Raw genomic sequence first — 110038 nt, 5'->3', positions numbered from 1 at the left:
ACTTCCACCGTGCGCACGCTGATGTCCAGCTGGTCGGCGATCAGTTTGTTGGGCAGGCCCGCCACCACCAGGTCCATCACATCGCGCTCGCGCTCCGTCAGGTCCGCGAGCCGCACCTGCAGGTCGCTGCGCTCGCGCAGCTGCGCCAGCCGCTCCGCCGACTGCGCCAGCGCCTGCTCGATCCGGTCCACCAGGGCATTGTCGGAAAAGGGCTTCTCGCAAAAATCGAAGGCGCCCCGCTTGACCGTGTCCACGGCCGTGGGCACGTCGGCGTGGCCCGTGAGGAAGATCACCGGCATGGTGGCCAGGTCGCCACGCACGGCGAGCAGGTCGAACAGCGCCAGGCCGCTCATGCCGGGCATGCGCACGTCCAGCAGCAGGCAGCAGGGCTGGCGCTGCGCCGGGCGGCTTTGCAGCATGGCATCAAAGGCCTCGGCGCTGTCGAACGATTCGCTCGGGAGCCGGCGCGAGCGCAGCAGCCAGGCCAGCGCCTCGCGCACGCTGGCGTCGTCGTCCACGATGTACACGGTGGCGTTGGATACGGGTTCCATCAGGTGTCAGGCGAAGGTTGGGGAACGGGCAGCGTGAAGGTAAAGACCGTACCACGCGGCTCGTGGGGGGCAAATCCGAGAAAACCACCGTGCTGCTCGATCACCGTGCGGCACATCGAGAGGCCCAAGCCCATGCCTTCGGCGCGGGTGGTGAAGAAGGGCGTGAAGAGTTTTTTCGCCACGTCCGCCGCGATGCCGGTTCCGAGGTCCGTCACCGCGAACTCGATCCATCCGCTGTGCTGGTTCGAGGCGGCTCGCCGCACGCGGATGTCGAGCACGCGCGTGGGAATGGCGGGGTCGTCCATGGCCTGCATGGCGTTGCGCGCCAGGTTGAGCAGCACCTGCTCGACCATGGTGCGGTCGCACAGGACGGGGGGCAGGTTCGGCTCCACCGTGGTGTTCACCCGCACGGCCAGCTTGCGCGCCTGCAGGCTCACCAGCGGGAGGATGGCGTCGAGCAGCTGGCGCGCCTGCACGGCCTCCCGCGCCTGGTCGCGGCGGCGCACGAAGTCGTGCACGCTCTTGATCACCTTGCCCGCGCGCTCGGCCTGCCGCGCGATGTGCTGCATGGCCATGCGCACGTCCTGCAGCTGCTCCGCGTTGGGTGCGGCGCCCGCCGGGCTTCCCGCCTGGGGCGCCGGCGCCTCCAGCAGGTTGATGGAGCCCGTGGCGTAGCTGGAGATGGCGGCCAGGGGCTGGTTGAGTTCGTGGCTCAGCAGCGAGGCCATCTCGCCCACGGTGGCCAGCCGGGCGGTGGCCTGCAGCCGCTCTTGCGAGGCACGCGAAAGCTCCTCCACCCGCCGCTGCTCGCTGATGTCGAGGAACGCGCTCATCCATCCCGTGTGCAGGCCCTGGGCGTTGATGAGCGGGGCCTCGATGATGAGCACCGGAAAGCGCGTGCCGTCCTTGCGCATGAATTCGGACTCGAACCCCTCGCGCGGCGGCATGGTGCCCGCGAAGCGGATGGCCTGGCGCTGGCGGTACTCCTCCACGCGCTCGGGCGGCCAGTAGGGTGCGGTCACGCTCTGGCCCAGCAGTTCCGGGGCGCTGAACCCCACCATGGCGCAGAACGCGGGGTTCACATAGGTGATGCGGCCTTCCAGGTCGCGGGCGCGCAGGCCCGTGACCAGCGAGTCCTCCATCGCCTTGCGGAATGCCAGCGCGTCGGCCAGGTCGCGCTCGGCGCGCAGGCGCCGGCGGTTGTCGCGCACCAGCACCACCATCACGGTGACCAGCGCGATCGACATGGCGGTGACCAGCGCGGTCAATACATTGGGGAACAGGCTGGGCGCGCTGTGCCAGGTGTCCATGCGCAGCACCAGCGTGCTGCCGGGCAGATCCAGCAGGTGCGTGGCCGTGAACATGCGCGAGCCCCGGCGCGCGGCGCCCAGCACGGCCAGCCGCGTGCCGTCGGCCTCGGTGAAGGAGGCTTCCTGGCTGCGCGTGAGGTTGTGCGCCACCAGGTTGATCAGCACGTCCTGCAGGGCGTAGGTGGCCACGAGGAAGCCTGTGCTGCGCCCCCCCGAGCTCAGGGGCAGGCACAGCTCCATCATTTCCGAGCCCAGCCCGTCGCCGTGCGGCTGGAAGTAGCTGCTGGAATAGGCGGGGCTGCTCAGGCGGCGCGCGTTAGCGCAGGCAATGGCGGCGTCGGACTGGTTGCCTTCGCGCAGCCGCGCGTCCCAGGCCACGGGGCGGTAGGGCGACTGGGCATGCGTGCGCACCCGCAGGCTGGTATCCCGCCACTCGATGCGCACCAGCTCGCGCCGGTTGCGCAGCAGCTCCGAGGCATCCACTTCCCAGGCGAGCTGGCCCGGGTCGCCCGCGTGCAGTGCCTGCAGGCTCTGCAGGTTGCGCGTGAGCGCCACGCGGATGTCGGACACCGCGTCGGCCGTGTCGCGCTCCAGGCGCGACTGCACCTGGCTGGCCTCGTACCGCCCCGCAAGCCACACCATGGTGGCGAGCATGGAGATCACGAGCAGTACCAGCAGGGTCCACAGCGACCAGCGCCGCCATGCGCCCCGCCAGCGCCTGAAAAGTGTGCGCTGCTGCGGGATCTTCACAGGACGCGGTGCGACAGGGAGGGAAGCTGCAGGCGCACGTCGCGCAGGCGCTGCGCGTCGACCACGCCCGACACCACGCCCGCCTGCTGGTCCTGCTCGGCCAGGATGGTGCCCCAGGGGTCCACCAGCATGCTGTGGCCCCAGGTGTGCCGGCCGTTCTCGTGCACGCCGCCCTGGGCGGGGGCCAGCACGTACGCCAGGTTCTCCACGGCGCGGGCGCGCAGCAGCACCTCCCAGTGCGCCTGGCCGGTGGTGTGGGTGAACGCGCTGGGCACCAGCAGGAGGTCCGCTCCGGCGCTGGCATGCAGGCGGTACAGCTCGGGGAAGCGCAGGTCATAGCACACGGAAAGGCCCACCCGCCAGCGGTGGCCGTCGCGCGATGGCAGCTCGAACTGCACGGGCGTGCCACCGGCCTCGATGACCCGGCCTTCGTGGTACTGCTCGCGGCCGTTGTCGAAGTAAAAGAGGTGGATCTTGTCGTAGCGTGCCACGCAGCCGCCCGTGGGGTCGAACACCAGAGTGGTGTTGCGCACCCGGTCCGGCGCGGCGGTCTGCAGCGGCAAGGTGCCGCCCACCACCCACATCCGCAGGTCGCGCGCCGCGCTGGCCAGGAAATCCTGAATCCGGCCTTCGCCCAGGGTCTCGCGCAGCGCGAGCTTGTCGGTGTCCTTGTGCCCCATCGCGCAGAAGTACTCGGGCAGCACCGCCAGCTCGGCGCCGGTGCCGGCCGCCTGCTCCAGCAGCGTGCGCGCGGCGCGCAGGTTGTCTTCCAGGCGGGTGCCCGACACCATCTGGATCGCGGCGACTTTCATCATGAGGCTTCTCCGGTTCTGGCGGGGCTGGTGCGGGGCGCTGCGTCGCTGGCGGGGCCGGGCTCGCGCCCGCGGCGGGGGACGCGCACGACGCGCGGGTCTGTCCAGGTGCCGTCGATGCGGAACTCCTGCGTGGCGGCCTCGATGAGCGGTCCGCGCAGGAACACCTGGGCCAGGAAGCTGCCCAGGCCGATCACGGGGTTGATGGCGGTGGCCACCAGCGATGCCGTCATGGCATTGATCTCGGGCACCACCACCACGCGCAGATCCTGGGTCTCGTGGTCGATGTTGGCGCTGCCCTCCATCAGCACGGCGGCATTCACGCCCTTCATCTGCAGGTTGTTCGTGGTGGCCACGCCCTGCTCGATGCGCACGTCGCCGCGCACGAAGTCGAACGCGAAGCCTTCGCTGAACACGTCGCGAAAATCGAGCGTGAGGCGCCGCGGCAGCGACTGCAGGCTGAGCACGCTGAGCAGCTTGGCCAGGCCCGGCTCGGCCTTGAGGAACTGGCCTGCTTCGATGTTCACGTTGATCTGGCCCGTCATGGACCGGTAGTCCGGGCTGAAGGGCGCGCCCATCCAGGCCACCTGGCCCTCCATGCGTCCCTTGCCGCGCCGCACCACGCCCGGCATGCCCATGCGCCCCAGCAGGTCGCCGGAGTCGCGGATGTCCAGCCTGAAATTGAGCACCGTGCGCCGGTCGGGGGTGCGCGGCCCGCCTCCCGCGGCATTCATCACCGCCCAGTTGCCGTTGGCGGTGAAATTCGCCTCGGGGGCGGTGATGTTGAATTTGGAGAGGCGCCATTCGCGCTGCGCGCCATCGCCGCCGCGGTTCTGCGCTTCGATCTCCACGCGCCCCAGCCGCTTGCCGCGCAACTCGAAGTCGTCCACCACGATGTCCAGCGCGGGCAGGGCTCCGGGCTGTTCATCCAGCAGCGCTTCGACCTGGTTCACATCGCTTTGCGGCATGTTCACGCGGGACAGCCGTGCGAACAGGCGCCCGTTGGGCTGGTCGGCGGCGCCGGGCTGGCGGTATTCCAGGTAGCCGTTGAGTTCGGTGGCATCGAGGTTGGCGCGCCAGGTGGTGCCGTCGCGCAGGGCCCCGGCCACGATGTTGTGCAGCGTCCGGCCCTGGAGGGTGAGCTCGCGCGCACGCAGGGCCAGCGTGGTGGGCAGGTAGTCCTGCGCCAGGCTGTGCGCGCTGGCCGGGGCCGCGGCGGCCGGCGCGCGCGCGGCGGTTTCCACGCGGGAGGTGGCCTGCGTCAGCACGTCCTCCCAGGCATCCACATCCAGCTTGCCCTGGTTGATGTTGGCGGCCACGCCCTGGGCGGGCATGGGGGCCGATTCGCCACCCGACAGGCCGACGCCGATGGTGCCCCGCAGCACCCGGGCCTGGGGCCCGCTGATATCGCGCACGTACACGGCCGAACCCAGCGCGCCCAGGTCCACCGTGACCTGGTCGCGCAGGGGCGGGGCGTCGGCACCGCTCCCGTGCCCGGCCTGGGTCACGCCGGCCAGGGATTCGCGCGCCACCTGGGTTTCAAAGCGCAGGGGCAGGCTGGTCTCCGCGGTCTTGCCCAGCGGCGGCGGGAGCGCCAGCGCCAGTCCCTGCAGGCTGGTCGTCACCTGCACCTCCGGCACGCCCCGGCGAAACGCCAGCGTCATGGCGTACGGCGTGCTGCCCGTGGCGTGGCGCGCCAGCTGCGAGAGCATGCCCAGCTGCGGCGCCTGCTGCAGCCCTTCGGCCGTCGCAGTGCCCTGGGCGCGCACCTGCACGGCCGACTCGGCCGCCGGCGTGTGGGCCGGCAGCGCGCGCATGCCACCTTCCAGCTTGACGCTGCCACCCAGCGCCTGCGCCTGCACGGCGTTGAGCGAGAAGCCGCCCTCGGTGAACTGCACCACGCCCCGCACGCGGCTCAGCGCAGGGGTGTCGGGCGTGATGCGCAGTTCGTTGCCGGCCAGCGTGACGCTGCCCTGGACCTTGGACTTGTTGATGTCGCTGATGGGCAGGGACAGGCGCAGCTGGAAGTCCGCATTGCCCGTGCCGCTGGCCTGGTCGAGCGCGTTGCCGGTCATGCGGCCCAGGGGCGACGTGCCCATGAGCGCGAGCAGTTCGGGCAGCGGCCCCCGGGCGTCGGCGCTGACGCTGACCACGGTGTGGGCCAGGTCCGGGATGCGGGCATCCACCTTGGACAGGCGCAGGCCCTGGCGCCCCGCGAAGCTGCCGGTGGCGCCGCGCACCTGCATGGACGAGCGCTCGAAGATCAGCTCGCCGCCCAGTTCCGTCAGCGCGGGCCAGGGCAGGGTGCCCGCCGGCTGCAGGCTGGGGGGCACGTAGGCGTAGGTCACGTCCTTGACGCGCGCGGCGATGCGGAATTCGCCCTGTCTGGGGTCGTTGAACGGCAGGTGGTGCAGGTCGCCCTTCACGCGGAACTGCACGTTGCTGGCGCTGCCCGCGACGACCGCGTCGCGCACATAGTGGCGCGAATCCGCCGGAATGGACAGCGGCAGGTAGCGGTGCACGCGGGTGCCGTCGGCGCGGTGCAGCGTGCCGGTGAGATCCAGCACGCCGGGAAACCGCGACTGGTGCGGCACCTTGGCCGCATCGCTCGTGTGCCAGGTCGCCCGTGCCTCGCCCTGCGCGTCGGCGTTGGCGAACTGCACGTCGTTGGCCTGCACCGCGATGCGGCTGCCCTCGAGCTGCCAGCGCACGTCGGCGCTGAGCCGGTCCAGGGGCAGCACCGGGTCCTCGAACACGCCGGGCAGCACCAGGGCGCCCGAGGCGATGGTCAGGGCCGCCTTGCCCCCTCCCTGGGTCATGTCCACGTCCACCGTGGCCCCGCGCAGGCCCAGGTGGGCGGTGGCCCCGGCGGAGGTATCGCCGGCCAGCGCGAGGCCGCGGATGCGCCCGCGCAGCTGGTACTGCTGCAGGTTGTCCAGGGGGCCTTTCCAGGTGGCCTGGATCTCATCCACCAGGCCTTGCGGCGCGTAGGTGCGGACCGCATCGTGCGCCGTGGCCCCCAGCGGCAGGCGGCTCGCGATCTGCGCGAGCGCGGCCAGGTCCAGGCGGTCCGCGCGGAACTCGCCCTGGGCGGGCACCTTGCCCGCGGCGGCCGTGTGGACCAGCCGCAAATTGCCGCCCGGCCAGGTCAGTCCGTCATCGGTCTGGAACAGCAGGCCCTGGGTTGAAAACTCGAAACCCCCGTTCAGCCGGCGGCCGCCGAGACGCCCCTGGATCGAGGGCAGCACCAGCGCCTGCAAATCGGGGCCCAGCTTCGCGTTGACGTCGGCCAGCGCCAGGTCGGCCGTGCCGCCCACGATCTGCCCGCGCTGCACGTCGGCCCAGGCGCGCAGCGCGCCACGGCCGTGGGCTACCTCCACGCCCACGTCGGCGTGGTGGCGCAGCCGCGAGACGTCCACCCGCGCGAAATCTGCAAACACCTGCCCGTTCCAGTGCTTCCAGTTGCCGTCGCGTGCGCTCAGCAGCGGCGCGCGGAACAGCCCCACCACCGTGAAGCGGTCGCCCCAGGCCTCCGGCGGGGTGGCGTCCAGCCGCAGGTGGTGGTGCCAGTTGCCATTGCGCAGCAGAAGGTCCACCTTCTCCAGGGCAAGCTCGGGGGCACCGCGCTGCTCGTCGGTCCAGCGCACCGTGCCATTGCGGATGAACACTTCGCCCTGCGAAAACAGCCAGTCGGCCGCGGCGTTGTCCTCGCCCTGCTGCTGGGAAAAGTCCAGGCCTGCCACCTGGATGCGCCCGTCGGCGGTGCGCCGCGCCTCCAGCTCGGGCCCTTCAATGTAGAGCTGCTCGAAACCCCCATTGAGCAAGGAGCGGGGCGACAGTGCCACGACCACGCGCGGCAGGCGCAGCGCGGAACGGCCCGCGGCGTCCAGCAGCGCGACATCCGAGAGTTCGACCGATGGAATCAGGCCCTCCGTGTGCGCCGCGATGGCCCCGATCCGCACCGGAACCCCCAGGGCCCGTGCGGCATGTGCCTCCAGCTGCGGGCGGAAATCGCCGATTCGCGGCACAATCCAGCCATGAAGTGCCCCCCACGCGATGGCCAGCAGCAGCCAGAAGGCCAGCAGCAAACCCAGCGACCACCGCGCGAGACCTGCCACGAATTTCAGCAGGCGGGTGGGGTGCGTGGTGGGAGCGATCATGGTGGGATTGAATGTGGCAGGAATTATGACCCGCGGCCTTAGCGCGGGTTCACTACAAACCAGTGTCCTTATGTATGTGGCCCCTTGCCATGTCTGCCATGCCCGCGTCTCCCGCTGATCCCCGCTGCCACCAGCCCCGTCCCGAGGGCCCGCTGGCCGCGCATTCGCGCTTCTACCAGCGCCTGCACCGCCGCTATGCGGACGATCTGTCCCTGCTGCCCGCAGGGGCGCCGGTCCTGGCCACCATGGAGACGGCCTACGATGCGCTGCGCTCGCGCGGCTGCGACACGGGCACGGCCCTGCGCGTGCTGCGCCAGCTCGTCATGGAACGGCTCGTCCAGCTGGACTGCGACGCGCAGGCGCCGCTCGCCGACATCACCCGCGCCGTCACCGAGCTGGCCGAGCTGGCGCTGGACCGTGCCAGCCACCAGGCGCGGCAGGAGCTGGACGAGCGCCACGGCGCGCCACGCGGACCGGACGGCCAGCCCGTGCAGCTGTGGATCATCGGCATGGGCAAGCTGGGCGCGCGCGAGCTCAATGTCTCCAGCGACATCGACCTGATCTACGTGTACGAACACGATGGCGAGACCGCGGGCACGGCCGACGGCCGGGGGCGCATCTCCAACCACGAATACTTCGCGCGGGCGGTCAAGGCCATCTACAGCCTGGTGGGGGATACCACCGAGCACGGCTTTGTGTTCCGCGTGGACCTGGCGCTGCGCCCCAATGGCAACTCCGGCCCGCCGTCGGTCTCGTTGTCGGCGCTGGAGGAGTACCTGCAGCTGCATGGCCGCGAATGGGAGCGTTTTGCCTGGCTCAAGAGCCGGGTGGTGGCGCCCCACGACTGCATTGGCAGCCCCGAGGTGCAGGCGCTGCGGGGCGTGGTGCTGCCCTTCGTGTTCCGCCGCTACCTGGACTACAGCGTGTTCGATGCGCTGCGTTCCCTGCACCGCCAGATCCGCGACCATGCGGCCAAGCGCAGCGCGGGCCACCCCGAGCGCGCCAACGACGTCAAGCTCTCGCGCGGCGGCATCCGCGAGATCGAGTTCACGGTGCAGCTGCTGCAGGTGGTGCGCGGCGGCCAGTTCCCCGAGCTGCGCCGCCGGCCCACGCTCGATGCGCTCACGCGCCTGGCCCAGGCGGGCCTCATGCCGCAGGAAACCGCCGATGCCCTGGCGCGCGCCTATGTCTTCTTGCGCCGGGTGGAGCACCGCATCCAGTACCTGGACGACCAGCAGACCCACGTGCTGCCCACGCGCGACGACGACCTCGCCTGGATCGCCTACACCCTGGGCTACACCGACTGCTGCGCCTTCCTGCACGAGCTGGACGCGCACCGCGAACTCGTCGCCCAGGAGTTCGACACCTTGCTGGGTGGCGCGGGCAAGAAGCAGTGCAATGGGGGCGGCTGCGGCGGCCCCCGCGCCTCGGCGCCCCCGCCCCCCGAATTCGACACCCTGCTGGAACAGCTGCCGCCCGGATTCCGCGAGCGCGTGGCCGAATGGCGCAGCCACCCGCGCGTGGCGGGCCTGCGCGACGAAGCCCGCGCCCGCCTGTTCCGGCTGGTGCAGCGCACCGCGCAGTGGCTCAAGGAGGGCCGCGTCACCGAAGAGGCCGCGCTGCGCCTGGCCAACTGGCTGGAGCCGCTGCTGCGCCGCGAGAGCTATCTGGCGCTGCTGCTGGAGCGCCCCTCCGTGCACGAACAACTGCTGCACCTGCTGGGCGCGGCCAAATGGCCCGCCCGCTACCTGCTGCAGCACCCAGGCGTGATCGATGAACTGGTGGGGGATTCGCTGCTGGCCGAGCGCTTCGTGGTGGCGGACTTCGAGCGCGAACTGGCCGTGCGGCTCGCGTCGCTGCAGTCCACGGGCGAGGACGATGATGAAACCCTGCTGAACCTGCTGCGCCGCGCCCAGCACGCGGAAACCTTCCGCACCCTCGCGCGCGACGTGGAGCGGCGCATCACCGTCGAGCAGGTGGCGGATGACCTGTCCGCCCTGGCCGACAGCGTGCTGCGCATCACCGCCCAGTGGTGCTGGAGCCGGCTCAAGACGCGCCATCGCGAGAGCCCGCAGTTCGCCATCATTGGCTACGGCAAGCTGGGCGGCAAGGAGCTGGGCTACGGCAGCGATCTGGACATCGTTTTCGTGTTCGACGACGACGACGAGCGCGCGCCCGAGGTCTACGCCGCTTTCGTGCGCAAGCTCATCAACTGGCTCACCGTGAAGACGGGCGAGGGCGACCTGTACGAGATCGACACCGCACTGCGGCCCAATGGCAGCTCGGGCCTGCTGGTCACGAGCTTCGAGGCCTACGCCAACTACCAGCAGCGCCGGGGCAGCAACACCGCCTGGACCTGGGAGCACCAGGCCATGACGCGCGCGCGCTTCGTGATGGGCAGCGATGCCCTGCAGGCGCGCTTCGATGCCGTGCGCGAGGCCGTGATCACCTCCGAGCGCGACCCCGCCGCCCTGCGTGAGGAGATCGTGCTCATGCGCGAGCGCGTGCGCGCGGCGCACCCCACGCGCGACGGGCAGTTCGATGTGAAACACAGCCCGGGCGGCATGGTGGATGCGGAGTTCGCGGTGCAGTACCTCGTGCTCTCGCAATCCGCGAACCACCCGGAGCTGGTGGGCAACGTGGGCAACATCGCGCTGCTGCAGCGCGCCGAGCAGGTGGGCCTGCTGCCGCCCGGCGTGGGCATGGCGGCGGCCGACGCCTACCGCGAACTGCGGCGCGTGCAGCACGTGGCGCGCCTGGACGAGGCGCCCACCCAGGTTGCTCCGCCCGCGCTGCAGGCCGAGCGGAATGCGGTGCTGGCGCTGTGGAGGGCGGTGTTCGGCTGAGGCCGGTCCCGGCGTGACGTTTCGTTGCATTTTTGGCGGGCGAATTTTCCGCTGGCCTTCGCCAATTCAAACAACTGTTTGAATTCTGGTGTTTAATCCGGTGCCATGAGTTTTGGCGCCCATTTCATTCCCGCAGCCCAGCGCACCGCCCGCAGTGATGGCGAGGACACGCGCGCGCGCCTGCTGCACGCGGCGCTGCAGCTGTTCTCCGAGCGGGGCTTCGCACAGACCTCGGTGCGCGCCATCGCCGAGGCCGCTGGCACCAATGTCGCCGCGATCGCCTACCACTTTGGCGACAAGGCCCGGCTGTACACGGCCACGTTCTATGAACCCTTTGGCAGCGGCAGCGACCTCATCGCCGTGTTCGCCGATCCCGCACTGACCCTGCCGCAGGCGCTCGCCTCCTATTTCGGGGGGTTTCTGGAGCCGCTCAAGCACGATGACCTCGTGACCCAGTCGCTGCGCCTGCATGTGCGCGAGCTGCTGGACCCGACCCACGTGTGGCCCGAGCTCATCGAGCGCGAGTGCCGGGCCCCCCACCTGGCCCTGGTCCAGGTGCTGTGCCGCCACATGGGCGTGCAGGAGGTGGATGACGACATGCACCGCCTCGCCTTTTCGCTGGCCGGGCTGATCATGCAGATGTGGACCCAGCGCGATCCGCTGCAGGTCATTGCGCCGCAGCTGGCAGGGTCGGGGGCTGTGGATGAGTGGGTGGACCGGCTGACCGGCTACGCCCTGAGCATGGTGCAGGGCGAGATCGCCCGGCGGCAGGCCGCACAACGGCCCGCGCGCCGCAGTACTTCACGGAATTCGCACAAGGAATCCAACGCATGACTTTGAGCAAGACCCGATTCTTCTGGGCCGCCTGCCTGCCGCTGGCCCTGGGCGCCTGTGCCGTCACGGCGCCCCCCGCGCAGGTGCCCGCGCCGCCGCCGGTGGCGTGGCAGGCGCCCTTGCCGCACCAGGGCTCGCTGGGGGATCTGGCGCGGTGGTGGACGCAGCTGGGCGACCCGCTGCTCGTCGAGCTGATCGATGCCGCGCAAGCCATCAGCCCTGGCGTGGCGCAGGCCCAGGCCCGCATCGCGCAGGCGCGTGCCACGCAGGTGAGCAGCCGCGCCGCGCTGCTGCCGTCGCTCGATGCGCAGGCCAGCGCCAGCCGGGGTTTCAACGAGCAGCTCGCGGGCATCGCCACCACGGCGCAGGCCGGGCTGCAGGCGAGCTGGGAGATCGACCTCTTCGGCGCCAACCGGGCCACCAAGACGGCGGCCGACGAGCGGCTGGCGGGCGCGCAGGCGCTGTGGCACGAGGCGCGCGTGAGCGTGGCCGCCGAGGTGGCGCAGCAGACGAGCAGCCTGCGCACCTGCCTGGAGCAGCTGCGTGTGGCCGAGCGCGATGCGCAGTCGCGCGGCGAGACCTCGCGGCTGTCCGACCTCAGCGAACGCGCCGGTTTCACGGCGCCCGCCACCGCCGCCCTGGCGCGTGCCAGCGCCGCCGAAGCCCAGGCGCGCGCATCGCAGCAGCGCATGCAATGCGATGTCGAAGTCAAGACCATGGTGGCGCTGACCGGGTGGGAAGAGCCCGCGCTGCGCGCGCGCCTGTCCACGCCGGCATCCGCCGCGCCCGACACCCTGTTCGCCATCGCCGCCCTGCCCGCCCAGGTGCTGGCCCAGCGCCCCGACGTGTACAACGCCGAGCGCGAAGTCGCCGCCGCCAGCGCCGACGTGGGCAGCGCACAGGCCCAGCGCTACCCGCGCCTGTCGCTCAGCGGCTCGGTGGGAACGGCCTGGGTGCGCAGCGGCGGCGTGACGACCGACCTGAACACCTGGACCATCGGCCCGCTGGCGCTCAGCGTGCCCCTGTTCGACGGCGGCCGCCGTGGCGCCCAGGTGGAGGCGGCGCAGGCACGCTACGACGAGGCCGCCGCGCTCTACCGCGCCAAGGTGCGCCAGGCCGTGAGCGAGGTCGAGCAGGCGCTGGTGCGGCTGCAGAGCACGGCCGAGCGCAATGCCAGTGCGCGGGTGGCGGCGGCGGGCTACCGCAACTCGTTCGATGCCACGCAGGCGCGCTGGCGCGGCGGGCTGGCGAGTCTGGTGGAGCTGGAAGACGCGCGCCGCACCTCCCTGGCGGCCGAGAACGCGCTGATCGCGCTGCAGCACGAACGCCAGGCCGCCTGGGTTTCGCTGTACCGCGCCGCGGGCGGTGGCTGGAAAGAGTGAAACACCCCCTGAGTCGCTTCGCGCATTCCCCCTCTCCCGACTCGCTGGGCGAGTCGGGAGAGGGGGACGCCCCCGGCGCGGCGGGGCGGCCCTTGCGCGGGGGCACTGGCCTGCGCCGCGCCAGTTTCATCCCGTGCGAGTGGCGCGTAGCGCCGTGGATAGTTGATATGAATTCTTCAGGACGAAAGCAAATGCAAAATTTCTCTTCCTTCAAGTTCTCTCCGACGGCCTTCGCCGTGATTGCTGCCTGCGTGCTGGCCACCGGCGGCGCCCTGGTTTTCTCCAGCGCATCGCGCGCCGCCGACGAGCCCAAGGCGGGCCAGCCCCGCCCCGCGCTCACGGTGAGCACGGCCCAGCCCCAGCGGACGTCGGTGCCCTTGCGCCTGGCGGCCAACGGCAATGTGGCCGCCTGGCAGGAGGCCAGCATCGGCGCCGAAAGCAATGGACTGCGACTGACCGATGTGCGGGTGAATGTGGGTGACGTGGTCAAGGCCGGCCAGGTGCTCGCCACCTTCTCGGCCGAAACGGTGCAGGCCGACGTGGCGCAGATGCGCGCCAGCCTGCTCGAAGCCCAGGCCAATGCGGCCGAAGCCGCCGCCAATGCCGACCGGGCCCGCTCGCTGCAGGCCACGGGCGCCCTGAGCCAGCAGCAGATCCAGCAGTACACCACCGCCGAGAAGACGGCGCAGGCCCGGGTGGAGGCCGCCAAGGCCACGCTGAACGCGCAGCAGCTGCGCCTGAAGTACACGCAGGTGGTGGCGCCCGACAGCGGCGTGATCTCGGCCCGCACGGCCACGGTGGGCGCGGTGGTGGGCGCGGGCACGGAGCTGTTCCGCATGGTGCGCAAGGGGCGCCTCGAATGGCGCGCCGAAGTCACGTCCACCGAGCTGCGCCGCATCGCGCCGGGCGCCAAGGTCAGCGTGACCGCGGCCAGCGGCGCGGCGGCCGAAGGCACCGTGCGCATGGTGGCCCCCACGGTGGACCCGCAAACCCGCAATGCGCTGGTGTATGTCGATTTGCCGGCGAACAGCGATTTCCGCGCCGGGATGTTCGCGCGCGGCGAGTTCGCGCTGGGCAGCAGCGATGCGCTCACGGTGCCGCAAGAGGCGCTGGTGGTGCGCGACGGGTTCTCGTACGTGTTCGTGGTGGGCGCCGAGCAGCGCGTGCAGCAGCGCAAGGTGCAGACGGGGCGCCGCGTGGCCGACCGGGTGGAAGTGCTCTCGGGCCTGGACGCGAATGCCTCCGTCGCCGTGCGCGGCGCGGGTTTCCTGAATGACGGGGACCTGGTGCGTGTGGTCGGCGCGCCGCCGGCGAGCGGCAGCACCTCCTCCCTGCAGGATTTCAAACAAAAAGTGCCTGTAGCGCAGGTTGATCAAGCGCTGGTAGCTATCAAATAAGGAGCGTTCTCCATGAATGTATCCACCTGGTCCATCAAGAACCCGATACCGGCGCTGATGCTGTTCGTGCTGCTGACGTTCGGCGGCCTGCTGTCGTTCAACGCGATGAAGGTGCAGAACTTTCCGGACATCGACCTGCCCACGATCTCCGTGACCGTGGCGCTGCCGGGCGCATCGCCCGCGCAGCTGGAAAACGATGTGGCGCGCAAGATCGAGAACAGCATCGCCACGCTGCAGGACTTGAAGCACATCTACACCAAGGTGCAGGACGGCGGCGCCACCATCACGGCCGAGTTCCGCCTGGAAAAGCCCACACAGGAGGCGCTCGACGATGTGCGCTCGGCCGTGGCGCGGGTGCGCGGCGACCTGCCCGGCGACGTGCGCGACCCCATCGTGACCAAGATGGACCTGGCCGCGCAGCCCGTGCTGGCCTTCACCATCGCCTCGAGCCGCATGGACAGCGAGGCGCTGTCGTGGTTCGTGGACGATGCCGTGGCCAAGAAGCTGCTCACCGTGCGCGGCGTGGGCGCGGTCAACCGCGTGGGCGGTGTTCAGCGCGAGGTGCATGTGGCGCTGGACCCGGTGAAGCTGCAGGCGCTCAACGCCTCGGCGGCCGACGTGTCGCGCCAGCTGCGCCTGGTGCAGACCGAGAGCGCCGGCGGCCGCACCGACCTGGGCGGCAGCGAGCAGCCCGTGCGCACGCTGGCCACGGTGCAGTCGGCCCAGGAGCTTTCCAGCCTCACGCTGTCGCTGTCGGACGGCCGCCACGTGCGGCTCGATCAGGTCGCCACGGTGTCGGACACGATTGCCGAGCCGCGCGCGCTGGCCCTGCTCAACGGCAAGCCCGTGGTGGGCTTCGAGGTGGCGCGCAGCAAGGGTGCGAGCGAGATCGAGGTGGGCGGGGCCGTGCAGGCCGCGCTCAAGGAGATGCGCGCGCAGCACCCCGACCTGGAGATCACCGAGGCCTTCAACTTCGTGCAGCCCGTGCAGGAGGAATACGACGGCTCCATGCACCTGCTGTACGAAGGCGCGCTGCTGGCCGTGCTGGTGGTGTGGCTGTTCCTGCGCGACTGGCGCGCCACGTTCGTCTCGGCCGTGGCGCTGCCGCTGTCGGTGATCCCGGCGTTCATCGGCATGCACCTGCTGGGCTTTTCCATCAACGTGATCACGCTGCTGGCGATGTCGCTGGTGGTGGGCATCCTGGTGGACGACGCCATCGTGGAGGTGGAGAACATCGTGCGCCACCTGCGCATGGGCAAGACGCCCTACCAGGCGGCCATGGAGGCGGCCGACGAGATCGGTTTGGCGGTGGTGGCCACCACCTTCACGCTGATCGCGGTGTTCCTGCCCACGGCCTTCATGAGCGGCATCGCGGGCAAGTTCTTCAAGCAGTTTGGCTGGACCGCGTCGCTGGCCGTGTTCGCCAGCCTGGTGGTGGCCCGCGTGCTCACGCCCATGATGGCGGCCTACATCCTCAAACCCATCGTGGACAAGCACCAGGACCCGCGCTGGATGACCGTGTACCTGCGCTGGGCGGCCTGGTGCATCAGGCACCGCTGGATCACCTTCATCGCCACGGCGGCGTTCTTCATCGGCTCGCTCGCGCTGATCCCGCTGCTGCCCACCGGCTTCATCCCGCCGGACGACAACTCGCAGACCCAGGTGTACCTGGAGCTGCCGCCCGGCGCCACGCTCGCGCAGACCCGCGCCGTGGCCGAGGATGCGCGCGAGCGCATCGCCAAGGTGGAGCACGTGCAGAGCGTGTACACCACCATCGGCGGTGGCTCCGCGGGGGCGGACCCCTTCATGGGCGGAGCCAATGCCGAGACCCGCAAGGCCACGCTGACCATCCTGCTGGCCGAGCGCGGCGAGCGGCCGCGCAAGCAGGGCATCGAGAACAAGATCCGCACGGCCCTCGAAACCCTGCCCGGCGTGCGCAGCAAGGTGGGCCTGGGCGGATCGGGCGAGAAGTACGTGCTGGTGCTCTCGGGCGACGATCCGCAGGCGCTGACCACGGCCGCGCTGGCGGTCGAGAAGGACCTGCGCACCATCCCGGGCCTGGGCAGCATCTCGTCCACCGCCAGCCTGGTGCGCTCCGAGATCGCGGTGCGTCCGGACTTCGCCCGGGCCGCCGACCTGGGGGTGACCAGCAGCGCCATCGCCGAGACCCTGCGCATCGCCACCATGGGCGACTACGACGTGTCGCTGCCCAAGCTCAACCTCGCGTCGCGGCAGGTGCCCATCGTCGTGAAGCTGCAGGACGACGCCCGCAAGGACCTGTCGCTACTGGAGCGCCTGGCGGTGCCGGGCGCCAAGGGCCCGGTGATGCTGGGCCAGGTGGCCACGCTCGAATTCAGCGGCGGCCCGGCCGTGGTGGACCGCTACGACCGCGCGCGCAACGTGAACTTCGAGATCGAGCTGTCGGGCCAGCCGCTGGGTGACGTGACCAAGGCCGTGGAGGCGCTGCCCTCCATCAAGAACCTGCCGCCGGGCGTGCGCCAGATTACCATCGGCGACGCGGAGATGATGGGCGAGCTGTTCGCCAGCTTCGGCCTGGCCATGCTCACGGGCGTGCTGTGCATCTACATCGTGCTGGTGCTGCTGTTCAAGGACTTCCTGCACCCGGTGACCATCCTGGCGGCGCTGCCGCTGTCGCTGGGCGGCGCGTTCGTGGGCCTCTTGATCGCGCAAAAGAGCTTCTCGATGCCCTCGCTCATCGGGCTCATCATGCTCATGGGCATCGCCACCAAGAATTCCATCCTGCTGGTCGAGTACGCCATCCTGGCGCGGCGCGAGCACGGCATGACGCGCTTCGAGGCGCTGATCGACGCGTGCCACAAGCGCGCGCGCCCCATCATCATGACCACGCTGGCCATGGGCGCGGGCATGCTGCCCATTGCCATCGGCATCGGCGCGGCCGACGCGAGCTTCCGCTCGCCGATGGCGGTGGCGGTGATCGGGGGGCTCATCACGTCCACGCTGCTGAGCCTGCTGGTCATCCCCGCCGTCTTCACCGGGGTGGATGATCTGGGCCAGCGGTTCGGGCGCCTGGTGCGCCGGCTGCGGGGGGCGCACCACGCGCCCGCCGCCCCGGCGCTGCCCCCGGTGCCCGCCTCGCCGCCCGCACCGTGATGGCCCGGTGGTGGTTGCCCGAACAACCGGGCAATCACCCGGGTTGACCAGGGTTTGGTGGCGCGCCAGTCGTTAGATAATGTAACGAGCACCATGAACCTCGTCAGCCTGAACATCGAATCCATTCAGCTTGGCCACCCGCTGCCCTTCGTGCTGCGGGGGGCTGATGGCGTGCTGCTGGCGCAAAAGGGCTATGTCATCCGCACCCGGGACGAGCTGGCCAAGATGGTGGCGCGGGGCCGCCAGCTGTGCGTGGACACCGATGAATCCGGCGACAGCCACCGCGCCTACCTGGCGCAGCTGCAGCGCATGCTGATCGCGGACACCAACCTGGGCGAGATCGCCGCCATGCAGATGACGGCGGCCGACGACCCGGCGGGGCGCGGGCGCGGAGGCCGGGCCCTGCCCGACTGGCCCGAGCTGCAGCTGCGCGCCACGCAACTGCTGCGCGCGCCGTCCCCGTCGGACTTTGGCGGGCGCTTCCAGGCGCTGCACGACGAACTCTCGCGCCACTGTGAGCAGACGCCCGATATCACCCTGCTGGCCCTGATCTACCTGTCGGCCCAGGAAACCCGCATGTACAGCGCCACCCACTCCATGCTGGTGGCCTGCGTGTGCATGGTGGTCGCGCGCGAGATGCTGCGCTGGCCCGAGGGCCGGGTGCAGCAGCTCGGGCATGCGGCCTTGTCCATGAACATCGCCATGACCGAACTGCAGGACCAGCTGGCCCAGCAGACCCACCCCCTGACTGCCCAGCAGATCGCGGCCGTGGAAGACCACGCGTCACGCTCCGAGGCGCTGCTGCGCTCGCTGGGCGTGGCCGACACCGCATGGCTGGAGGCCGTGCGCTGCCACCACCACCGCACGCCTGGCCCGCTGGCCAAGAAGACGGAAGCCCAGCAGATGGCCCGGCTGATCCAGCGCGCCGATATCTTTGGCGCCCGCATGGCGCCCCGCGCCGCCCGCTGGCCCATGCCGGTCACGGCGGCCATGCAGGCGAGCTACTACGATGAGGAGCACCAGGTGGACGAGGCCGGTGCAGCGCTCGTCAAGACGCTGGGCGTGTATCCGCCAGGGGCCTTTGTGCGGTTGGCCAGCCAGGAGGTGGGTGTCGTCATCCGCCGAGGTACGACGGCCACCACGCCCAAGGTAGCGGTTGTGACCAACCGGGACGGCATGCCCACGGGCGAGCCGATTCCCCGCGACACCGGCATGCCGCCCTGGAAAGTCACGGGCGTGGTGGCCTTCAAGGACGTGCGGGTCAAGCTCCCGCTCGACCGCCTGCTCAACCTGGGCTGATCTTTTCGGCCCCGCAGCGGGGCCGCACCCGATGCGGGTGAACGCCCCCTCGCCCGGTGTGGCCGCCATGGGCACTCCCTGGCCCGTTTTTCAACGCTCCCACGGGGCTGATGCCCGGCATCCGGCTTGCATCCGATGCCCGTCTGGCCGTGCGCCACGCAATACCCCCTTCCCGCTGCCGGGAATCTGAATCCAGTGGCCATTCATCGACGTATACCAATGAGTACAAATAAAAACTCATGTGGACAAAAAATGATGGAATGGTTAAATTGCCCACACCACTGCGCTATGAGTCCTATGAAAACCTCTTCCAGACGCCTTTTTCCGGCCACGGGCCTTCTTGTCCTCGCGATGGCCGCCGGGCTTGCCCCTCGCGCGTGGGCGGCGGACGCGGAAAGCTGCCCGGCCACCTTGCAGCACACCTTTGCACGGCTGCAGGATGAAAAGCCGCAGTCGCTGTGCCAGTACAGCGGAAAGGTCGTGCTGGTGGTCAATACCGCCAGCTTCTGCGGCTTCACCGGCCAGTACAAGGGGCTCGAGGAGCTGTATGCCCGGTACAAGGACAAGGGCCTCGTCGTGCTGGGCTTTCCGTCCAACGACTTTTCGCAAGAGAGCGGCAGCAACCAGCAGATCGCGGACTTCTGCGAGAACACCTTCGGCGTGAAATTCCCGATGTTCGCCAAGAGCAGCGTGAAGGGCGCGGACGCCTCGCCGCTGTTTCGCCAGCTGGCACAGCTGTCGGGCACCGCGCCGCGCTGGAACTTCCACAAATACCTGCTGGGCCGCGACGGCAAGCTGGTCGACCAGTACTCCAGCCTCACCGCCCCTGACAGCAAGGGCCTGGTGCGCGCCATCGAACAGCAACTCGCTGTTGCCGCTCCACGGTGATTGCAATGTTTTCTTTACGTTTCTTTAAAAAAAACCGGCGCGGGGCCTGGAACTTCCGCGCGAGGGCCCCACTCTATTCCCTGCACGCTGCGATTGCGTGGCGTACAGTTTTAGTGTTGCGAAGCCTTTCGGGCCCCCGGGTTCCGACTGACCTCCTGGAGCGCTTCTCCTCCCTCCCTCTCTTATTCGTTTCGGGACGCTTCGCAACCTTTTTATTCCAGGCACCGGCCAGAGGGGGCCGGCCATGAAAATCGCCATCATCGGCTCCGGCATCTCCGGACTGGCGGCCGCGCACCGGCTGCGTGGCCAGGCGCACATCACCCTGTATGAGGCCGGCGACCACTTTGGCGGCCACACCCACACCGTGGATGTCACGCTGCGGGATGCCAGCGGCCGGCTGGTCACGCAGGGCGTGGACACCGGCTTTCTCGTCTTCAACGAACGCACCTATCCGCAGCTGATCCGCCTGCTGGCCGAACTGGGCGTGCAGACGTGCCGGTCCGACATGTCGTTCTCGGTGCAGGTGCCCGGGGCCCGGGGCGGCCGGCCGCTGGAGTGGAGCGGCACGAACCTGGGCACCGTCTTCGCGCAGCGCGCCAACCTGGTCAGTCCGCGCTTTCTGGGCATGCTGGCGGACCTGCTGCGGTTCAACCGCCTGTGCACCCGCATCGCCGAGGCCGGGGCCGATGCGGCGCTCATGCAGCCCCTGGGCGACTTCCTGCGCGAGCACCGCTTTGGCGATGCCTTCCGCGACTGGTACTTCCTGCCCATGCTGGGCTGCATCTGGAGCTGCCCGACCGACCAGATGCTGCAGTTTCCGGTGGCCACCCTGATCCGGTTCTGCCACAACCATGGCCTCCTCCAGGTGAGCGACCGTCCGCAGTGGTGGACGGTCGCGGGGGGCGCGCGCCACTATGTGGACAAGATCGTGGCCGGTATCGCGGACACGCGCCTGTCGACCCCCGTGCGCCGCATCGAGCGCGATGCGGCCGGCGTGCGGGTGGTGACCGACGGCGGCACCGGGCATTTCGACCAGGTCGTCGTGGCCACGCATTCCGACCAGGCGCTGGCGCTGCTCGCGCGGCCCACGCCGCAGGAACGCGCCGTGCTGGGCGCCATCCGCTACCAGGCCAACCGCGCGGTGCTGCATACCGACACCGCGGTGCTGCCCGCGCGCCGCGCCGCCTGGGCCGCGTGGAACTATGAGCGCGCCGCGCAGCCCGGCCGCGAATCGGCGCGCGTGTGCCTGCACTACCTCATCAACCAGCTGCAGCCCGTGCCCTTCGCGCAGCCCGTGGTCGTCTCGCTCAACCCCGTGCGCGAGATCGCGCCCGACCAGGTGATCGGCAGCTACGACTACGCCCACCCGGTGTTCGACCTGGCCGCCATTCGCGCGCAGCGGCAGGTGGCCGAGATCCAGGGCCATGGGCACACCTGGTTCTGCGGGGCGTGGACGGGCTACGGGTTCCACGAAGACGGACTGAAGTCCGGGCTCGCCGTGGCCGAACAGGTGCTGGCCCGCCAGCCCGCTCCCCTGGCGGAGGCCGCATGAACATCGGCATGGGCACCGCTCCCGAGGCCCCGCAGCCGCTGATCGGCTTTGGCCAGGTGCGCCATGCGCGGCTGCGGCCCCGGCGGCATGCGTTTGCCTACCCCACGTTCTTTCTCCTGCTGCCCCTGCGCAGCATGGGCGCCGCAGCGCCGGGCCCGCTGGCCGTGAACCGGCGCGGCGCCATCAGCTTTCACGACACGGACCATGGCGACGGCCGCAGCGCCGCGCAGGGCGGGGCGCTGGCCTGGCTGGACGAGCTGCTGCGCGCCGAAGACATTGCCGACGCCACCGGCGAAGTCTGGCTGCACTGCTACCCGCGCGTGCTGGGCTACACCTTCAAACCCGTGAGCTTCTGGTACTGCCACCGCGCCGACGCCAGCCTGCGCGCCATCGTGGTGGAAGTGAACAACACCTTTGGCGAGCGGCACTGCTACCTGCTGGACGCGCCCCGCTACGGCGTGGAACTGCGGGCGCGCAAGGTGTTCCATGTCTCGCCCTTCTGCGAGGTGGGCGGGGGCTACCGCTTTCGCTTCCTGCGCACGGCGGGCGGGCCCGCCGATGCGGGCCGCACCGTGGCGCGCATCGACTACGACGACGACGCCGGACCGCTGATCGAGACCAGCGTGAGCGGCACCCTGCACCCCATCACGGGGCAGACGCTGCGCCGGGCCCTGTGGGGCTACCCGGCCATGACGCTGGCCGTCATCGCGCGCATCCACTGGCAGGCCTTGCGGCTGTGGCTCAAGCGTGTGCGCTTTCACCGCAAGCCCGAGGCCCCTGCCTCCATCGTGACCCGTTGACCCCACAGCCCGACGAGACCGCCATGAACACGACCACGACCACCGGCGCCGCCCTGCACGCCACCCTGCCCGCCGGCACGCCGGCCGCCGCGCGCACGGCCCTTCGGCTCCTGCAGGGGCTGCAGCATGGCAACCTCACGGTGCAACTGCCGGACGGCACGCTGCAGCACTTCGGCCAGGGGGGCGGCCTCTCGGCGGCCATCACGCTCAGGAACTGGAACGTGTGCAGCGCGGCGCTCAGGTCGGGGGACATCGGCTTCGCCGAGAGCTACATCGCGGGGGACTGGACCACGCCGCACCTCACCGACCTGATCAAGCTCTTCATCGCCAACCGCCAGCAGGTGGAAGGCGTGATCTATGGAAGCTGGGCCGGACGCCTGCTGTACCGCATCAAGCACCTGCTCAACCGCAACACGCGCGCCAACAGCCAGAAGAACATCCACGCGCACTACGACCTGGGCAATGCGTTCTACGCGCTGTGGCTGGACGACACGATGAATTACTCGTCCGCCTGGTTCGAAGGCGATGCGGGCGGCGACATGCGCAAGGCCCAGCATGCCAAGGTGCGCCGCGCCCTGAGCCAGGCGGGGGTGCGGCCGGGGCACCGCGTGCTCGAGATCGGCTGCGGCTGGGGGGCGCTCGCCGAGATGGCGGCCACCGAGTTCGGCGCATCGCTGACCGGTGTGACCCTGTCCACCGAGCAACTGGCCTTCGCGCAAGGGCGCATGGCGGGGCAGGGGGTGGAGCACCAGGCCGATTTGCGGCTGCAGGACTACCGCGACATCCACGATGGCCCCTACGACGCCATCTGCTCCATCGAGATGGTCGAGGCCGTGGGCCGCGAGTACTGGCCCACCTACTTCCAGTCGGTGAACCGCCTGCTCAAGCCCGGTGGCAAGGCCTGCATCCAGAGCATCGTCATCGACGACAGCCTGTTCGAGCGCTACATCAGCTCCACGGACTTCATCCAGCAGTACATCTTCCCGGGCGGCTGCCTGCCGTGCCCGCGCGAGTTCCGCCGCGAGGCCGAGGCCGCGGGCCTGCGCGTGGTGGACGAGTTCGCCTTTGGCCAGGACTATGCCGAAACGCTCAGGCGCTGGCGTGACCGCTTCGTGGCCCAGCGCACGCAGATCCTGCAGCTGGGGTTCGACCAGCGCTTCCTGCACATCTGGGAGTTCTACCTGGCGTATTGCGAGGCGGCGTTTGCGATGAGCAACATCGACCTGGTGCAGTACACGCTGGCCAAGGATTGAGATTGCTATGAAAAATATAGCTGCCACCGCGTGTCTTATCTGCGCTGCAGCCGTTTTTCATTCCAGCATGGCTGTGGCGCAAGGGGCAGGGGCGGCCCAGGCCACGGCGGCGCCGCTGTCCGGCGTGCGCCTGGCGGGCCAGGGCGTTCTCCGGTTCCTGGGTTTCGAGGTCTACCGCGCACGCCTGTGGGTGCAGCCGGGCTTTGACGCCGAGAACTACGGCGCCCAGCCGCTGGCGCTGGAGCTGACCTACCACCGCGACTTCACGGCGGAGGCCATCGCCAGGCGCTCCATCGAGGAAATGCGCCGCGTGGGCAGCTTCACGCCCCAGCAGGCCGCGCGCTGGCAGCAGGCGCTGCAGGCGGCGTTGCCGGACGTGAAGGTGGGCGACCGCCTTCTGGGCATTCACCAGCCGGGCGTGGGGGCGGTGTTCAGGATGGCCGGGCGCGTGGTGGGCGAGGTGCCCGATGCCGAGTTCTCGCGCCTGTTCTTCGGCATCTGGCTCTCGCCCCAGACCTCCGAACCCAGGCTGCGCCAGGAACTGCTGGGCGCGACCCGCGCCATGGGGCAGCCATGACCCGCACCACCCAGCCCCTGCGCGCCCGTCACGGCCTGGCCTATGGGCTGCTGGGCCTGCCCCTGGCGTTTGTGGCGCTGCCGCTGTACGTGCTGCTGCCCAACCACTATGCCCGCGAGTTCGGCATGCCGCTGGCCACGCTGGGCTCGGTGCTGCTGGCGGCGCGGTTGTTCGATGCGGTGTCGGACCCGCTGCTGGGCCGCCTCTGCGACCACCTGTTCGGCCGCTCGGTGCGTGCCGTGCTGGCGGCGGGCGCGGTGTCGGCCATGGTGCTCGCACTGGGGCTGACCGGCCTGTTCTTTCCGCTGGTGCGCGGGGCCGATGGGCTGACCGCCTGGGCCCTGGTGGCGCTGCTCATCACCTACACGGCCTACAGCCAGCTGGGCATTGCGCACCAGGCGTGGGGCGCGCGCCTGGGCGGCGACGAACTGCAGCGCGGCCGCATCGTGGCATGGCGCGAAGGCGCCGCGCTGGCGGGCGTGGTGCTGGCCTCGGTGCTGCCCGCGCTGCTGGGGCTGCCGGTCATGCTCGGCGTGTTTGCCATGGCCTTGCTGCTGGGCTGGTGGGCCTGGACGCGCGCGCCGCGCCCCCCGGCGCATGCGGGTGGCGCCGTGGCGGGCGGGTATCGCCCGTCGCGGCGCGCCAGCCTGTGGCGGCCGTGGGGGCGCCCCGCGTTCCGCCGCCTGCTGGCGGTGTTCATGCTCAACGGCATTGCCAGCGCCATCCCGGCCACGCTGGTGCTGTTCTTCATCCAGGACCGCCTGCAGGCTCCACCCGCCCAGGAGCCCCTGTTCCTCGCGGCCTACTTCGTCTGCGCCGCGCTGTCGATCCCGTTGTGGCTGCGCGCCGTGGCGCGCTGGGGCCTGGCGCGCACCTGGCTGGCGGGCATGCTGCTGGCGGTCGCAGTGTTTGTGTGGGCCGCGTTCGTGGGGGTGGGCGATGTGCTGCCCTTCCTCGCGGTCTGCGCGCTGTCGGGCGTGGCGCTGGGCACCGACCTGGCGCTGCCCGGCGCCCTGCTGGCCGGCGTGATCGCGGCCGAGGGCGACAGCGGCCAGCACGAAGGCGCGTACTTCGGCTGGTGGAACTTCGCCACCAAGCTCAACCTGGCGCTGGCCGCGGGCCTGGCGCTGCCCCTGCTGGGCTGGCTGGGCTACACCCCCGGCACGCGCGGCGACGGCGGCTTGCAGACCCTGGGCATCGCCTATGCGGTGCTGCCCTGCGTGCTCAAGCTGATGGCGGCGGCGGCGCTCTACGCCCTGCTCCTGCGGCGTCCCCGCAGCGCAGCGATTGTTTGAATGAACCTGTCCGAACCGACCCCAGGGCCCACCCCATGATGCAACGACGCCTCCTCCTTTCCGCCATGGCGGCTGCGCCCGTGGCCCTGTCCGGCTGCGCCAGCCCGGGCATCGAAGGCTATGCCAGCGAGAAGCCCGTGCTGGACCTGGCCCGGTATTTCAACGGCAAGATCGACGCCTGGGGCATCTTCCAGGACCGCAGCGGCCAGATCGTCAAACGCTTCACCGTGGTCATGGATTGCCAGTGGCAGGGCAACGAGGGCGTGCTCGACGAGGCCTTCACCTATTCGGACGGCACCACCCAGCGCCGCATCTGGCGCCTGACCCAGCACGCCGACGGCCGTACCACCGGCACCGCCGACGACGTGGTGGGCACGGCCCACGGGCAGGCGCGGGGCAACGTCTTCCGCTGGAACTACACGCTGGCCCTGCCGGTGGATGGCACGGTCTACCACGTCGACCTGGACGACTGGATGGTTCTCATCGACGACCGCGTGATGCTCAACCGCGCCACCATGAGCAAGTTTGGCGTGCGCCTGGGCGAGATCACGCTGTCGTTCACCAGGCGCGCGCCATGAGCCTGAACCCACCGCTGCGCGACTGGCAGGGCCGCAGGGCCTGGGTGATCGGCGCGTCCAGCGGCATCGGGCGCGCCACGGCGTCGGCCCTGCATGCGCGCGGTGCGCAGGTCACGGTGTCGGCCCGCAGCGGCGATGCGCTCGATGCCTTTGCCGCCCAGCACCCCGGCAGCCTGGCCCTGCCCCTGGACATAGCGCAGCCCGAGCAGGTGCAGGCCGCCGCCGCACGGGTGCTGTCCGGGGGCGCGCCCGACCTGGTGTGCTACTGCGCCGGCACCTACCGCGACATGCGCGCCACCGACCTGGATCTGGCCGACATGCTGCGCCACGGGCAGATCAACTACAGCGGTGTGCTGCACGTGCTGGCGGCCGTGCTGCCCGCCATGCTGGCCGCGGCGCACGCGGGGCGCCCCGGGCATGTGAGCGTGGTCAGCAGCGTGGCGGGGTTCCGGGGGCTGCCCAGGAGCCTGGCCTACGGGCCGACCAAGGCTGCGCTCATCAACCTGGCCGAGTCGCTGTACCTGGATCTGCACGGCTTGGGGCTTGGCGTGAGCGTGATCAACCCCGGCTTCGTGGCCACGCCGCTCACGGCGGGCAACGACTTCACGATGCCCGCGCTGATCTCGCCCGAGGCGGCGGCGGCGGCCATCTTGCAGGGCTGGGAGCGGGGGCATTTCGACATCCACTTCCCCAAGCGCTTCACGCGGGTGATGAAACTGCTGCGCGTGTTGCCGTATCGGTGGTACTTTCCTGCGGTCCGCAAGTTCACGGGACTCTGAGCGCCATGCTGCAGCCACCTCGCACCACAACCTCCACCGAAGAAGCCGTCACCCGCGTGGTGGCCTTCTTCGAGACCCTGGCCCCGGCCGACGTGGCGGCACTGGGCCGCCTGTACGCGGCCGATGCGCGCTTCAAGGACCCGTTCAACGAAGTGCGGGGCCTGCCCGCCATCCAGGCCATCTTCGACCACATGTTCGAGGCGCTGGAGCAGCCGCGTTTCGTGGTCACCGGCCGCGTGGTGCAGGGCCCGCAGTGTTTCCTGACCTGGGAGTTCCTGTTCGCCTTCAAGGGCTTTGACAAGGGCGTGACGCAGACCGTGCGCGGCGCCTCGCACCTGGTGTTCGATGGCCAGGACCTGGTGGCGCTACACCGCGACTACTGGGACGCCGCCGAAGAACTGTACGAAAAGCTGCCGGTGGTGGGCGCGCTGATGCGCTGGCTCAAGAAACGCGCCAACAGTTGATTGTTGGCCGTTGACGCATTGATCACGCCAGCGTTTTGATGCGCGGGTGCCCCGGCAGCGGCACCGCGCGCTGCAGCACGCCCTCGGCCAGCCACAGCGCACTGTTCCATGCGCGTTGTGCCACATAAGGCAGCGGCAGCTGCTGGTAGTCGTCGTTGAAGACCTCGAAGCTGTAGTCGCCCTGGTAGCCCATGCCATCGAGCGTGCGCACCAGTTCGGCCAGCGCCTGGCTGTGCACGCCCTCGCCCGGGAACACGCGGAAGTGCCGTGCCGTGTCGATGCGCTCCTGCACCGTGCGGGTCTCCTGCCACATGAAGTCCGAGAGCTGCACCAGATAGATCTTGGCGGGGTCCACGTCGGCCAGCGCCGTGAGCGGCGTGCTGGTGGCGAACTGGTGGTACGAGTCGATGGCCAGGCCGAGGTTGGGGCAATCCGCCTGCTCGACCGCCGCCCACGCCTGATGCACCTCGTTGATGTGCCGTCCCCAGGAGAGGCCTTCGAAGGCCACGCGGATGCCGTGCGGCAGCGCCAGCAGGGCGAGCTTGCGCAGGTCGCGGGCAATCGCGTCGGCATCGGCGGTGGCATGGGACGAGGTGGAGCTGCAGGCCAGCAGCACCGGCGCGCCCAGGTCGCGCGCCATCAGGATCATCTGCTTGGCGATGTCCACCTTGTAGCTGTGCAGGTGGCCCGACAGGCCCTCGAAGTCGCGCAGCACCTGGAAGCCCGTCACGCGCAGGCCGCTGCTGCGCACGGCGTGCACGGCCGCCTCGATGCCCTGCGGATGGCCCACGATGTCGCGGGCCGCCAGCATGATCTGGCCGAAACCCGCCGCCTTGACGGCGGCCAGCTTCGCCCCCAGCGGGCCGGCCAGGCTGATGGTGTCCATGCCGAAGTCGGCGACGTTGCGTTGCATGGTCGAAGTGCGCATCGAGGTCTCCGGGCGGTGGTCAGCGGGCGTCGAGAACCAGCTCGAAGCTGGGCGAGCCGGCATCGGCCCGCGTGAGCGCGCCGCGCGTGCCCGTGTGCACCCCCGTGGGGGATTCCACGAAGTCCACGCCCCGGGCGCGCAGCGCGTTCACCGTGGCCAGCACGTCCGGCGTGCCGAACGCCACGCGCTGCAGCAGTTCCTCGGGGTCGGCATCAAGCGCATCCACGAGCGGCTCGATCAGTTGCCAGTGCAACGTGCCGCAGGGGCTGGCCAGGATGCGGCCATGCGTGAGCACGCCGAACGACTGGTCGGGCGCCAGCTCGGCGAAGCCGAACAGTTCGCCGTAGAAATGGATCCAGTCAGGCGCCCTGCCCAGGCCGATGTACTGCACCACGCCGAACAGATGCAGGCCCTGCAGCGCGGGCGGGCGCGGATTCACGGTGGGGATGGGGATGAAATCCACCTCGTAGATCGAGAATTCCTTCCAGCGGTCCACGAAGTAAATGCGGCTCGCGCCCACGCCGTGGATGGCGGGAATGTTCAGCTCCATCACCTGGACCTCGGTGTGCACGGCCCAGGCGCCCAGCTCCAGCACGCGGCGGTAGGCGGCGGCTGCATTGCCCACACGGAAGGCGATGGCGGCGAGCACGGGGGTTTCCGCCAGGGCCGACGGCGCGTGCGGCCCGGTGCGCTCTTCGTCCTGGTGCGCGTTCACGATGATGTTCATGTCGCCCTGCCGGTACAGCAGGACCTCGCGCGAGCGGTGGCGCGCCACCGGCTGGAAGCCCATGCGCTCCAGCGCCTGCCCCAGCGCCTGCGGGCGGCTGGTGGCGTATTCGATGAACTCCACCCCCTGCAGTCCCAGGGGGTTGGGCAGGTCTCCGAGCGCCTCGCGGGCGGCCATCATCGGGGTGCTCATGCGTTGGACTCCTTGCGTGTGGTTGCGGTGGTGTCAGCGCGGGCTGACGAGCCGGCGAAAGTGGGCGTCCATCCGGTCCGCGTCGGGCGCCACGCCGGTGAACAGTTCAAAGGCACCCACCGCCTGGCCCACGGCCATGCCGCCCCCGTCCGAGACGCGGCAGCCCAGTGCGCGCGCGGCCTGGACCAGGGCGGTGTCGAGCGGGAAGTACACGACCTCGGACACCCACAGCGCGGGGCGCAGCAGGCCCGTATCGAGGGGCAGGCCGGGCAGCTTGTCCATGCCCGTGGGCGTGGCGTGGATCAGCCCGGTGGCCCGCGCCATGGCCGCGTGGATCTCGCCGGCCTCGGCCCGGGGGCCATAGAGCGCATTCACGTCGGCGGCCAGTTGCGCGGCCCGTTCGGGCTGCGCATCGACGATGGTCAGGTGCCGTGCACCCAGGCGCAGCACGGCATGCGCGATGGCGGCGCCCGCACCGCCCGCGCCCAGCAGCACGACGCGGCCGAGGTCGGCGCCCGGCAGCGCACGGGTGAAGCCCCGGGCCCAGCCTGACCCGTCCGTGTTGTGCCCCACGAGCTTGCCATCGTGGACCACGACCGTGTTCACGGCCCCCATGGCTTGCGCTTCTTCCGACAGGCTGTCGAGGTAGGGGATCACGGCCTGCTTGCACGGGTAGGTCACGTTGCAGCCGGCATAGCCCATGATGCGTGCCGCCGACAGCAGCGTGGGCAGCTGTGCGGGAGAAGACGCCGAGCGGTCCAGGTCGATCAGCTGGTAGTGCAGGCGCATGCCGTGGTGCCGCGCCTCCTCTTCGTGCAGGGCGGGAGACAGCGACTTCTGGATGCCGGCACCGATCAGCCCGATCAGCACCTTGCGGGGGCTTGTGGAAGACATGGCGGATGCGGTGGATGACACCGGGGGATCAAGGAGCTGGGTGCTCATGGGCGGGTTGCGTGGAGGACGCGCTGGCGTGTGGGCGTTGGTGCCCGCACCGCAGCGCGGGGGTGGCTGCTGCGTTGCGATGGCCTACTTGCCGCCGCGCAGCTTGGCCAGCGTGGCATAGACCTCTTGCACGGTCTCGGCGCCCACCTTGTCGCTGTGCTTTTCCACCACGGGCTTGACCTTGGCGCGCAGCTTGTCGACTTCCGCCGGCGAGAACTCGGTGACCTGCATGCCGGCCTTCTTGAGCTCTTCGAGCGCCACGTCGGCCTGCGAGCGCGAGACGCTGCGCTGGAACGCGGTGGCCTCGGCCATGGCTTCGGTCACGGCCTTCTGGTCGGCGGGATTCAGGCTGTCCCAGAACTTCTTGCTCACGATGACCGCCTGCGGGTTGTACATGTGGCGCGTGATGGTCAGGTGCTTTTGCACCTCGGCGAACTTGGACGACAGGATGGTGGAGAACGGGTTCTCCTGGCCGTCCACGGCCTTTTGCTCCATGGCCGTGTACAGCTCGGGGAACGGCATGGGCACGGCGTTGGCGCCCAGCGCGTTGAACATGTCGATGTAGATGGGCGACTGGATCACGCGGATCTTGAGGCCCGCGATGTCCTCGGCCTTGGTGATGGGGCGCTTGCTGTTGGTCAGGTTGCGAAAGCCCAGTTCCCAGTAGCCCAGGCCCACCAGGTTCTTGGCCGCGAGCTTGTCGAGCAGCTTCTTGCCGAAGGGGCCGTCGGTCACGGCATCGGCCTCCTGGGGCGAGGCGAACAGGAACGGGAAGTCGTAGATGCCGAATTCCTTGGCCTGCGCGGACAGGATGCCGGCGTTGAGCACCGTCATCTCCACGGTGCCGCCTTGCAGCGCCGAGACGGTCTGCAGGTCGCCGCCCAGCGTGCCGCCGGGAAAAAGCTTGACCGCGATGCGGCCGCTGGTCTTGGCCGCGACGAGGTCGGCGAATTTCTGCGCGCCCTGGGCCTGCGGGTGCTCCTTCTGGTTCTGGAACGCGAACTTGATGGTGCGTTCCTGAGCATGCGCACCGGGCAGCAGCGAAGCCGCGACGAGGGCGGTGGTGAGCAGGGTCTTCAAGAGTTTCATGGATGTCTCCTTGGGTTTTGGGCGGGGCAGAAACAGGAAGGAACGAAAGGCGGGAGGGGCACGGGAATCAGCCGCCGAGCCAGCGCAGGGGCACGGTGACGAGCGAGGGGAACGCGACCAGCAGGAACATCACCACGAACTGCGCCAGCATGAAGGGCATCACGCCGCGCGTGACCTGGCCCATGGAGATGCGCCCGACGCCCGCCACCACGTTGAGCACGGTGCCCACGGGCGGCGTGATGAGGCCGATGGAGTTGTTGATGATGAACAGCACGCCGAAGTAGACGGGGTCGATGCCTGCGGCCTTGACCACCGGCATGAGCACGGGCGTCATGATGAGGATGGTGGGCGTCATGTCCATGGCCGTGCCGACCACCATGACCAGCACCATGATCGCCACCAGCAGCAGGGTGGGGTTGCCCATGAAGGGTTCGAGCATGCCGATGACCTTGGACGGCAGGTCGGCCACGGTGATGAGCCAGGCCGACACCATGGCGGCGGCCACCAGGAACATGATCACGGCGCTGGTTCGCGCGGCCGCCTGGAAGATGCCCACCAGCTGGCGCCACGAGAGCTCGCGGTACACCGCCATGGAGACGACGAGCGCATACATCGCGGCCACCACGGCGGCCTCGGTGGGCGTGAAGACACCCATGCGCAGGCCCACCAGGATGATGATGGGCAGGCCCAGCGCCCAGGCGGCCTCGCGCAGCGCCACCTTCAGTTCGGCGCGGGTGGCGCGCGGTGGAGGCATGACGTTTTCACGGCGGCCGAGCCACCACCACGTGACCGCCAGCGAGACGGCCAGCAGCAGACCGGGGAAGATGCCCGCGAGGAACAGCTTGCTGATGGACACATTGGCCGCCACGCCAAAGATCACGAAGCCGATGGACGGCGGAATGATGGGGCCGATGACGCCCGCCGAGGCGATGAGTCCGGCCGAGCGCTCCTTGCTGTGGCCCGCGACCACCATCATGGGCAGCAGCAGCGAGGTCAGCGCGGCCGCGTCCGCCACTGCAGAACCCGACACCGCCGACAGGATCACCGCCGCCATGATGACCACATAGCCCAGCCCGCCAGGGATGTGGCCGACCAGGGCCAGCGCCAGCTTGACGATGCGCCTGGACAGGCCGCCCACGTTCATGATCTCGCCCGCGAGCATGAAGAAGGGCACGGCCAGCAGCGGAAAGCTGTCCGCGCCGTTGATGACGTTCTGCGCCAGGATCTGCGCGTCGAACAGATCGAGGTGCCACATCAGCGCCACGCCGCTGAGCAGCAGCGCGTAGGCGATGGGAATGCCGATGGCCATGGCCAGCAGCAGGGAGCCGAGGAAGATCGCGACGGTCATGGGAGGTGTTCCGGGCTGGTTGTCTGTCGTCAGGGCCTGTTCGCGCCCGGGGTGTCGGCGGCCGCTTGCGCGTCCCGCTGGATCTGCTCCAGCGCGGCGGCCTCCTCGCTCTCCTGCACCATGATCAGCTCATGGTCGGCCAGGGGGACGAACAGGGTGCGCAGCAGGTCGCGCAGCAGGATGGCGATGGCCGAGGCGCCCATGAGCACGCCGCTGGCGTAGAAGATGCCCACGGAGGCGCCGGTCACGGGGGCTTCGGTTTCCCAGTTGATGACCGTCTGCGACCAGCTGCCCGTGAGCAGCAGCCACGACACATAGAGCATGGCCACCTGCGCCACCAGGAGGCAGATCTTCTTGCCCAGCGTGGGCAGGCGCGAGACCAGGGCGTCCACGCCCAGGTGGCCATGTTCGCGCAGCGCCACCACGGCACCCATGAAGGTCAGCCACACGAACAGCCAGCGCGACAGCTCTTCGGAGATGGTGATGCCGGAGTTGAGGGTGTAGCGCAGCACCACATTGCCAAAAACGAGCACCACCATGATGGCCAGGCACAGGCCCGCCAATGCATCCAGCACGCGGGCGTATCCCCGCAGCACGCGGTCGGCCAGTGCGAACATGGTGTCTCCAGTCGTTGTGGTTGAAAGGCTGGAAGAATTTTGTACGAACTGGTTAGTATTTGATCTAGGTGCAAACCCTGAACGCCGTTTTGCCGTATTGGCCGCAGCCGCGTGGGGACGCAATGCCGCCTGGGCGCGGTGCTGCATCGCGCTGCGGCCTGTTCAGGGAGAGGGCGTGGTGGCGCGCGCCGGCGCCGGTGGTTCAGGGGCGCAGGAAGCGCACGATCATCTCGATGATCGATTCCCGGCGTTGCGCCGTGGCGGCCGGGGTGTCGAGCGAGCGTTTGAAGATCGCGCCGAACGTATGGCGGTTGGCCACATTGAAGAAGCACAGCGCCGAGATCGACATGTGCAGGTCCACCGGGTCCACGTCGGGGCGGAAGACGCCGGCAGCCACGCCGCGCTGGTACACGTTGTGCACCGCGTGGATGACGGGAATGTTGAGTTCCTGGATGGTGGTGGAGCGGCTGATGAACTCGCCCCGGTGCATGTTTTCATTCATCACCAGGCGAATGAAATCGGGGTTGGCGAGCTGGTAGTCCACCGTGAACCCGACCAGCGTGCGCAGCGCCTGCTCGGGCGCCAGGCCTTCCAGGTGCAGTTCCGATTCGATGCGGCGGATGCGCCGGTAGGCATCCTCCAGCACAGCGACATACAAGCCTTCCTTGCTACCGAAGTAGTAGTAGATCATGCGCTTGCTGGTGCTGGTCAGCGCCGCGATCTCATCGATGCGCGCCCCCGCCAGGCCCTTGTCGGCAAACTCCGCCGTGGCCACCTGCAGGATGTTGGCCATGGTGCGGTCGGGGTCGTTGACGCGCACCCGGTCCGCGCCCGGCGTGGCGGCGGCGTCGCGCGCCGCGCGTTGCCGGCTGGCGCGCGCGCCAAGGGCCTTGGGGATGTTTTGAACCATTTCGTTCATAAGCTGCGTAGCATACGGCATGCCCGCCACGCCGTGCCGCAAGCCCGTGCGCGGCGTCCGGCCGTGCCGCCCCGCGCCGCTGGCGGGCGGCTCAGCTGGGCCTGGTGTCCGCGAAGCTCGGGCGCAGCATCAGCTTGTCCAGCAGCTTGCCCAGGTTGGGGTATTCATTGCGCCAGGCGATCTCCGGAAAGCGGAATTCCAGCCAGCCCAGCGCACAGCCCACGGCGATGTCGGACAGGCTCAGGTGGATGCCGCTGCAAAACGGCTTGTCGCCCAGGCCCTGGCTCATGGACTTGAGGCTGTCGTGCACCTTGCGCAGCTGGCGGTCGATCCAGGCCTGGCTGCGTTCGCTGTCCTTGCGGTGGGCCCAGGTGGCTTCCAGCCGCGCGAGGATGGCGGCGTCCACCACGCCATCGGCCAGGGCTTCCCAGGTCTTGACCTCGGCGCGTTCGCGGCCCTGGGTGGGGATGAGCTTGCCCACCGGGGACAGGGTGTCCAGGTATTCCACGATCACGCGCGAATCAAACACGGCTTCGCCGCCCTCCATCACCAGGCAGGGCACCTTGCCCAGCGGGTTGGAGGTGGAGATATGGGTGTCGTCCGCCCAGACGTTTTCCTGTACGAACTGGTAGTCGAGCTTTTTTTCAGCCATCACGATCCGCACCTTGCGGACGTAGGGACTGGCAGAGGCTCCGATCAATTTCATGGTTTGTCTTCCAGTGCGCGGGTAAGCAGAACAATTCGACTTTGATTCTATCGGCAGCGGCCTGCGCGGGGCTGACTGATGCGCGGCGCCTACAATTGCGCGCCATGAGCCTGTCCACCATCACCGCCCTGTCGCCGCTTGACGGCCGTTACGCCAGCAAACTTGCCGCCCTGCGCCCGATCATGAGCGAACATGGCTACATGCACCGCCGCGTGCAGGTGGAAGTGGCCTGGTTCATCGCCCTCTCGGACGCTGGTTTTGCCGAATTCAAGCCTCTCACGACCGGCGCCCGCGCCTACCTGCTGGGCCTCATCAAGAACTTCTCCGAGGCTGACGCCGCGGCCATCAAGGAGATCGAAAAAACAACAAACCACGACGTGAAGGCCGTGGAGTACTGGATCAAGAGCAAGTTCGAAGCGCGCCCAGAGCTGGAAAAAGCCTCGGAGTTCGTCCACTTTGCCTGCACCAGCGAAGACATCAACAACACCAGCCACGCCCTGCAGCTGCGCTCGGGCCGCGACCAGGTCGTGCTGCCGGGCCTGGACCGCATCGTGCTTAAGCTGCGCGAAATGGCGCACGCCTACGCCGACGTGCCCATGCTCAGCCGCACCCATGGCCAGACCGCCAGCCCGACCACCGTGGGCAAGGAGATGGCCAACGTGGTCATGCGCCTGCAGACGGCGTGCGAGCGCGTGGCCGCCGTCAAGATCATGGGCAAGATGAACGGCGCCGTGGGCAACTACAACGCCCACCTGTCCGCCTGGCCCGATTTCGACTGGGAAGCCTTCAGCAAGAAGGTCATCGAAACCCCCGAGCCGCTGGGCCTGGGCCTGACCTTCCAGCCTTACAGCATCCAGATCGAGCCGCACGACTACATGGCCGAGCTGTTCGACGCGGTGGCCCGCGCCAACACCATCCTCATCGACCTGTCGCGCGACATCTGGGGCTATGTGAGCCTGGGCTACTTCAAGCAGCGCCTGAAGGCTGGCGAGATCGGTTCCAGCACCATGCCGCACAAGGTCAACCCGATCGACTTTGAAAACGCCGAGGGCAACCTGGGCCTTGCCAATGCGCTGCTCAAGCACCTGTCCGAAAAACTGCCGATCAGCCGCTGGCAGCGCGACCTGACCGACAGCACCGTGCTGCGCAACATGGGCGTGGCCCTGGGCTACGCGGCGCTGGCCTATGCCTCGCTGCTGACCGGCCTGAACAAGCTGGAGCTGAACGAAGAGGCCCTGGCCGAAGACCTGGACGCCTCGTGGGAAGTGCTGGCCGAGCCCATCCAGACGGTGATGCGGCGCTTTGGCGTGCAGGGCGCTTACGAAAAACTGAAGGAAGTCACGCGCGGCAAGACCGTGACGGCCGAGGCGCTGCACGGGCTGATCCATTCGCTGGAAATCCCCCAGGCCGAAAAGGACCGGCTGCTGGCGATGACGCCGGGCAGCTACGTCGGCAAGGCGGCCGAGCTGGCTCGCCGGGTCTGACCGCAGGTTTTCAGCCTTTTTGGCCTCTGGCGCTTGCCTGTCAAGCGCTGGCAGCTATCTATTTAGTAGTGAGGCTGCATGGCCATCAAATCCACCATCTTCAAGGCGAATCTCCAGATCGCCGACATCGACCACGGCTACTACGCCGACCATGCGCTCACGCTCGCCCGCCATCCCAGCGAGACGGATGAGCGCATGATGGTCCGCTTGGCCGCCCTGGCCATTGCCGCGCACCAGCTCAACGACCTGTGCAATGGCGACGCCACGCTGGCGTTTGGCGCGGGCCTGTCGGACCCCGATGACCCGGATGCGTCGCTGACCGACTTCACGGGCCGCAAGCGCGTCTGGATCGAGGTGGGCCAGCCGGAAGACAAGCCGCTTACCAAGGCCTGCAGCAAGGCCGATGCCGTGATCGTCTACTGCTTCAACCACGCCGCGGAAATCTGGTGGAAGGGCATCGAGACCAAGCTGTCGCGGCTGGAAAAGCTGCAGGTGTGGCGCATTCCCACCGAGGCCTCCCAGGCGCTCGCCCAGCTGGCCGAGCGCAGCATGCAGCTGCAGGCCACGGTGCAGGAGGGCGCGATCACCCTGAGCAGTACCCAGGGCAGCGTGCATGTGGAGCCCGTGCGCTGGAAGTGACTGGAGCGCTAGTCGCAATAACCTCTGGCGCTTGCTAGATAGGCGTCAGTAGCTATCAATTTCGTAGCTTTCGAATCAATCCCGTGGCATGAGCGTGCCACATTGCCAGCACTGCTCGAACCCGCCTTCGACCGTCTCCCCACACTGGCATGCCCAGCGGCGCTGCGGCAAATCTTGCAGTTCCTGCAGCAGAGTACGAGCGCGGGCGGCGTGTTCGTCGTAGTCCAGCCAGATTTCGGGCAGGCACTGGTCGGGCGGCAGGTGCCCCGCCGCAGCGCCCAGATACTGGCGCTGCACGGACGCCGCCATGCCCGCCTCGCACAACAAGTCCGCCCACAGCGTGGCGATGGCGATGTTCGGGGCTTGGGTGAGGCGCAGCATGGGACCACCATAGCGGTTTGAACGCCTGGCGTACAGTCCCCGCGGGGCGCGGGCCCCAGCCGCTACGGTGCCTCGGCCGGTGTCCGGGATGCGCCTTCGGCGGCACGCTCCGCATAGCGGTTGAACCGCCACGCGGAATGCTCCAGCGTGATGCGCCGCCACACCGTGCGTTTCTCGACAGGTGTCATCGCCGGCCAGAACTGCACCTCGTCAAAAGTCCGTCCGCAGCCCTTGCACAGGTCATCGCCCTGGCTGGTGGAGCAGATGGCGATACAGGGCGTGTCGGGGGTCGTGTCATACCAGGCCTGCCAGGCGGCCAGCGCATCGAGGGGGAAGCTGTCCTCGTCCACGGCATCCTCGCGCCGGTACACCATCAGCGCATACACCTCCCCCAGGGCGCGGATCTGCGGCGCCAGGGTGACTCCATCGGGCGACGGCGCGCGGCCGCGCCAGTGGTTGATGGCGGCTTCGATGTCGGTGATGTGAATGGCGGCCATGGGCGATTGCGCGAAGGGGGCTGGATCATAGCCGCGCGGGCAAGGCAATCCTGGCAAAGGTGTTATGCCCCGGTCACCCCGCCATCGCGTCGCATACGCAATAACCACAATCGCGCCGCACTTGCGCGTCCGTGCTGGCGATGTTCCAATCGACGCTTCGAAGGGGAGTAGCTCCCGACTTGCATTCCGGCACGGCCAGGCGCTGGCGATTGGGAAGCGAGGCATCGGAACCGTCGTCAATACGAAGCGAAACATCGCTTCCGGCGGTCCGGGTTCAGCGCGCACCACCAGGGCGCCGGACTGAGCAAGACCTTTGATGGGCCCGCCAGGGCTGATCAAGGCCGCCCTTCGCATTCACGCCCCAGCCCCGGGGCCGTCCTGATCCTCCTGCCGCAGGCCCTCTATCCCTTGGGCGGACTCGGCGCTACAGTGGCGGCGAGACCCTCCTTCGCGCACATTGATACTGAGGACTTTATGGACTTTTTGGCTTCGCCCGAATTCTGGCTCGCACTCGGCCAGATCATCATCATCGACATCCTGCTGGGCGGCGACAACGCGGTGGTCATCGCGCTGGCCTGCCGCAAGCTGCCTCCCGCACAGCGGACCAAGGGCATCATCTGGGGCACAGCCGGCGCCATCGTGCTGCGCGTGATCCTGATCGCCTTCGCGATGACCTTGCTGGCCCTGCCGTTCCTCAAGTTCGTGGGCGCGCTGCTGCTGGTGTGGATCGGCGTCAAGCTGCTGGCCCCCGATGAAGAAGGCCACGGCGACGTGCAGGGCAGCGACAAGCTGCTGGCCGCCATCAAGACCATCATCGTCGCCGACCTGGTGATGAGCGTGGACAACGTGATCGCCATCGCGGGCGCGGCACAGAATGCGGGCGACCACTCGTTCCTGCTGGTGGTGCTGGGCCTGCTGATCTCCATCCCGATCATCGTCTGGGGCAGCCAGCTGGTCATCAAGCTCATGGAGCGCTTCCCCATGATCATCACGCTCGGCGGCATGCTGCTGGGCTGGATCGCTGGCGGCATGCTGGTGACGGACCCCGCCTTCTCCAACCCCGACAAATGGCAATGGATGCTGAAGCTGCCGCAGACGGATGTGATCAAGTACGGCGCCAGCGTGGCCGGTGCCCTGCTCGTCTTGCTGGCGGGCAAGATCATCCTTGCACGCCGTGCGGCCGCGGCACCTGCCGAGCAGCAGGGTTGAGGAATAGAGGCAACAATCTGAACCGGCCAGGAGAAAAAGGGGGGCGTTCAGCCCCCCTTTGTTCTTGGCACCAACAGGAGAGGCGGTATGGACAGAGTCATCGTGTATGTGGACGACGCGGCATATGCGCAGCAGGTGCTGGCACCCTTGTTCGCCCGTGACGCGGCTGCCCAGACGCAGTGGGTGCTGGTGGCATGCGCGCCGCGAATGACCCACCGCATCAGCAAATGGGTGAGCCACAGCGCGCGGGAGAACTGGCGGCTCAAGTGGGCAGACAAGCTGTTCGCCCAGATTCTTCCCGTGCTGCGGGTGCCTGCGGGCAGGGTGACCACGGTGCTGGCCAAGGGGCCGCTGGCCGAACTCACGGACCAGCTCCAGGCTGCGGGGGCGTCTGTCGCCCAGGTGGTGGATGCCCGCCGGCCGAAGACCGACATGCCCCAGGAGCCCGCCCGTCCCGACAACAACAAGCGCTGGTCGCCGCTGCCCGGAACGCTGGGCAGCCTGCTGACGGGCTTCGGGGCGTTGTGGGTGCTCGCACTCGAGTAGACCGGCGGCGGGCCTGCATGGGCGCCTTCTTCCTGGCGTCGGGGGGCGGGGGGCCTGCTTCGCGCATTTCCTTTTCGCGCCGGGCCGGTGCTATTCTCCGGCCATGAAACTCCTTCTGAAATGGCTGCTCAGCGCCGCGTCGCTGCTGTTCGTGGCCTATGTCTACAGCGGCGTGGAAGTGCAAAGCTTCACGTCCGCGTTGATCGCGGCCTTTGTGATTGGCCTGTTCAACGTGGTGTTGCGGCCGGTGCTGGTGGTGCTGACACTGCCGGTCACGATCGTCACCGTGGGCCTCTTTCTCTTCGTCATCAATGCGCTGATGTTCTGGGCGGCGGCCAGCGTGCTGGACGGTTTCCACGTCAATGGCTTCGGCGCCGCGTTGCTGGGATCGCTGATCTACTCCCTGCTCGGCGTGGTGATCGAATCAGCGCTCGGCGGCCTGTTCACGAAGAAGTGACTCCACGGCCCGCAGCCGCGTGTCGATGATCGATGCCTCGATGTGGTCCACCTGCGGCCCGCCACGCCGTGCGAGATCCTGGCCTGCCTTGAAACGGTCCACCGCCGCCGCGTAGTCATAGCGCGCAGCGTGCGCCTCCGCTTCCGCACGCACGGCCCGCAGCGGCTGGCCTTGGGCCTGCCAGGTCGATGCCAGGAGCTGCCACGCCGTGGCGTCCCTGGGGTTTGTGGCAACCCAGCTTTGCAGTGGCCCGCTGCCCTCGGCCGCACGCCCGGCACGCAGGAGGGCCTGTGAACGCAGAACCAGTTCAGGGCGGCGGTTGCCGCCGCCGCCCACATCGCTGGAAAGCATGTTCACAGCGGCGCCTGCCTCGCCAGCCGCCAGTTCAATTTCGGCCTCCAGCAGCCTTGCCAACCGGTGGGCCGGGGCGTCGTTGCGAACCAGATCTTCCAGTTTTTTTGCGGTCGCGCGCGCGCCTGTGGCATCCCGCAGTTGGCTGCTGCCCAGGGCTGCCGCGTACAGCACGGCGGCGCGCCGGGTGGCGGGCTGGGAGGTAAACCCCGTGCCCTGGGGCTCGGCGATCCACTGGCGCAGGGTGTCGACCCCCGGATTGGACAGCACCCTGGCACGCGCCGCGACCATTGCGTGTTCCTGCGTGGAAGGCGCTGCCGCCGTGGTGGTGGCACCCGGAGGAATGCGCGAGTGCATGTCCGCCATGCGCTCGGTGGTCAGCGGGTGGCTGCGCAGATAGGGCCAGGAGCCGTTGTCGTTGAGACGGTTGGCCTGCTGGAGCTTGTCGAACATGCTCACGAATCCTTGCGGCGCGAACCCCGCGGGCGCCATCAGGCCGTAGCCGATGCGGTCTGCCTCCCGCTCCATGTCGCGCGAGAAATTGAGCTGGTTCTGCATCGCCAGCGCCTGGCCACCCACCACCAGCGCCTGTGTGGCACCCGGGTTCTTGCTGGCCGCCAGGGCACCCAGAATCATCGCGCCCAGCAGCAGGGGCGTCTGTTTGCTTTGCTGGGTGACCAGGCGGGAGATATGGCGCTGGGTGACATGGCTGAGTTCATGGGCCAGCACAGAGGCCAGTTCGTCGCGGCTGGTCACAACGCCGACGAGCCCCAGGTGCAGGCCCAGATAGCCCCCAGGCAGCGCGAAGGCATTGACGGTGCGGTCCCGGCCCAGAAGGATTTCCCAGGCAAAGCGCTCATCCAGCTCGGAAGAAAGTTCCCCGCGTGCCTTGGCGGCAGCCATCAGCGGGCGCCATATGCCTTGTACATAGTCCGCGATCACAGGATCGTCGATGTAGTCGGGATCCCGGTAGAGTTCGCGGATGATGCGGTCACCCAGGCGGCGCTCGGCGCTGGTGGTGAGGTCGCTGGAGTCGCCGAGGGTGGGGAGGCCTGCTTGGGCCATGACCAGGGTTGGAGTCAGAAGGCTTGCTATTGCTGTAAAAAGAGAAACTGACAGCGCTTGCCTTGCAAACGCTAGAGCTCTTTTTTTCCAAAAATTCAACACAGACAGCTCTCCGAAGCAAAGCAAAATCATGGTGTGCATGCCCGTATGATGCCTTGACCCTTCGAATGTTCTGCGCGCTGTTGTAAGCCAGTGTGCCTGCCTGACCTATGAGTACCTCCCCATTGACCCACTTTGATGCCCACGGACAGGCCCATATGGTGGACGTTGGCGGCAAGCCCGCAACGCACCGAGTGGCCATCGCCAGAGGCCGCATTGACATGCAGCCGCAGACACTGTCGCTGATTGAGTCAGGCACTGCCAAGAAAGGCGACGTGCTAGGCGTCGCCCGTCTGGCAGGCATCATGGCCGCAAAGAGGACCAGCGAGCTGATTCCTTTGTGCCACCCGCTGGCACTCACGCGGGTGGCGGTGGACTTTGAACTGCTGCCTGCAGAGCATGCTGTTCAGTGCACGGCCACCGTTGAAACTGTGGGGCCGACGGGAGTGGAAATGGAGGCTCTGACGGCGGTGCAGGTGGCGTTGCTCACTGTCTATGACATGTGCAAGGCGGTGGACAAGGGGATGGAAATCGGCGGTGTCCGGGTGCTGGAAAAGCACGGAGGCAAGTCCAGTAGCCTTGTAGCATGAGATGGCGCGCAGCCTGTCCTGCGTCAGTGAATTCGTACTGCGGCAAAGCATGTGGACAAAGCCGAGCAGTAGTCGGTTGCGTCTCGTTCAACTCACTCAAACCCGCCCACAGGCGCATAGCCAACGATGTGAGCCTCGGCGTCTAGTAGGACAATCCACGCGTCCAGCGACTTTTGGCTTGTCAAAGGCAGATAATGGATTCGATCTATCGGTAGACCGGTTTTTTGCACGGCAGCATCAATGCTGGCCTGATCCGAAGGTTTTTGCTGTTCACGTATGAGCGTCAGCTTTTTCATACGCTGTTGCACTTCAACGCGGCTGTCTTCGTAAGGTTGCCACCAGCCGGGACGCGCACTAGGCTCTACACCTTGTAGCGACATTTCGATGCTCTTCAGTTTTTCATCGCCTCCAATTGCATTGCGTGTTCCCAATAATACGGGGCCCCTCCAGGATAATGCTTGAAATGGGGCTGGAGCCTGGGGCAAATCAGCGGGGTCTATTTGCGAAACTGACACGGCCACAATGCGGTCTGTTTCAAATGCCAGAACTACGGGGCGTGCTTGGCTGATGCTATAGAGACCGTAGCTCAATGCGGCCAGCTGTATCAGCGCTACAAGGGAGAGATCCAATACCAATTCACGGCGCGACTTGGCTGGATTAAATAGAAAAGCCGTCAATAGCGGTCCGCATACTACATCTACACCCACCAATATCCAAAAAAGGTGCAAACCGCCAGCGAGCATGCCAAATGGGTGTGGAAACCACACTCGTAAGACCACGTAGGCTACTAATAGTGCCACGAGTGCGCTCAGCATAAGGTGAGTGCCGAAGGCTTTGGAGGCCACAACGATTCTTTGTTTGTGCATTTGCTATTTCTCAAAAAAAAGAGCGCCGAAGCGCCCTCTTTTTATGCCGCAAAACGAATTAACGGCATTGTGCGGGCGCGTACTTTGCTTCTACCAATGCAGCTGCTACGGTGATACCATCTGCAGTAGCCCTAGTCGTGGATTTAGAAGCGCAACCCCAGTCAAGCACACCCGATACACCGGCGGTAACGGCAGCGAAAGCTGCCTGACCTGCAGCGGTATCACGCACCCAAGGTGTCAAGGTAATGGTGTCTGCGCCTGCTACAACACCCACAGCTGGTTTATAAAGAATGGTGATCACGGGATTTGCCGTTTGAGCGCCACCAGCGGCACCGGGAGCTCCAGAAAACAAAATGGAGGTAACAAACTTGGACGTGGCGCCCAGACCGCCAGCTTGAGCATTCCAGTTAAATGTCACCATGCCCATATCCACAAGAGAAGACATACCTTCCGACGCCAATTGAGCTTTTGCCGGTTCTGTCAAGCCCAGTCCTTCAGTAATGCGCGACCGAATCGTGTAATCCTGATAAGCAGGCAGAGCCACAGCCGCCAGAATGCCGATAATGGCCACCACGATCATCAGTTCGATCAGGGTGAACCCCTTTTGTGCAAAACGCTTCATACATTTCTCCTTGGAGTAGGGTGAACGGTACCCGCAGAGATGCCTGCGGGTTATGCTGAGACTAGCAGTTTTTGTGCCAGCATGATTTGGCTGTATCAGCTTGCAAAAATGGCAACCGAGCTCGCCCAAATGGCAACCCCTTGTTAGGAGGGCGAGACTATTGGACAAGGTGCGACAATTTTGTCTTGCAAAAGTGTTGTGTATGTTCACACATACAGTGCCGTTACCGTTTGTAAATCGATTAGCCGAAACTCTCGCTGCTCCAGCGCGCAAACTTCTCTCATGATGAGCTTGCTTTCCTGTGGCTTGGCATGCGTGACGTAGATGGGAAACCGGGCTGCAGGCTTCAGAGCGAGCAGTTCTCGTGCAAGGGTGTGCGGAGATAAATGCTGGCTTTTGCGTGCCAACTCCTGCTCGCGGTTGCTGAAAGCCGTTTCGATGAAGAGGGCCGCCACCCCGCCGCCGGATTGATGCAAAGCATTCACGCGGTCCCAGAAACCTGGTGTTTGGCCTTCGGTGTCGCCGCTGTACACCCACCAGCCGGTGGCGCCGCGTGCGGCGTAGCCCACGGCGGGCACGCTGTGGCGGGCGGGGAGAACTTCGAGCGTGGTACCCGCCAGGTTCAGCAGGTCGCCGATGGCCAGGGGCTGTAGCCGCAGGAAGGGTGTCTCGGCGGTCGGGATGCGGGTGAAATCCGGCCAGATGACGTTGTTGAAGATGTGCTGGCGCAGCGCGTTCAGGGTCTCGGGCAGTGCGTGCACTTCGACGGGACAGGTGCGCCGAGAGGAGACCGCATCCAGCATGAGGGGCAGTGCAGCGATATGGTCCAGGTGGGAGTGGGTCAAGAACACATGGTCTATGGCCTGCATCTCATCCAGCGTGAGGTCGCCCACACCCGTGCCTGCATCCACGAGGATGTGCTTACCCAGCAGGAAGGATGTGGTGCGGCAGCCCTGGGCGATGGCGCCCGAGCAGCCAAGCACGCGCACGTGCAAAGAAGCGGGGGGGTTATTTACTGTCAAAGTTGGTGGCGCCGTCCCAGTGGGGATCGTAGGGTAACACCGCTCTAACTTCGACGCGCTGTGTGTACAGGGCGTGCAGCGTGGCGTTGCACTCTGGCTGCGCAGCCAGCTGCAGCAGCAGCTCACGGCATTCGGCCCAGTTCTGGGCGCGGTAGGTGGCCAGCAGCTGTTCCCAGCGGATTTTGGGCGCCTGCGCCGCGTGGCTCCACGGCGTGTAGATGCCGACGGTTTGTACTTTGCCCTTCACGCGCACCTGGTCCAGCTTCTGCCATTGGTGCTGCACGGCCTGGGCCCGGGTCGTCTCGCTGACCACAATTTCCACACCATAGATTTTTGACAGGCCCTCCAGGCGCGACCCCAAGTTCACCGCGTCGCCAATCACGGTGTAGCTGCGGCGGATGTCGGAGCCCATGTCGCCCACACACATGGTTCCGGTGTTCAGTCCGATGCCAATGCCGATGGCCGGCAGGCCCCGGCTCTGGTGCTCCTGGTTCAGTTGGCGCACCGCCTCAGCCATGCCCAGCGCGGCATGTACTGCGAGATTGGCGTGCTCTAGGGTAGCCACAGGCGCCCCCCAGAACGCCATCACGCAGTCCCCCATGTACTTGTCGATGGTGCCGCGATGACTGCGAATGATGTGGGTGAGCCGGCTGAACACCTCGTTGAGCAGGGCTTGGAGTTGCAGCGGTTCCATCTGTTCCGACATGGCCGTAAACCCCCGCATGTCGCAGAACATCACGGTCAGCTCCTGGTTGGTCGCCTGCATGCTGTACTTCTCGGGCTGCTTGACCATCTCGTCCACCAGTTCCGGCGGCACATACGTGCCAAACAGCGCAGCCAGTTCCCGCTTGGAGCGGCTTTCCACAAAGTAGCCGTAGACCATGTTCAGGGCGAATGCGAACACCGCCATCACCACCACGGTAGCCAATGGCATGGCCAGGCCATGGGCGAGGTAGAGCCAGAGATTGAGCGCGGCAAGGACTGAGACGGTCCCAAGGCTGAGCAAGACCGCGGAGGTCGCCGAAAGCGCTGGAAGCGCCACCGCCAGCAAAAGGCCTGCGATGAGCAGCTGTACGGCATCAAAGTACACGGCGTAGTCTGGCCGCACGATGCTTTTCCCGTCCAGAAAGGCCGAGAGCATGTTGGCGTGCGTCTCCACGCCTGGGTAGGTGCGGCCCACCGGGGTCACGCGCAGGTCCAGCAAGCCGGGCGTGGTCGAGCCCACCAGCACCAGTTGGTCTTGCAGGCTATGGGAAGGGAGCTTGCCCTCCAGGACGTCGGACGCGGAGATGTACCGGAACGACCCACCGCCGACATCCCCGGGGCCGCGAAAGGGGATGAGGGTTGCGAGCTGGGCGTCCACGGCCAATGCCAGCGCGCGGCCATCCTGGCGCAGCACGACGCTCTGCAGCGTGTCGTATCCGCCTTCAGGAAGGGGGCTGGCAAAGCCGGGGTGCACTTCCGGCATGCCAAGCACCGTGCGAAACATCGCCAGCGCGAGGGATTCATAGTACTTCCCCTGGTGCTCAGCAAGCAGGGGAAGGGAGCGGACGACGCCATCGTCATCGGTGATGGAGTTGAAAAAGCCTGCGGCGGGCACGGCGCTGGCGAGCTCTTCGATGTTGCTGCCATAGCCGCCCCAGGAAGTGGCTTTCAGCGGTAGCCCGCGCAGCCGCTCCGGGGAGAGCGCTGGCGCGGGCAACACGCCTTTTGTCCTTCCGTCCCGGTCGCTGGTGAGGTAGTAGCCCAGAACCGCCGGCCGCCCCTGGAGCGACCGGGCGAAGAGCGCGTCATAGTCGAGCGCCGGGGCCAGGCGCGCGAGTTGTTCCTTGAACCCTGCCTGGGCCCGCAAGGGGCCCCGGGCCAGCTGCTCGAGGCTCGAGAGTCCCGAGCTTCCGTCGGCCTCCGCAAAGAGGACGTCGAAACCCACGACCGCCACCTGCTGGCGCTCGAACAATTCACGGCTCAGGGTGGCGAGCTTGTCCCGCCCCCAGGGCCAATGCCCCACCCGCTCCAGGCTTTTCTCGTCGATGTCGACGATGACGATGCGCTCGTCCAGCGTGCGCGGCATAGTGGCGCGCAGCCGGGTGTCGTAGATGATGTTTTCCAGCCGCTCCAGGACCTGGAGATGAAGAACGCCTGCAATGTGCAGCAGCGCAAATACCAGCGGAATCAACGTGACCGCCATGCGCCGCCCATGGCGCCAGAACAGGTGCAAGACGGGATTGCGCACGAATTCCAGGGGCAGTGGGCCGGAATGAGCCGCCTATGGGGCTGCTGCAGTCCGGCGGTGGCGGTCAGCTCTGTTCGAACTGCATTTCCGTGCCGGCCAGTTCGAGCCGGTCACCGTTCTTGAGCGGCACGGGCGATGTTCCGATGGAGGCGCCGTTGAGCAACGGCATGTCGGGACCTTCCACATGGGCCAGCACGAATCCTTGATGGCGCTTGGTGATGGATGCAACCGCCACGCCAGGCTTGCCAATGGTGGTGACCACCTTCTGCAGCGACACTTCACGCCCGGCGGCGGCTCCCGACATGACCCGGATGACCGCGGAAATGGGAACAGGAGCCGGCGCCGGAACTGCGGGGCGCGCGGCTGCGCCGACGGGCGGGACCATGCCGGGCTTGAAGATCATGGTCTTCTCGAAGTTCTGCCCCTCGGCCTCGTGCAGGAAGCGGATCTTGTACTTGCCCACCTCGACCGTGTCGCCGTTGCGCAGTTCCTGCCGCTTGACGGCCTTGGCATTGACGTAGGTGCCGTTGGTGCTGCCCAGGTCTTCAATCTCCACATCCTGGCCCGCCATGTGGATGACGGCATGCTCGCCGCTCACCGCGAGGTTGTCGATCACGATGTCGTTGTAGGGGCGCCGGCCCAGCGTGGTCCGCTCCTTGGTCAGTTGCACTTCCTTGATGACAACTCCGTCGATTGAAACGATCATTCTGGGCATGATCCACTCCTGATGTGATGAGTAATTGTTGTAGTAGCGGCCACTCACGCGGCCCCTAGCAATCGGGACATAAGGCCGCGCTTCTTGCCTCCCGCGGCCGCTTGCACCAGCAGTACGCTCACGTTATCACGGCCACCATTCGCATTGGCGGTGTCGATGAGCAGTGTGGCTTTTTCCTCCAGGGGAATAGGTGCCCGCACCAGTTCCGCCAGGTCCGCGTCCGCGACCATGTCCGTGAGCCCGTCCGAACACATCAGGAACAAGTCATTCGGCGCGACCTGGAATTCGTTGACTTCCATCATGACGTTGGGCTCCACGCCCAGCGCGCGGGTGACCAGGTTGCGGTTGGACGACAGGGCCGCTTGCTGTGCGGTGAGCAAGCCGGCATCCACCTGTTCCTGAAGCCAGGAGTGGTCGCGCGTGATCTGCTGCAGGACGCCGTCCCGCACGCGGTAGCAGCGGGAGTCGCCGATGTGCCCGAGGATGAGGCGGCTGCCGTGGAAGACCCCCACCACCAGCGTGGTGCCCATCCCTGCGTACTGGGGGTTGGACAACGACGCTCCAAGGATCGCGTGGTTGGCGTTCTCCACGCAGATTTCCAGGGCGCGGCGTACGTCGGTGGATTGCGGCGTGCCGCCTGCCTGCCCCAGCCAGCGGGCCATCTCGGTGCGGATGAAGGTGGTGGCCATGCCGCTTGCCACTTCGCCGGCGTTGTATCCGCCCATGCCATCGGCCAGGATGGCGACCTGCGCATCCCGGTCGACCGCCACCGCGTCTTCATTGTTGGTGCGCACGCGGCCTTTGTCGGTCCGCGCGAAAAATTCGTAGGTCATGGATGTGGAGGCGTGCGTCATCGGGCGCCTGGAATCGGCGGGGATGCCGCACCCCGCCCGGCGGGTGGCTCCATCACGGTTTCCTGAAAATCCGCCATTTCATGCCCTGTTGCATCGCGGTCCGCATCATAGACGACTGCTTCCGGGCCCGGTAACACTTCCGGCGCCGAGGATGCTGCGCCTGCCTGGCGCAGGTCGGAAGCGAATTGCCGCCCCGTCTGGTAGCGCGCCTGCGGGCGCTTCTGGAGGGCCAGGGCCACCACGCGGGCCACCGCGGATGAAAGCTCCGGCCGCAGCTGGCGGATGTCGGGTGCGTCCACGCTGGCGATCTTGTGCATGAGCTCGGTCATCGACTCGCCGCGCAGCGGCAAGGACCCGGTCAGCAGCTGGAACAGCGTGACGCCCAAGGAATACAGGTCCGATCGGCCATCCACCTTCTTGCCCGCGAGCTGCTCGGGCGACATGAAGCTGGGGGTGCCCAGGACCATCCCCGTGCGCGTCTTGCTGGAGTCCGTGATGCGCGCGATGCCAAAGTCCGTCACCTTCACGGCGTCCGTGGCGGCGTCGAACATGATGTTGGCCGGCTTGATATCGCGGTGCACCACGTTGTGCGCATGGGCATAGTCCAGTGCCTCGGCGACGCGGGCCGCAATGGACAGCACGGTGTCCACGGGCAGGAGCTGCCCGGCCCGGCATGCCTGCGTCAGGTCGGAGCCCTTGAGGAATTCCATGGCGATGTAGGCGAGGTCGTGTTCTTCGCCGGCATCGAATATCGTCACGATGTAGGGATGCTGCAGGCGTCCCGCGGTTTCCGCCTCGCGGAAGAAGCGGGCCCTCGCGTCGATCAGCGCGTCCCCTTCGAATTCCTCTCCCAGGGCCAGCGTCTTGATGGCGACCACGCGCCCGATCTTCGGATCCCGTCCCAGGTAGACGACGCCCATCGCTCCTTTGCCGATCTCCTTGTCGATCCGGTAGCGACCGAGCATCGGGATACCGGCTGTGGCATCGCCCGGCAGGCGCGGCGAGGCCGGCGGGACCGACGCGGGCGTGCTGGAGGGCGGGCCATCCACGTCCTTCTGCAGCTGGGCCCGCACGCGCTTGTAGCGGGCATATGCATCCTTGTAGGCGCGGTTGTGCTGCAGGATGTGCTTGTAGACGGACTTGGCCTTGGCAAAGTTGCGCTTGCGCTCGAAGTCCTGCGCCAGGTGGTACAGGTTGTCCATCAAGGCATCACTGGGAGGTACCTTGCGCAGGCGCTCGAATGCCATGTCGAGCTGCCCCTGCCCTTGCAGGGCCAGCCCCATCATGCGGTCGGTTTCGGCGGCTTCCCCGGACGATTCCTGGGTGCTGCCTCCCCCCATGCGCAGCGCGGTGAATGCCACCACCCCCACGAGCAAGGCCAGGGTGCCGGGTGCCAACGATATCCACTGCCCGGCATGGCGCAGCAAGCCCCATTCGATGCCTGCCAGGAGCAACAGCAGCACTGCGCTCAGCGCCCATCCCGCGGCACGCGAAAGCCGGGGAAGAACCAAGGCCGCGAAGAGCCAGGCCCCCAGCACCGCCCCCCATGCAGCCGCGGGCGCCCAGGAGGGTCTTTGCACACCGAGGCCCTGCCGCATGGCGGAGACGGTGTGCGCGAGCATCTCGACCGGGTACATCGTCCGTGCGCCCGGCTGAACCCAGGGGGCCGCCAGTGCCTCGCTGGTGTCCCCCACCAAGACGACCTTGTCCTTGAAGGTGTGAAGGGGCACCTTGCCGCTGAGCGCCTGGGCAAAGGACACCGTGGGAAACGGTGTCGCGCCATCCTGCGCAGCATGAAAGCGCGGGTGCATGGCGGCGGCCTCGTCCGTGGCAATGTGCAGTCCGCCCACGCGCACACCGCGCGGCTCGTCCTGGGTGCGGATCTCGTTCGGGCCCAGATGCAGGCTGTGCCGCGTTGCCAGCAATGCCAGCGAGGGCACCGCGACTCCGTCATATCGCAGCAGCAGGGGGATGCGGCGCACGCGGCCGTCGTCATCCGCTTCCATGGACAGGTGGCCGATGCCTGCCGCCACGGAGCCGAGTTCCGCGATGGGGTGCCGGGCCGATGTGGCGGGCGTGGCGAAGGACCCGGAGTCGGGCAGGACGCTGCGGTGCGCATAGGGGGGCAGCGGCGTGGCCTTTCCTCCGGCCAGGGCATAGCTTGAGGCCAGGAACACATTGCCGGCGCGCTGGATGCTGGCCGCGAGGCGGCCATCGGTGTCGAGCGCCTGCTCCGCCTCGGCGGTGGCACGGCCCAACTCGGCGGCCAGCGGAGATGTGTCTCCGGCACGCGCAAGCGTCTCCCGCACCTTGCGGACGTAGGTAAGGCCGCGGTCGGATTCAGGGGTGGCGAAGGAAGGGGTCAAGACAATGGTCTTGGCGCCCGCGGCCGCCAGCTGGTCGACGAGCCGGGCGTAGACATCGCGGGACCAGGGTGCGCTTCCCAGTGCTGCCAGGCTGGCATCGTCCATGCCGACGATGACAATTTCAGGCAAGGGGGGGGGTGTAGCGACACTGCTCGCTGCGTCATACACGCGGTATTCCAGGGACTGGAAGACACCAGCGGCCGCACACAGCGCAATGACCACCGCCGAGGCCACTGCGCCCCGAAACCCATCGGTCCGCCACATGCCCAGCCACCGACCCGAGGTTGTTCGTCCCACTTGCTATTGGTTCCACACTGTATTTGTGTGGATAAAAGCAATATCTGCGCCCGGGCGGGCGGGGTGCGCGGCCGTCGCCGCTACCGCGGCGCCGCTGGGCCCCTGCAGGCACGGATGCCCTTCTTGTCGTGGCGGGGCGGCCGCCACGCTGTCAGGGTGCCACTTTTGTCACATGGTGCAACAGTTTGTTGCACCATGTGATGGGGCGTAATCAGGCCGCCGATTCCCGCCGGGCCCTGTGGGGCCAGAATTTCCCGGCGCCCACCACCAGCAGCGCGCCAAGCGCCGCGGCCACATAGTGCAGCGAAGGATGCGCCACCACATAGCCATGCAGCGCTGCGTCATTGGCAATGGTTTCGCCCCCCACCCATCCAATCAAGGCGGCCCCCATCAGCACGATGGCGGGGAAGCGCTCCATGAGCTTGATCATCAGCGTGCTGCCAAAGATCACGAGCGGAATGCTGATGGCCAGGCCGAGCACCAGCAGCAGCACGTTGCCGTGCGCCGCAGCGGCAACGGCGATCACGTTGTCCAGGCTCATCACGAGGTCCGCAATGAGAATGGTGCGCACCGCCGCCATGAGGCTGCCATAGGCCTTCGACTCGCCTTCCTCTTCCTCATCGTCACTGAGCAGCTGGAAGCCGATCCACAGCAGCAGGCAGCCGCCGACGATCTGCAGGAACGAGAGCTCCAGCAGCTTGGCTGCCACCACGGTGAGCAGGATGCGCAGCACCACTGCCGCGCCAGACCCCCAGAAAACCGCCTTGCGCTGCTGATGGGGAGGGAGGGACCGGGCCGCCAGGGCGATGACGACGGCGTTGTCGCCCGAAAGAATGATGTTGATCCAGACGATCTTCATCAGGCCGATCCAGAAATCGGCACTTTGCACAAACTCCATACTGAACTCCACTGTTATGAATGCAAGAAGCGCCGGGAACCAGGGTTCCGAGCGCTTCTCTTTTTATTGGAGCGGCCAGTTTATCGGGCCTTGCGGCTGCGGGCGTCCGTAATTGTGCTTACGAATGCCCGTGCCGGTGTAGGGCCGGCAGCTTACTTGAGCTGGGCCTTGAGCAGCTTGCCCAGCTCCGACGGGTTGCGGGTGATGATGAAGCCCGACTCTTCCATGATGGCGAGCTTGGCATCGGCCGTGTCGGCGCCGCCGGAGATCAGCGCGCCTGCATGGCCCATGCGCTTGCCGGGAGGCGCGGTCACGCCAGCGATGAAGCCCACGATGGGCTTCTTCATGTTGGCCTTGCACCACTGGGCGGCTTCGGCTTCGTCAGGGCCGCCGATTTCGCCGATCATGATCACGGCGTCGGTGTCCGGATCGTCGTTGAACGCCTTCATCACGTCGATGTGCTTCAGGCCATTGATGGGGTCGCCACCAATGCCCACGGCGCTCGACTGGCCCAGGCCCACCTCGGTCAACATGGCCACGGCTTCGTACGTCAGCGTGCCGGAGCGGCTCACGACGCCGATGCGGCCCTTGCGGTGGATGTGGCCGGGCATGATGCCGATCTTGATTTCGTCGGGCGTGATGAGGCCGGGGCAGTTCGGGCCCAGCAGCAGGGTCTTCTTGCCGCCGGCGGCTTCCTTGGCCTTCATCTTGTTGCGCACCATCAGCATGTCCTTGACCGGAATGCCCTCGGTGATGCAGATGGCCATGTCCAGGTCGGCTTCCACAGCTTCCCAGATCGCATCAGCAGCGCCTGCGGGCGGCACGTAGATCACCGACACGGTGGCGCCGGTCTGCGATGCGGCTTCCTTGACGGAGGCGTAGATCGGGATGTTGAAGATCGACTCGCCGGCCTTCTTGGGGTTCACGCCTGCCACGAAGCAGTTCTTGCCGTTCGCGTATTCCTGGCACTTTTCGGTGTGGAACTGGCCGGTCTTGCCCGTGATGCCCTGGGTGATGACCTTGGTGTCTTTGTTGATGTAGATCGACATGTGTGTTCTCCGGGCTTACTTGACGGCAGCAACGATCTTGGTCGCAGCTTCGGCCATGGTGTCTGCGGCGATGATGGGCAGGCCGGACTCGGCCAGCATCTTCTTGCCCAGCTCTTCGTTCGTGCCCTTCATGCGCACGACCAGCGGCACGTTCAGGTTCACGGCCTTGCAGGCGGTGATCACGCCGGTGGCGATGGTGTCGCACTTCATGATGCCGCCGAAGATGTTGACCAGGATGCCTTCGACCTTGGGGTTCTTGAGCATGATCTTGAAGGCTTCGGTGACCTTCTCGGGGGTGGCGCCGCCGCCCACGTCCAGGAAGTTGGCCGGCTCGCCGCCGAACAGCTTGATGGTGTCCATGGTCGCCATGGCCAGGCCGGCACCGTTCACCAGGCAGCCGATGTTGCCGTCCAGGCTGATGTAGGCCAAGTCGAACTTGGATGCTTCCACTTCGGCTGGATCTTCTTCGTCCAGATCGCGGAAAGCCACGATGTCAGGGTGGCGGAACAGCGCATTGGCGTCGAAGTTGAACTTCGCGTCCAGGGCCATCAGGTTGCCCTTGGAGTCGCAGTTCAGCGGGTTGATTTCCACCAGCGACGCATCGGTGTCCATGTAGCACTTGTAGATCTTGGCGAAGATGTCCACGGCCTGGTCAATGGAAGCACCGGTCAGGCCGATGGCGGCTGCGACCTTCTTGCTCTGCTCGGTGGTGATACCGGCAATCGGATCGATCATCTCGGTGATGATCTTCTCGGGCGTGGAGTGCGCCACTTCCTCGATGTCCATGCCGCCTTCGCTCGAAGCGATCAGGGCCACCTTCTGCGTGGCGCGGTCGGTGACCAGCGAGACGTACAGTTCGTTCTTGATGTCGGCGCCGTCTTCGATGTACAGGCGGCGGACCTTCTGGCCTTCGGGGCCGGTCTGGTGCGTCTTGAGCTGCATGCCCAGGATCTCGCCAGCGATGCGCTTGACGTCGTCGATGGTCTTGGCAACCTTCACGCCGCCGCCCTTGCCACGGCCACCGGCGTGGATCTGGGCCTTGACGACCCACACGGGGCCGCCCAGTTTCTGGGCTGCTTCCACGGCTTCTTGCACCGTGAATGCGGGAATGCCGCGCGGAACGGGCACACCAAAATTGCGCAAGATTTCCTTGCCTTGGTATTCGTGAATCTTCATGAGGTCTCTCTCAGGGAAGGATGGTGGTTACCCGTTTGCCATGAACAACAAAATGTCTGGCCGCGGGCTGGGGACATGGCAACCAGCGACTGTATCATGTTGCAATGCACCATCCTTGTGCGTGGCTGACGGCTTCGCCGCGCCTGCCGGGTGGCAGTTTCTTGGCTTTTCTCGTGGTTTCTTGGCAGACTTTGCTGCCCATTTTTTGCAGGAGCACCCTTATGTCCAGAGTCTTTATCGATGGCGAAGCCGGCACCACGGGCCTGCAGATCCGTGAGCGCCTGCAGGCCATGCCGCAGATCGAGCTGGTCAGCATCGCGCCCGAGTTGCGCAAGGACCCTGCCGCGAAACGCGACCTGATTGCCGGCGTGGATCTGGTGATCCTGTGCCTGCACGACGATGCTGCGCGTGACACCGTGGCGATGGTGGACGAGATTGCCCGGAGCACGGGCCGCAAGGTCAAGGTGATCGACGCCAGCACGGCCCACCGCACGGCGCCCGGCTGGGTGTTCGGCTTTCCCGAGCTGGCCGCCGGCCAGCGCGAAGCGGTCGCGCAGGCGGACCGCGTGGCCAATCCCGGCTGCTATGCCACCGGTGCGATTGCGCTGCTGCGCCCGCTGGTGGATGCGGGCCTGGTGCCCCCGGACTTCCCGCTCGCCCTGCCCTCGGTCAGCGGCTACTCGGGCGGCGGCCGGACCATGATCGAGGCCTATGAGGCCGGCACGGCGCCGTTGTTCGAGGCCTATGCGCTCACGCTGCAGCACAAGCACCTGCCCGAAATCATGCGTTACACGGGCATCACCCGCCGGCCCATCTTCGTGCCGTCGGTAGGCAACTTCCGACAGGGCATGCTGGTGCAGCTGCCGCTGCATCTGGACCTGCTGCCCGGCGCGTCCAAGGCGGCCGATTTGCACGACGCGCTGGCGGCGCATTACGCCAGGAGCAATACACCCGAGCAGTGGGTCAGCGTGCTGCCCGCCACGGCCGACGGCAAGCTGGATGCGACCGCGCTGAACGACACCAACAAGCTGGAGCTGCGCGTGTTCGCCAACGAAGAGTACCGGCACGCGGTGCTGATCGCGCGCCTGGACAACCTGGGCAAGGGCGCCAGCGGCGCGGCCGTGCAGAACCTGCAGCTGATGCTGGGCCTCTGACGGCGGAGATAGGTGTGGGGACAACAGGCGGCTCCGGAGCGTGGCCGCCTGTGCTGTCTTCTGGGTCCCGGGGCCTTGGGGCGCCGCCCCTGCCCGCGTGACCGGCCCTAGATCTCGCCCTGGATTTCCGGCGCTTCGCCACGCACGACGCGCCGGGTGATCTCGCCCGAAAACCCGCGTGCGGTCAGAAAGCGGACTTGCCGCGCACGTTGCTGCGCATCGTCCGCCACGGCGCCAAATTTGCGCAGCCACAGTGCATGGGCGCGTGCCCATTCGCTGCCTTTGAGTTGGTCGAGGGCGTGCTGAACCGCCTCGGGGCCGATGCCCTTGGCGTGCAGCTCCTGCCGTATGCGCTGGGAACCCAGGCGGCCCGCGCGCTGGTGCAGCACGGATTCCACCACCCGGGCCTCGCTGATGAAGTCGCGCGCCTGCAGGTCTTCCAGCAGGGCCTGCAGGTCGTCGCCCTCCTGCACATGCGGCGCGAGCTTGCGCCGCAGTTCAGCGAGCGAGTGCTCGCGCTGGCTCAGCAGCCGCAGCGCCCGCCCCTTGAGCGAGAGCGTGGTGAACCCCATGGCCTCTTCTTTGCTTTCAATTCAATAGCTGCCAGCGCCTGTCAATCAAGCGCTGGAAGGCAATCTGGCTTGAATTGTGGCGGTCATTCGGCCGCGGCGGCAGGGGCCTGCAGCGCGTCGGGCAGCAGCGCAATGCCCAGGCCCTCGCGCACCTTGTTCTCGATCTCGCGGGCCAGGTCGGGGTTCTCGCGCAGGAACTCGCGCGCGTTGTCGCGGCCCTGGCCGATCTTCTCGCCGTTGTAGGCGTACCAGGCGCCCGACTTCTCCACGATCTTGGCGGTCACGCCCATGTCGATGATCTCGCCCTCGCGGCTGATGCCCTCGCCGAACAGGATGTCGAACTCGGCCGTCTTGAACGGCGGCGATACCTTGTTCTTGACCACCTTGACCTTGGTTTCGTTGCCGATGGCCTCGTCGCCCTTCTTGATGGTGCCGGTGCGGCGGATGTCCAGGCGCACCGAGGCGTAGAACTTGAGCGCGTTGCCGCCGGTGGTGGTTTCGGGGCTGCCGAACATCACGCCGATCTTCATGCGGATCTGGTTGATGAAGATGACCATGCAATTGGTCTTCTTGATCGTGGCCGTGAGCTTGCGCAGCGCCTGGCTCATCAGGCGGGCCTGCAGGCCGGGCAGGGCGTCGCCCATCTCGCCTTCGATTTCGGCCTTGGGCGTGAGCGCGGCCACCGAGTCGATGACGATCAGGTCCACGGCGCCCGAGCGCACCAGGCTGTCCACGATCTCCAGCGCCTGCTCGCCGGTGTCGGGCTGGCTGATCAGCAGGTCGGACAGCTGCACCCCGAGCTTCTGGGCGTATTGCACATCCAGGGCATGTTCCGCGTCCACGAACGCGCAGGTGCCGCCCTGCTTTTGCATCTCGGCAATCACCTGCAGCGTGAGCGTGGTCTTGCCCGAGGATTCCGGGCCGTAGATCTCGACCACGCGGCCGCGCGGCAAGCCGCCCACGCCCAGGGCGATGTCCAGGCCCAGCGAGCCGGTGGAGACCACCTGGATGTCCTCGATCACTTCGCCTTCGCCCAGGCGCATGATCGTGCCCTTGCCGAATTGCTTCTCGATCTGGGCGAGCGCGGCGGCCAGGGCCTTGGCCTTTTCGGTGTTCACGGGCAATGCGGGGTTGGTGCCTTTGACTGCGACGTCCATGAGAAAACTCCTTGAGAAACAATGGGTTGGGTGCCTGCACCGCTCTGCGGTTAATCACAGGCTGGATGCTTGAACAGTAGTTTATGCGAGCCGTCGCGGGGCATTCAAGCACAATTTAGTCAGTTTGCCTGACAATGTGTGAATGCCTGATATGCCTCTTCCTTCACCCGCCGAAGACGGCTGGCGCCAGACCCACCTGGGCCGCCTGTTCGGCCACGCCATGCGGCGCTTCGACGCGCGCGTGCTGCAGCTCATGGCGCACAACGTGGAGGTGCCGCTGGCGCTGTCCAACCTCGCGGCGCGCGACCAGGTGAGCGCCGCCCACGTGCACATCACGCGCCACCTGGCGCTGCAGGGCGACCGGCTGACCGACCTGGCCCAGCGCGCGGGCATGACCAAGCAGGCGATGGCCAACCTGGTGGACCAGTGCGAGGCCTGGGGCCTGGTCACGCGCGAGGCCGATCCGCTGGATGCGCGTGCGCGCCGCGTGTGCTTCACGCCCACGGGCCTGGCCTGGCTGCAGGCGTTTCGCGATGCCGTCGCGCAGGCCGAGGCGGAGTTCCGGGCGGAGGTGGGCAACGACGTGGCCACCGTGGTGGCGATCGGGCTGGAGGCCTATGCGGGCGGCTAGGCCGCCGCACGGTCATCCTGGCGCCCAAGGGGGGGCTTCAGACGCGCAGGGCGCTCTCCTGCCGCGCGGCGTGGCTCAGCGCGTGGGGGTCCAGCCGCAGCGCGCGCAATGCCCGCGCCGCCACGCCCTGCGGCGTGGCCGCGATCAGTGCCACCACGTGCGCACCCAGCAAGGGGCCGGGCTGGCCCTTGCGGGCCTCCGCCAGTGCCTGGATGAGGCCCTCGCCGGAGGGCTGCGCGCGGTAGATCCCGGCCTGCGGCGCACAGGGTGCGGCGGGCGGCATTTCGGCATCAATACCGATCTGCGCCAGCGCATCGCGGTACTGCTGTTCGATCGCGGCGGGCAGGGCGTCCGGGTCCGCGCCAACGCGCGCGAAAGCGCGGCGCGCGGAGCCGTCGGGCAGCTCGATGGCGGCCAGCAGGAAGTGCTCAGCGCCCGGTTGCGGCTGGCCCCGTGCGCGGCGCGCGTGCACAGCCGGCGCAGAGTGCGCATGTCGTTCAGGCGCTGGCGGATGTGTTGCAGCATGGGGAGGAGTCCTTCCATCATCCAGGGGGGGCGGGGCGCGTGGCCTGGGGAGAGAGCCGCTTGTGCGCCGCCTGCTTGCTGACGCCCAGGGCCTGGGCAATCTGCGCCCACGACCAGCCCTGCTTCAGGGCTGTGGCCACGGCCGCCGCCTCCAGCCGGTCGGCCATCAGGCGCAAGGCCACCACGGCGGCCAGCGCGGCTTCGGGGTCGTCGTGCGGGGGCAGCTGCAGGGGCGGTGGGGTCGGCATTCGTCAACTGTAGTTGACGGAACTCATATCGTCAACAAGGGTTGACGACAGGGCCGGGAGCCTGGCCCGGGGGCGGGCCCTCAGGGCGCCGGCCCGGTGCCAGCCGCGGCGCCCGTGGGCGGGGGCGCCGCGCCTGCGGGCTCCGCGCAGGCCAGCAACCACTGCCGGAAGCACTGCAGCGCATGCAGCTGCGTGCGGCCTTCGGGGTAGCAGAGCCAGTAGCCCACCTCGCTCTGGTAGCCCCCGCGCTGGACGGCGGCGGCCAGCGGCTCGCGCACCAGGCCGGCGGTGATCTCGTCCTGCACCAGGCAGCGCGGCACCAGGGCCAGGCCCATGCCGGCCATCACCGCGCGGATCATGGTCTGGAACTGGTCGAACTGCGGGCCGGCCAGCGGGTCGAGCTGGCCCTGTACCCCGTGCGTCTCGCTCCAGCGCAGCCAGGCCTCGGGCACGGTCACATGGCGCAGCAGCGCGTAGCGCGCCACGTCGCGCGGGGTGTGGATGGGCCAGTCCGCCACCTTGGCGCGCGGCGCGATCAGGGCCACGTCGTTGCCCGTGATGTAGTGGGCGTGGGCGCCCGGCCAGTGGCCATCGCCGAACAGGATGGCGCAGTCGAGCTCGGGCCGTTCGAAGTTGTAGCTGTGCACGTACGGCACGAAGTGCAGCGTGACCTGCGGGTGCTGCTGCTGGAACTGCGGCAGGCGCGGAATGAGCCACTTGGCGGCGAAGGTGGGCAGGCTCGACAGGTGCAGCGCGCCGCCGCCGTCATCGCTGGTGATCAGCTCCAGTGTGGCGGCCTCCAGCTGCGCCAGCACGGCGCGCACGGCCTTCTCGTAGCGCTCGCCCGCGGGGGTCAGCGCCAGGCGCTTGCGGCTGCGCTCGAACAGCGGCACGCCCACCCAGGCCTCCAGTTCCTTCACCTGCTTGCTCACCGCGCTCTGCGTGAGGTGCAGGGCCTCGGCGGCCCGCGAGACGCTGCCGAAGCGCGTGACGGTGGAAAACGCCCGCAGCAGGTGCAAGGGGGGTGAAAGGCGGCGCAGGGAAGACATCGTAAGTTATCAAATCATTCCATATGGGAATGTTATCAGGCATATCCATTGCTTGGTAGGGCTTGTGGATTCCATTAGTCTCAACTTACCCCATAGGAGAAATGTCCCATGCAACGCCGTCATCTGCTCTCAGCCCTGGCCACAGTATCTTTCGTTCCTGGAATAACTCTGGCGCAAGAAGGCAAGCCCCTGCGCATCATCGTGCCCTTTCCGCCCGGAGGCGCCACGGACATGACCGTGCGCAGCCTGCAGGAGTCGCTGGCCCGCATCCTCAAGCAGCCCGTGGTGCTGGAAAACCGCGGCGGCGCGGGGGGCTCCATCGGCATGGCCGAAGCCGCGCGCGCTCCGGCCGACGGCCTCACGCTGGGCGTGGCCACGCTGTCCACGCATGGCGTGAACCCCGCCGTCTACAGCAAGCTGCCCTACGACCCCATCAAGGACTTCGTGGGCGTGACCGAGATGGTGAAGGCCCCCGGCGTCGTGGTGGTGAACCCGGCCGTGCTGCCCGTCAAGGACTTTGCCGACCTCGTGAAGTACCTGAAGGCCCATCCCGGCAAGGTTTCGTATGCCACGCCCGGCAACGGCACCATCGGCCACATGTGGGGCGAGCTGTTCAAGAGCAGCACCGGCACGGCCATGGTGCACATTCCCTACCGCGGTGCGGGCCCGGCCGTCAACGACGTGCTGGCCGGCCAGGTGGCGGTGTATTTCGACCAGGTGGCTTCCTCGCTGCCGCACATCAAGTCCGGCAAGCTCAGGGCGCTGGCGGTGTCCTGGCCCGAGCGGCTTGACGTGCTGCCCGACGTCCCCACCTACGCACAGCTGGGTTTCGCCAACAACAACGACCCGTCCTGGTTCGGCCTGGTGGCTCCCGCGGGCACGCCCGCGGCCGCGGTGGACCGCATCCAGCAGGCCGTGGCCCAGGCGCTCAAGGAGCCCGCCGTGCGCGAGCGCCTGGCGGGACAGGGGCTGTACCCGTCGGGCACCACGTCCCGGGACTTCACGGCGCAGATCGCCCGCGAGATCGACAAGATGAAACGGGTGGCGGCCTTTGCGAAGGTGGCGCTGGATTGACATGGGCCCCCGCTGAGCCGCCTCGCGCGATCCACCCCACGGGCGGTGGCGGGCCGGCGGCCAGGGGGAGCCCCATTTTCTTCGATACCGGGCCCCTGGGCCCGGCGGCCACAGCTGGAGGAGTCCGTCTCAGGGATAACCATGGTCTCCAACCGGTCCGGGCGGCTAGGCCGGCCGCCCCACTTTGCGCACACTCTGCCTATGCATGCCGCTTTGAAACTGATCAACCGACGATTCCAGCAGGCCCAGCCCGGTGCCACCGGTTCCCCCGGCACCCCGCTGGCGCCTGCGGCCTTCACCTACCTGCCCGGCACCACGGCGCTGGTGCTCGATTCGCCGCACAGCGGCACACAATACCCCGCCGACTTCGGCTCGGCCTGCGACCTGCCCACGCTGCGCCGCGCCGAGGACACGCACGTCGAGAAGATCTACACCTTTGCCCCCGCGCTGGGCGTGGCCTGGGTCGAAGCCCACTTCCCCCGCATCTACCTCGATGCCAACCGCGACACGACCGAGCTCGACACCTCCCTGCTCGACGGCGAGTGGACCGGCCCCATCTCCACCGACCCCCAGGTGCTCAGCAAGGTGCGCCTGGGCAAGGGCCTGATCTGGAAGTTCACCGACGAGGGCGAGCCCATCTACAGCCGCCAGCTCACCGTGGCCGAGGTGCGCGCGCGCATCGACCGCTGCTGGCGCCCCTACCATGCGGCCGTGGCCCAGGCCATCGACGCCGCCCATGCGCGCCACGGCTACAGCATCCACATCAACTGCCACTCCATGCCCGCCGTGGCGGGGCGCTTCGCCACCGAGTTCCCGGGTCTGGAGCACGCGGACTTCGTGGTGGGCGACCGCGACGGCACCACCGCCAGCCCGGCGCTGTCGGCGCTGGTGTGCGAGCACCTGCGCGGCTGTGGCTACAGCGTGGAATACAACCACCCCTACAAGGGCGTGGAGCTGGTGCGCCGCTACGGCAACCCCGCGCAGCACCGCCACAGCATCCAGGTCGAGATCAACCGCAAGCTCTACATGGACGAGGGCACGCTCGCCCAGCACCCCGAGGGCATGGCCCGGCTGCAGGCAGACCTGCAGAAACTGGTGCGCCTGCTGCTCGCACACGATCCGCGCTGACGCGGCGCGCAGGGGCGGGGCCATCCTAGAATCGAGGGCAGGCGCGGCGCCAGACCGCAGCCAACCCTCAAGGAGACACCGCATGCGCATCCTCATTGCCGAAGACGACCAGGTGCTGGCCGATGGCCTGCTGCGCACGCTGCGGGCGTCGGGCGCCGTCGTGGACCACGTGGCCAGCGGCAGCGAGGCCGACGCGGCCCTGCTGACCAACAACGAGTTCGACCTGCTGATCCTGGACCTGGGCCTGCCCCGGATGCACGGGCTGGAGGTGCTCAAGAAGCTGCGCAGCCGGGGCTCGGCGCTGCCCGTGCTCATCCTCACCGCGGCCGACAGCGTGGAAGAGCGCGTCAAGGGCCTGGACTTCGGTGCCGACGACTACATGGCCAAGCCTTTCAGCCTGCAGGAGCTGGAGGCGCGCGTGCGGGCCCTCACGCGCAGGGGCATGGGCGGCACCAGCAGCGCCATCAAGCACGGCCCGCTCGTGTACGACCAGGCCGGCCGCGTGGCCACCATCGACGGCAAGATGATCGAGCTGTCCGCCCGCGAACTGGGCCTGCTGGAAGTGCTGCTGCAGCGCGCGGGCCGCCTGGTGAGCAAGGAGCAGCTGGTGGAGCGCCTGTGCGAATGGGGCGAGGAGGTGAGCAACAACGCCATCGAGGTCTACATCCACCGCCTGCGCAAGAAGATCGAGGGTGGGCCCATCCGCATCGCCACCGTGCGCGGCCTGGGCTATTGCCTCGAAAAGATTCCAGGGTAGCTCCTGAAATGATAGCTGCTTGCGCTTTCTAGACGGGCGCCAGTGGCTCAAAGGGCTTGAAACCTTGAAAATCTTCCAGCGAGAGCAGCGCTCCCTCTTCGGCGAGATCCTTGACTGGATGCTCACGCCGCTGCTGCTGCTGTGGCCCGTGAGCCTGGCGCTCACCTGGCTCGTGGCCCAGGGTCTGGCCAACAAGCCGTTCGACCGGGCGCTGGAGTACAACGCCCATGCGCTGGCCCAGCTCGTGTCCGTGGTGGGCGGCAAGGTGCAGTTCAACCTGCCCCAGCCGGCCAGCGAAATCCTGCGCGCGGACGACTCCGACATCGTCTACTACCAGGTCATCGGCCCGGGGGGCGAATTCCTCTCCGGCGAACGGGAACTGCCCGAGCCCGCCAGCGACGAGGTGCCCCTGTCCGGCGAGGTGCGCCTGCGCGACGCCGAGATGCGCGGCATCGAGATCCGCGTGGCCTACATCTGGGTGCGCCTGCCGCTGGAGGGCACGCCCGTGGCGCTGGTGCAGGTGGCCGAGACGCGCGAAAAGCGCAGCGTGCTGGCCACCGAGATCATCAAGGGCGTGATGCTGCCGCAGTTCGTCATCCTGCCGCTGGCGGTGCTGCTGGTGTGGCTGGCGCTCGCGCGCGGCATCCAGCCGCTGAACCAGCTGGAGCAGCGCATCCGCGCGCGCAACCCCGACGACCTCTCGCCGCTGGACGACCGCACCGTGCCGCTCGAGGTCGCGCCGCTGGTCTCGTCGGTGAACGACCTGCTCACGCGCCTGAACGACTCGCTGGCCACGCAAAAGCGTTTCCTGGCCGACGCGGCGCACCAGCTCAAGACCCCGCTGGCGGGCCTGCGCATGCAGGCCGACCTGGCCCAGCGCGAAGGCACCAGCACCGAAGAGCTCAAGCGCTCGCTGCAGCAGATCGGCCGCTCCAGCATCCGCGCCACGCACACCGTGAACCAGCTGCTCGCATTGGCGCGCGCGGAAGGCAGCGGCGTGGGCATCGCGCGCCAGCCCTGCGACCTGGCGCGCCTCGTGATCGAGGTGGTGCGCGACTCGGTGCCGCGCGCGCTCGAAAAACACATCGACCTGGGCTACGACGGCGCCGAGCCCGGCTCACCCGGCGTGCTGCTGGACGGCAACCCCACGCTGCTCAAGGAACTGGTGCGCAACCTGCTCGACAACGCCATCAACTACACGCCTTCCACCCCCGCCAAGCCCGGCGTGGTCACGGCCCACGTGCTGGCCGATACCTTCGGCCACGTGCTGCTGCTGCAGGTGGAAGACTCCGGCCCCGGCGTGCCCGAGGCCGAGCGCGAGCTGGTGTTCCAGCCCTTTTACCGGGCGCTGGGCAGCGAGGCCGACGGCTCGGGCCTGGGCCTGCCCATCGTGCTGGAGATCGCACGCAAGCACGGGGCCGAGGTCACGCTGGAAGACGCGCGCCCTGGCCACCACCCGCCCGGCGCGCGTTTCAGCGTGCGGTTCGCGGCGCGGGATGTGGTGGCGGGGTCCTGAGCCAGGCCGGGTGCATCCCGCCGCACGGCCTTTCGCGCTGCGGCACATTCCGCGCCGGAATGGGATGAGTTCCAAACGTCGTTAGCCAGCCCGGCCATGCCTCTCCAGAATGGGCCGCACATGCCGCGAGGCGAGGAGAGGACCACGATGACGACGATGAAACGGCGCAAGCTGCTGATCTCCACCGCCGCTGCCTGCCTGGGAGGTGCTGCCCAGGCGCAATCCGCCCCGGTGTCCACGGGCAGCGCACGGCCCCTGCGGCTGCTGGTGCCCTTTGCCGCGGGCGGCGCCACCGACATCACGGCGCGCGCCCTCGCCGGTCCGCTGTCGCAGTTGCTGGGTGCACCCGTGGCCGTGGAGAACCGCCCCGGCGCGGCCGGCGCCACCTGCATGGCCGAGGTCGCTGCCGCCGCGCCCGACGGCGCCACGCTGGGCGTGGCCACGCTGTCCACCCATGGCGTGAACCCAGCCGTCTACAAACACCTGCCCTACAACGCGCTGGACGGCTTCACCCCCGTCACCGAGATCGTCAAGGCCCCGGGCGTGCTGGTGGTGCACCCCGGCCTGCCGGTGCGCGATTTCGCGCAGTTCATGCAGCACCTGAAGGCGCGGCCGGGCCAGCTGGCCTATGCCTCGCCGGGCAACGGCACCATCGGCCACATGTGGGGCGAGCTGCTCAAGAGCAGTGCCAATGTGCGCATGGACCACCTGCCCCAGGCGGGCGCCGCCGCAGCACTGGCCGAGGTGCTGGCGGGCCGGGTGCCGGTGTACTTCGACCAGGTGGCGTCGTCGCTGCCGCACATCCAGGCCGGCCGTTTGCGGGCCCTGGCCGTGTCGTGGAGCCGGCGCCTGGCCGTTCTGCCCGAGGTGCCCACCTACGCCGAGCTCAGCCTGTTCTCGAACAACGACCCGTCCTGGTTCGGCCTGGTGGCCCCTGCGCACACGCCGGCCGCCACGGCGCGGCGGCTGCGCGACGCGGTGGCCACGGTGTTGCGCGAGCCCGCGGTGCTGGCGCGCCTGGGAGAGCAGGGGCTGTTTGCCTCGGGCAGCCTGCCGGACGAGTTTGCCGCGCAGATCCGCAAGGAGGTCGAGAAGATGCGGCGCGTCAGCCGGTTTGCGCGCATCACGCTCGGCAAGGACGCAGCGTGACGGCTATGCCGCAGGCGCATGCGGCGGACGCAGCGCGCGAAGGGACATCAGCGCCATGAAGAGAAAGCCATTCTGGGTGGGCGCGCGGTACACCCCCAGCGCGCCCAGCACCTGCGCCGCCACGCCCGCGAGTTCCCAGCCGTCGGTCTCGTCCGCTTCCCAGCGCGGCACCGTCAGGGGCGCAAAGCCGCGCTCGTCGCCCCACTCCCACACCGCGGGAATGCGGGCCACCACCTGGGGGTCGTTGTGGAAATTGGCCCAGGCCCACAGCCAGGTGCCGCTGGTCCGGGAAATCGATCCGATGAATTCAATGTCCGCCACCAGCCGCGGCACGCCGGCGTGCGAGAAGGTGAGCGTGCCCTGCACCTGGTCATAGTCCCAGCGCTCGAAGCGCGAGATGCCGTAGTCCGTCTCCAGGGCATCCTGCTTGCCCACCAGGGCCTGGTGGCTTTCGGTGACCGCGTCCACCCAGGCGTCGTGCGGCGCATCCGCCATGGCGCCGACACTCTGCGCCATGGAGTCCTGGTAGCAGTGGTGGCAGATGATCTGCAGGTCCAGGCAGTCCTCGTTGCGCTCGTTCCACTCGCCGCCCTCCCGCTCCAGGGCTGCCTGGCAACTGGCGCACCAGGCGTCGGGAAAGGGGTAGTCCGGCGCCGGCATGCCGCAGAACCAGCGCTGCGCCGGCCGGCGGCACAGGTGCCCGCAGACGTAGGTGGCGGTGGCTTCGCCGTGGCGGTTGCAGTGGATGGCGGAGAGTTCTTCGGTCATGGCGCGGGGCTCGCGAAAGGAGGGGCGGAATCGAAGGATGGGCGCGGAACGCCGGGCGCGACCGCCAGCGCGGCCACCACGGTTCAGCCGCAGGCGCGCATCGTCTTGCCGGCCATCGCCGTGCGCAGGGCGTCCAGCTGGGGGCGCAGCGATTCGGTCACGGCGGGCAGTCGCAGCGTGAAACCTGCCGTGTCCGGCCGCTCCTGCACCACGCGGGCCGTGCGCACGCCCTTGCCGCCCAACGTGGCCAGCTCGCGCTCGGCGGCCTCCTTCGAGGCGAAGCGGCCCAGCGATAGGCCGAATTCCAGGGTGCCGCCCGCGCGGTCGTGGTCGACCTTGCGGGCACGCAGTTCGGCCCGTTTCCTGTCCAGCGTTTCCAGGTCCTCGAAGCGGCCCATGTAGACCATCCAGCGGCCCGGCACGGGCGTGGGCTCGAGCAGCCAGCTGCCCTGGGGCAGGTTGGCGGCGGCGGCGCGCAGGGCGTCGGCCTGGCGTTCGTCGAACACGCCCGCCTGAAGGCATTCGCCGGTGTCGGGCGGGGTGGGGGTCTCGGCGGAAGCCGCAGCCGCTGCGCTGGGGGCGGCGGGCGACGCGGCGGCGGGGGCCTTGCCGGAATTTACCCGCAGGATCTGCAGCGTCTCGGGCCGTATCTGCTGGTCCATGCGCTGGGGCTCGGCCTGCTCCTCGGGGGCGAAGCCCCAGTCCCGAAGCAGCCCCTGCGACCACGCGTAGTAGCCCGCGTTGGCCAGCAGCAGAGCGATCACGGCAAGTCGCAGCATGGGGGCCCTTCCTTGTTTTCCCGCCGGTTGTCCATGGGGTTGCGCGCCCTCGTCCCCGCCCGTGTGGCGGGCCCGCCCAGGGCCAGGGCCGCCATGGAGCGGGCGTCGCCAGGCCACGACGGGCGGCCTTTGCCCCGATGGAGAGGCGCGGCGCGGCTCAGGGGGGGCTCCCCAGCTCTTGCACTGCGCTGGGCCGCACGCTGATCTCGGAACTGGTGATCGCCTGCATGCCGCCGGCCGTGTGCACCAGGAGCGCGCCGTCCTCGCCCACGCCGTGGGCCGTGCCCGCGGTGCCGTCGCTCAGGGCCACGGCACGGCCCTGCAGCACGTCGCGGGCCGCGAAACGTGGCTGCATGGGGCCAAAACCGTAGCCTTCGAACGAGCGCAGCATGCCGATCAGCGGCGGCACGATGCGCAGCAGGGCGGCGGGTGCGTCCAGGCCGGGCTCCACGTCCTGCAGGCTGCCCGGCGGCATGCTCATGCCTTCGCTGCCACGCGGCAGCACGTTGATGCCGATGCCCACGACCACGTAGCGCGCCGTGCCGGCTGGCCCCTGCGGGGACGGCGCGGCCCCCTGGAGCGCCACGAAACTGGCCGTCTCGACCAGGATGCCGCCCAGCTTGCGGTCGCCACCCGCGCCGCCCAGCCAGAGGTCGTTGGGCCATTTCAGGCCCACGCGGGCGGCCTGGCCCGCACCCAGCGGCGGCAGCACGGGCTGCAGGCTCTCGGCCACGCTCACGCCCACGGCGAGCGACAGCCCCGACCAGTCGCGCGGCGCGAGCGGCAGGCCCAGGGACATCATCAGCGAAGACCCCACATCGCTCTGCCACGCCCGCCCCATGCGGCCCCGACCGGCGGTCTGCTGCTCGGCCACGAGCAGCGTGGGCTCGCACTGGCCGGCGCGGGCGCGGCGCATGAGTTCGGTGTTGGTCGAGTCGATGCTGGGCAGCACCTCGACGGTAAAACCGGGTAACAGCGGTGACACCGCCTCCCACACGGCCTCGGCGGGCCAGCGGATGGGGGCGGCGGTCACTGGCGGCGGCCTTTCCGGGCGCCGGGCTGGAGGTTCCCTGGGACTGGCTGGGTGGCCTTGGCGGTTTTGGTCGGTTTGGCGGGCAGGGCGGGCTTCGTGGCCGCCTTGGCGGGGCTGCGCGGCACCGGCGGCGCCCAGCCGCGCTTGGGCGCGAGCAGCGTGCCGCGGCAGTTGTCGCTGCCGCACCAGCAGGGGTATTCCGCCTTCAGCTTGGGCGTGTAGCGCTCTTCGATGATCAGCCCGTAGTCGTAGTTCAGCTCTTCGCCCGCCTTGATATTGCGCAGCGCCGTGATGAAAATGCGGCCGTCCCGTTCGTCGGCATAGCAGTTGGGGTTGCAGCTGTGGTTGATCCAGCGCGAGGAATTGCCGCCGAACTTTGCGTCGATCACGCGGTCTTCATCCACGTGGAAGTAGAACGTGTGGTTGGGCTGCAGGGGGTCGTGCGGGTGGCGGTCCTGCGCCTCCTGCCAGGTGATGACCTCGCCGGTGTACTCCACCAGCACCTCGCCCTCGGCGATGTCCTGGGCGGCGAACACGCCGTTGCCATGGACGCCCGAGCGCCGAGTCTGGATGCGGCGTCCCGGTGCGGCGGTGGGGGCGGCGGGCGAGGCAAAGCGGGGCATGGCAAAAACTCTGTTAACTTGATAGTGCACACATGTGTGCGTGCGCGTGTATGCGCGCGAAACCCGAATTGTAGGAGCGACCGGGCCGGAACCGGGCGCTCAGAACGAACGACGACGATGACAGGCAAGAGCCCCAAATGACCAAGACCCTGGTAATTGCAGAGAAACCCTCCGTGGCGCAGGACATCGTGCGCGCGCTCACCCCCGTAGCGGGCAAGTTCGACAAGCACGACGACCACTTCGAGAACGACCGCTACGTGGTCACCAGCGCCGTGGGCCACCTCGTGGAGATCCAGGCGCCCGAGGAGTTCGACGTGAAGCGCGGCAAGTGGAGCTTTGCCCACTTGCCCGTGATCCCGCCGTACTTCGACCTGAAGCCCGTGGACAAGACCAAGACGCGCCTGAACGCGGTGGTCAAGCAGGCCAAGCGCAAGGACGTGACGCAACTCATCAACGCCTGTGACGCGGGCCGCGAGGGCGAGCTGATCTTCCGCCTGATCGAGCAGTACGCCGGCGGCGCCAAGCCCCTGGGCAAGCCCGTCAAGCGCCTGTGGCTGCAGTCCATGACGCCCCAGGCCATCCGCGACGGCTTCGACGCACTGCGCACCGAGCAGCAGATGGCGGGCCTGGCCAGCGCCGCGCGCAGCCGCAGCGAGGCCGACTGGCTGGTGGGCATCAACGGCACGCGCGCCATGACGGCGTTCAACTCGCGCGACGGCGGGTTCTTCTTGACCACCGTGGGCCGCGTGCAGACGCCCACGCTGTCGCTGGTGGTGGAGCGCGAGGAAAAGATCCGCAAGTTCGTGAGCCGCGACTACTGGGAAATCCACGCCACCTTCGGCGCGCAGGCCGGCGAGTACCCCGCCAAGTGGTTCGACCCCAAGTGGAAGAAGGGCGAGGACGTGGAGATGCGCGCGGACCGCGTGTGGTCCGCCGCCGAGGCCACGGCCATTGCGAACGCCGTGCGCGGCAAGCAGGCCACCGTCACCGAAGAGAGCAAGCCCACCACGCAGGCGTCGCCCCTGCTGTTCGACCTGACCAGCCTGCAGCGCGAGGCCAACGGCAAGTTCGGTTTCTCGGCCAAGACCACGCTGGCGCTGGCGCAAAGCCTGTACGAGCGCCACAAGGCCCTGACGTACCCGCGTACCGACTCGCGCGCGCTGCCCGAGGACTACCTGCCCGTGGCCAGGCAGACCTTCGAGATGCTGGCCGACAGCGGCATGCGCCACCTCGCGCCGCACGCCGCCACGGCGCTGAGCAACAACTACGTGCGCCCGTCCAAGCGCATCTTCGACAACAGCAAGGTGAGCGATCACTTTGCCATCATCCCCACGCTGCAGGCCCCCAGCGGCCTCTCCGACGCCGAGCAGAAGCTGTACGACCTGGTCGTGCGCCGCTTCATGGCGGTGTTCTTCCCGAGCGCCGAATACACCGTCACCACCCGTATTTCCACGGTGGCGCCCCACAGCTTCAAGACCGAAGGCAAGGTGCTGGTCAGGCCCGGCTGGCTGGCCATCTACGGCAAGGAAGCCGCCGATGAGGTGGAAGGTGGCAAGGACGGCGACAAGGGCCAGAACCTCGTGCCCGTGAAGCCCGGCGAAAGCGTGAGCACCCTGGCAGCCGACCCCAAGGGCCTCAAGACCAAGCCGCCCGCCCGCTACTCCGAAGCCACGCTGCTGGGCGCCATGGAAAGCGCCGGCAAGCAGATCGACGACGACGAGCTGCGCGAAGCCATGCAGGAAAAAGGCCTGGGCACGCCCGCTACGCGCGCGGCCATCATCGAAGGCCTGTTGACCGAAAAGTACATGCTGCGCGAAGGCCGCGAAATCATTCCCACGGCCAAGGCCTTCCAGCTCATGACGCTGCTGCGCGGGCTGGAGGTCGAGGAACTGTGCCGCGCCGACCTGACCGGCGAATGGGAGTTCAAGCTCTCGCAGATGGAAAAGGGGCAGCTCAGCCGCGAATCCTTCATGGCCGACATCGCCGCCATGACCGAGCGCATGGTCAAGAAGGCCAAGGAATACGACCGCGACACCATCCCCGGCGACTACGCCACGCTTGAATCGCCCTGCCCCAACTGCGGCGGCACGGTGAAGGAAAACTACCGCCGCTTTGCCTGCGTGGGCAAGCCTGGTGCGGAAGGCTGCGGCTTCAGCTTCGGCAAGTCGCCCGCGGGCCGCACCTTCGAGACGGCCGAGGCCAACGCCCTGCTGCGCGACAAGAAGATCGGCCCGCTGGAGGGTTTCCGCTCCAAGGCGGGCTGGCCCTTCACCTCCGAGATCGTCATCAAGTACGACGACGAGGCGCACAACTACAAGCTCGAATTCGACTTTGGCGACGACAAGAAGGGCGAGGAGTCTGGCGAGCTCGTGGAGTTTGAAGACGCCGCGCTCGGCCCCTGCCCCATCTGCGGATCGGAAGTGCACGAGCACGGCAGCAACTACGTGTGCAGCAAGGCCGTGCCCACCGCCGCGCAGCCCACGCCCAGCTGCACTTTCAAGAGCGGCAAGATCATCCTGCAGCAGCCCGTGGAGCGCGAGCAGATGCACAAGCTGCTGGAGACGGGCAAGACCGACCTGCTCGACAAGTTCGTGAGCATGCGCACGCGCCGCGCCTTCAAGGCCCACCTGGCGTGGGACAAGGAGGCGGGCAAGGTCAACTTCGAGTTCGCACCGAGCAAGTTCCCGCCGCGCCCAGGCGCTGCTGCAAAAACAGTAGCTGCCAAGGCTGGAAAGACAAGCGCTGCAGCCAAAAAGTCCGCCAAACCTGCCGCCGCCAAGAAAGCCCCGGCCACCAAGACCGCCGCTGCCAAGGCACCGCGCAAGGCCGCAGCCGGCAAGGCCCCCAGCGCCGCCCTGGCCGCCGTGATCGGCGCCGAGCCCGTGGCCCGGCCCGAGGCCGTCAAGAAGATGTGGGAATACATCAAGGCAAACAACCTGCAGGACCCCAAGGACAAGCGCACCATCATCGCCGACGACAAGCTGCGCGCCGTGTTTGGCAAGAACAGCGCGGGCATGTTCGAGCTGGCGGGCATTCTGGGCAACCACCTGGGTGGCGAAGGATGAAGCCACGCGCAGCATCCGCAGCATCGCCTGTGTGGGGCTTCTGGCGCACCGCGCTGGTGGCTCTCGCGGTCGTTGGCGCGCTGGGCGGCTGCAGCAGCACGACAGGTTCTGCGCGCTCCAGCGACCCCGCGAGCCCGCAGCAACCGCAGGGCGCCAGCGGCGTCACCGTGTTTGGCGATATCGATGTGGGCGTATCGCGGGAGCGCACGCGCTGACGCGTGGTGTGCTGCCTTGCAGGCCGTCCCCGCTGAACCTGCCGAACCTGCGCGGAGCCAGCCTTTCCGCCCCCACGGTCGATGATGGACCCTGAACCGCTGGGGAAAGAATGATGGGCGAACCCGCGCTGTCCTTGCAGATCGCCACCACGGTGCAGCACCGCATCCACACCGTCACCGTGCGCATGGATTCGGTGGGCTGGGTGGTGTCGGGCACCAAGCACCTGGTCACGCCCGGCGGCGGGCACCGCTACCCCAGCGGCCGGGTGTTCGTGCTGCCGCGCGGCGCGCAGTGGGAGGTGGTCAACGACCCGGCACCCCAAGGCCGCTATGTGGCGCGGCTGCTGTGTTTTGCGCCCGAGCTGGTGGCGCAGTTCCACCGGCAGTTCGGCCAGTTCGCGGCCATTCCACCAGTGCAAGGCTGCGCGGGCCTCGCGGCCGACGCCGCCTTTGAAGACAGCTATATGCGCGCCGTGGCCGCGCTGGAGAGCGATGCCAGCTCGCAGGCGCTGCGCGAACACCGCGCGCTCGAAGTGCTGCTGATGCTGGCCGAGGCGGGCATCGTCTTCGCCCCGCCCGGCGAGCTGGGCTGGGCCGAACGTGTGCGCCGCCTGGTGGGCCCGAGCCCCCAGGCCGACTGGACGCTCGAACGCATCGCCAAGGCCTTTGCCATCAGCGCCAGCACCCTGCAGCGCCGCCTGGCCCAAGAGGGCGAAACCGTGAGCCAGTGCCTGCGCGACGTGCGGCTGGAGACGGCGCTGGTGCTGCTGCAAAGCTCCGCGCTGCAGGTGTCCGAGATCGCTGCGCGCTGCGGCTACGAGTCGCACAGCCGCTTCAGCGCGGCCTTCCGCGAACGCTTTGGCTTTCCGCCCTCGCAGCTGCGGCCCTGATTCCTGCGGCTGACGCGCAGCGCACAGCCATTGACGCCACCGGGCCAATGCGAAGGCGCGGCGCGCAGCACCATCAAGCCCTTGTTTCACACCGCTACTGCAAGGAGCTTTTCAGATGCCCCACCCACTTTCACGCCCCCTTCGCGTTGGCACCGCCATCGCGGCACTCGCCACGATCGGTTTGGCCCCAGCCGCCCACGCCCAGGCCTTCGCGCTCACCAGCCCCGACTTTGCCGAAGGCAGCACACTGCCCCAGCGCTTCGAGTTCAAGGGCTTTGGCTGTGCGGGCGACAACCAATCACCCGCCCTGCGCTGGAGCGGCGCGCCTGCTGGCACCCAGAGCTTCGCCGTCACCGCCTACGACCCCGATGCCCCCACCGGCTCGGGCTGGTGGCACTGGTCGGTGGTCAACATCCCCGCCAGCACCACCGAGCTGCGGTCCGACGCGGGTGCTGCTGGCGGCGCCAAGCTGCCCGCAGGCGCCAGCCATGTGCGCATTGACTATGGCGTGGCCGCCTGGGGCGGGGCCTGCCCGCCCGAAGGCGATGTGCCGCACCGCTACATCTTCACCGTGCACGCGCTCAAGGTGCCGCGCCTGGACCTGCCTGCCGACGCCACCGCTGCGCTGGCCGGCTACATGATCAACGCCCACAGCCTGGGCAAGGCCACGCTCACGGCGCGCTATGGGCGCCCTGCGGCGAAAGGGAAGCAGCAGCCGTGATAGGGCGTGGCCCGGTGGGCGATGCGATGTTTTAAGCTTGGTGGTCGCCCACCACCCCGCCACAGGCCCACCCCATGCGCAGCACCCGCGAACGAGCCCTCTGGTCCCTCCTGGCCGCATTGCTGCTGGCCGCCACAGCCGCCGCATGGTGGACGGCCGACCAGTGGCTGCCCCACGCCGGGCCGTGGACCGAGCAGGCCTGGAAGAAGATCACCCGCCCCGGCCCCGACACCTTGCCGCCCGGCAAACAGCAGCCCGCCGCACAAGCCCGCGCTGCGCACGGCGGCGCGTCCGAGCCCGCGGCCCCGCAGCCGCGCAAGTGCGTGAAGGACGGCCGCACCACCTACACCGACCAGCCCTGCCCCAAGGGCACGCAGGAGCTGCCGGTGGATGGCGCCGTGACCTCGCTGCCCCGCGCGCAGTAAGTTCATGAAGGTGGCGGGCAGCGGCAGGCCCGCCGGTGTGAGGCATGTCGCTTTTTTCCTAGCCTGCCCGGGGGCTGCGCGGATTCAATCGGTGCATTGATTCACTACCCAGGGCCTCTCTCCTTTTCTTTGGGGGGCCGCATGCACCGATGCAAAAACACACACACCTGCGCACCTTTTTTCTTTTGCTGGCCCTCGTGGGCCTGGCCGTCCCCTGGTACTTCAATGGGGTGTACTTTCTGGCGGGCGGCAGCGTGATGCCCGATGTCTTCTGGCGGGATGCGTTTGCCAATGCACTCACCACCGGCATCACCCTCGACGTGTACCTGGCCGCCGTGGCGTTCTCGGCCTGGGTGGCGGCAGACCGCAGCCTGGGTGCGTGGCGCTGGGCTTACATCGCGGCCTGCTTTTGCATTGGCCTCGCGTTTGTGATGCCGCTCTACCTGGCTCAGCGCTTGCGCGTGGGCTCCAAGGGTGGGGCAGGCTGATTCGGCAGGGCCTGCGCGCCGATCTGCAAGGGCCAGTGCGCGGTGAGCGGGCTGCGCGTGCCTTGCACCAGAGCCTGCAGCGGGTGGCCCGCCAGCCTGCGCACATCGCGCCCCATGTGCGACTGGTCGTAGTACCCCTGGCCGGCGGCCAGGTCCACCACCGGGCCGCCGGGCGCGGCGAGGGCGTTGCCCAGCGTGCGGTTCAGCCGCGCAATCACCTGAAACTGCTTGGGCGCCATGCCCCAGTGCGCCGCAAAGCGCCGCTCAAACTGCCGCTGGCCCAGGCCCATGCGCTGGTGGCCTGATTCCGCGCCCGTGGCGTCGGCGCTGGCCGCCTGCAGCAAGGCCAGGGCTTGCCGCCGCCATGCATCACAAGGCGACGGCGGTGCGGCCAGCTGCCGGACGAACTGGTGCAGCACCGTAAGCCGTGTGGCATCGTCTGCCGCCGCCAGCACGCCATGCTCCACCTCTGCCCATTGCGGGCCCACCAGTTCCGCCAGCGGCCGTAGCGTGTTCACCAGCCCGCGTGCACTGCCAAACAGCGCCGCGGCGGCCTCAGGCTGCAGCACCAGCCCCACGGCCCGCACCGGTCCGCCGTGTTCGTACACCGTGGCCGTGGTGCTGGCGCTGATCCAGGCCGACGGCGGCACCAGCGCGCCCCGGCACCGCACCTGCCCGGCCAGCCGCACCACCAGCATGCTCGACACCATCGCCGGGAAATGCGACTGCGCCAGTTCCGCAGGGGCATCGATCACCACCGCTGCCATCAACCAGGGCTGTAGATCGGAGGGGAGGGGCACAAGACGCTGCATGCCCGGATTCTGCACACCGGCGATGTGCTGGCAGGAACACCCGTCCAGCCACGCGCGCGACATGCGCCTGCCGCACCGCCCGGCTATCCTTTCCGCTTCACCAGCCCACCACCGCATCCCCCGCCACGCAACATGCAGTCAGCACCCACCCGCTCCCTTCCCCTGGCCGGGGCCACCAACTTCCGCGATCTGGGCGGCTACGCCGGCCATGGCGGGCGCACCGTCAAATGGCGGCGCATCTTCCGCTCGGACCACCTGGCGGGCCTCACCGCGCAGGACCGGGCCCTGCTGGCCGAGCTGGGCGTGGCCCGCGCGGTGGACTTTCGCGGCCAGGCCGAAAGCGCCGCGTATGCCTACGCGCTGCCGGGCATCAGCTACCACCCGCTGGCCATCGAGCCCACGGTGGTGCAGCGCGCGCTGGAACTGCAGCGCACCGGCCGCCAGCTCACCGCGCAAGACGCCGTGGCGCTGATGCAGGACACCTACCGGGGCTTTGTGCACGACAACGCGCATCGATTTGCCGAGCTGTTCCGCCTGCTGCTCGATGAAGGCAGCGCCACCCCGCTGGTGTTCCACTGCACCGCGGGCAAGGACCGCACAGGCTTTGCCGCCGCCCTCATCCTGCTGGCGCTGGGCGTGCCGCGCGAGGTGGTGATGCAGGACTACCTGCTCACCAACACCCTCTACCGCCGCCCCGAGGGGTTGGCCAGCCACGCGCCCGACGAAGTGCTGGCCGTGCTGTGGCGTGTGCAGGAGGAGTTTCTCAATGCAGCCCTGCACATGGTGGACACCGAGTTCCAGGGCGTCGATGCCTACCTGCGCGACGTGCTGGGCGTGAGCGCGGCGGCCCGGCAGGCGCTGGCCGCCCGCTACCTCGAACAGCCCTGACGCCGCCTTTCAGGCGCCCGCCAGGGAATCGCCCCCCTTACGCCAGGTGCGCCAGCAGATGGCGCCAGAAGTTCAGGCGCGCCTCCAGGGTCGAGACGAGGATGTGTTCCTGCAGCGTGTGGGCGCCGTCGCCGTCGGCACCCAGCCCGTCGAGTGTGGGCACCCCCAGGGCCGAGGTGAAGTTGGCGTCGCTGCCGCCGCCGGTCATGGGCGCATCTTCGAGCGCGAAGCCCGCATGCCGGGCCGACGCCTTGGCGCGGTCCAGCAGGGCCACCACGGCCTCGCTCTTGACCATGGGCGGGCGGTTCACCTCGACCTCGATGTCGAGTTCCATGTCCGCGCCCACCGGGCGCAGCGCCTGCATCTTGTGCACCAGCTCGTCGGCGGCCTGCAGGTCGGGGAGGCGAAAGTCCACCACGCAGCGGCACTGCGCCGGCACCGTGTTGGTGGCGGTGCCACCTTCGATGGTGCCCACGCTCACCGTCACGCCGCGCGCGTAGTCGGTCATGGCCTCCAGCGCCAGGATCTGGTGCGCCATTTCGCGGATCGCGCTGCGGCCTTTTTCATGCGCCACGCCCGCATGGGCCGCCTGGCCCTTCACGCCCAGGCGCAGCATGCCCGTGCCCTTGCGCGCGGTCACGCATCTGCCGCCATTGGCACGGGCAGGCTCGCAGACCAGGGCGTAGCGGGCATTGTGCGCAAAACGCTCGATGTGCACACGCGAAGCGTGGCTGCCGGTTTCTTCGTCGGGCACGACCACGAAGTCGATCGGCATCGCGCTGGCGCCGGCGGCCGCCAGGTCGCGCAGGGCCGTCATGGCCAGGTAGATGCCTGCCTTCATGTCGTAGCCGCCGGGGCCGTAGAAGCGGTCGCCCTCGATGCGGCAGGGGTTGTCGCTCAAGGTGCCCACCGGGTGCACGGTGTCCGAGTGGCCCAGGACCAGCAGCCCGGGGCGCGTGTCGCCGGCTGCGCGGTTGGTCACGTGCAGCAGCGGCCCCACGCGCTCGCCCAGTGGCGTCACGGTGGCCTGCAGTCCGCCTTCCAGGGCATAGCGGGCCATGTCGGCCACCATGGCCGCCACGCCCGCGGGCGAGCTGGTGGGTGACTCGCATTGCATCCAGGCGGTGATGCCGTCAATGAGCGTCTGTGTCGTGGCGGAGGTGGTCATGGCGGTGCAAGGTGGGACAGGGTGGTTCGGGGGCTCCGCCTGCTTCCCGCAGGACGGAGGGCTGAGGCCGAGGAGGTGCAGGCGGCGGGCGTCAGGCCGTGTGCTCGCCGGCCAGCCGGGCCAGTTGTGCAGCGTCGGGGAGGTGGCCGTGGAACCACAGGTGCGCGCAGACGGCCGACATGGCCTTGCCATCGTGGCCAATGCCCGCCACGGTGTGCAGCTGCCAAGCCAGCGGCAGGCCGCGGCGCACGGCCTCGGCCCGGGCGGTGGCGTAGTAGTTCAACGCGCGGGCATAGCGGTGCGGGCCCTGGCGCAGTGCCGCCGGTTCGGACGGCAAGTGCACGTCGGCCGTGGCGATGTCCTGGTCGCCCGCCAGGATGGTCAACGGGTAGGCGAACAGGCGCGCTAGGCTGCCGGTGTCCGCGGGGGTGCCGGCCAGGCCTTCGGGGAACGGCAGCTCCAGCAGCGGCAGCGTGTACCAGCCGGGGTTGCCCGCGGCCACACCGGCAAAGGTGCCGGGCGTGAGCACGCTCATCAGCCGGTGCACGAACTGCCCGCCGGCGGAGTGGCCGAACAGGTACAGCGGCTGCGTGGTCAACACGCCCGATGCCTTGAGCTCATCGACCAGCCGCGTCACGACGGTGTACGACCAGTGCCCGGGTGGGTTCGCCGGAGCCGTGTCGGCGTGGGCTTCGCGGTCGGCGGTGGCCAGCAGGTTGCCGTTGTTGTAGCTCACCACGTCGGGCCACTGCGCGTTCGAGAACGTGGGCGCGATGATGACCAGGCCATGCTCGTCGGCGGCGGGCATCCAGAAGTCGCGGTAGTCGTCGCCGTTGCGCATCACGCCGTGCTGCACCAGCACGATGGGGCTGTGGTCCGTGGCATGTGCGGGCCGGTAGGTGTTCAGCGTGATGGAGCGGCCACCGGGCAGGGGGCTGTTGCTGTAGTCCACCGCGTGGCGGCCCACCCGCTGCACGGCGTCGCGCAGCGATTGCAGATGAAGTTCGTTGGGCATAGGCAAGAAATGGGGCAGGGCAGCAGGCGGGGCGACATTGCCGTTGTCAGGCCGCTGCGGTGTTCAGGTGGCAGGCCGACCAATGGCCGGGGGCGATGGCTTCGAGCGCCGGTGCTTCCTCGCGGCAGCGGGCCATGGCGTGCGGGCAGCGCGGGTGGAAGGTGCAGCCCGGTGGCGGTTTCAGTGGCGAGGGAATCTCTCCCTGGATCGGCACGAACACGCGCTTGCGCCGCTCCAGGTTCGGCACCTCGGCCATCAGCGCCTGGGTGTATGGATGGTTGGCGCGCGCAAAAATCTCGGCCGTGGTCGAGATCTCGACGATCTTGCCCAGGTACATGATGGCCACGCGGTCCGAGATGTGGCGCACCACACCGAGGTCATGGCTGATGAACAGGGAGGTCAGGCCGTGCTGGGCACGCAGGTCCATGAACAGGTTGATCACCTGCGCCTGGATCGACACGTCCAGCGCCGCGACCGGCTCATCGCAGACCAGGAAGCGGGGCGACACCATCAGCGCCCGGGCAATGCCCACGCGCTGGCGCTGCCCGCCCGAGAGCTGGTGCGGCAGGCGGGTGCGGTACTCGGCGGCCAGGCCCACTTCGGCCAGCGCCCTGTCGACGCGTGCCGGTATTTCGCCGGCGGGCGCGAGTTTGTGCACGTGCAGCGCCTCGCCCAGGATCTGGTGCAGCCGCTGGCGCGGATTGAGCGAGGCCTGGGGGTCCTGAAACACCATCTGCACGCCCAGTGTGTAGGCCAGTCTGGCGGCCCGGTCCAGGCCGTCCACGGCGGCGCCCTGGTACAGCAGTTCGCCTTCGGTCTGGCGGTGCAGGCCGGCGACGATGCGGCCAAGCGTGGACTTGCCGCAGCCGGACTCCCCCACGAGGCCCAGCACCTCGCCCTGCGCAATCGCCAGGCTCACGCCGTTGACGGCATGCACGGTGCGCGGCTCGGGCTTCTTGCCGGCCAGCTCGAACACGCGCCCGATCAGGTCCTGCCTTTTGACAAAGCGCTTGTACACATTGCGCAATTCGATGACGGGAGGTGGTGCGGTGTGGCTCATGCGGCAGGGTCCAGGGCAACGAGGGGGGCAAAGCAGCGGTAGGTACGCCCATTCACCGTGGTGTTCTCCGGTTCGCCCGTGGCGCATTGCGCCAGGGCGTGCGCGCAGCGCGGCGCAAAGGCGCAGCCGGCGGGGCGGTTGCCCAGCATCGGCGCCATGCCGCTGATCTGCCGCAGGCGTCCGCCGGGCAGGGCGGCGCCGGGCAGCGAATCGAGCAGGCCACGGGTGTACGGGTGCACCGGGGCATCCAGCACCTCATCCACCGGGCCGGACTCGACGATCTTGCCCGCGTACATCACCGCGACCTTGTCGGCCAGCTCGGCGATCACGCCAAGGTCGTGGGTGATCCAGATGAGCGCCGTGCCGTGCGTGCGGCAGATCTCCTGCATGCGGTACAGGATCTGGCCCTGAATCGTCACATCGAGCGCCGTGGTGGGCTCGTCGCAGATGATCAGCTCGGGCTTGTTGAGCATGGCGATGGCGATCGCCACGCGCTGGCGCATGCCGCCCGAGAACTCGTGCGGGTAGTTGCGCAGGCGCGAAGCCGGGGCGGGGATGCCCACCATCTCCAGCGCCTCCACGCAGCGCTGGAGCGCCTGGGTGCGCGGCACGCTGGCATGGGTCTGGATGGCCTCGAGCATCTGCTCCTCGATGCGCAGCACCGGGTTCAACGTCATCAGAGGGTCCTGGAAGATCATCGCGATGCGGTCGCCGCGCAGCTGGCGCATCTGCTCCTCGCTCAGCTCGCGCAGGTTCCGGCCCTTGAACAGCACCTCGCCGGCGATCACCTCGCCGGGAGGGTCGATCAGGCCGAAGATGGAAAAGCCGGTGACCGACTTGCCCGAGCCGGATTCGCCGACCAGGCCCAGGATCTCGCCAGGCCCGATGGACAGGTCGATCCCGCTGACGGCGGGCCAGGCGCCTTCCTCGGTGTGAAAAACGGTGTGCAGGCCACGCACTGCAAGCAAAGGGGTTGTCATGGGCTTCTCGGGTCCAGCGCGGCGCGCAGGCGGTCGGCGATCACGTTGATCGCCAGGATGAGGGCCAGCAGGGCCAGGCCGGGGAACATGCTGATCCAGTAGTCGCCAGACAGCAGGTACTGGAAGCCGTTCGCGATGAGCAGGCCCAGGGATGGCTCGGTGATGGGCACGCCCACGCCCAGGAACGACAGCGTGGCTTCCAGCACGATGGCGTTGGCGATCTGGATGGTGGCAAACACCATCACCGGGCCCAGGCAGTTGGGCAGCAGGTGGCGCAGCATGATGCGCCAGGCCGGAAAGCCCAGGTTCTGTGCCGCCTCGATGTATTCCTTGCGGCGCTCCTGCAGCGCGCGGCTGCGCATGATGCGCGCGTAGTGCGCCCACTGCACCATCACGATGGCGATCACGACCTTGTCCACGCCGCGCCCCAGCATCGCCAGCAGCACCAGCGCCACCAGGATGGTCGGAAAGCCCAGGATGAAGTCCACGATGCGCATCAGCACGGTGTCGACCAGGCCGCCCACGTAGGCCGCGAGCAGGCCGATCAGGCTGCCGATCACGGTGGCCAGCGCCACCGCGGCCAGGCCCACGGTCAGGCTGATGCGCAGGCCATACAGGATGGCGCTGAGCATGTCGCGGCCCTGGCTGTCGGTGCCCAGCCAGTAGTGGAAGCCGTCCATGCTGGCCGAGCCTGGCGGCAGGCGCCCGTCCATCAGGTCCAGGGCGGCCAGGTCATAGGGGTTCTGCGGCGCCAGGAACGGCGCCAGCATCACCACCAGCAGCAGCACGACCAGCGAAATCGCCGAGCCCCTGAGGGACGGGCGGCTGCGCAATTGCTTGAGGATGGCCCGGCGGCGCGGCGTTTCCGTCAACGGGGCGTGGGGAGTGGGAGGGGATTCTGGAGTTTGCATAAATCGCTTGTGCCCGCTTTCCTATTCGGACTCTTGCAGCTGCACGCGCGGGTCCAGCGCCGCATACAGCATGTCCACCAGCATGTTGATCATCACGAAGATGAAGGTCACCAGCATCACGTACGCCACGACCACGGGGCGGTCGAGCTGGTAGATGCTGTCGATCAGCAGCTTGCCCATGCCGGGCCAGGCAAACACGGTCTCGGTGATGGTGGAGTAGGCGATCAGCGAGCCAAACTCCATGCCGATCACCGTGACCACCGGGATCAGGATGTTGCGCAGGATGTGGCGCGTGAGGATGCGGCGCGGCGTCAGGCCCTTGGCGCGGGCGAATTTCACGTACTCCTGTGTCTTGGCGTCCACCACGCCCGTCGCCGTCAGGCGCAGCACCAGCGCGATATTGGCCAGCGCCAGGTTCACGGCCGGCAGCATCACATGCGACCAGCCATCCGCCGTCAGCAACGACAGCGGCACGCCGAACACCGCCACCGTGTCACCACGCCCCGCGGCGGGCAGCCACTGCAGCCACACGGCGAAACACAGGATCAGCACCATGCCCTGCCAGAAGTTGGGCAGCGAAAAACCCAGCACCGAGCCCGCCATCAGCCCCCGCCCCGTGGGCTTGTCATTCTTGAGGCCGGCGACCAGGCCCAGCGGAATGCCGACCACGATGGTCAGCGTGATCGCCACCAGCACCAGCTCCAGCGTGGCCGGAATGCGCTGCACGATCAGTTCGATGGCCGGAATCCCGTGCACGAACGAGGTGCCCAGGTCGCCCTTGAGCGCGCGAAACAGAAAGCTCGTGTACTGCTGCCAGATGGGCAGGTCGAGGCCCAGGCGCTTGATCATCGCCAGGCGGTCGGCCTCGCTGGCCTCGGCGTTGACCAGCAGTTCGATGGGGTCGCCCACGGCATACACCGCAAAGAACACCACCAGCGACACCGCCAGGAGGACAAGAAGGCTCTGCATGAACCTTCGCAGGATGAAGACGAGCACTCAGGCACCCCCTTGCGAAATGGATGGAAGCCGCGCCACGGTGGCGTTGCAAAGGCCAAGGCGTGGGGGCCTGGACATGGCGGGCCTGCGACAACGCGGCGTGGCAAATAAAAATACGGAGTGCGCAAGCGCACCCCGTATCCGTCCACTGGCCGGCAGTGGCTTACTTGGCCTTGACCGAGGTGGCCAGCGTGTACTGGTCGCGGCGGCCTTCGTAGCTCAGGCCCTTCTTGAAGGCCCAGATGCTGCTCTCGAAGTGCAGCGGGATCAGCGCCACGTTGTCCAGGGCGAACTTGGTGGCGGCTTCCAGGCCGGCCTTGCGCTTGGCGGGGTCCACCGTGTCGGCGGCCGGCAGGTACAGCTTGTCGAACTCGGGGTTGTAGTTGGCGCCGTAGTTGCTGGTGCCCTGGCCCTTGGGAGCGTCCAGCGATGCCACCCACAGCTGGAACAGCGCCGACGCCTCGCCCGTTTCCGCGGGCCAGCCGCCCATGGGCAGGCTGAATTCGCGCTTGGCGCGCTTGGGGAAGTAGATCGACGCGGTCATCGCATCCACGTTGGTCTTGATGCCGATGCGCGTGAAGTACTGCGCCACCGACTGGGCCACCTGGGCGTCGTTCACGTAGCGGTCGTTGGTGGATGACAGCGTCAGCTCGAAGCCGTTGGGGTAACCGGCTTCGGCCAGCAGCTTCTTGGCGCCTTCGGGATCGAACTTGATCTCGGGGGCCTGGGGCAGCGCGCCGAACATGCCGTCGGGCATGTACTGGTAGGCGGGCGTGGCCATGCCGTCCATGATGCGCTGCACGATGGCCTTGCGGTCGATGGCCATGTTCATGGCCCGGCGCACGCGCACATCCTGCAGCGGGTTCTTGCCGTCGGCGGCCTTCACCAGGGGGCTGGGGTTGCGGCCGATGTCGGGCTGCAGGAACACGAGGCGCGTCGATGGCGTGGCGACGAAGTCGAACTTGGCGTTGTCCTTCACACGCGTCAGGTCGCGCGCGGCGGGGTTCTCGATCACGTCGTAGTCACCCGACAGCAGGCCCGTCAGGCGCGGGCCGGCGCTGGGCACCGGCACCATCTTCACCGTCTTCCAGTGGGGCTTCTCGCCCCAGTAGGCTTCGTTGCGCTCCAGCTGGATGCCGGTGCCTTTGACGTAGGACTTCATCAGGAACGGGCCGGTGCCGATGGCGGTCTTGCCGGTATTGAAATCGGTCACGGTCGGCCAGGCGCCGGTCACGCCGCAGCCCGTCTTGGGTGCGAACGCGAGCTTGCCGCCCTGGGCAATACCGCTCCACAGAATCGGCAATGAACGCGCCATTTCGGCGGGCAGCAGCGGCAGCGGCGCCACGGTCTTGATGATCACGGTCAGGTCATCGGGCGTCTTCACGTCGGTGATGCGCTTGGTGGTGTCGGTGTACGACTCCGAGACGTTGGTCTCGTTGTTCAGCGTGCGGCAGATGGTGAACAGCACGTCCTTGGACGTGAACGGCTGGCCGTTCGAGAACTTGACGCCGGGGCGCAGCTTGAACTCCCAGGTCAGGTCGTCCAGGTTCTTCCACGACGTGGCCAGCGAAGGGATCAGCTCCATCTTGGCGTTGCGCGCCACCAGCGAGTCATAGACATGGGCCGAAAAAGCATCGTTGGCCGTCATCTTGTGATAGTGCGGATCGGCCGCGGTCGGCTCGGCCGCCAGCGCGATGGTGAGCGACTGCGCCTGCACAACCCCTGCCCCACCTACCGACACCACCACGCCGCTCGCCACGGCCAGCACGGTCTTTCGAAAACCCATGTTCATTTCAGCTTCCTTGTTTCATCTACAACCGGGGGATACATGCAGCGAAGTCGAAAGGCAGCCGCCGCACGGCGCCGCTGCCGCAGCGCGCCGGGACTGCGGTTGACCGTGGCACGGCAGCGCAGCGGCTTCGCATTCGCTATGCATGCATATTATCTGGTCAAAGAACCGGAGCCACTAGGGTATTCCGCATGGACCGGATTCTCCGGGAGGCGGCGCCCACTGCCCTTCCTGCCGCGCTGTGGTGGCCACAGCGCCTTTCACACCACGACCGACGCCCCCGTCGCATAGAACTGCCCGCCCGCCACGTAGTGCAGCGTGCGCAGCTCCTGGGGTGCGGTGTCGAACTCCCAGTGCCCGTTGCGGAACACGCGCTCGTCCGCCCAGGCGGCCACCACTTCGCCGATGAAGAGGTCGTAGGCCTGCTGGTTGTGCGGCTCGGGGATGGCGCGGCACAGCAGCCAGGCGGCGCAGCCGTGCACCAGCGGGGTATTGGCGTGGCCGGGGGCGTGGAACAGCTCCACGCCGTGCTGCCGCAGTTTGTCGGGGTGGGTCTTGGCGCTGTCGGTGCCAATGGCCACGGTCATCGCCGCCATGGGCACGGTGGGCAGCTGCAGCGCGAAGGCGCCGCTGGCCTCCACCAGTTCGCGCGTGCGCGTGGCCTTGTCGAGCACCACCGTCACCTTGGGCGGGGAAAAGTCCAGCGCGCAGGCCCAGGCGGCCGCCATCACGTTGTCCTGGCCGGCGTGCGCGGCAGACACCAGCACGGTCGGGCCGTGGTTGAGCAGGCGGTAGGCCTTGTCGAGGGGGACGGGGGTGAAGTGGGCGGTGGGTGGCATGGCGGGAGGGTGAATGCTCTCTAATTGATAGCTGATGGCGGTGATTGAATGTGCGCTCCAGGGCATTTTGGCTTGAAAAATGCCAGGCTGCAGCGTGTTCGCCGGCAGTGGTGCCCCCGCGCGCCGTGCAGGCCACTCACTCCACGCAGGCGCTGCCCGCGCCACGGTCTGCTGGGCGACAGCGCGCGGGTGCGCAGCCGGTAACATCCCTTCGCCCATCAACCGCCCCATCGGGGCCCAGCGGAGACAAAAAAGTATGTTCAGTCATGTGATGGTCGGTGTGAACGACCTGGAGGTATCCCGAAAGTTCTACGACGCGCTGCTCGGCACCATCGGTGTGCCCCCTGGCGTCGCCAACAAGAACCGCTACTTCTACCGGGGCCCCTCCGGCACCTTCTGCATCAGCACCCCCATCAATGGCGAGGCCGCCACCTTTGCCAACGGCGGCACCATCGGCTTTGCCATGCAGTCGCCCGAGCAGGCCGATGCGTTCCATGCGGCGGGTGTCGCCCACGGGGGCACCACCTGCGAAGACCCGCCCGGCTACCGCGAAGGCCCCGGCGGCAAGCTGTACCTGGCGTACCTGCGCGACCCGGACGGCAACAAGCTCTGCGCGCTGCACCGCCCCCCAAAGGCATAGTCAACGGACTGGGCGGCAGGCGCGGCGCTTGTGGCGCTGCAGCCAGCGTGTGGCCCCCCGCACGCCACGGCATGCGGCGGCGGCCATGGCGGCGCTGGCCGCCAGCATGGCCAGGGTGTGAACGCCCAGTGCGGCCAGCGCCAGCAGCAGGGGGGTGGATGCGGCACCGCCCCCTGCTGCGCCACCGCCCAGGCACAGCGGCGCCAGCGCGGGCACCAGCATCAGCCCCGCGCCGTGGGCGGTGGCCGTCCCAAAGGACCACAGGGCCAGGCCCGCGGGCCCGGCAGGCCCGCGGATGCCGGGCGGCGCAGTATGCCCACGCAGGTGGGCCAGCACCACCACCGCGCACAACCCGCCCGCCACCGCCAGCAGCACGGGCCGGGCCAGCGGCAGGCCCCACACCGCCGTGGCGGCCACCAGCGCCACCGAGGCCAGGTGCCCGGTGGCCAGGGGCAGCACGGTGCGCAGCGGGATGCCGTGGTCGTGCGTCCGCAGGCCCCAGGCCGCCGCCAGTCCCCATCCCGTGGCAGGGTTCATCCCATGCAGGGCGCCCAGCGCGGCGGTGGCGAGCCAGGGCCAGAGGGTGTCCATGGCCGTGGGGCGGTGTTCAGCCCCGTGCGGCGCAGCACGCGCCCGGTGCCGGGTGGGCCTGGCTTGCCTGCGCAGCCGGAGCGGCCGGGGTGCGGGCGGCGTCGGCGGGCGCGTAGCGGTCGTGGTGGCGCACCCAGTCCATGGGGTAGGCCGGGTTGGTTTCGTGGCGCCCCAGCGGCGTCAGGTCCAGCAGCTGGTAGGTGCCCATCATGGCCTCGACGCCGCGCCCGAAGGTCGAGTAGGTGTGGAACACCTCGCCCGCATCGTTGCGCACAAACACGCTGATGCCCGGTGCCTCCTCGGCGGGGAACGGCCGCATGCCATAGTTGTAGAAGACCTCGCCGTTCTCCCGTGCGCGCTGTTCGGGCGTGAAGCTCACGGCGAAGTCGTGGTTGAAGTCGCTGCCGTGCGACGACACCCAGCGGAACCGCCAGCCCATGCGCTCGCGAAAGCGCTCGATCTCGGCCAGCGGCGCGCGCGAGATGGCAAGCACCGACACGTCGCGGTGCTGCAGGTGCAGCTCCATGCCACCCAGGTGGTCGGCCATGAACGAGCAGCTGGGGCAGCCTTGCTCCCACCCCGGGCCGAACATGAAATGCTGCACCAGCAGCTGGCTGCGGCCGTCGAAAAGGTCGGCCAGGGCGCGCGGGCCCTGGGGCGTGTCGAAGGTGTAGCGCTTGTCCACGCGGGTCCAGGGCAGCGCGCGGCGCTCCTGGGCGATCTCGTCGCGCAGGCGGGTCAGCGCCTTCTCGCGGGCCAGCAGGGTGTGGCGCTGGGCCAGCCATTGGCGGGCGGAGACCACGGGATGTTGTTGTGTGGGGGCGTTCATGGAGGGCTCCTCGATGGGGTGGCGGGTGGGGTAGAAGAAGGGATGGGCTCGCGGGCGGGCCAGGCGCACCTGTCCCCGGCCTGCGGCCCGCGCGGAAGGCGCGGCGCCGGTGCAGGGCCCGTGGGGTGCACGGCGATGGGCGCGGCGCGCGGCCGCCCCGTTCAGGCGCGGGGCGCCCCGGGCCGGCGCACGGCGCGCACCTTGCCGCTGCTGCCGCCGCCGGCGTAGAACAGGCCGGCCCCGTCGGACTCGAGCCCGCTCACGCCCATGCCCTGCGGCAGGTCCAGCTGCTGCAGCACGGCACCGCTGGCGGGGTCGATGTGGCGCAGCGTGCTTTCGTCGCCCTCCCAGGTGCCGTGCCACAGCTCGCCGTCCACCCAGGTCACGCCGGTCACGAAGCGGTCGGACTCGATGGTGCGGCGGATGGCCCCCGTGGCGGGGTCGATCTGGTGGATCTTGCGGTCGCGGTACTGGCCCACCCACAGGCTGCCTTCGGCCCAGGTCAGGCCCGAGTCGTTGCCGCCGCCCGGCGCGGGGATGGTGGCCAGGACGCGGCCGGTGGAAGGGTCGATCTTGTCGATGCGCGCCTCGGCGATCTGGTAGAGGTGCGTGCCGTCAAAGGCCGTGCCCGCGTCGCACGCCACGTCGAGCGTGCGGGCGGTGGTGCCGCTGGCGGGGTCGAAAGCCACCAGGTGCTCGCCCGTGGCGGCCCACACGCGCTGGCCGTCGTGCGTCACGCCATGGACCGCCCCGGCATCGCCGAACGGTCCGTACTCGCGCACCACCTGGGCGGGCTGGCGCGAGGCGATGGGCATCTGCCGGTGCGGCGGCGGGGTGTCGCCCACCTGGCTGCTGCAGGCTGCGTCGCGGGGGGCTTGTGGGGTGCGGGTGATGGTGGTCATGGCTGGGCTCCTTCAACGGTTGGTGATGCCACTTTAGGGAATCGGCTGCGCCGTGGGGAGTAACAAGATCGTCGTGAATCCGACGAGCGGCGCCGCCAGCCAGCGGCGGGCGCGGGCCTGGCCGATGGCGCGCACCTGGCCGCCGGCCTCCAGCTCGGCCAGCGCGCGCTGCACGGTGCGCTGGCTGTCGCCCAGCGCCAGCGCCAGGGCCGATGTGGACCACGCGGCGCCGTCGGACAGCAGCGCCAGCAGCGCGCCCTGCGCGCCATCGACCGGCGGCGCGAGCACGGCCACCCCGCGGCCCCCCTGGGGGCGCAGCACGAAGCCGCGTGCGGTGGCCTCCACGCCCGCCAGCGGTGCCATCAGCGCGCGCAGGCGCCCCATTTCCACGCGGAGGCGGGCGCGGTGGGTCTCGTCGGGGTGGCGCGTGCGGAACACGTCGGCGATCAGCGTATCGCGGTCCGCGTCGCCCGGCCACGCCTGGGCCAGCGCGCGCACGAGTGCGAACAGCACCGGCCGGCGCGCCAGCGGGTGCCACGCGCCGCCCGCCTGCACGCCGTGGCGGCAGGCGTCCACCACCAGTGTGTCGCCCGCTGCGCGCAGCGCCGCCACGTCCCGCAGCTGCAGCAGGTGCTCGGTGCCCGGCCCCAGGCGGCGGGCCGCGGGCTGCTGGAGCAGCGTGCGGGCGTGGGCCACCTCGGCCACCAGGGCGGGCACCCCGGCGTGGCCGGCCGCCTCGGCGGCCCGCTGCAGCGCGGCGTCTGCGGCGTCGATGTGCAAGGCGCGCAGGGCCAGCTCTGCGGCCGTGAGCGCGGCCACGGCGGCCAGCGGCGCGGGCAGCTGGGCCGGCATGCCCGCCGCCTGGATGGCTGCGAGTGCGGCGGAGGCCTGCGCCAGCCGCCCCAGCAGAATCAGCCTGCGGGCCGCCACCAGCCGGGCCTGCAGGGCGTTGATCGCGTCGCCATGGGCCTGCAGCGTGTCGGCCGCCGCCAGCAGTGCCTGGCCCTGGCCGCCCAGGTCGCGCAGGGCCAGCGCCACCTCGGCCTCGGCCACCGCGCAGCGCGCGCGGGCCCGGGCCTCGTGGGCGCCAAACGCGCGGCCCGCCTGCCGCAGCAGGTCGCGCGCGCGGGCCAGCTCACCCAGCTGGGCCATGGCGATGCCGCGCAGGGCCAGCGCGGGCGGGTCGTCGCGCAGCGCCACGCGCTTGAGCGCGCCCAGCGGGTCCCCGGCGGCCAGCGCGCGTGCGGCGGCGGTGATCAGCGAATCCATGGCGACAGCCTACACGCAGCCGTGCGCCAGGGCCGTGCGCGGCCGGGTGGGGGATACTCGCCCGCTTCACACCCCCGGCCGCCGCGGGGGGCCCCCACGGCCTAGACACAAGGACCCCCATTGAAATCCGCCAGCGCCACCACCTTCGACGAGGCCTACTACCAGCGCTACTACTTCGACAAGAAGACCAGCGTGGTGGACCCGGACCATGTCGAGCGCCTGGGCACGTTCGTGTGCAGCTACCTCAAGTACCTGCGCGTGCCGGTGCAGCGCGTGCTGGACGTGGGCTGCGGCATCGGGCTGTGGAAGGACATCGTGGCGCGGCATTTCCCGCTGGCCACCTACCAGGGCGTGGAGTTCAGCGCCTACCTGTGCGAGCGCTTCGGATGGCAGCAGGGCTCGGTGGTGGACTACGCGGCCGGCGAGCCGTTCGACCTCGTCATCTGCCAGGGCGTGCTGCCCTACCTGAGCCCGCCGGACCTGAAGGCCGCGCTGCACAACCTGGGGCGCCTGAGCCGCGGCGCGCTGTACGTGGAGGCCGTCTCGCGCGAGGACTACGAGCGCGACATCATCGACGAGGATCTGACCGATCCGCGCCTGTTCCGCCACCGCGCCGAGCTGTACCGGCGCGGCCTGCAGGAGGGCGCGATCGAACTGGGCGGCGGCGTGTGGCTGAGCCGCCAGGCCCAGGTACCGCTGTTTGCCCTGGAACAGGCGGGCGGGCAGTGACGCATTCCCCCGCGAACCCCGCCGCGCCGCACGCGGTGGCGCGCCTGCGCGCCGAGCGCCTGGCGCGCAGCGCCAAGCCCTTCCTGGCCCGGGGCGGCCCCAGGGGCGAGCGCTGCGCGGGCTGCCGCCTGGTGCCCAGCCACTGCATCTGCGCGCTGCGGCCCGTGCTGCCCACGCGCGCGGGCATGTGCCTGCTGATGGCCGACATCGAACCGCTCAAGCCCAGCAACACGGGCTGGCTGATCGCCGACGTGGTGCCCGACACATTTGCCTTTGGCTGGGCTCGCACCGAGGTGCACCCCGGCCTGCTGGCGCTGCTGTCCGACCCGCAGTGGCAGCCGTATGTGGTGTTCCCCGGCGAGTTCGTGGCGCCCGGGCGCGTGGTCACGCAGGTGGCCATGCCAGAAGGCAAGCGCCCGCTGTTCGTGCTGCTCGACGCCACCTGGCCCGAGGCCCGCAAGATGTTCCGCAAGAGCCCGTACCTCGACCTCCTGCCCGTGCTCAGCCTGCAGCCCGAGCAGCTCTCGCGCTACCACCTGCGCCGGTCCACGCGCAGGGACCATTTCTGCACGTCCGAGGTCGGCGCCCTGTGCCTGGAGCTGGCGGGCGAGGCGCATGCCGCGCAGGCGCTGGAGGCGTACCTGGACGTGTTCACCACCCACTACCTCGAGGCCAAGCACCAGCGGCCCGTGGATGCGGGCGACGCGGTGCACCAGCGGCTGGCCGCGCTTCGCGCCCGGGACGCGGGGGCGCTGTAGCCGCGCATCGCGTACCACGGGCCTAGCGTGCGGCCGCGTCCGCCGCCATGCGGCCTTGCACGGCCCGCGCGACACCCTCCGGCTCCAGGTACGGGCTGCACGACTGGTACAGCGCAAACTTCTTCTCCGCGGGCGCCCCCACCAGCTCGGCGGACACCTCGGGCGCGGATTGCCTGAGCGCTTCCAGGTGGAAGCCGCCCTCTCCGGGGTGCAGCTCCACGGCGGCCGCGATCATCGCCGCCGCTGCTGCGCGCATGCCTTCCTGCCGGGGTTTCGCCACGCCGAGCGACAGCCCGTTGAACACATTGCCGCAGCGGATGAGGTCCAGGGCCACCGCCTTGCGGGCGCCAGCCTGCGCGGGCGTGCCTTCGCTGCCGTGCATGCCGTCCAGGTAGGCCTCCACGTCCAGGGGCGGATGGCCGGGCGCGCACGCCCCCTGGTACCTGCCGGCAAAGGCCTTCTTCGTCATCATCATCGGCGGGCCCGCGGAAGCCGCCATGCTGCTGTCGATGACGAGCTGGTCGCCGTCGGCGTGCACCGTGAACCGGTAGCGGTGCGGGGCGCTGACGCCCAGGGCCGGGCCCGTGCAGCTGGCCGCCCAGGTTTCGTGGCCGGGCATCGGCCGGGCGGACTCGCTGAGCGTGCAGTCCACGCCGCGCTGCTGCAGGGCGAGTTTCCAGGCGGCGGCCGTGAGGCGGGCCATGTGCTCCGAGGTCACGCACACCACCGCCGGGCCGCCGAGTGCATCGGCGTACGCGCCCGGGCGGAACCCGGCCGCCGCCGCCGGCTGCGCGGCCCCGGCGCACCCACAGGCCAGCAGGCACCCGAGCAAGACGGCGCGCAGGGCAGGGGCTGGGGGCGCAATGGCGAAGGGCATGGGGAAGGTCTCCGGGGAGCTGGGCGCGGCGGGGAAGGGATGGTGTGCCCACGGGGGCGGGCAGCCGCCGGATTGTCGTTCAGCACGTGGCGCCCGCCGCGCCCGCCCCCACCCGCCAAGGCCGTGCACCGGCCATGCGGCGACAATGGTCCGCTTCCCCTCTAGCGCACAGGCCCGATGAAAGCACCCCCCAGACTCCAGTCCCTCATCGAGGAAGGCCTGATCGACACCGTGGTCCGGCAGCTCATGAGCGGCAAGGAGGCCATGGTCTACGTGGTGCGTTGCGGGGACGACACCCGCTGCGCCAAGATATACAAAGAGGCCAACAACCGCAGCTTCCGCCAGGCGGTGGACTACACCGAGAACCGCAAGGTCAAGAACTCGCGCTCGGCCCGCGCCATGGCCAAGGGCAGCAAGTTCGGCCGGCAGGAGCAGGAGGCCGCCTGGCAAAGCGCCGAGGTCGATGCGCTGTACCGCCTGGCCGCCGCGGGCGTGCGCGTGCCGCAGCCCTATAACTTTCACGACGGCGTGCTGCTGATGGAGCTGGTGACCGACGCCCACGGCGACGCGGCCCCGCGCCTGAATGACGTGAGCTTCACGCCCGAGGACGCGCGCACCCACCACGCCACGCTGGTGGCCGAGGTGGTGCGCATGCTGTGCGCAGGCGTCGTGCACGGCGACCTGTCGGAGTTCAACATCCTGCTGGCGCACCTGCCCGGCGCTGATGGCGAAGGCGGCGAAGGCGGCCACGATGGCCCCGTCATCATCGACCTGCCCCAGGCGGTGGACGCCGCCGGCAACAACCATGCCCAGCGCATGCTGCTGCGCGACGTGGCCAACCTGCGCGACTTCTTCGGCCAGTTCGCGCCCGAGCTGCGCAGCACCCAGTACGGCCCCGAGATCTGGAGCCTGTTCCAGAGCGGCCTGCTCGACAACGCCACGCCGCTCACGGGCCGCTACGCGCCGGACCATGCCGACGTGGACATGCAGGCGGTGCTGCGCGAGATCGACGACGCGCGGGCCGAGGACGCGGCGCGCAGGCTGCGCATGGCCGCGGGCTGAGGCGTCCTTTCAGCGGCGGCCGGGCCCGCCAGCGCGCGCCGGAGCGGCAAACGCGCGGCTCAGGTAGCGCGACCCGCGAAGCCCGAAGCGCCACGGCACATCGACCGCCTTGGAAATGCCGATGCGCGGGCCGGCCACCACGCCGACGGGGTGGTGGCCGGGGGCGCCGGCCGCATCGGGCTCCAGCAGCGCGAATGGCGGCTGGTGCAGTGGCCGTCCGTTGAAGCTGGCATCGATGCCCAGCGCCTGGGCCAGGCGCCCGGGGCCCGCGCACAGCAGATGCACGTCCTCCAGCCCGCGCCGCGCCTGCATGGTGCCGATGCCGTGGGTGGGCTCCAGCGCGCGCAGCAGCACGCCGGCGCCGTGCCCGGCCTCGCGGCACACGGTGTTGATGCACCAGTGCAGGCCGTACGAGCGGTACACGTACGCGCAGCCCGGTGGCCCGAACATGGCGGCGTTGCGCGCGGTGGGCCCGCCAAAGGTGTGCGATGCCGGGTCCGACTGGTCGTAGGCCTCGGTCTCCACGATGCGGCCGCCCACGCCGTCCACGAGCAGCGTCACGCCGATCAGGCGCCGCGCCACCTCGTGCGCGGGGGCCGCGAAATCGATGGCGGCCCGCACGAGCGGCGGGCCGGGCGGGGGTGTTGCGGGCAGGTGCAGGGCGTGCGAAGGGGCGCGGGGCATGCGGGCAATGCTATCGGGGCGCCGGGGAGGGCGTCGCGGCGGGTGATCCCGGGCTTCCGTGCGCCACGGCCTACGTCCCCGCAGCCCGAGGCAGCGCCGGTGCGTCCCGTCGGGCCGCAGCGCCCCCGGCGTGCGGCACAATCGCGCGCTTTTCCTGCCTCTGCCCCCCGTGCGCGGCCACCCCGCGTGCCGCCCGCCGTCCTGTCCGCCTTCACGCCCATGCCCCTGCCCGAGATCCTCATCCGCGACTTTCGCCCCGGCGATGAAGCCCTGCTGCACGCCGTCTTCCACGCGTCGGTGCACGGCCTGGCCGCGAGGCACTACACCCCCGGGCAGCTCGCGGCCTGGGCACCCCCGCAGCACGACGCCGCGCAGTGGGCCGCCCGCATGCGGGCCAACCAGCCCTTCGTCGCCCAGGCCGCGGACGGCAACGCCATCGCGGGGTTTGCCGACCTGCAGCCCACGGGGTACATCGACCAGTTCTTCGTCGCGCCCGACTGGGCCGGCCAGGGCGTGGCCCGCGCGCTCATGGCGCACATCCACGCGCAGGCGGCGCGGCGCGGCATCGCGCGGCTGCATGCCGATGTGAGCCTGGCCGCCGAGTCCTTCTTCGCCGCCAGCGGCTTCGAGGTCCTGGCACGCCAGCACGCCGAGCGGCAGGGCGTGGTGCTGCGCAATGCGCGCATGGCCAAGCTGCTGGGGCCGCATTAAGCTCTTGTTTTGATAGCTTGCTGTGCCGGTCCATCCAGCGCCGGCGCGCTGCCGAGCCTGTGGCGGGGAGTGGTTCGGGCGCCGTGTTTCGCCCGGGCGTGCGCGGGTGGCTTACAGTAGCCGCCCCGCAGCATGCAATCCCACCCCGACACCACGGCCCCCAAGGCTGCCCCCCCATGACCAAAGACCTGGCGCGACAGAACGAACTCAAACCCATGGCGCTGTGCGAGCCCTGCCAGGGCATCCAGCGCAACTGGCGCAAGGCGCCGGGCCATGCCGAACTGGTGCAGCGGGGCAATCGCAAGGAAGACCGCGACCACGGCTCCGTCACCATCACCCGCTACGTGTGCGACCGCTGCGGAACCGCGTGGGAGTACGAGAACGACAAGACCAACCAGCAGGCCGGCTGGTCGGTGGTGGGGCGCTAGGCGCGCAGGGTGGCCCGTTCCCCGCGCGCCGTCGCCCGCTCCGGGGCGCCCCTGGCCGCCAGCACCATGGCCAGCAGCACGCAGGCCAGGCCCGCCCATTGCCAGGGGCGCACGGACTCGCCGAGCAGCAGCACCGACAGCACCAGGGCCGACACGGGCAGCCACACCGTGGCCAGCGAGGCGCGCACGCCGCTGGTGCGCGCGCTGCCGGCGTACCACAGCAGAAAGCCGCCCACCGTGGGCACCCACGCGTAGTACAGCACGCCCGCCAGCGCGGGCGCGCCGAAGGCCAGGGGGGTGGCGGCGCGCCACGCCAGCCAGGCGGCGGGCAGGGCCGACAGCAGCAGGCCGCCCGCCGACATGAGGGTGGACAGCGCCAGCGCGGGCACCGACCGCGCCAGGCGCTTGTGGGCCAGGATGAAGACCGCCTCGCAGGCCACGGCGGCCAGCACCAGCGCGATGCCTGCCAGCCGCGCGGGGCTGGCCCCGCCGCCGCCGGGCGAGAAAGCCACGGCCATCACGCCCAGCGTGGCCAGCCCGATGGCCAGCACCAGGCGCAGCGCGGGCCGCTCACCCAGCACCACGGCCGAGAGCAGCGCGGCCGCGGCAGGCAGCGTGCCCGCCACGATGCCCGCGTCCGATGCGCTCGACAGCGTGACGCCCAGGATGAGCAGCACCGAGTACCCCACGCTCCCCGCGGCCGCCTGCACCGTGAGCAGCACCGCGTCGCGCCGGCCCACGCGCGGCAGCCGCTGGCCGCGCCAGCGCATCAGCGCAAAGAACACGGGCAGCGCCAGCGCGTGCCGCAGCACGGTGGCGAGAAAAGGTTCGATGTCCTGGCCGATGACCTTGCTGGCCACCACCGTGCTGCCCACGAGCACCATCGCCAGGCTGCACAGCAGCTGGCCCTTGAGTGAATCTGACATGACCGGAAACCCTGCCGAAGTGGTGAATCAGCGGCCAGTCTGCGGCGTCTGGCGCGGCGCGTCTTGAACGTTATTGCGCCGCCGGGCCGCGCCGGGCCTTCTACCACGCGCCCGGCGTGAAGCCGAACTGCCGCGTGAACATGCGCGTCATGTGGCTCTGGTCGGCGAAGCCGCTGGCCGCCGCCGCATCGGCCAGGCCCACGCCCTGGCCGATCAGGTGGCGGCTGCGCTCGGCGCGCTGCTGCAGCAGCCAGGCGTGCGGCGGCAGCCCGTAGGTGCCGGCGAAACGCCGCAGCAGCTGGTAGCGGCTGAGCCCGGCGAAGGCGGCCATCTGCGCGAGCGTGGGGGGCGCCAGGGGCGCGTCGGCCAGCCAGTCGCGCACCTGCCCGAGCGCGGGCGCGGCGTGGGCGGTGCGCGGGGCAGTTGCCGGGGGCGTGCTGGCGTGGCGCTGCAGCAGCAGGGCGCAGGTCTGGGCCAGCGACTCCTCGCAGGCCAGGCGGTCCACGGCGCCGGCCATCGCTGCGGTGGGCGGCGCCGGCGGCTGCACCACATTCCACAGGGCGATGCGCGCGACCAGGGTGTGGAGCGCGCGGGCCAGGGCGGCGTCCTGGATCACGGGGCGCGTGAGCGCGATGCCGGCCTGCCCCGCCACGGCGCCCTCGTCGTCGGCCAGGGCCTGCAGCACCGCCGGTTCGATGTACACCATGCGCCAGCGGCGCGATGCGCTGCCCAGCGGCTGCCCGTCGTGCACCTCGCCCGGGTTGGTGGTGATGAGGTCGCCCGCATAGGCATCCACCGGCCCGCGCCCGCTGGCCGAGCTTTGCGCGCCGTCGTCCAGCAGGCCCAGCCCGTAGACTGCGTGCCAGTGCTTGCCGTAGCGGCGGGAACTTTCGGCGCGTGTGCAGTACACACCTTGCCAGGGAGAGGCAAAAACCTGGCAATGGTGCACGTGCGGGGGCGTCATGGCGCCGATTATTGCGGGCCCGCGCCGCCCGGGGCCGATCCCACCACCACCATCACCGCAGCAAAGGAGCGCACGCATGGTGCACCGCAGAAGATTCCTGGGCACCGCGCTGCGGGGCCTGGCCGGGGGGGCCTCCGCCCTGGCCGGGCTGCGCGCCGCCCGGGCCCAGCCCAGCTACACCGTGCCGCTCGGGCAGCTGCAGGAGGCCGTGGCGCAGAAGTTTCCGCGCAGCGTGCCGGTGCAGGGGCTGGTGGACCTGGCCGTGCAGGCGCCGCGCCTGCGCCTGCTGCCCGAGGCCAACCGGCTGGGAGCCACCATGGCCGTGGAGGTCGCGGGCCCGGCGCTGCGCCGCAGCCATGCGGGCACGTTCGATGTGGAATTCGCGCTGCGCTACGAGGCCGGCGACCGCACGGTGCGTGCCCACCAGATCCGGCTGGGGCGCCTGGATTTCCCGAGCCTCAAGCCGGCCGTGAACGAGATGCTCAACGCCTACGGCCCGGTGCTCGCCGAGCAGTCGCTGCGCGAGGTGGTGCTGCACCAGTTGCGCCCGCAGGACACGGCCGTGTTCGACGGCCTGGGCCTGCAGCCGGGGCCCATCACCGTGACGGCCCGGGGACTGGTGGTGGCCTTCGTGAACAAGCCGCAGCCTTGAGCGCTGTCGTCCGCATTTGTCTACATTTGCTATTAAAAATATAGCTATCAGCGCTGAATGGGTAAGCGCTGAAGGCCTTTTTGCCTGAAATTCCCTGGACGGCTTTCGCGGGTCAGCGCGGCGCGCCCTGCGCGCGCTGCTGGGCCGCCGCGAACGCCTGCGTGCGGATCCACTGCAGCGCATGGCCGCGCCGGTGGCTGTCCGGCGACACCGTGGAGGTGGTGGCCACCACCAGGTCCAGGGGTGGGTACACCCAGATGAACTGGCCGCCGTAGCCGCTGGCCAGGAAGGTCGGGCGCGGCGCTGGCGACGGCACCACCCACCACAGGTAGCCGTACGACAGGCCCACCGGCGGGCCGCCCGCGTTCTGCGCCTTCACCGATGCATCGGCGAACGCCTCGGGCACCAGCGACTGGCCGTTCCACCGTCCATGCCGCAGGTAGAGCTGGCCCAGCTTGGCCATGTCGAGCGTGCGCAGGTGCAGGCCCTGCCGGTAGGACGGCTCGGCGAAGCCCAGGGGGCCCACCAGCTGCTGGCGCGCGTAGTCGGCCAGGGGCATGCCCGTGGCTTTCTCCAGCACGGCGACGAGCAGCGGCACGACCGAGTTGTCGTAGGCGAAGGCCTGGCCCGGGGCGCTGGCCAGCGGGCGTGCCCAGGCATCGCGCGGGCGCAGCGGCGCGGCGGTGCCGATGGCGTCGCGGACCGCGAAGCCCGCCGTCAGCGTGAGCAGGTGCCGCAGCGTGATGGCGGCCGCGCGCGGGTCGCTGTGGGCTCCGGCCCACTCGGGCACCAGGTCCACCACGCGCTGGTCCACGCTGGCGATGCGGCCCTGCGCGAGGGCCGTGCCCAGCAGCACCGACAGCGCGCTTTTGGACGCGGACTGCGTGTCGCGCAGCTTCTCGGCGTCGCCGTCGCGGTAGAACGAGTACACCACGCGCCCGTCCAGCACCACCACGGCGCTCTGCACGTCGGTGAACTCGCGGGCGAGCGCGGCATCGGGCCCCTGGAAGGCGGCGGCATCCAGTGCCTGCTCGCCGGGGGCCGGGGCTTCGCGCCAGGCGGCGGCGGGTGCCGGCTGGGCCAGCGCGGCGCCAGCGGCCAGGCAGGCGGGCAGGGCCAGGGCGATGCAGGTCGAACGGCGGGTCCAGCGGGGGCGCATGCGGGCTCCTTCGGGCGAAGAACGGACGGTGCGCGCAGTGTAGGCGCCGCAACCTTTGCGCCGGCCAAAGAACAAAGGCGGCGCGGCGGGGCGCAGTGCCGCGCGCCTGCGCTCAGGCCCTGCCGCCGCTGCCCACGGCCCTGCGCAGCGCCGCGCGCGCGAGCAGCCGCGTGGAGTCCAGCGTGGGCAGCGCGGAATTCGCGTCGCTGATGATGAGCGGAATCTCGGTGCAGCCCAGCACCACGGCATCGCAGCCCTCTTCGCGCTGCATGCGCGCGATCACGCGCTGGAACGTGGCCACCGCCTCGGGCCGCACCACGCCGGGCACCAGCTCGTCCATGATGATGCGGCCGATCTCGGTGCGCTCGGCCTCGGTGGGGCGCACGCAGGCCAGGCCCTGGGCGGCCAGCTTGTCGGGGTAGACGCTGCTGTCCACCAGCCAGCGCGTGCCCGTCAGCGCCAGCCGCCGGTGGCCCCGCGCCGCCGCCTCGGCGGCCACCACCTCGGCGATGTGCAGCCACGGCAGCGGCGAGTGGGGGGCCACGCGGTCGAAGGCCTGGTGGATGGTGTTGTCCGGGCAGACCAGGAAGTCCGCGCCCGCGCGTGCCAGCGTGCGGGCCGATGCCAGCATGAGGTCGGCCACGCCCTGCAGGTCGCCCCGCTCCAGGCAGTCGACATAGGCGGCCAGCGAGGGGGTATGCATCGACACCTCGGGGTGCGCATGGGCCTGGCCCAGGATCGCGGCACCTTCGGTGCAGATGGTGCGGTAGCACAGCGCCGCGCCCTCGGCGGAGCAGCCCACGATGCCGATGTGCAGCGGCGCGGCCCCGGAAGGCATGGAAGGGGCGGGGGTGATGGAAGCGGTCATGCGGTTGGGCGGGTGGCCGGAGGGCGCCGTGTCGGCGGACAGGCGCCATGATGCCAGCAGCGCTTCCCACGCGGCCATGCCCGGTGGGCCACGGCCGCCTGCGCGCGGGCGCTGCGGGTCAGTCTCCGCGCACCCGCTGCGCGAAGCCGCGCTGCGCGAACTGCTCCACCACGAAATCCACGAACACCCGGGTGCGCGCGGGCAGCAGCTTCTTGCTGGGGTAGTAGAGCGAGGTGGGGCCTGCGTCTGCCCACCAGCCGGGCAGCACGCGCACCAGGCCGCCGTTGGCCAGCCAGGGCTGCGCGAACGGCATGGGCAGCACGGCCAGGCCCAGGCCCATCAGCGCGGCCTGGCACATGGCTTCGGGGTCGTCGAACACGGCGCGCGGGCGGAACTCGGCCGCGGCGGCCTCGCCCGCCCTGTTGCGCAGCGTGATGACCGGGATGCGCCCCGTGCGGATGGCGCGGCGCGCGATGCCGTCCCACCGCGCCAGGTCCGCCGGGTGGCGCGGTGCCTTGCAGCCCTTGAGCAGCGCGGGCGAGCCCACCACCACCAGGTGGATCGGGCCCAGCGTGCGCGCCACCATGTCGGGGTTCAGGTTCAGGCCGCCGCCGATGCCCGCGTCAAAGCCCTCGCCGATCAGGTCGACCTGGCGGTTCTCGAAGCGCCAGTCGGGCTGGATGGCGGGGTAGCGCTGCAAGAACTCGGTGAGCAGCGGCACCAGGTAGGCCCGGCCAAAGGCCTGGCCCATGCTCACCTTGAGCGTGCCCGCGGGCTGCTGCTGGGCCTCGGCCGCGTGGTCCACCGCATCGGCCAGCGCCGTCAGCGGCGGGCCGATCTGCGCGAGCAGGCGCTGCCCGCCCTCGGTGAGCGTGAGGCGCCGCGTGCTGCGCTGGAACAGCCGCACGCCCAGGCTGGCCTCCAGGCGCGCCACGTTCTTGCTCACGGCGGCCGGCGTGAGGCCCATCTGCCGCGCGGCGGCCGAGAAGCTGCCGCACTCGGCGGACTGGACGAAGGACTCGAGATGGCTCAGGGGCTGCATGGCCCACATTTTCAACTGCTGGTTGAAATAGATCCAGCCCATTCATGGCTACCGCCCGTGCAATGGTTTTCCGACACTGCAGGTGTTCCTGGTTCTGCCACGAACCGCTTCCTCTTCACCATCACTTTTTCTGGAGAAACACCATGTCTGCCGTGCCCCACACCACACCCCCCGCCCCCGGGCCCGCCGCTGCTTCACGCGTGCTGGCCGGCAAGGCCGCCTTCGTCACCGGCGGCGCGCGCGGCATTGGCGCGGCCATCGTGCGGCGCCTGGCACGCGATGGCGCGGCCGTGGCCTTCACGTACAGCAGCTCCGAAGCCCCCGCCCAGGCGCTGGTGGCCGCCATCGAGGCGGACGGCGGCAAGGCCCTGGCGTTGCGGGCCGACAGCGCGGATGCGCAGGCGCTCGCGCAGGCCATCGACGGCGCGGCGCGCACGCTGGGCCGCCTGGACATCCTCGTCAACAACGCCGGCGTGGCGGTGGCGGGCGAGCTGGACAGCTTCGCGCTGGCGGACTTCGACCACACCCTCGACGTGAACGTGCGCGCCGTGTTCGTGGCCACGCAGGCCGCCGCGCGCCACATGGGCCAGGGCGGCGCCTACGGCCGCGTCATCACCATCGGCAGCACCAATTCCGACCGCGTGCCATGGGCCGGGTTCAGCGTCTATGCGATGAGCAAGGCCGCCATCGTGGGCCTCACGAAAGGGCTGGCGCGCGACCTGGGGCCGCGCGGCATCACCGTGAACAACGTGCAGCCCGGTCCCGTCAACACCGACATGAACCCCGCCGACGGCCCTCTGGCCGGCAGCATGCACGGCCTGATGGCGCTCGGCCGCCACGCGCACCCCGACGAGATCGCGGGCATGGTGGCCTACCTGGCCGGGCCCGAGTCGGGCATGGTGACCGGGGCCAGCCTGCTCATCGACGGCGGCTTCGCGGCCTGAGCCGCGGCGCGGGCGAGCCCGGGGCGGTTTCTCTTTCTCAGCCCTTGGCCCTGCGCGGCCGGGCCTTGCGGCCGGGGGATGCCGCCAGCTCCTGCGGCGTCAGCGCATGGGCGGGGTTGTTCGCCACCATCTCCACCGCCAGGTCGATGAAGGCGCGCGCGCGGGCGGGCAGCGCGGTGCGGCTGCCGTAGTACACGTACAGGCCCAGGTGCTCGGCCACGTGCTGCGTGAGCAGGGGCACCAGCTGCCCGCTGCGCACCAGCGGTGCGGCCGTGGGGCCCACCAGCTGGCCGATGGCGTGCCCGCCCAGCACGGCGCGGGTTTCCACCTCGATGTCGTTGGTGCAGAACGCGGCGGGGATGGCGTGCGAGACGATGTCGTCCCCCACCTTGAATTCCCACGGCATCGGCTTGCCCGTGGACGGGTGCCGAAAGCCGCTGCAGGTGTGGGCTGCCAGCGCGTCGATGCTGGCGGGCGCGCCGTGTCGTGCGATGTAGGACGGCGCGGCGCACACGATGAGCTGCAGCGCCAGCAGCCGCCGCGCCACCACGCCGCCCTCGGGCGGATAGCCCGAGCGAAAGCCCACGTCCACGCGGTCTTCCACCCAGTTGCCGATGCGGTCGTCGAGCTGCACGTCCGGCTCCACCCGGGGGTGGCGGCGGCAGAACGCGTCGAGCACCGGCCAGATCACCTCCAGCAGGATGGAGCGCGGCGCCACGATGCGCAGCGGCCCCGCCATCTCTTCCCGGCCGCGCCGTGCGCCCTGCACGGCGTGCTGCAGCGTGGCCAGGCCGGGCTGCGCCGACGCGAGGAACTGGCGCCCCTCTTCGGTGAGGCTCAGGCTGCGGGTGGTGCGGTGAAACAGCCGCACGCCCAGGTGCGCCTCGAGCTGCACCAGCAGCTGGCTGGAGGCCTGGGGCGTGATGCCCTGCGTGGCGGCGGCCTGGCGCAGGCTGCCCAGTTCAGCCGCCTTCACGAAGTTGGCGATGGCGCGCAGTTCGTTGATGGCCATGGTGGGGTTGGGGAGTGGATTGGCAAGCGCTGCTTGTGAATGTATCCATGAATTATGGGCTAGTCCTATGTCAATGGGCTCCCTACAGTTCACCCCCGTGGGCCCGCCAAGGCGCCCACCCAGCCCATCCACCACCCCTGAACCCCCGAAGGATTCGCCATGGCTTTTGCCGACACGACCACCACCACCACCGTTTCACCCTCCCGCGTCTGGATGATCACCGGCGCCTCGCGCGGCCTGGGCGCGCGCATCGCCGAAGCGGCCCTCGCCCAGGGCGATGTCGTGGTCGCCACCGCGCGCGATGCCGCAGCCGTCGGCCAGCGCCTGGGCGGCGGGGGCGCGCTGCTGCCCCTGGCGCTGGACGTGACCGACGAGGCCCAGGCGCAGCACGCCGTCCAGGCCGCGCTCGCGCGTTTCGGCCGCATCGACGTGCTGGTCAACAACGCGGGCTACGGCCTGATGGGGGCGGTGGAGGAGGCCACCGCCGACGAGGTGCGCCGCCTGTACGACACCAACGTGTTCGGCCTGCTGAACGTCACGCGCGCGGTGCTGCCGGCCATGCGGGCTCGCCGCGCGGGGCACGTGATCAACATTTCCTCCCTGGGGGGCGTGCGCTCGAGTGCCGGCTTTGGCCTGTACTGCTCCACCAAGTTCGCGGTGGAAGGCATCACCGAGGCGCTGCACGCCGAGCTCGCGCCGCTGGGCATCCATGCCACGGCGGTGCAGCCGGGGTACTTCCGCACCGAGTTCCTGGATGGCGCGTCGCTGGCGGTCTCGCCCCGCGTGCTGGACGACTATGCGGCCAGCGCGGGCGTGGTGCGCCAGGCGGTGCCCGGCATCAACCTGAAGCAGCCCGGCGACCCGGCGCGGCTGGCCCGCGCCCTGCTGCAGCTGGTGGCCAGCCCCATGCCGCCGGTGCGCCTGCCCCTGGGCTCCGACACGCTGCGCACCATCGCCGAGCAGCATGCGCGGGTGGCCGCCGAGACCGCGCAGTGGAGCGCCGTGGCCGCGTCGACGGACTTTCCCCAGGCTGCCGGGACGGCCGTGGCGTGAAGGGGCGGCCACTGGCTGCGTTCGCTATTGAATGAATAGCATTGGGGCATTGCGGAGACAGCGCTGGATGCCATGGGGGCTCGGATCCGCCGGCCCGCCCGCCGCGACCGGTGCTGTCCTGTCCGCAAGGCTTTCTGGCAGCCGTCCTACAGCGCCGGACCGGCGGACGATCTACAACTGGCACAGGCTTGCCGCATTGCCGCCAGCCCGTGGGCCAGCCATTCCCCAGTCCTCCAGCAAGCGCTTTTCTTCTGCCATGGTGTCTTCCTCCCCCACTTCCCCCGCCGCGCTCCCGGGCGCTCCCTCGGCCGCGCCGGCCGATCCCGTTTCCCCGGCCGATGCCGCCACCGTGCCGCTGCCGCCGCCCCCGGCGCAGGTGGTGGTCATCACCGGCGCGTCCAGCGGCATCGGCCACGCCACCGCCCTCGCGTTCGCGCGGCGGGGCGCGTGCCTGGTGCTCGCCGCGCGCAACCCCGACACGCTGGCCCCGGTGGCCATGGCCTGCCGCAACGCGGGCGCGGCGGCGGCGCTGGGCGTGCCCACCGATGTGACCGACGCCGATGCCGTGGCCCGGCTGGCCGATACGGCGCTGCGCCACCATGGCCACATCGACGTCTGGGTCAACGGCGTGGGCGTGGGCGCGGTGGGGCGGTTCGACCAGACGCCCCTGGCCGCGCACCGCCGCGTGCTGGAGGCCAACCTGCTCGGGCACCTGCATGGCGCGCATGCGGCGCTGCGGCACTTTCGCGAACGCGGGCAGGGCACGCTCATCAACATGATCTCGGTGGGCGGCTGGCTGCCGTCGCCATATGCGGCCGCGTACACGGCCAGCAAGTTCGGGCTGCGAGGGCTCTCCGAGGCGCTGCGCGCCGAGGTGTCGGACCTGCCGGGGGTCCATGTGTGCGACGTGGCGCCCACCTTCGTCGATTCGCCGGGCCTCTCGCACGGCGCCAACTACACGGGCCGCAGCATCCAGCCCCGCATTCCGCTGCTGGATCCGCGCCGGGTCGCCCAGGCGGTGGCCGCGCTGGCCGACCGGCCCAGGGCCGTGACCTGGCTGGGCGCCGGTGCGGCGCCGGGCCGCGTGGTCCATGCCCTGGCGCCGCAGCGCCTGGGCGCCGCGATGCGCTGGGTGACCGAGCGTGCGCTGCGCGGCGCCCGGCCCGCGCCCCGCAGCGACGGCAACCTGTTCGCACCGTCGCGCGGCACCGCCATCGATGGCGGCCAGCGCGATGCGCGGCGCCTCGGCATGGGCCTGGTGGCCGTGCTGGGCGTGGTCGGCCTGGGCCTTGGCGTGTGGGCCGCCCGCCGCCGTTCATCGTGAGGAGCCCGGCATGCCTGTTTCCACCAACACCACCGCCGCCTCGCCCTCCCCGGCGCCCGCGGGCGCGCGCTTCGTGCTGTATGCGCTGCAGGGCCGCGTGTACGCCAGCAACGTCAGGCACAAGCTCGTGGACCTGGGGCGCCTGTCGCAGGAGGGAGACGGCGGCACCTACGCCTACCTGCTCGACGGCGACCAGGCCACGGGCAGCGGGTTCGCCGGTGCGCGGGAGGCGCTGGCGCACATCGCGCGCACGACGAGCTTCCTCTTCCTGGACGGCCAGTTCACCGCGCTGGAAGACCTGGGCGGCACGGGCCGGCCCGATCTGGCGGATGCCCCGCGGCTGGCGGTGGCGCTCGATCCGCTGGGGCGGGGCGCGCCGGTGATCCACGCGCCGGCGTAGGTGCCGGGGCCCGCGCGGAGCGCGCCGTCACACCATGCCGCCGTTGGCGCGCAGGGTCTGCCCGTTGATCCACCCGCCGTCCGGCCCGGCCAGGAAGGCCACGGCGCTGGCGATGTCCTCGGGCGTGCCCAGGCGCTCCATGGGGTTGGCCTGGGCCAGGCGCCCGATCAGCTCGGGCGTCTTGCCGTCCAGGAACAGCGCGGTGGCCGTGGGGCCGGGCGCGATGGCGTTCACCGTGATGTTCCGGCCGCGCAGTTCCTTGGCGAGCACGCTGGTCAGGGTCTCCACCGCGCTCTTGGTGGCGGCGTACACGGCATAGCCCGGCAGGGCCGTGCCGACCAGGCTGGTCGAGAAGTTGACGATGCGCCCCCCGGGCTGCAGCCGGTGCGTGGCCTCGCGCAGGGTGTTGAACGTGCCCTTGAGGTTGATGGCAACCAGGCGGTCGAAGGTGGCGTCGTCCGTCTGCGCCAGGTGCGGCAGGGTGGATGGCATCACGCCCGCGTTGTTGACCAGCACGTCCACGCGGCCGAAGGCCTGCTCGGCGGCGTCGAACAGCTGGCGCGCGGCGCTGCTGTCGGCCACGTCGGCCTGCACCGCCACGGCCGCTCCGCCCGCTGCGGTGATCGCCTGCACCACGGCCTGGGCGTCTTCGGTGCGGCCGGCGTAGTTGACCACCACGCGGAAACCGTCGCGCGCGAGCCGGTGGGCAATGGCGGCTCCGATGCCGCGCGATGCGCCCGTGACGATCGCGGTGCGCGGGCCCGTGGGGGCGGACTCCCGGGAAGAGGAGTAGGAGGAAGGGGTGGTGGACAGCGGCTGCATGGCAAGGTTCCTGGTGCGGTGGGGAAGGGACGCCACCCGGTGGCGGCGTGTGGCAGCGGTATTGTTCTGTTGTTGCGAAAATTGATAAATACCTAGAATTGACTTTACTGTTCAATACAGAACAACAATCAAGACCCACCGGGAGCCCGTCGCGATGGACCGCTTTCAATCCATGCAGCTTTTCACGCGCATCGTCGAGCTGGGCAGCTTCACCCGCGCGGCCGAAGACCGGCAGCTGCCGCGCGCGAGCGTGACCCTGGCGGTGCAGGCGCTGGAAAAGCGCCTGGGCACGCGGCTCCTGCAGCGCACCACGCGCCACGTGAGCACCACGCCCGACGGGCAGGCGTACTACGAGCGCTGCCAGCGTCTGCTGGCCGACCTGGAGGAAACAGAGGCGGCATTCGGCCACGCCGCGAGCGCGCCGCGTGGCAAGCTGCGCGTGGACCTGCAGGGCACGCTGGCCCGGCATTTCGTGCTGCCGCGCATCGGCGAGTTCTGCACGCGCTACCCCGAGGTGGAACTGGAGATCGGCATGGGCGACCGGCTGGTGGACCTGGTGCGCGAGGGCGTGGACTGCGTGCTGCGCGGCGGCGAGCTGCGCGACTCCACCATGGTGGCGCGGCGCGTGGCACTGCTGCAGCAGGTGACCTGCGCGAGCCGCGGGTACCTGGCGCGCCACGGCACGCCCGCCACCGTGGAGGCGCTGCGCGGGCACCGGGCCGTCAACTTCCTCTCGCAGCGCACGGGCAAGCCCCTGCCTTTTGACTTCATCGTGGACGGCGTGGCCACAAGCGTGCAGCTCAAGGGCCCCGTGGCCGTGAGCGATGCCGATGCGTACCACGCCTGCTGCGCCGCGGGCCTGGGGCTGATCCAGGTGCCGCGCTACCACATCGCGCCCCGGCTGGCCGATGGCAGCCTGTGCGAGGTGCTGGCGCCGTTTCGCCCCGCGCCCATGCCGGTGTCGGTGCTGTACCCGCACAGCCGCCAGCTGTCGCCGCGCGTGCGGGTCTTCGTGGACTGGCTGGCCGGGGTGATGTCGGCCGCGCGCTGAGAACGGCCGGAGCGCGCCTACACCGGGCGCGTGAACTCCATCACCCAGTTCACCTCCCAGGTGGCGCCGCCGTCCTCGGAAAACGCCTGCTGCCAGCGTGGCGCGCCGGTGTGCATCCGTGACCACTCGAAGCGCACCCGCACCGGGCGGCCCTCGAACAGCTCCTGGCCGTCAAAGATGCCGACACCGTCCTGGAAGCCGCCGACCACCGGGGGCTGCAGCATTCCCGTGGCCGGGTCCAGGCCGCCGGTGGCGTTGTCGAGCCAGTAGATGCTCCAGCGCTGCGTGGCGGGGCTGAACACGCGCAGGGTCATGCCCACGAAGCCCGGCTTCCAGGCCAGGGGCGTGAAGTCGTCGCAGTTGCCGATGCCGGCGGGCAGGGGGCGGGCGGTGCCGGTGGCGTCGAACACCTCCCAGTCGGTGCAGCCGGCCAGGCGCCGCACCAGGCGCGTGTTGCGGATGCGCCAGGGGCCCATGAGGAAGTCGAAGTCGCGCACGGCGCTGGGCGCCACGGCGGGCGAGGGGATGGTGATGAGGTTCGGGGTGGCCATGGTGGGGTCTTTCATCGGTGAAGCGGGGGGCGTCAGGCGTGCAGCGCGGAGCGGGCGGTGGGCTGCAGGCGCAGGGTCTCGGGTTCGCGGGCCAGCCAGGGGGCAAGGCCCGGCGCCACACCCCGCGCCCAGGGGGTGCTGCCGGTGAACGCCTCCAGCGCGGCCTCGCGGCCGAACAGCGCCAGCCCCAGCAGCACATGTTCGCCCTCGCGCACGGGCAGGCGGGGAAAGGTGTTGGGGCTGGTCTCGGTGCAGTACCAGGCCACCTGGCGCGCGCCCCCGCGTTGCAGCGTGGGCGCCATGCGGTGGCGGCAGAAGTCCAGCAGCGCGGGCGTGGCGGCCTCGCGCAGGTGAAACACCGTGGCCGCCACCACGCCGGGGGCCGCGCCGCTGGCGCCCGGCGCCGCGCGCGCGTGCTGGGGCCGCGCGGCGGCCGCGCCGGGCCAGGCGGGGCGCAGCAGCAGCACGTTGTCGGAGTCGATCATGGTGGCGTTGGCGGCGTCGCGGTGCGCGGCCCAGGTGGGCCCGCTGTAGAAGGCTTCGAGCGCCTGGCGGCGCGCCTGCATGCTGCCGAAGCCGCGCAGCCACACGAACAGGTCGGGCCGGTCCAGGTCGCGGAACTGGCCCAGCACGCGCAGGCCCTGCGCCTCCTGGGTCTCCACGAACTCGCGGTCGAACAGCTCGATCAGCACGTCGCGCTGCCCCGGGTGCAGCGTGTACTGGCGCAGCTCGACGATGGCGCATTCGTCGGCGGCGGGTGGGGCGCAGGGGTGGCGCGTGGCCATGGCGGTGTCGTGCATGCGGGCTCCTGCAGGGTGGGGGTCGATGAAAGTCATGCCCGCAGTCTGCGCCCCCATACATGACACCGCATGGCAGGTATTTCAGGTATCTTCGCCGCAGCTGCCTTCTTTTTTTCTGGCCAGGGGCCCCGGGCCCGCGCCGCACCCTACCGGACCACTTCCTTCCCGCCATGCGCGCCAGCCGCCTGCTCTCGCTCCAGATGCTGCTCGAAACCCAGGGCCGCATGAGCGCGCCGGCGCTGGCCGGGGCGCTGGAGGTGTCGGTGCGCACGCTGTACCGCGACGTGGACCAGCTCAGCGCCGCGGGCGTGCCCATCTATGCCGAGCGCGGGCGCCATGGCGGGTTTGCGCTGCTGCCGGGCTGGAAGACCACGCTCACGGGCCTCACGCCGTCGGAGGCGCAGGCCGTGTTCCTCAGCGGCCTGCCCGGCCCCGCGCAGGACCTGGGCCTGGGCAGCGACGTGCAGGGCGCACGCCTGAAGCTGCTGGCCGCCCTGCCCGCCGCATGGCGCGAGGACGCGCAGCGCGTGAGCGCCCGCCTGCACCTGGACCCGGTGGACTGGTACCGCGAGAGCGACCCCACGCCGCACCTGTCCACGGTGGCCGCCGCCGTGTGGAGCGGGCACCAGATCGCGATGCGCTATGAAAGCTGGTCCGACACCGTGGAGCGCACCGTGAGCCCGCTGGGCCTGGTGCTCAAGGCGGGTGCCTGGTACCTGGTGGCGCTGCCGGCGGACAAGGCCACGGGCAAGGGCGGCGGTGATGGTGGCGATGGTGGCGACAGCGGGCCACGCACCTACCGCGTCTCGAACATCCTGGCGGCGCAGGCGCTCGCCACGCCGGTGCGCCGCCCCGCGCGGTTCGACCTGCCGGGCTACTGGGCGCGCTCGATCCGGCGCTTTGAATCCGGGCTCTACACCGGCGAGGCGGCGCTGCTGGCCACGCCCGCCGGGCTCAAGGGGCTGCGCGCGCTCAGCAGCGCGGTGGCCCGGGCCGTGGCGGCCGCGCCCACGGCCACCCCCCCGCGCCGGGCGGACGGGCGCGTGGCGGTGACCATTCCCATCGAGTCGGTGGAGCACGCCTGCGGCCAGCTCCTGCGCCTGTCCCCGCAGGTGGAGGTGCTGCGGCCCGCCGCCCTGCGCCGTGCGCTGGTGGCCCGGGTGCGGGCCACGGCGCGGATGTACGGGCTGGACGGTGGCTGAGCAGCAGAATGTGAATTTGCTATCAAATATGTAGCTTAAAGCGCTTGTCCTTCAAGCGCCAGCGCGTGGAATGGCTTCGGACATGCGGCGCTGCGCGCGCCGGAAACGGGCGCCTAGAGGCCGCGCCGCACCATGTCCAGCAGGCGCAGGCCCAGCAGGTCCAGCATCTGCTGCGGCGTGCCGCGCAGCGGCCCGTCGATGGAGAGCAGCGCCATGCCGTGCACGGTGGACCAGGCCAGGTATTCGGCGCCCGGGCGGCGCTCGGGCGGCAGGGCGCCTGCCGTCACCAGGTCATCGAGTGCCGCGCTCAGGTGCTGGAACGGGTTGAGCCCCGTGGCGCCGCCCATGGCCGGGTCGGGGTCGTGCTGCACGGTGAAGCGCCCGCCGAAGGCGGTGCGGAACAGGCCTGTCTCGGCATGCGCGAAGCGCAGGTAGCCCGCGCCCACGGCGCGCACCTTGGCGTGGGCCTGCTCGGTGGCCGTGCCCGTGGCGGGCACCTGGGCCAGTTCGGCCTCCATGGCCTGGGCCACGGCCGCCACGGCGGCGGCACGCACCGCGTCCAGCAGGTCGTCGCGGTTGGCGAAATGGCGGTAGGCCGCATTGGGCGCGACCCCCGCGCGGCGCGTGGCCTCGCGCAGCACCACGGCGTCGGGGCCGCCCTGGCGCGCCAGCTCGATGCCCGCGTCCAGCAGGGCGCGGCGCAGGTCGCCATGGCGGTAGGTGCTGCGTGCGGCGGGGGTGTTGCGAGTGGTTACGGTCATGGGCGGTGAGATGTGGACACTGTCCATTATCTTTGGTATTGTTTGTGGACGGTGTTCACAATTGTGCGCCGAAATCCATGTTCCGAGACCTTCCCAAGGAGACCCCCATGAAAGTCGAGCCGTATCTGATGTTTGAAGGCCGCTGCGAAGAGGCCCTGGATTTCTACCGCCGCGCCCTGGGCGCGCAGGTCACCATGCTCATGCGCTACAAGGACAACCCCGAGCCCGCCGCCGGCCAGGGCTGCGCCGAGGGCGCCGGCCCCACGCCCGAGATGGTCATGCACGCCGCCTTCAACGTGGGCGAGACCCAGCTCATGGCGTCGGACGGCATGGGTTCGGGCCAGCTGAACTTCCAGGGCATCTCGCTGGCGCTGAGCCCCGCGAACGAGGCGGAGGCCAAGCGCTACTTCGACGCGCTGGCCGAGGGCGGGCAGGTGCAGATGCCGCTGGCCAAGACCTTCTTCTCGAAAGCCTTCGGCATGGTGGCCGACCGCTTTGGCGTGTCGTGGATGGTGGTGGCGCCGGAATGAGCGCGGCGGCCATGAAGTACCAGGGAAGCTGCCACTGCGGCAAGGTCGCCTTTGAAGTGGAAGGCACCGTCGACAGCGGCCTGGCCTGCAATTGCAGCATGTGCCACCGGCGCGGATCGCTGCTGTGGTTCGTGCCGCGCGGCGCGCTGCGGCTGACCACGCCCGAGGCCGACGCGGCCACCTACACCTTCCACAGGCACGTGATCCGGCACCGTTTCTGCCCGGCCTGCGGCATCCATCCTTTTGGCGAAGGCGTAGACCCCAAGGGCCAGCCCGTGGCGGCGGTCAATCTGCGCTGCGTGGAGGGCCTCGACCTGGGCAGCGTGCCCGTCCACCACTACGACGGCCGGGCGGCTTGACCCCCCAACCCTCACACCCCCTCACATTCCCCTGCAAGGAGACTTCCATGATGAATCCCGAACCCCATGCCATGCACCGCTGGCTGCAGCAATTGCTGGGCCACTGGACCAGCACCTCCGACTGCGACCCGCCGCCGGGCGAACCGGCGCAGCAGTCCGTGGGCGCCGAA

The 110038-nt window shown here is 69.3% G+C and carries 110 protein-coding genes (2 of these 110 cut by a window edge); 51 read left to right on the top strand and 59 right to left on the bottom strand.

Features of this window, described 5'->3' with window-relative positions:
* The 4 genes in view from AC07OC_RS10410 to AC07OC_RS10395 are tightly spaced (each overlapping or abutting the next) and all read right to left on the bottom strand, a layout consistent with a single transcriptional unit that may run on beyond the window.
* On the bottom strand, positions 1–551 hold the 5' portion of the coding sequence (locus tag AC07OC_RS10410; protein WP_218297133.1) for a response regulator transcription factor. The gene continues 79 nt to the left of window position 1, outside the view; the window shows 551 of its 630 coding nt (coding positions 1–551); it begins with the start codon at positions 549–551; its stop codon lies beyond the left edge, outside the window.
* Positions 551–2611, bottom strand: coding sequence for a two-component system sensor histidine kinase NtrB (locus AC07OC_RS10405; protein WP_370627760.1), 2061 nt, complete (start codon positions 2609–2611; stop codon positions 551–553). Before AC07OC_RS10405 ends, AC07OC_RS10410 begins: the two co-directional genes overlap by 1 nt.
* Complete coding sequence (locus tag AC07OC_RS10400; protein WP_218297221.1) at positions 2608–3423, bottom strand: carbon-nitrogen hydrolase family protein; 816 nt, start codon at positions 3421–3423, stop codon at positions 2608–2610. The genes AC07OC_RS10405 and AC07OC_RS10400 overlap by 4 nt, the downstream gene beginning before the upstream one ends.
* Positions 3423–7583, bottom strand: coding sequence for a YhdP family protein (locus AC07OC_RS10395; RefSeq protein WP_218339429.1), 4161 nt, complete (start codon positions 7581–7583; stop codon positions 3423–3425). Before AC07OC_RS10395 ends, AC07OC_RS10400 begins: the two co-directional genes overlap by 1 nt.
* A 98-nt stretch (positions 7584–7681) precedes the next feature.
* On the opposite strand from AC07OC_RS10395, the gene glnE reads away from it, so the two are divergent.
* The 15 genes from glnE to AC07OC_RS10320 all read left to right on the top strand — a co-directional run bounded on the left by glnE (position 7682) and on the right by AC07OC_RS10320 (position 26659).
* Positions 7682–10429: a bifunctional [glutamate--ammonia ligase]-adenylyl-L-tyrosine phosphorylase/[glutamate--ammonia-ligase] adenylyltransferase gene (glnE, locus tag AC07OC_RS10390; protein ID WP_218339430.1), complete on the top strand. Its 2748-nt coding sequence runs from the start codon at positions 7682–7684 to the stop codon at positions 10427–10429.
* Positions 10430–10534: 105 nt separating this feature from the next.
* Positions 10535–11263, top strand: a complete 729-nt coding sequence (locus AC07OC_RS10385; protein ID WP_218339431.1) for a TetR/AcrR family transcriptional regulator — start codon at positions 10535–10537, stop codon at positions 11261–11263.
* A complete protein-coding gene (locus AC07OC_RS10380; protein ID WP_494601122.1) occupies positions 11260–12645 on the top strand; it encodes an efflux transporter outer membrane subunit in 1386 nt (461 codons plus the stop codon). Before AC07OC_RS10385 ends, AC07OC_RS10380 begins: the two co-directional genes overlap by 4 nt.
* Before the next feature lie 191 nt (positions 12646–12836).
* Complete coding sequence (locus AC07OC_RS10375; protein WP_492806647.1) at positions 12837–14042, top strand: efflux RND transporter periplasmic adaptor subunit; 1206 nt, start codon at positions 12837–12839, stop codon at positions 14040–14042.
* 12 nt (positions 14043–14054) lie between these two features.
* A complete protein-coding gene (locus tag AC07OC_RS10370; RefSeq protein WP_218297138.1) occupies positions 14055–17174 on the top strand; it encodes an efflux RND transporter permease subunit in 3120 nt (1039 codons plus the stop codon).
* Between the two features lie 93 nt (positions 17175–17267).
* Complete coding sequence (locus AC07OC_RS10365) at positions 17268–18473, top strand: HD-GYP domain-containing protein (RefSeq protein ID WP_218339433.1); 1206 nt, start codon at positions 17268–17270, stop codon at positions 18471–18473.
* Positions 18474–18770: 297 nt separating this feature from the next.
* Entirely contained in the window at positions 18771–19361 is a 591-nt protein-coding gene (locus AC07OC_RS10360) for a glutathione peroxidase (protein WP_370627761.1), read from the top strand.
* Between the two features lie 244 nt (positions 19362–19605).
* Positions 19606–20913 (top strand): NAD(P)/FAD-dependent oxidoreductase, encoded by a 1308-nt coding sequence (locus AC07OC_RS10355; RefSeq protein ID WP_218339434.1) that lies wholly within the window; start codon positions 19606–19608, stop codon positions 20911–20913.
* 8 nt (positions 20914–20921) lie between these two features.
* The gene (locus AC07OC_RS10350; RefSeq protein ID WP_492245272.1) at positions 20922–21713 is read left to right on the top strand and encodes a DUF1365 domain-containing protein; all 792 of its coding nucleotides are present in this window, start codon (positions 20922–20924) and stop codon (positions 21711–21713) included.
* A gap of 23 nt (positions 21714–21736) precedes the next feature.
* Complete coding sequence (locus AC07OC_RS10345; RefSeq protein ID WP_218339435.1) at positions 21737–22966, top strand: SAM-dependent methyltransferase; 1230 nt, start codon at positions 21737–21739, stop codon at positions 22964–22966.
* A gap of 67 nt (positions 22967–23033) precedes the next feature.
* Complete coding sequence (locus AC07OC_RS10340) at positions 23034–23543, top strand: chalcone isomerase family protein (RefSeq protein ID WP_492245175.1); 510 nt, start codon at positions 23034–23036, stop codon at positions 23541–23543.
* The gene (locus tag AC07OC_RS10335) at positions 23540–24838 is read left to right on the top strand and encodes an MFS transporter (protein WP_492245176.1); all 1299 of its coding nucleotides are present in this window, start codon (positions 23540–23542) and stop codon (positions 24836–24838) included. Before AC07OC_RS10340 ends, AC07OC_RS10335 begins: the two co-directional genes overlap by 4 nt.
* Positions 24839–24873: 35 nt before the next feature.
* Positions 24874–25416, top strand: a complete 543-nt coding sequence (locus AC07OC_RS10330) for a DUF3833 domain-containing protein (protein WP_492245177.1) — start codon at positions 24874–24876, stop codon at positions 25414–25416.
* Positions 25413–26195 carry an SDR family NAD(P)-dependent oxidoreductase gene (locus tag AC07OC_RS10325; protein WP_218339438.1) on the top strand — a complete coding sequence of 261 codons (783 nt, stop codon included), beginning with the start codon at positions 25413–25415 and terminating at the stop codon, positions 26193–26195. The genes AC07OC_RS10330 and AC07OC_RS10325 overlap by 4 nt, the downstream gene beginning before the upstream one ends.
* Before the next feature lie 5 nt (positions 26196–26200).
* The gene (locus AC07OC_RS10320; RefSeq protein ID WP_494601117.1) at positions 26201–26659 is read left to right on the top strand and encodes a nuclear transport factor 2 family protein; all 459 of its coding nucleotides are present in this window, start codon (positions 26201–26203) and stop codon (positions 26657–26659) included.
* A 22-nt stretch (positions 26660–26681) separates the two neighbouring features.
* Here the strand turns inward: AC07OC_RS10320 and AC07OC_RS10315 are convergent, their stop codons facing one another.
* The 8 genes from AC07OC_RS10315 to AC07OC_RS10280 form a co-directional block, all read right to left on the bottom strand.
* Positions 26682–27587: a sugar phosphate isomerase/epimerase family protein gene (locus AC07OC_RS10315; RefSeq protein ID WP_494601115.1), complete on the bottom strand. Its 906-nt coding sequence runs from the start codon at positions 27585–27587 to the stop codon at positions 26682–26684.
* A gap of 19 nt (positions 27588–27606) precedes the next feature.
* Complete coding sequence (locus tag AC07OC_RS10310; RefSeq protein ID WP_218297147.1) at positions 27607–28506, bottom strand: VOC family protein; 900 nt, start codon at positions 28504–28506, stop codon at positions 27607–27609.
* Positions 28507–28539: 33 nt separating this feature from the next.
* A complete protein-coding gene (locus tag AC07OC_RS10305; RefSeq protein ID WP_218297148.1) occupies positions 28540–29400 on the bottom strand; it encodes a shikimate dehydrogenase in 861 nt (286 codons plus the stop codon).
* A gap of 132 nt (positions 29401–29532) precedes the next feature.
* Positions 29533–30537, bottom strand: coding sequence for a TRAP transporter substrate-binding protein (locus AC07OC_RS10300; protein WP_494601113.1), 1005 nt, complete (start codon positions 30535–30537; stop codon positions 29533–29535).
* 67 nt (positions 30538–30604) lie between these two features.
* Positions 30605–31885 carry a TRAP transporter large permease gene (locus AC07OC_RS10295; RefSeq protein ID WP_218297150.1) on the bottom strand — a complete coding sequence of 427 codons (1281 nt, stop codon included), beginning with the start codon at positions 31883–31885 and terminating at the stop codon, positions 30605–30607.
* A 29-nt stretch (positions 31886–31914) separates the two neighbouring features.
* Complete coding sequence (locus AC07OC_RS10290) at positions 31915–32502, bottom strand: TRAP transporter small permease (RefSeq protein WP_492245179.1); 588 nt, start codon at positions 32500–32502, stop codon at positions 31915–31917.
* Between the two features lie 202 nt (positions 32503–32704).
* Entirely contained in the window at positions 32705–33421 is a 717-nt protein-coding gene (locus AC07OC_RS10285) for a TetR/AcrR family transcriptional regulator (protein WP_494601110.1), read from the bottom strand.
* A 91-nt stretch (positions 33422–33512) separates the two neighbouring features.
* Positions 33513–34127, bottom strand: coding sequence for a glutathione S-transferase N-terminal domain-containing protein (locus AC07OC_RS10280; protein ID WP_218339443.1), 615 nt, complete (start codon positions 34125–34127; stop codon positions 33513–33515).
* A gap of 104 nt (positions 34128–34231) precedes the next feature.
* On the opposite strand from AC07OC_RS10280, the gene purB reads away from it, so the two are divergent.
* Both purB and AC07OC_RS10270 read left to right on the top strand, forming a co-directional pair.
* Entirely contained in the window at positions 34232–35611 is a 1380-nt protein-coding gene (purB, locus tag AC07OC_RS10275) for an adenylosuccinate lyase (protein ID WP_057271328.1), read from the top strand.
* Positions 35612–35689: 78 nt separating this feature from the next.
* Complete coding sequence (locus AC07OC_RS10270) at positions 35690–36250, top strand: YaeQ family protein (RefSeq protein ID WP_218339444.1); 561 nt, start codon at positions 35690–35692, stop codon at positions 36248–36250.
* Positions 36251–36325: 75 nt separating this feature from the next.
* Here the strand turns inward: AC07OC_RS10270 and AC07OC_RS10265 are convergent, their stop codons facing one another.
* Positions 36326–36631 carry a putative signal transducing protein gene (locus tag AC07OC_RS10265; RefSeq protein WP_010464546.1) on the bottom strand — a complete coding sequence of 102 codons (306 nt, stop codon included), beginning with the start codon at positions 36629–36631 and terminating at the stop codon, positions 36326–36328.
* Positions 36632–36693: 62 nt separating this feature from the next.
* On the bottom strand, positions 36694–37128 hold the full coding sequence (locus AC07OC_RS10260; RefSeq protein ID WP_218297155.1) for a DUF3717 domain-containing protein: 435 nt from the start codon (positions 37126–37128) through the stop codon (positions 36694–36696).
* A 474-nt stretch (positions 37129–37602) separates the two neighbouring features.
* On the opposite strand from AC07OC_RS10260, the gene AC07OC_RS10255 reads away from it, so the two are divergent.
* The 3 genes from AC07OC_RS10255 (at position 37603) to AC07OC_RS10245 (ending at position 39340) form a co-directional block, all read left to right on the top strand.
* A complete protein-coding gene (locus AC07OC_RS10255) occupies positions 37603–38337 on the top strand; it encodes a TerC family protein (RefSeq protein ID WP_218297156.1) in 735 nt (244 codons plus the stop codon).
* 87 nt (positions 38338–38424) lie between these two features.
* Positions 38425–38883, top strand: coding sequence for a hypothetical protein (locus AC07OC_RS10250; RefSeq protein ID WP_218339445.1), 459 nt, complete (start codon positions 38425–38427; stop codon positions 38881–38883).
* A 103-nt stretch (positions 38884–38986) separates the two neighbouring features.
* Positions 38987–39340, top strand: coding sequence for a phage holin family protein (locus AC07OC_RS10245; RefSeq protein ID WP_218297158.1), 354 nt, complete (start codon positions 38987–38989; stop codon positions 39338–39340).
* Here the strand turns inward: AC07OC_RS10245 and AC07OC_RS10240 are convergent.
* Positions 39308–40756: a M48 family metalloprotease gene (locus AC07OC_RS10240; RefSeq protein ID WP_255590983.1), complete on the bottom strand. Its 1449-nt coding sequence runs from the start codon at positions 40754–40756 to the stop codon at positions 39308–39310. The two genes, AC07OC_RS10245 and AC07OC_RS10240, sit on opposite strands and share 33 nt — an antisense overlap.
* 209 nt (positions 40757–40965) lie before the next feature.
* Between AC07OC_RS10240 and moaC the strand changes: the two genes are divergently transcribed.
* Positions 40966–41445, top strand: a complete 480-nt coding sequence (gene moaC, locus AC07OC_RS10235; protein ID WP_218339446.1) for a cyclic pyranopterin monophosphate synthase MoaC — start codon at positions 40966–40968, stop codon at positions 41443–41445.
* A gap of 92 nt (positions 41446–41537) precedes the next feature.
* On the opposite strand, the gene tfpZ is transcribed toward moaC, so the two are convergent.
* The 10 genes from tfpZ to sucC form a co-directional block, all read right to left on the bottom strand.
* Positions 41538–42311, bottom strand: a complete 774-nt coding sequence (tfpZ, locus tag AC07OC_RS10230) for a TfpX/TfpZ family type IV pilin accessory protein (RefSeq protein WP_218339447.1) — start codon at positions 42309–42311, stop codon at positions 41538–41540.
* Between the two features lie 58 nt (positions 42312–42369).
* Positions 42370–42933, bottom strand: a complete 564-nt coding sequence (locus AC07OC_RS10225; RefSeq protein ID WP_218339448.1) for a pilin — start codon at positions 42931–42933, stop codon at positions 42370–42372.
* Between the two features lie 206 nt (positions 42934–43139).
* Positions 43140–43928 (bottom strand): MBL fold metallo-hydrolase, encoded by a 789-nt coding sequence (locus AC07OC_RS10220; protein WP_218339449.1) that lies wholly within the window; start codon positions 43926–43928, stop codon positions 43140–43142.
* Positions 43929–43941: 13 nt separating this feature from the next.
* Positions 43942–46143 (bottom strand): CHASE2 domain-containing protein, encoded by a 2202-nt coding sequence (locus AC07OC_RS10215; RefSeq protein ID WP_494601427.1) that lies wholly within the window; start codon positions 46141–46143, stop codon positions 43942–43944.
* 109 nt (positions 46144–46252) lie between these two features.
* On the bottom strand, positions 46253–46903 hold the full coding sequence (locus AC07OC_RS10210; protein WP_218297165.1) for an FHA domain-containing protein: 651 nt from the start codon (positions 46901–46903) through the stop codon (positions 46253–46255).
* A 44-nt stretch (positions 46904–46947) separates the two neighbouring features.
* Entirely contained in the window at positions 46948–47736 is a 789-nt protein-coding gene (locus AC07OC_RS10205) for a Stp1/IreP family PP2C-type Ser/Thr phosphatase (protein ID WP_218339450.1), read from the bottom strand.
* 17 nt (positions 47737–47753) lie between these two features.
* Positions 47754–50387 carry a CHASE2 domain-containing serine/threonine-protein kinase gene (locus AC07OC_RS10200; protein WP_218339451.1) on the bottom strand — a complete coding sequence of 878 codons (2634 nt, stop codon included), beginning with the start codon at positions 50385–50387 and terminating at the stop codon, positions 47754–47756.
* Positions 50388–50631: 244 nt separating this feature from the next.
* Positions 50632–51318, bottom strand: a complete 687-nt coding sequence (locus AC07OC_RS10195) for a TerC family protein (RefSeq protein ID WP_218339452.1) — start codon at positions 51316–51318, stop codon at positions 50632–50634.
* A 152-nt stretch (positions 51319–51470) separates the two neighbouring features.
* Positions 51471–52367, bottom strand: a complete 897-nt coding sequence (sucD, locus tag AC07OC_RS10190; RefSeq protein WP_218297169.1) for a succinate--CoA ligase subunit alpha — start codon at positions 52365–52367, stop codon at positions 51471–51473.
* A 15-nt stretch (positions 52368–52382) separates the two neighbouring features.
* Complete coding sequence (sucC, locus tag AC07OC_RS10185; protein ID WP_218339453.1) at positions 52383–53543, bottom strand: ADP-forming succinate--CoA ligase subunit beta; 1161 nt, start codon at positions 53541–53543, stop codon at positions 52383–52385.
* A 221-nt stretch (positions 53544–53764) separates the two neighbouring features.
* Between sucC and argC the strand changes: the two genes are divergently transcribed.
* Positions 53765–54697 carry an N-acetyl-gamma-glutamyl-phosphate reductase gene (gene argC / locus AC07OC_RS10180; RefSeq protein ID WP_218339454.1) on the top strand — a complete coding sequence of 311 codons (933 nt, stop codon included), beginning with the start codon at positions 53765–53767 and terminating at the stop codon, positions 54695–54697.
* Between the two features lie 107 nt (positions 54698–54804).
* Here the strand turns inward: argC and recX are convergent, their stop codons facing one another.
* Positions 54805–55269 (bottom strand): recombination regulator RecX, encoded by a 465-nt coding sequence (gene recX, locus AC07OC_RS10175; RefSeq protein WP_218297172.1) that lies wholly within the window; start codon positions 55267–55269, stop codon positions 54805–54807.
* Between the two features lie 83 nt (positions 55270–55352).
* Entirely contained in the window at positions 55353–56426 is a 1074-nt protein-coding gene (gene recA / locus AC07OC_RS10170; RefSeq protein ID WP_218297173.1) for a recombinase RecA, read from the bottom strand.
* 142 nt (positions 56427–56568) lie between these two features.
* Between recA and AC07OC_RS10165 the strand changes: the two genes are divergently transcribed.
* A complete protein-coding gene (locus tag AC07OC_RS10165) occupies positions 56569–57057 on the top strand; it encodes a MarR family winged helix-turn-helix transcriptional regulator (protein ID WP_218339455.1) in 489 nt (162 codons plus the stop codon).
* 37 nt (positions 57058–57094) lie between these two features.
* Here the strand turns inward: AC07OC_RS10165 and AC07OC_RS10160 are convergent, their stop codons facing one another.
* The 3 genes from AC07OC_RS10160 to AC07OC_RS10150 form a co-directional block, all read right to left on the bottom strand.
* Complete coding sequence (locus AC07OC_RS10160; protein WP_494601104.1) at positions 57095–57529, bottom strand: Clp protease N-terminal domain-containing protein; 435 nt, start codon at positions 57527–57529, stop codon at positions 57095–57097.
* A 70-nt stretch (positions 57530–57599) separates the two neighbouring features.
* Positions 57600–57830, bottom strand: a complete 231-nt coding sequence (locus AC07OC_RS10155) for a helix-turn-helix domain-containing protein (protein WP_492254184.1) — start codon at positions 57828–57830, stop codon at positions 57600–57602.
* A gap of 80 nt (positions 57831–57910) precedes the next feature.
* Positions 57911–58879, bottom strand: a complete 969-nt coding sequence (locus AC07OC_RS10150) for a LysR substrate-binding domain-containing protein (RefSeq protein ID WP_369643709.1) — start codon at positions 58877–58879, stop codon at positions 57911–57913.
* A 108-nt stretch (positions 58880–58987) separates the two neighbouring features.
* On the opposite strand from AC07OC_RS10150, the gene AC07OC_RS10145 reads away from it, so the two are divergent.
* From AC07OC_RS10145 to AC07OC_RS10125, 5 genes are all read left to right on the top strand, one after another.
* Positions 58988–59953 (top strand): tripartite tricarboxylate transporter substrate binding protein BugE, encoded by a 966-nt coding sequence (locus tag AC07OC_RS10145; RefSeq protein ID WP_218297178.1) that lies wholly within the window; start codon positions 58988–58990, stop codon positions 59951–59953.
* A 201-nt stretch (positions 59954–60154) separates the two neighbouring features.
* Positions 60155–61081, top strand: a complete 927-nt coding sequence (locus AC07OC_RS10140; protein ID WP_494601102.1) for an N-formylglutamate amidohydrolase — start codon at positions 60155–60157, stop codon at positions 61079–61081.
* Positions 61082–61163: 82 nt separating this feature from the next.
* The gene (locus AC07OC_RS10135; RefSeq protein WP_218297180.1) at positions 61164–61838 is read left to right on the top strand and encodes a response regulator; all 675 of its coding nucleotides are present in this window, start codon (positions 61164–61166) and stop codon (positions 61836–61838) included.
* Between the two features lie 64 nt (positions 61839–61902).
* Positions 61903–63354, top strand: coding sequence for a sensor histidine kinase (locus AC07OC_RS10130; protein WP_218297181.1), 1452 nt, complete (start codon positions 61903–61905; stop codon positions 63352–63354).
* Between the two features lie 156 nt (positions 63355–63510).
* Positions 63511–64503, top strand: coding sequence for a tripartite tricarboxylate transporter substrate-binding protein (locus tag AC07OC_RS10125; RefSeq protein ID WP_494601425.1), 993 nt, complete (start codon positions 63511–63513; stop codon positions 64501–64503).
* A gap of 3 nt (positions 64504–64506) precedes the next feature.
* Here AC07OC_RS10125 and AC07OC_RS10120 read toward each other — a convergent pair whose 3' ends face one another.
* The 4 genes from AC07OC_RS10120 to AC07OC_RS10105 form a co-directional block, all read right to left on the bottom strand.
* Positions 64507–65271, bottom strand: a complete 765-nt coding sequence (locus AC07OC_RS10120) for a DUF6882 domain-containing protein (RefSeq protein WP_494601100.1) — start codon at positions 65269–65271, stop codon at positions 64507–64509.
* 83 nt (positions 65272–65354) lie between these two features.
* Positions 65355–66050, bottom strand: coding sequence for an SPOR domain-containing protein (locus tag AC07OC_RS10115; RefSeq protein WP_218297183.1), 696 nt, complete (start codon positions 66048–66050; stop codon positions 65355–65357).
* Positions 66051–66207: 157 nt separating this feature from the next.
* The gene (locus tag AC07OC_RS10110; RefSeq protein ID WP_218339462.1) at positions 66208–67083 is read right to left on the bottom strand and encodes a biotin--[acetyl-CoA-carboxylase] ligase; all 876 of its coding nucleotides are present in this window, start codon (positions 67081–67083) and stop codon (positions 66208–66210) included.
* Positions 67080–67706, bottom strand: coding sequence for an SET domain-containing protein (locus AC07OC_RS10105; protein ID WP_218297185.1), 627 nt, complete (start codon positions 67704–67706; stop codon positions 67080–67082). Before AC07OC_RS10105 ends, AC07OC_RS10110 begins: the two co-directional genes overlap by 4 nt.
* Before the next feature lie 137 nt (positions 67707–67843).
* Here AC07OC_RS10105 and AC07OC_RS10100 point away from each other — a divergent pair, with 137 nt between their 5' ends.
* The 6 genes from AC07OC_RS10100 (at position 67844) to AC07OC_RS10075 (ending at position 73510) form a co-directional block, all read left to right on the top strand.
* The gene (locus tag AC07OC_RS10100; RefSeq protein WP_494601098.1) at positions 67844–70771 is read left to right on the top strand and encodes a DNA topoisomerase III; all 2928 of its coding nucleotides are present in this window, start codon (positions 67844–67846) and stop codon (positions 70769–70771) included.
* Positions 70768–70986: a hypothetical protein gene (locus AC07OC_RS10095; protein WP_492806628.1), complete on the top strand. Its 219-nt coding sequence runs from the start codon at positions 70768–70770 to the stop codon at positions 70984–70986. Before AC07OC_RS10100 ends, AC07OC_RS10095 begins: the two co-directional genes overlap by 4 nt.
* A gap of 110 nt (positions 70987–71096) precedes the next feature.
* On the top strand, positions 71097–71876 hold the full coding sequence (locus AC07OC_RS10090; protein WP_494601095.1) for a helix-turn-helix transcriptional regulator: 780 nt from the start codon (positions 71097–71099) through the stop codon (positions 71874–71876).
* Positions 71877–71991: 115 nt separating this feature from the next.
* The gene (locus AC07OC_RS10085; protein WP_369643703.1) at positions 71992–72597 is read left to right on the top strand and encodes a YbhB/YbcL family Raf kinase inhibitor-like protein; all 606 of its coding nucleotides are present in this window, start codon (positions 71992–71994) and stop codon (positions 72595–72597) included.
* A 74-nt stretch (positions 72598–72671) separates the two neighbouring features.
* Positions 72672–73022, top strand: a complete 351-nt coding sequence (locus AC07OC_RS10080; protein ID WP_494601093.1) for a DUF4124 domain-containing protein — start codon at positions 72672–72674, stop codon at positions 73020–73022.
* 149 nt (positions 73023–73171) lie between these two features.
* Positions 73172–73510, top strand: a complete 339-nt coding sequence (locus AC07OC_RS10075) for a DUF2834 domain-containing protein (RefSeq protein WP_492806624.1) — start codon at positions 73172–73174, stop codon at positions 73508–73510.
* On the opposite strand, the gene AC07OC_RS10070 is transcribed toward AC07OC_RS10075, so the two are convergent.
* Positions 73471–74322: a helix-turn-helix domain-containing protein gene (locus AC07OC_RS10070; RefSeq protein WP_492806623.1), complete on the bottom strand. Its 852-nt coding sequence runs from the start codon at positions 74320–74322 to the stop codon at positions 73471–73473. The two genes, AC07OC_RS10075 and AC07OC_RS10070, sit on opposite strands and share 40 nt — an antisense overlap.
* 132 nt (positions 74323–74454) lie before the next feature.
* On the opposite strand from AC07OC_RS10070, the gene AC07OC_RS10065 reads away from it, so the two are divergent.
* Positions 74455–75210, top strand: coding sequence for a tyrosine-protein phosphatase (locus tag AC07OC_RS10065; RefSeq protein ID WP_218339468.1), 756 nt, complete (start codon positions 74455–74457; stop codon positions 75208–75210).
* A gap of 37 nt (positions 75211–75247) precedes the next feature.
* On the opposite strand, the gene AC07OC_RS10060 is transcribed toward AC07OC_RS10065, so the two are convergent.
* From AC07OC_RS10060 to AC07OC_RS10025, 8 genes are all read right to left on the bottom strand, one after another.
* The gene (locus tag AC07OC_RS10060) at positions 75248–76378 is read right to left on the bottom strand and encodes a M20 family metallopeptidase (RefSeq protein ID WP_494596866.1); all 1131 of its coding nucleotides are present in this window, start codon (positions 76376–76378) and stop codon (positions 75248–75250) included.
* Between the two features lie 91 nt (positions 76379–76469).
* Positions 76470–77393, bottom strand: a complete 924-nt coding sequence (locus AC07OC_RS10055) for an alpha/beta hydrolase family protein (protein WP_494601090.1) — start codon at positions 77391–77393, stop codon at positions 76470–76472.
* Positions 77394–77439: 46 nt separating this feature from the next.
* Entirely contained in the window at positions 77440–78453 is a 1014-nt protein-coding gene (locus tag AC07OC_RS10050; protein WP_218339471.1) for an ABC transporter ATP-binding protein, read from the bottom strand.
* Positions 78450–79433, bottom strand: coding sequence for an ABC transporter ATP-binding protein (locus AC07OC_RS10045; RefSeq protein ID WP_494601088.1), 984 nt, complete (start codon positions 79431–79433; stop codon positions 78450–78452). Before AC07OC_RS10045 ends, AC07OC_RS10050 begins: the two co-directional genes overlap by 4 nt.
* On the bottom strand, positions 79430–80344 hold the full coding sequence (locus AC07OC_RS10040) for an ABC transporter permease (RefSeq protein WP_218297197.1): 915 nt from the start codon (positions 80342–80344) through the stop codon (positions 79430–79432). The genes AC07OC_RS10045 and AC07OC_RS10040 overlap by 4 nt, the downstream gene beginning before the upstream one ends.
* A 21-nt stretch (positions 80345–80365) precedes the next feature.
* A complete protein-coding gene (locus AC07OC_RS10035) occupies positions 80366–81340 on the bottom strand; it encodes an ABC transporter permease (protein WP_492806619.1) in 975 nt (324 codons plus the stop codon).
* 163 nt (positions 81341–81503) lie between these two features.
* Entirely contained in the window at positions 81504–83126 is a 1623-nt protein-coding gene (locus AC07OC_RS10030) for an ABC transporter substrate-binding protein (protein WP_494601423.1), read from the bottom strand.
* Positions 83127–83389: 263 nt separating this feature from the next.
* Complete coding sequence (locus tag AC07OC_RS10025) at positions 83390–83968, bottom strand: flavin reductase family protein (RefSeq protein WP_494601086.1); 579 nt, start codon at positions 83966–83968, stop codon at positions 83390–83392.
* Between the two features lie 256 nt (positions 83969–84224).
* Here AC07OC_RS10025 and AC07OC_RS10020 point away from each other — a divergent pair, with 256 nt between their 5' ends.
* Positions 84225–84608 carry a VOC family protein gene (locus AC07OC_RS10020; RefSeq protein WP_218297200.1) on the top strand — a complete coding sequence of 128 codons (384 nt, stop codon included), beginning with the start codon at positions 84225–84227 and terminating at the stop codon, positions 84606–84608.
* Here AC07OC_RS10020 and AC07OC_RS10015 read toward each other — a convergent pair whose 3' ends face one another.
* From AC07OC_RS10015 to AC07OC_RS10000, 4 genes are all read right to left on the bottom strand, one after another.
* Complete coding sequence (locus AC07OC_RS10015) at positions 84609–85199, bottom strand: hypothetical protein (RefSeq protein ID WP_494596859.1); 591 nt, start codon at positions 85197–85199, stop codon at positions 84609–84611.
* A 16-nt stretch (positions 85200–85215) separates the two neighbouring features.
* On the bottom strand, positions 85216–86028 hold the full coding sequence (locus tag AC07OC_RS10010; protein WP_494601084.1) for a DUF899 domain-containing protein: 813 nt from the start codon (positions 86026–86028) through the stop codon (positions 85216–85218).
* Between the two features lie 161 nt (positions 86029–86189).
* Positions 86190–86843: a Vgb family protein gene (locus AC07OC_RS10005; protein WP_218339512.1), complete on the bottom strand. Its 654-nt coding sequence runs from the start codon at positions 86841–86843 to the stop codon at positions 86190–86192.
* A gap of 120 nt (positions 86844–86963) precedes the next feature.
* On the bottom strand, positions 86964–88199 hold the full coding sequence (locus tag AC07OC_RS10000; protein ID WP_494601082.1) for a helix-turn-helix domain-containing protein: 1236 nt from the start codon (positions 88197–88199) through the stop codon (positions 86964–86966).
* A gap of 120 nt (positions 88200–88319) precedes the next feature.
* On the opposite strand from AC07OC_RS10000, the gene AC07OC_RS09995 reads away from it, so the two are divergent.
* Positions 88320–88928 (top strand): class I SAM-dependent methyltransferase, encoded by a 609-nt coding sequence (locus tag AC07OC_RS09995; RefSeq protein WP_218298088.1) that lies wholly within the window; start codon positions 88320–88322, stop codon positions 88926–88928.
* Positions 88925–89686: a tRNA-uridine aminocarboxypropyltransferase gene (locus AC07OC_RS09990; protein ID WP_218298087.1), complete on the top strand. Its 762-nt coding sequence runs from the start codon at positions 88925–88927 to the stop codon at positions 89684–89686. Before AC07OC_RS09995 ends, AC07OC_RS09990 begins: the two co-directional genes overlap by 4 nt.
* 22 nt (positions 89687–89708) lie before the next feature.
* Here the strand turns inward: AC07OC_RS09990 and AC07OC_RS09985 are convergent, their stop codons facing one another.
* Complete coding sequence (locus AC07OC_RS09985) at positions 89709–90563, bottom strand: DUF3617 domain-containing protein (RefSeq protein WP_218341730.1); 855 nt, start codon at positions 90561–90563, stop codon at positions 89709–89711.
* 177 nt (positions 90564–90740) lie between these two features.
* Between AC07OC_RS09985 and AC07OC_RS09980 the strand changes: the two genes are divergently transcribed.
* On the top strand, positions 90741–91625 hold the full coding sequence (locus tag AC07OC_RS09980; protein ID WP_218298085.1) for a PA4780 family RIO1-like protein kinase: 885 nt from the start codon (positions 90741–90743) through the stop codon (positions 91623–91625).
* A gap of 9 nt (positions 91626–91634) precedes the next feature.
* Here AC07OC_RS09980 and AC07OC_RS09975 read toward each other — a convergent pair whose 3' ends face one another.
* Complete coding sequence (locus AC07OC_RS09975; protein WP_218341731.1) at positions 91635–92309, bottom strand: DNA-3-methyladenine glycosylase; 675 nt, start codon at positions 92307–92309, stop codon at positions 91635–91637.
* A 219-nt stretch (positions 92310–92528) separates the two neighbouring features.
* Here AC07OC_RS09975 and AC07OC_RS09970 point away from each other — a divergent pair, with 219 nt between their 5' ends.
* Positions 92529–93020, top strand: a complete 492-nt coding sequence (locus AC07OC_RS09970; RefSeq protein ID WP_218298095.1) for a GNAT family N-acetyltransferase — start codon at positions 92529–92531, stop codon at positions 93018–93020.
* A gap of 176 nt (positions 93021–93196) precedes the next feature.
* Positions 93197–93448 (top strand): hypothetical protein, encoded by a 252-nt coding sequence (locus tag AC07OC_RS09965; RefSeq protein WP_218298083.1) that lies wholly within the window; start codon positions 93197–93199, stop codon positions 93446–93448.
* Here AC07OC_RS09965 and AC07OC_RS09960 read toward each other — a convergent pair.
* Both AC07OC_RS09960 and AC07OC_RS09955 read right to left on the bottom strand, forming a co-directional pair.
* The gene (locus AC07OC_RS09960) at positions 93445–94374 is read right to left on the bottom strand and encodes a DMT family transporter (RefSeq protein WP_494601079.1); all 930 of its coding nucleotides are present in this window, start codon (positions 94372–94374) and stop codon (positions 93445–93447) included. The two genes, AC07OC_RS09965 and AC07OC_RS09960, sit on opposite strands and share 4 nt — an antisense overlap.
* 100 nt (positions 94375–94474) lie before the next feature.
* Complete coding sequence (locus AC07OC_RS09955; protein WP_218341732.1) at positions 94475–95338, bottom strand: AraC family transcriptional regulator; 864 nt, start codon at positions 95336–95338, stop codon at positions 94475–94477.
* A gap of 76 nt (positions 95339–95414) precedes the next feature.
* On the opposite strand from AC07OC_RS09955, the gene AC07OC_RS09950 reads away from it, so the two are divergent.
* Positions 95415–95990, top strand: a complete 576-nt coding sequence (locus AC07OC_RS09950; protein WP_218341733.1) for a DUF1439 domain-containing protein — start codon at positions 95415–95417, stop codon at positions 95988–95990.
* A gap of 112 nt (positions 95991–96102) precedes the next feature.
* Here the strand turns inward: AC07OC_RS09950 and AC07OC_RS09945 are convergent, their stop codons facing one another.
* The 3 genes from AC07OC_RS09945 to AC07OC_RS09935 form a co-directional block, all read right to left on the bottom strand.
* Complete coding sequence (locus AC07OC_RS09945) at positions 96103–97149, bottom strand: serine hydrolase domain-containing protein (protein WP_218341734.1); 1047 nt, start codon at positions 97147–97149, stop codon at positions 96103–96105.
* Positions 97150–97261: 112 nt separating this feature from the next.
* Complete coding sequence (locus AC07OC_RS09940; protein WP_218341797.1) at positions 97262–97987, bottom strand: aspartate/glutamate racemase family protein; 726 nt, start codon at positions 97985–97987, stop codon at positions 97262–97264.
* A gap of 148 nt (positions 97988–98135) precedes the next feature.
* The gene (locus AC07OC_RS09935; RefSeq protein ID WP_218341798.1) at positions 98136–99059 is read right to left on the bottom strand and encodes a LysR family transcriptional regulator; all 924 of its coding nucleotides are present in this window, start codon (positions 99057–99059) and stop codon (positions 98136–98138) included.
* 143 nt (positions 99060–99202) lie between these two features.
* On the opposite strand from AC07OC_RS09935, the gene AC07OC_RS09930 reads away from it, so the two are divergent.
* Complete coding sequence (locus AC07OC_RS09930; RefSeq protein ID WP_218341735.1) at positions 99203–100003, top strand: SDR family oxidoreductase; 801 nt, start codon at positions 99203–99205, stop codon at positions 100001–100003.
* Positions 100004–100040: 37 nt separating this feature from the next.
* Here AC07OC_RS09930 and AC07OC_RS09925 read toward each other — a convergent pair whose 3' ends face one another.
* Complete coding sequence (locus AC07OC_RS09925; protein WP_218341736.1) at positions 100041–101015, bottom strand: LysR family transcriptional regulator; 975 nt, start codon at positions 101013–101015, stop codon at positions 100041–100043.
* Between the two features lie 159 nt (positions 101016–101174).
* On the opposite strand from AC07OC_RS09925, the gene AC07OC_RS09920 reads away from it, so the two are divergent.
* The 3 genes from AC07OC_RS09920 to AC07OC_RS09910 all read left to right on the top strand — a co-directional run bounded on the left by AC07OC_RS09920 (position 101175) and on the right by AC07OC_RS09910 (position 103792).
* On the top strand, positions 101175–102068 hold the full coding sequence (locus tag AC07OC_RS09920; RefSeq protein ID WP_255591856.1) for an oxidoreductase: 894 nt from the start codon (positions 101175–101177) through the stop codon (positions 102066–102068).
* A 256-nt stretch (positions 102069–102324) separates the two neighbouring features.
* Positions 102325–103392, top strand: coding sequence for an SDR family oxidoreductase (locus AC07OC_RS09915; RefSeq protein WP_494601076.1), 1068 nt, complete (start codon positions 102325–102327; stop codon positions 103390–103392).
* A 10-nt stretch (positions 103393–103402) separates the two neighbouring features.
* A complete protein-coding gene (locus tag AC07OC_RS09910; protein ID WP_218341738.1) occupies positions 103403–103792 on the top strand; it encodes a hypothetical protein in 390 nt (129 codons plus the stop codon).
* A 27-nt stretch (positions 103793–103819) separates the two neighbouring features.
* Here AC07OC_RS09910 and AC07OC_RS09905 read toward each other — a convergent pair whose 3' ends face one another.
* Positions 103820–104614 carry an SDR family oxidoreductase gene (locus AC07OC_RS09905; RefSeq protein ID WP_255591857.1) on the bottom strand — a complete coding sequence of 265 codons (795 nt, stop codon included), beginning with the start codon at positions 104612–104614 and terminating at the stop codon, positions 103820–103822.
* A gap of 154 nt (positions 104615–104768) precedes the next feature.
* Here AC07OC_RS09905 and AC07OC_RS09900 point away from each other — a divergent pair, with 154 nt between their 5' ends.
* Positions 104769–105665, top strand: a complete 897-nt coding sequence (locus AC07OC_RS09900) for a LysR family transcriptional regulator (protein ID WP_218298074.1) — start codon at positions 104769–104771, stop codon at positions 105663–105665.
* Positions 105666–105682: 17 nt separating this feature from the next.
* Here AC07OC_RS09900 and AC07OC_RS09895 read toward each other — a convergent pair whose 3' ends face one another.
* Both AC07OC_RS09895 and AC07OC_RS09890 read right to left on the bottom strand, forming a co-directional pair.
* Complete coding sequence (locus AC07OC_RS09895) at positions 105683–106216, bottom strand: hypothetical protein (RefSeq protein WP_218341739.1); 534 nt, start codon at positions 106214–106216, stop codon at positions 105683–105685.
* A gap of 32 nt (positions 106217–106248) precedes the next feature.
* Positions 106249–107016, bottom strand: a complete 768-nt coding sequence (locus AC07OC_RS09890) for an NIPSNAP family protein (RefSeq protein ID WP_218341740.1) — start codon at positions 107014–107016, stop codon at positions 106249–106251.
* Between the two features lie 170 nt (positions 107017–107186).
* Between AC07OC_RS09890 and AC07OC_RS09885 the strand changes: the two genes are divergently transcribed.
* On the top strand, positions 107187–108218 hold the full coding sequence (locus AC07OC_RS09885; protein ID WP_218298072.1) for a helix-turn-helix transcriptional regulator: 1032 nt from the start codon (positions 107187–107189) through the stop codon (positions 108216–108218).
* A gap of 113 nt (positions 108219–108331) precedes the next feature.
* On the opposite strand, the gene AC07OC_RS09880 is transcribed toward AC07OC_RS09885, so the two are convergent.
* Positions 108332–108979, bottom strand: coding sequence for a TetR/AcrR family transcriptional regulator (locus tag AC07OC_RS09880; RefSeq protein ID WP_255591880.1), 648 nt, complete (start codon positions 108977–108979; stop codon positions 108332–108334).
* A gap of 107 nt (positions 108980–109086) precedes the next feature.
* On the opposite strand from AC07OC_RS09880, the gene AC07OC_RS09875 reads away from it, so the two are divergent.
* The 3 genes in view from AC07OC_RS09875 to AC07OC_RS09865 are tightly spaced (at most 47 nt apart) and all read left to right on the top strand, a layout consistent with a single transcriptional unit that may run on beyond the window.
* Positions 109087–109509: a VOC family protein gene (locus AC07OC_RS09875; protein WP_218341741.1), complete on the top strand. Its 423-nt coding sequence runs from the start codon at positions 109087–109089 to the stop codon at positions 109507–109509.
* An 11-nt stretch (positions 109510–109520) separates the two neighbouring features.
* Positions 109521–109868 (top strand): GFA family protein, encoded by a 348-nt coding sequence (locus tag AC07OC_RS09870; protein ID WP_218298069.1) that lies wholly within the window; start codon positions 109521–109523, stop codon positions 109866–109868.
* Between the two features lie 47 nt (positions 109869–109915).
* Positions 109916–110038: the beginning of a DUF1579 domain-containing protein gene (locus AC07OC_RS09865; RefSeq protein ID WP_218341742.1), read on the top strand. The gene runs 363 nt beyond the window's last position; 123 of the gene's 486 nt are visible here — the first part of the coding sequence; the start codon lies at positions 109916–109918; its stop codon lies beyond the right edge, outside the window.

It is taken from the genome of Acidovorax sp. GW821-FHT10E04 (assembly GCF_059415185.1).
The sequence above is the reverse complement of the archived record's forward strand: the minus strand, read 5'-3'. Positions and strand labels throughout refer to the sequence as shown.

Bases quoted from the DNA above. Each gene is read 5' to 3' on its own strand.
- AC07OC_RS09875 (WP_218341741.1), top strand. From the start codon at position 109,087: ATGAAAGTCGAGCCGTATCTGATGTTTGAAGGCCGCTGCGAAGAGGCC.
- AC07OC_RS10045 (WP_494601088.1), bottom strand. From the start codon at position 79,433: ATGACAACCCCTTTGCTTGCAGTGCGTGGCCTGCACACCGTTTTTCAC.
- AC07OC_RS09965 (WP_218298083.1), top strand. From the start codon at position 93,197: ATGACCAAAGACCTGGCGCGACAGAACGAACTCAAACCCATGGCGCTG.
- AC07OC_RS10020 (WP_218297200.1), top strand. From the start codon at position 84,225: ATGTTCAGTCATGTGATGGTCGGTGTGAACGACCTGGAGGTATCCCGA.
- AC07OC_RS09895 (WP_218341739.1), bottom strand. From the start codon at position 106,216: ATGGCCACCCCGAACCTCATCACCATCCCCTCGCCCGCCGTGGCGCCC.
- AC07OC_RS10370 (WP_218297138.1), top strand. From the start codon at position 14,055: ATGAATGTATCCACCTGGTCCATCAAGAACCCGATACCGGCGCTGATG.
- AC07OC_RS10240 (WP_255590983.1), bottom strand. From the start codon at position 40,756: ATGGCCCAAGCAGGCCTCCCCACCCTCGGCGACTCCAGCGACCTCACC.
- AC07OC_RS09900 (WP_218298074.1), top strand. From the start codon at position 104,769: ATGGACCGCTTTCAATCCATGCAGCTTTTCACGCGCATCGTCGAGCTG.
- tfpZ (WP_218339447.1), bottom strand. From the start codon at position 42,311: ATGCACAAACAAAGAATCGTTGTGGCCTCCAAAGCCTTCGGCACTCAC.
- AC07OC_RS09935 (WP_218341798.1), bottom strand. From the start codon at position 99,059: ATGCAGCCCCTGAGCCATCTCGAGTCCTTCGTCCAGTCCGCCGAGTGC.
- argC (WP_218339454.1), top strand. From the start codon at position 53,765: ATGTCCAGAGTCTTTATCGATGGCGAAGCCGGCACCACGGGCCTGCAG.
- AC07OC_RS10310 (WP_218297147.1), bottom strand. From the start codon at position 28,506: ATGAGCACCCCGATGATGGCCGCCCGCGAGGCGCTCGGAGACCTGCCC.
- AC07OC_RS10325 (WP_218339438.1), top strand. From the start codon at position 25,413: ATGAGCCTGAACCCACCGCTGCGCGACTGGCAGGGCCGCAGGGCCTGG.
- AC07OC_RS09870 (WP_218298069.1), top strand. From the start codon at position 109,521: ATGAAGTACCAGGGAAGCTGCCACTGCGGCAAGGTCGCCTTTGAAGTG.
- AC07OC_RS10095 (WP_492806628.1), top strand. From the start codon at position 70,768: ATGAAGCCACGCGCAGCATCCGCAGCATCGCCTGTGTGGGGCTTCTGG.
- AC07OC_RS10345 (WP_218339435.1), top strand. From the start codon at position 21,737: ATGAACACGACCACGACCACCGGCGCCGCCCTGCACGCCACCCTGCCC.
- AC07OC_RS09980 (WP_218298085.1), top strand. From the start codon at position 90,741: ATGAAAGCACCCCCCAGACTCCAGTCCCTCATCGAGGAAGGCCTGATC.
- sucC (WP_218339453.1), bottom strand. From the start codon at position 53,543: ATGAAGATTCACGAATACCAAGGCAAGGAAATCTTGCGCAATTTTGGT.
- AC07OC_RS10040 (WP_218297197.1), bottom strand. From the start codon at position 80,344: ATGCAAACTCCAGAATCCCCTCCCACTCCCCACGCCCCGTTGACGGAA.
- AC07OC_RS10225 (WP_218339448.1), bottom strand. From the start codon at position 42,933: ATGAAGCGTTTTGCACAAAAGGGGTTCACCCTGATCGAACTGATGATC.
- AC07OC_RS10210 (WP_218297165.1), bottom strand. From the start codon at position 46,903: ATGCCCAGAATGATCGTTTCAATCGACGGAGTTGTCATCAAGGAAGTG.
- AC07OC_RS10075 (WP_492806624.1), top strand. From the start codon at position 73,172: ATGCAAAAACACACACACCTGCGCACCTTTTTTCTTTTGCTGGCCCTC.
- AC07OC_RS10005 (WP_218339512.1), bottom strand. From the start codon at position 86,843: ATGCCCATCGCCTCGCGCCAGCCCGCCCAGGTGGTGCGCGAGTACGGA.
- AC07OC_RS10315 (WP_494601115.1), bottom strand. From the start codon at position 27,587: ATGCGCACTTCGACCATGCAACGCAACGTCGCCGACTTCGGCATGGAC.
- AC07OC_RS10070 (WP_492806623.1), bottom strand. From the start codon at position 74,322: ATGCAGCGTCTTGTGCCCCTCCCCTCCGATCTACAGCCCTGGTTGATG.
- AC07OC_RS09960 (WP_494601079.1), bottom strand. From the start codon at position 94,374: ATGTCAGATTCACTCAAGGGCCAGCTGCTGTGCAGCCTGGCGATGGTG.
- AC07OC_RS09885 (WP_218298072.1), top strand. From the start codon at position 107,187: ATGCGCGCCAGCCGCCTGCTCTCGCTCCAGATGCTGCTCGAAACCCAG.
- AC07OC_RS10140 (WP_494601102.1), top strand. From the start codon at position 60,155: ATGCATGCCGCTTTGAAACTGATCAACCGACGATTCCAGCAGGCCCAG.
- sucD (WP_218297169.1), bottom strand. From the start codon at position 52,367: ATGTCGATCTACATCAACAAAGACACCAAGGTCATCACCCAGGGCATC.
- purB (WP_057271328.1), top strand. From the start codon at position 34,232: ATGAGCCTGTCCACCATCACCGCCCTGTCGCCGCTTGACGGCCGTTAC.
- AC07OC_RS10375 (WP_492806647.1), top strand. From the start codon at position 12,837: ATGCAAAATTTCTCTTCCTTCAAGTTCTCTCCGACGGCCTTCGCCGTG.
- AC07OC_RS10295 (WP_218297150.1), bottom strand. From the start codon at position 31,885: ATGACCGTCGCGATCTTCCTCGGCTCCCTGCTGCTGGCCATGGCCATC.
- AC07OC_RS10260 (WP_218297155.1), bottom strand. From the start codon at position 37,128: ATGGCCGCCATTCACATCACCGACATCGAAGCCGCCATCAACCACTGG.
- AC07OC_RS10145 (WP_218297178.1), top strand. From the start codon at position 58,988: ATGCAACGCCGTCATCTGCTCTCAGCCCTGGCCACAGTATCTTTCGTT.
- AC07OC_RS10090 (WP_494601095.1), top strand. From the start codon at position 71,097: ATGATGGGCGAACCCGCGCTGTCCTTGCAGATCGCCACCACGGTGCAG.
- AC07OC_RS10280 (WP_218339443.1), bottom strand. From the start codon at position 34,127: ATGAAATTGATCGGAGCCTCTGCCAGTCCCTACGTCCGCAAGGTGCGG.
- AC07OC_RS10245 (WP_218297158.1), top strand. From the start codon at position 38,987: ATGAAACTCCTTCTGAAATGGCTGCTCAGCGCCGCGTCGCTGCTGTTC.
- AC07OC_RS10250 (WP_218339445.1), top strand. From the start codon at position 38,425: ATGGACAGAGTCATCGTGTATGTGGACGACGCGGCATATGCGCAGCAG.
- recX (WP_218297172.1), bottom strand. From the start codon at position 55,269: ATGGGGTTCACCACGCTCTCGCTCAAGGGGCGGGCGCTGCGGCTGCTG.
- recA (WP_218297173.1), bottom strand. From the start codon at position 56,426: ATGGACGTCGCAGTCAAAGGCACCAACCCCGCATTGCCCGTGAACACC.
- AC07OC_RS09930 (WP_218341735.1), top strand. From the start codon at position 99,203: ATGTCTGCCGTGCCCCACACCACACCCCCCGCCCCCGGGCCCGCCGCT.
- AC07OC_RS10025 (WP_494601086.1), bottom strand. From the start codon at position 83,968: ATGCCACCCACCGCCCACTTCACCCCCGTCCCCCTCGACAAGGCCTAC.
- AC07OC_RS10215 (WP_494601427.1), bottom strand. From the start codon at position 46,143: ATGGCGGTCACGTTGATTCCGCTGGTATTTGCGCTGCTGCACATTGCA.
- AC07OC_RS10320 (WP_494601117.1), top strand. From the start codon at position 26,201: ATGCTGCAGCCACCTCGCACCACAACCTCCACCGAAGAAGCCGTCACC.
- AC07OC_RS10060 (WP_494596866.1), bottom strand. From the start codon at position 76,378: ATGACCACCTCCGCCACGACACAGACGCTCATTGACGGCATCACCGCC.
- AC07OC_RS09950 (WP_218341733.1), top strand. From the start codon at position 95,415: ATGGTGCACCGCAGAAGATTCCTGGGCACCGCGCTGCGGGGCCTGGCC.
- AC07OC_RS10085 (WP_369643703.1), top strand. From the start codon at position 71,992: ATGCCCCACCCACTTTCACGCCCCCTTCGCGTTGGCACCGCCATCGCG.
- AC07OC_RS10355 (WP_218339434.1), top strand. From the start codon at position 19,606: ATGAAAATCGCCATCATCGGCTCCGGCATCTCCGGACTGGCGGCCGCG.
- AC07OC_RS10125 (WP_494601425.1), top strand. From the start codon at position 63,511: ATGAAACGGCGCAAGCTGCTGATCTCCACCGCCGCTGCCTGCCTGGGA.
- AC07OC_RS09940 (WP_218341797.1), bottom strand. From the start codon at position 97,987: ATGCCTTCCGGGGCCGCGCCGCTGCACATCGGCATCGTGGGCTGCTCC.
- AC07OC_RS10395 (WP_218339429.1), bottom strand. From the start codon at position 7,583: ATGATCGCTCCCACCACGCACCCCACCCGCCTGCTGAAATTCGTGGCA.
- AC07OC_RS10335 (WP_492245176.1), top strand. From the start codon at position 23,540: ATGACCCGCACCACCCAGCCCCTGCGCGCCCGTCACGGCCTGGCCTAT.
- AC07OC_RS10360 (WP_370627761.1), top strand. From the start codon at position 18,771: ATGAAAACCTCTTCCAGACGCCTTTTTCCGGCCACGGGCCTTCTTGTC.
- AC07OC_RS10050 (WP_218339471.1), bottom strand. From the start codon at position 78,453: ATGAGCCACACCGCACCACCTCCCGTCATCGAATTGCGCAATGTGTAC.
- AC07OC_RS10380 (WP_494601122.1), top strand. From the start codon at position 11,260: ATGACTTTGAGCAAGACCCGATTCTTCTGGGCCGCCTGCCTGCCGCTG.
- AC07OC_RS10120 (WP_494601100.1), bottom strand. From the start codon at position 65,271: ATGACCGAAGAACTCTCCGCCATCCACTGCAACCGCCACGGCGAAGCC.
- AC07OC_RS09955 (WP_218341732.1), bottom strand. From the start codon at position 95,338: ATGACGCCCCCGCACGTGCACCATTGCCAGGTTTTTGCCTCTCCCTGG.
- AC07OC_RS09970 (WP_218298095.1), top strand. From the start codon at position 92,529: ATGCCCCTGCCCGAGATCCTCATCCGCGACTTTCGCCCCGGCGATGAA.
- AC07OC_RS10150 (WP_369643709.1), bottom strand. From the start codon at position 58,879: ATGTCTTCCCTGCGCCGCCTTTCACCCCCCTTGCACCTGCTGCGGGCG.
- AC07OC_RS09920 (WP_255591856.1), top strand. From the start codon at position 101,175: ATGGCTTTTGCCGACACGACCACCACCACCACCGTTTCACCCTCCCGC.
- AC07OC_RS10015 (WP_494596859.1), bottom strand. From the start codon at position 85,199: ATGGACACCCTCTGGCCCTGGCTCGCCACCGCCGCGCTGGGCGCCCTG.
- AC07OC_RS10330 (WP_492245177.1), top strand. From the start codon at position 24,874: ATGATGCAACGACGCCTCCTCCTTTCCGCCATGGCGGCTGCGCCCGTG.
- AC07OC_RS10350 (WP_492245272.1), top strand. From the start codon at position 20,922: ATGGGCACCGCTCCCGAGGCCCCGCAGCCGCTGATCGGCTTTGGCCAG.
- AC07OC_RS09985 (WP_218341730.1), bottom strand. From the start codon at position 90,563: ATGCCCTTCGCCATTGCGCCCCCAGCCCCTGCCCTGCGCGCCGTCTTG.
- AC07OC_RS10115 (WP_218297183.1), bottom strand. From the start codon at position 66,050: ATGCTGCGACTTGCCGTGATCGCTCTGCTGCTGGCCAACGCGGGCTAC.
- AC07OC_RS10205 (WP_218339450.1), bottom strand. From the start codon at position 47,736: ATGACCTACGAATTTTTCGCGCGGACCGACAAAGGCCGCGTGCGCACC.
- AC07OC_RS10030 (WP_494601423.1), bottom strand. From the start codon at position 83,126: ATGGGTTTTCGAAAGACCGTGCTGGCCGTGGCGAGCGGCGTGGTGGTG.
- AC07OC_RS10305 (WP_218297148.1), bottom strand. From the start codon at position 29,400: ATGTCTTCCACAAGCCCCCGCAAGGTGCTGATCGGGCTGATCGGTGCC.
- AC07OC_RS10255 (WP_218297156.1), top strand. From the start codon at position 37,603: ATGGACTTTTTGGCTTCGCCCGAATTCTGGCTCGCACTCGGCCAGATC.
- AC07OC_RS10080 (WP_494601093.1), top strand. From the start codon at position 72,672: ATGCGCAGCACCCGCGAACGAGCCCTCTGGTCCCTCCTGGCCGCATTG.
- AC07OC_RS09880 (WP_255591880.1), bottom strand. From the start codon at position 108,979: ATGACCGTAACCACTCGCAACACCCCCGCCGCACGCAGCACCTACCGC.
- AC07OC_RS10100 (WP_494601098.1), top strand. From the start codon at position 67,844: ATGACCAAGACCCTGGTAATTGCAGAGAAACCCTCCGTGGCGCAGGAC.
- AC07OC_RS09925 (WP_218341736.1), bottom strand. From the start codon at position 101,015: ATGGCCATCAACGAACTGCGCGCCATCGCCAACTTCGTGAAGGCGGCT.
- AC07OC_RS09915 (WP_494601076.1), top strand. From the start codon at position 102,325: ATGGTGTCTTCCTCCCCCACTTCCCCCGCCGCGCTCCCGGGCGCTCCC.
- AC07OC_RS10155 (WP_492254184.1), bottom strand. From the start codon at position 57,830: ATGCCGACCCCACCGCCCCTGCAGCTGCCCCCGCACGACGACCCCGAA.
- AC07OC_RS09945 (WP_218341734.1), bottom strand. From the start codon at position 97,149: ATGCGCCCCCGCTGGACCCGCCGTTCGACCTGCATCGCCCTGGCCCTG.
- AC07OC_RS10270 (WP_218339444.1), top strand. From the start codon at position 35,690: ATGGCCATCAAATCCACCATCTTCAAGGCGAATCTCCAGATCGCCGAC.
- AC07OC_RS09910 (WP_218341738.1), top strand. From the start codon at position 103,403: ATGCCTGTTTCCACCAACACCACCGCCGCCTCGCCCTCCCCGGCGCCC.
- AC07OC_RS10055 (WP_494601090.1), bottom strand. From the start codon at position 77,393: ATGCCCAACGAACTTCATCTGCAATCGCTGCGCGACGCCGTGCAGCGG.
- moaC (WP_218339446.1), top strand. From the start codon at position 40,966: ATGAGTACCTCCCCATTGACCCACTTTGATGCCCACGGACAGGCCCAT.
- AC07OC_RS10400 (WP_218297221.1), bottom strand. From the start codon at position 3,423: ATGAAAGTCGCCGCGATCCAGATGGTGTCGGGCACCCGCCTGGAAGAC.
- AC07OC_RS10105 (WP_218297185.1), bottom strand. From the start codon at position 67,706: ATGCCCCGCTTTGCCTCGCCCGCCGCCCCCACCGCCGCACCGGGACGC.
- glnE (WP_218339430.1), top strand. From the start codon at position 7,682: ATGCCCGCGTCTCCCGCTGATCCCCGCTGCCACCAGCCCCGTCCCGAG.
- AC07OC_RS10010 (WP_494601084.1), bottom strand. From the start codon at position 86,028: ATGAACGCCCCCACACAACAACATCCCGTGGTCTCCGCCCGCCAATGG.
- AC07OC_RS10065 (WP_218339468.1), top strand. From the start codon at position 74,455: ATGCAGTCAGCACCCACCCGCTCCCTTCCCCTGGCCGGGGCCACCAAC.
- AC07OC_RS09890 (WP_218341740.1), bottom strand. From the start codon at position 107,016: ATGCACGACACCGCCATGGCCACGCGCCACCCCTGCGCCCCACCCGCC.
- AC07OC_RS10300 (WP_494601113.1), bottom strand. From the start codon at position 30,537: ATGAAACTCTTGAAGACCCTGCTCACCACCGCCCTCGTCGCGGCTTCG.
- AC07OC_RS10365 (WP_218339433.1), top strand. From the start codon at position 17,268: ATGAACCTCGTCAGCCTGAACATCGAATCCATTCAGCTTGGCCACCCG.
- AC07OC_RS10000 (WP_494601082.1), bottom strand. From the start codon at position 88,199: ATGGATTCGCTGATCACCGCCGCCGCACGCGCGCTGGCCGCCGGGGAC.
- AC07OC_RS10265 (WP_010464546.1), bottom strand. From the start codon at position 36,631: ATGCTGCGCCTCACCCAAGCCCCGAACATCGCCATCGCCACGCTGTGG.
- AC07OC_RS10290 (WP_492245179.1), bottom strand. From the start codon at position 32,502: ATGTTCGCACTGGCCGACCGCGTGCTGCGGGGATACGCCCGCGTGCTG.
- AC07OC_RS10340 (WP_492245175.1), top strand. From the start codon at position 23,034: ATGGCTGTGGCGCAAGGGGCAGGGGCGGCCCAGGCCACGGCGGCGCCG.
- AC07OC_RS10200 (WP_218339451.1), bottom strand. From the start codon at position 50,387: ATGTGGCGGACCGATGGGTTTCGGGGCGCAGTGGCCTCGGCGGTGGTC.
- AC07OC_RS09905 (WP_255591857.1), bottom strand. From the start codon at position 104,614: ATGCAGCCGCTGTCCACCACCCCTTCCTCCTACTCCTCTTCCCGGGAG.
- AC07OC_RS10195 (WP_218339452.1), bottom strand. From the start codon at position 51,318: ATGGAGTTTGTGCAAAGTGCCGATTTCTGGATCGGCCTGATGAAGATC.
- AC07OC_RS10135 (WP_218297180.1), top strand. From the start codon at position 61,164: ATGCGCATCCTCATTGCCGAAGACGACCAGGTGCTGGCCGATGGCCTG.
- AC07OC_RS10165 (WP_218339455.1), top strand. From the start codon at position 56,569: ATGCCTGATATGCCTCTTCCTTCACCCGCCGAAGACGGCTGGCGCCAG.
- AC07OC_RS10385 (WP_218339431.1), top strand. From the start codon at position 10,535: ATGAGTTTTGGCGCCCATTTCATTCCCGCAGCCCAGCGCACCGCCCGC.
- AC07OC_RS09975 (WP_218341731.1), bottom strand. From the start codon at position 92,309: ATGCCCCGCGCCCCTTCGCACGCCCTGCACCTGCCCGCAACACCCCCG.
- AC07OC_RS10285 (WP_494601110.1), bottom strand. From the start codon at position 33,421: ATGAACGAAATGGTTCAAAACATCCCCAAGGCCCTTGGCGCGCGCGCC.